This window comes from Bacillus manliponensis, from assembly GCF_000712595.1.
In the GTDB taxonomy this organism is placed as follows: Bacteria; Bacillota; Bacilli; order Bacillales; family Bacillaceae_G; genus Bacillus_A; species Bacillus_A manliponensis.
Window position 1 is genome coordinate 57,672 of record NZ_JOTN01000005.1, and the last position, 115,343, is coordinate 173,014.

Below are 115,343 nucleotides of genomic sequence, written 5' to 3' on the forward strand. Positions count from 1 at the left end.
GTTTTTATTGTTAGCGTGCCATACACTAGGCCAGCTAAACAAGAACCAACTGCATATACAGAAAGGACAACACTAGCAGCTACTGTATTTCCTTGACCTTCAGCAAAGGCGATACTTACAACGTCAATGGTACCAAATATTGTACCGATAGCTGCAAGCGTAAGTGCTAGTAATCGTAACGAACCAATTTTGATTACAGTTCCGTTATGTGTAGTAGTATGCGGATGCACTTTAGGTTCAGTATTTTTTTGTAGTGTAAATAATAAAACTCCTATTGTTAAAAAGACACACGATAAAAGTGGACCTGCTTCAGGGAATAGTATAACACTTGAGCTGACCGAAAGAACTGGGCCGATAATAAAACAAATTTCATCAACGACGGACTCAAAAGAAAATGCAGTATGCAATTTATGAGAGCCACGGTACAATTCCGCCCAACGAGCACGTACCATAGCTGACATGTTGGGCATAACCCCTGCACATAAAGTGGCAAGAAAAAGCGTCCAAGTTGGTGCTTCATATCTCGCACAAAGAAGAAGAATGCTAACAGATAGCACGCTAACCGCTGTAGCTGGGAGAAGGACACGAGATTGCCCCCATTGATCGGCCATTCGAGAAATTTGCGGTGCAATTAAAGCAGATGCTAATGCAAAAGTAGCCGCAATAGCTCCTGCAAGCCAATAATTTCCTTGTAGCTGAGAAAACATTGTTACAATCCCTATACCTAACATAGAAATAGGCATACGAGCAATCAATCCTGCAAAAGAAAATGCTTTTGTGCCAGGTGCTGAAAAGATTTCGCGATATGGATTAGCCATCGTACACCTCCGAGTAGTGATTATTTTGTAGCATATTTTTCATTTTCGAAACCCCTCTCTACGTTAGTTATGATTCATTTACCATTACCCTTTAAAAAAATTAACGTACATTGCGTATGTTAATATAATATTAACATACAGCACGTATGTCAATATGCATTTTTTGTTTCTTGGAAAAAGTCTGTATATTTAAAAGTATAGAGAACTAACATTGAGACTTAGTCCACCTGCAGCTGTTATATATTTCATTCATTTCTTTATTTGCTATAATAAGTTCTAAAGATTGGATAAAGTGAAACTTCACTCAGTGGGGGATTCTTCATTATCCACTGAGTGTTAGTTGAACGAATCGGGCTTTTACGGACTGTTAAGCTCCCACCTAAACTTCTTCGCTTTTTCTCAAGTTTTGAGGCGGGAGTCTTACAGCCCGTTAATGCGGGATAAATTTCATAAAAGCATAGACTTGTAAGCGGGACTATAAAATGAAATTCTAATTACAGGAGAAGTGAGGTTCTTACTGTTAAAGCAGAATGACTAAAAAGGATAGGAAAAAGGAGAAAAAATGGCTCAAAAAACAAGATCAGAAATGATTATAGAAACAAAAAGTAAGTTAATGAAGGCTGCTAGAGAAGCTTTTGGCACAATTGGATATGCAAAAACATCTATGGATGACCTTACAGCTTCTGTCGGATTGACACGCGGCGCATTGTATCATCATTTTGGTGATAAAAAAGGATTACTAGCAGCTGTTGTAAAAGAAATAGATGCAGAAATGGATGATAGATTAGGGAAGATATCAGAAGAAGCGGAAGAGAATTGGGAAGGGTTTGTTGGTAGGTGCCGTGCGTATCTTGCTATGTCACTTGAACCGGAAATTCAGCGGATTTTACTTAGAGATGCTCCTTCTGTATTAGGGGAGTCTTATTCCCAATCTTCGCAATCGCACTGCTTGAAAACAATGGCTGATAGATTAGATCAATTAATGAAGGATGAAGTTATCGTAGCGACAGATCATGAATCTTTAGCTAGATTATTAAATGGTGGGCTCATGAATACGGCTATTTGGATTGCGAACGCCGATGATGCTGAGAGTGAATTAGAAAAAGCATTACAAAGTCTTTCCGCGGTATTAAATGGATTGCTTTTGAAGAGGAAATGAAAGAATAACAGGTATTTTTTCATATAGTCAACAAGATAAGGTTAAGCTAGATTCTTATTCTAGATGATGAGCTGTAAACCTTGTATCTTGTTGGCTATTTTTTTAAGAAGAGGGAGAAATAAATGGTAAGGTAATATCGAAAGTTGTTCCTTCCTCTAAACGGCTTGTTATACGAATATTTCCACCATGAGCGGTAATGATTTTTTTGGCAATCGTCATTCCTAACCCAGTGCCTTCACTTGAAACATTTGTTGTTGTCCCCCGGTAATATTGCTTAAAAAGGTTACGTAAAGTAATGTCATCCATTCCAACACCGTTATCTTTAATTACGATATGTATATTTTCACCTACAAAAAGAGAGGTTGTAATATCCGTTCCAATTGGATTATGCAATAGACAGTTGGTTAATATATTTTGCAACGCGCGTTGTAGTAGTTTCGCATCGATTGCGAGCATTATATTTGTCTCCGGTGCTGAAAAATGAAAATGATGCTGCGAGGCACGTGGATCATTTGTTATATGTGCGACCACACGTCTCATAAATTCAATCATATCTATTTCTTCTTTTGAAAGTGGAACCTCACTATTGGTAAGGCGGAATGTAATATTTAAATCATCAATTAAACTCTCCATATGAATTCCTTTTTCATTTATTTCGTGAAGAAACGTTCGTTTTTCTTCTTCACTCCAGTCATGTTCAGTTGATAGTAGTAAAGCTGAATAACCAGTAACATAAGTGAGTGGTGTTTTTAAGTCATGCGAAATGCCTGCCAGCCATTGTTGTTTCATGTCGTCGAGACGCTTTCTTTCCATTTCGCTTTCTTTTAGTTTAGTAGTTAAGTTACTAAGATTTATAATTACATCTTCATAAAGACGATATGGACCTTTTAGCTTCGCCGAGTTCTTTTTATAAATAAGCCTGATGTTTTCTGGGGGAGTATAATCGCCGTTTGCTAAATGATGAATCCATGAAATTATAAAAGATAAAGGTTTTCCAATATACCATCCGTATAGAAGACTACTACATATAAGAGTGCATAGGAAAATACACAGCACGAAAAAATCGTACATGTTATGTTTCTCTGTTATTCCAATAAGAGGGATGAAAAACTCAAGCATAATCATTAAAATTGCACCAACAAAGATTAAATATAGAAAAAGACTAAAGATAAAATGAAGACCGAGCCGTATATGTATTTTCATATTTATTGCCCCTTTGTAGGCGGAACAAACTTATAACCAATCCCTCGTAAGTTCACAAGAAAATTTGGCTGCTTCGGATTTTCCTCAATCTTTTTTCGTAATTTAGAAATATGCATAACAACTGTTTTTTCGTCACCGATAGATTCTGTTCCCCACACATGTTCATATAGCTGCTGTGTGGTGAAAATCCGGTTTGGACGTGTACATAAAAATGTAAGTAATTCTAGTTCTTTTGCTGTACAGTGAACTTGCTCTCCGTGAACAGTAAGTATACCTTCTTCACGGGAAACCGAAAAAGAGTGAAAATGTAAATTTGTTGCTTCAACTTGCTTTTCGGTATAAATCATCTGTTGTCTACGGAGCTGAACGTTAATTCGGGCAGCTACTTCAAGTGGGTTAAATGGTTTTGTAATATAGTCATCTCCGCCAATTCCAAGACCTGTTAGTTTATCTAAATCACTTGAGCGAGCTGTCACAAATAAAATCGGTGCATTTGTATAATTTCGCATTTGTCGGCATAGCTCAAACCCTTCTATATCAGGAAGCATGACATCGAGTACAATCACATTAAATGTATGTGATTGTACTGCTTTTAGCGCATCACTTCCATTTGTAGCAGTTGTAATATGGGTAAAGCCCTCCTTTTTTAACGTAATGGTTAACATATCTAAAATCCCTTGTTCATCATCAACCAAAAGTATATGTTCTGTTCGCATCGTACCCCACCTTAATTAACATGAAGAAAAAGATGTTACCGCATGAGCGATAAACATCTTTTTAAAAATTTTACTATGAAACTTTATTTTTCTTCCCGACTTGCCATGCCCAAAATAGAATAGAACCTGTAATGATAATTGCTGTCATAATTCCCATTGTGTGCACCGTCCCTCATTAAATTGTTAATTGTATTTTATCATAAAAATTAAATTTACTGTATATAATGAATTTTCTTTGTTGTAGAGTAAGGAAAATAGTATGATGGATTTGTTAAAATATATCGAATTATAAAGAGGTTTAAGATGAAAAAACAATCTATACTCATAGTAGACGATGATCAAGATATTGTGCAGTTTATTAAATTACATTTGACGCAAGAAGGATATGAAGTTTTTACAGCATACGATGGAGTAGAGGCGCTTGAAATAATGGATATTGAACATGTTCAACTAGTTATTCTTGATATTATGATGCCTGTTATTGATGGATTTGAAGTGTGCAGAAGAATAAGAGTGAAGTATAATATCCCAATCATTTTACTAAGTGCAAAGTCAACTGATGTTGATAAAGTAATTGGATTAAGTACGGGTGCGGATGATTATATTGTAAAACCGTTTAGCACGATTGAATTAGTAGCGCGAGTGAAGTCGCAGATTAGGAGATACATATATTTAAATGAGAGCAAAGAGGTGCCACTTCGTAATGTGATAAGAGTGCAGGGATTAGAAATAGATGAAGAATCTAGAATTGTTACGTTATATGGAAATGAAGTGAAGTTAACAAAAACAGAGTATGACATATTGTATATAATGGCCAAGAATTGTAATCGTGTATTTACACTCGAAGAAATTTTTGAGAGTGTATGGAAGGAAGAAGCATATGAAAGCAATAACACAGTAATGGTTCATTTAGCTCGTTTACGTAAGAAAATTGAAAGTAATTCACATGGTGAAAAGATTATTCAAAATGTATGGGGAGTTGGATACAAAATTGAAGGGTAAATTTTTGAGTGGGATTCGCTTAAAGTTTTTTATGAGCTTTATTGGAAGCATTGTATGTGCAACAGGCTGCATCATATTGTTTCAACATGTGTTTGTAAAGAAATTAGCTGACATCTCTCGGCTTGAAGAAGAGTATTCTTTTATATACTTTTCTATTTTCTTAGCCCTGACAATTCTCTTTTTTTACGTTTTCTCAAAAGGCATGATTACAAGATTGGAAGAAATACATAGAAGTGTAAAAGAAATAAGTAAAGGGCATTTAGACATACATATAAAAACTAGCAAGCAAGATGAGATTGGTGAATTCGCAAATGGCATTAACGAAATGGCAAGTAATTTGAAAGTGTTACTAGAAAAGGAAAAAAGAGCGTATACGATTAAAAATGAGATGATAAGTAACATTTCACATGATTTAAGGACACCGGTGACATCGTTAATCGGCTATGTGGAGCTAGCGGAGAAGCAAATAGAGGATAGTCAGCAATATGTGCCAATTTTAAAAAGAAAAAGTTATGAATTAAAAGCACAAATCGATGAACTATTGGAGTATTGTCATATTCATTATAAAGAAGAAGCGATACAGAAAGAAGTATTTCATGTGAAAGAATTGATAGAACAAGTGATGATTGATTTTGTACCAAAGTTAGAAGAGGCTAATATGAGTTTTCATATACAGTGCCCAAAGTATATGAAAGTAGAAGTTGATATAAAGTTATTCGTTAGGCTTTTACAAAATATTATAAGTAACAGTATTTCATATGGACAGCTTGGAAAAAAAGTAGAGGTAGATGTAAGAGAAAAAGAAAAGAATGTAATAATACAGATTATCAATTATGGGCCACCAATTGAAGAGAAAGATATTCCCTACATTTTTGAAAGGTTTTATCGTGCGGAAAAATCAAGAAATACCTATACAGGTGGAAAAGGGATGGGGCTTGCGATTGCAAAGAGTATTGTACATATTCATAACGGTAACTTAACGGTAAGTAGTAATGAGAAAAAAACAATCTTTACGATAAGTTTACCAAGAGGAAAATCGTAAGAAAGTCGTAAGTATTTCTTTCTTTTATCGTAACTTCTATTTTGTAATCTAGTTACAGGAGGAGGGATACGATGTTTCAAAGAATAATACTAACATTGTTAATTGTATTTATCATATTTAGCTGGGGAACGGTTTTTATCATCAGCGGTGTTCCTGCTGTGGTAGCTTGGTGGAGTATTCAAGCGTGTAGTATAGTTGGGATTGTTATATTAATTATTTCGTTTATTTTGATCATAGCGAAGAAGATTAAACAAATAAAGGTACATAGAAATACAACTCTTATTTTTATTACTTCCATTTTCGTTGCCTGGCCATTCTCTTGGTTTGTTGGTATATCACAAATGGCCTATCCAGTAGATGTTCATTCGGTTACCCCCGTAGCAACTATTCGTTTACCGATGAATGAACCTGTAGTTGTTGGCTGGGGCGGAGATGAAATTGAAACCAATTACCATACGATTGCACCCAATCAACGTTGGGCATATGACTTCGTGTTACCGTCAAAAGGAGCGAAAAGGGGGAAGCTAGAGGATTATGACATATATGGAATGGAAATAGTCGCACCAGCTTCAGGGAAAATTATTGCAGTGCATAATAGTGAAAAAGATGTAACGCCAGGGAAAGGGAATAATGATTCAATGTTTGGGAATTATGTGTATTTACAATTAGAAGAAACAGGAACGTATATTGTAATGAGCCATTTAAAGAAAGGATCCGTAAAGGTAAAAAAAGGACAATATGTAACAGAAGGGGAAGTACTTGCTGAAGTTGGCAACTCTGGCAACTCGAGTGAACCACATTTGCATATTCATCATCAGCGTCAAAATCCAGAAGAGACAAATATGTTTTTAACAGAAGGGTTACCATTATATTTTCGTGATATTGATGGGCCGACTATGCCAACAGGTGGGGTTCATGTGAAAAATGGAAGAGATGTTCCGGTTGGTGATAGGGTTGCACCAACTGGTATGTGAAACAAGTTACAGCCATGTGAAAATGGCTGTAACTTTTCTTTTATTCAAAACTCTCTAATACAATTTTTCCAATTGTTTTACCAGACTCAATCATTTGATGAGCTTTCTTTAAGTTTTCAGCGTTGATTGGAGACATTGTTGTTGTGAGCGTCGTTTTTAATTTTCCTTCATCAATGAATTTAGCTACTTCAGAAAGTAATTGATGCTGCGTTTCCATATCTTTTGTTTCGTACATTGCTTTTGTGAACATCATTTCCCATACGAACGTGGCGCTTTTGTTTTTTAAAACATCTAAATCGAGGTTGGTTTCGTTAGATACGATAGAACAAATTTTACCTTGTGGTTTAATCGTATCTGCCATGTTATTCCAGTGTTGATCTGTATTATTTAGGCAATATATATAGTCTACTTCGTTTATATTTAGTTCTCGTAATTGCTCAGCAAATGGTTTGTAATGATTGATGATGTAATCCGCACCTAGCTGTTTACACCAATCTATTGTCTCTTGGCGAGATGCAGTTGCAATAACTGTTAATCCAGCAAGCTTGGCTAATTGAATACAAATCGATCCAACACCACCAGCTCCGCCGATGATTAAAATCGTTTTTCCTTCGTTATTACTATGCAAATCAATTGCTAATCGCTCAAATAAACCTTCCCATGCTGTAATAGCTGTTAACGGCAGGGCAGCTGCTTCTGCATCGCTCAGTGTTTCAGGTTTTTTAGCTACAATTCGCTCATCAACGATATGATACTCACTGTTTGCACCTTGCTTTGTAATGCTTCCTGCATAGTATACGTAATCACCCCGCTTAAATAATGTACAGTCTTCTCCAGTATCCTCAACCACACCGACAGCATCCCATCCTAAAATCTTCGGTGTTTCTTCAATGATTTCTTTTGGTGCTCTTACCTTTGTATCAATTGGGTTCACTGAAATCGCATGAATTTTTACTAATAGTTCTCGTTTATTTGGTGAAGGTTTTGTAATCTCTAAATCTAATAAACTTTCTTCATGGTTGATGGGTAAGTATTTATATAAACCAACCGCTTTCATGAAAACTCCCCCTTAGTAGTTTGTATACAATGAGCATAATATAAAAAGATTGACTTTTCAAATAAATTGATTGGAGATATGTTGGTACTTGGGAAAGGGTGATTTTTAAAAAGATTAAGAGGGTTTATAAATGTAAAATTAAACCAAATAAAATGTTATACTATTCCTAGTAGTTTATGATAGTTCTCGATAAGGAAGTGAATAAAGCTATGAGGTTTCTCGTACTATTTCTCGCAACAGCAAACGCATTCATTCTTCTTTATGCTCCTCAGCCGTTACTACCAATTTGGGAAGAAGAGTTTCAGTTATCAATCTCCGCAGTCAGTCACACCATTTCTATTACAATTATCACATTAGCAGTTACTTCATTTGTTTTAGCACCATTATTTGATCTGTATGATCGGAAGAAAGTCATTTTACTAGCAAGTATTGCCTTAATCATACCGAGTGTAATGATTTTTATATCAAATTCATTTAGTGAACTTTTATTTTGGCGTTTTGTATACGGCTTATTTATTCCATGTGTTACCGCTGTTATTATGGCGTATGCTTCTGAAGAATTTCCAGCAAAACATCGCGGTAGAATTATGGGTATTTACGTTAGTGCAAATGTTGGTGGTGGATTGCTAGGAAGGGTGATTTCCGGGAATGCTTATTGATGCGGTTGTATTAGTCTATTTTGATAATGTATTCGTTAATTTACCTACGCATGCGGACAAATTTTTTGCTTCGTGGTTAATGTGGGCTTATGCGCTAATTGTTTGTACTGGTTTTGTGAAAAAGTAAGAAGAATAGGGTGACCTTTAACTAAAATAAGGAATATAAAGGTGGGCGAATACGATGATTTATAAACTCAATAAAAACGACTATTTCAAAATCAAGCCATTACTAGAAATATCTAAACGAACTGATGATATTGCACTAAATGCGATTATAAACGGGACAAATAGAGGTGCGGTTTACGTAGATAATGTGAAGAATCCTAAAACAGCATTAGTGGATGTAATTGGGATAAATTCTATGCTTATTGGTGATTCAAGCAATGAGCATTTTATTCCGCATTTACGTGACTTTGTGGAAGGGCAGTTAAAAATAGATACGTATGAATCGTGTAGAGGTACGTATTTTCTTACAGTTTTGAATGATGAAGATTGGGAGAAAGTATTAGAGAATACGTTTTCGCACCGTGAATACGACTGGGATTATGAGCTTTACTATCAATTACAGATGGATCAATTTCACGTTGTTAAGCAATCATATAAAGGGTTACCTGCTGGTTATACATTAGAAAAAGTAGATTGTAACGTGATACATGATGATCTGAATCACACTTTACATGATGTGTTATCTGAGGTCTGGTATTCAATAGATGATTTTATAGAGTACGGATTTGGCTACTGTGTAATGAAGGGGGAGGAAGTTGTAAGTGCTTGTTTCTCGTGCACTGTAAATGGGAGTGAGCATGAAATTAGTGTAGAAACATATGATGATGATGAAATGGGAAAAGGACTTGCGACAGCTGCATGTATAGCTTACTTAGAAGAGTGCCTACGTAATGGAATGACTCCTATTTGGTCAACACTTGAAACAAATGTAGAGTCAGTTCGTTTAGCCGAGAAATTAAGGTTTCAATTTACACATAAGCGGAAGACATTTGAGTTTGAGTTTTAGAGAATAAGTTATCCTCCAACAATTCAATTGAATTGTTGGAGGATGTTATTTGTTAAGAAAGATTGTAAACACTGTTCCGTGACCAAGTTTACTGCTTACAGAAATACTGCCTCCATGTAACTCTACAATTTCTTTTACAATAGCTAATCCAAGACCACTGCCACCTGTAGCGCGGGTTCTTGATTTATCAACTCGATAAAACCGTTCGAAAATATGAGGGAGGTCTTGCTCTGGAATTCCTTCTCCTTCATCTTCTATCTCAATCTCAATATGAGTATTGTTATTTGTAACTTTCACGAAGATTTTTGAGTCGGTGCTAGAATGAGAGTAAGCATTGTTTAGTAGATTCAACACCACTTGTTCGAAGCGTTGCTCATCAAGTGAAAGTATAATAGGATTTGGACATGTGAACATAATTTGTATATTTTTATCAAGATAAGCAGGTTGTATTTTTGTTATTACTTTATGTAACAAGTCATACAAACTTGTTTCCTTTGTTTGAATAACAAAATTATGTTTTTCCATTTTAGCTAATTCAAATAAATCTTGAACGAGCCGTGTTACGTGATCGGCTTCTTCTTTAATAATAGATAAATAATGTTCTTTTTCTTGCGCGGACATATTTGTTTTTAAAATAATATCGGCATAACCTCTAATGTAAGTTAAAGGGGTCCTTAGTTCATGAGCAACACTAGATAAAAACTCACTTCGTTCTTTTTTCATATAGTCTAAATCATTTGCAAGTGTTTGAATGGAGTGGGCAAGTTCTCCTACTTCATCGTTTCTATTAATATTTAAAGATAAAGATAGGTCACCTTTACTCATTTTTTCAGTTGCCTTTTTCATTTTAATTAAAGGGTTTGTTAAGAAACGGGAAAGTAAGAACATTGTAATAACAGTAAGGATAAATGTGATTATCCCAGCGACAATGAATTGATAGGTTAAGCGTTGAATCATTTGTTTAATAGATTCTGTACCTAAAAACATGTACACATTGCCTTTTATATTACCATCAATCTTGATTGGACTTACTGTGCAAATATAATTTGATGTTTTCCAATGATCGTCTACGACGGAATCATTTTTGCGCCCTGTTTTCATTTGTGTATATAAGTGCTTTTTCATAGAGTTATCGATATCTTGTGATGATGCCAGGATTTCTCCTGTTTCAGATGTAACAACAACTTTTGTGTTTGCTTCAGATTCCATGAGAGCGACGTGAGATATCGTTTGCTCATCAAAATGTTTTTCCAATACGTCACGGTGGCTATTCCCTCTAGCAAGAAGGGAGGTAACCTCCTCTTGTACTCTCGTATTTACTAAGCTGTAATATAATAATAAAAATAAAATACTTTCAATAAGAAATGTACAAATAAAAAAGTAAAATCCAAATTTTACAGTGATATTTTTCATGCTTATCCACTATCCTTATTACTTCATATTCTCTTCACTTGCCCAGCGATATCCGATTCCATAAATGGTTTTTAAATGGTCGTCAATTGGGAAGGACGCTTTTCGTAGTTTATCACGTAAGTTACGAATATGAGAATCAACAGTTCGATCTTCCGTCTCTGTAGAGTGGCCCCAAATTCGTTCAATCAGTTGTTCACGACTAAAGACATAATCTAAATTATTTAAGAAGAGGCCGAGTAGTGAAAATTCAATTGGTGTTAATAATAATATATTTTCATATAAAGAAGCGATATGTTTTGTTTCGTTCCAAATTAATCCTTTAAAATCTACCGTATGATGTTGCTTTGTTCTGCGAAGCACAGCCTCTATACGAGCAAGTAATTCTTCTTCATAAAATGGTTTTGTAATATAATCGTCTGCACCTTTTTTTAACCCTTGTACAACATCTTCTGTATCATCGCGAGCTGTTAGCATAATGATTGGAACATGATTAAATTCACGAATTCGCGCACAAGTCTCCCAGCCATCCATTTCAGGCATCATAATATCAAGTAAAATTAAGCGGAAAGTTGTTTGGTCTATAAGTGAAAGAGCTTCTTTTCCAGAAGTTGCTTTTGTACAGTGATAACCACGAGGAGTTAAATACAATGAAAGTAAATCTAACATACGTGGTTCATCATCTACTAATAATATACGGATCATAAAAGCCTCCTTGATTGTACTATATATAAATATAATCTATTTTACTAAAAGATATTGAAGAAATTATGGAGAAAGTCGTTTTTTACGTCTCCAAAATTTCTCGATAATCATTATATATAATTGCCTCAAAGTAAATAAAGGGGGCATTTTTATGAAAAAGCCTATATTAACTGCGATATCAGTAACTGCTATATCTCTCATTGCGGCATGCTCTGGAACAACAGATACAGTAAGTGAAAAAGAGAAAAGTAGTAAAAAAGTTAAGCAAACGGAAACGGCAGTAAAACCATTGAAAATGATAGAAGGACCAGAAGTTACGTTAGTGGCAAAAGAAGCAAAGCAACAGTTAGATAACGGTGTTGTTGTACCAGTATGGACCTTTAATGGTTCAGCACCTGGACCAGAAATTCGTGTGAAGCAAGGTGAGAAGGTTAAAATTACATTAAAGAACGAACTACCTGCTCCGGCATCAATTCATTGGCATGGATATCCGGTTCCAAACAATATGGATGGAGTACCGGGAGTAACGCAAGATGCAGTCGAACCAGGAAAGAGCTTTACGTATGAATTTGAAGCAAATGTACCAGGGACATATTGGTATCATTCTCATCAAGATTCTTCTAATCAATTAGATCGTGGTTTGTACGGTGCTCTTATTGTAGAAGGTAAAGACGACAAATATGATAAAGACTACACGTTAATGTTAGATGAGTGGGTAACAGATAAAGAACAAATTGATGCACAAGTAAAAGGGATGTTAGAAGGCAAATCGTCTACTATGAATCATGGAGATATGAGTGGTATGGATCACTCTAACATGGACATGGGGGAAATGGATCACAATTCAGGTGGTATGCAAGGTCATGATATGAGTATGTATGATTTATTCACAATTAACGGTAAGAGTGGCGATTTAGTAGAAACATTGAAAGTGAAAAAAGGGGAGAAAGTAAGACTAAGGTTCGTTAATGCAGGTTACTTATCACATAACATTCATGTTCACGGTCATGATATAAAAGTCGTTGCAACAGACGGACAGCCAATTCATGATCCATCGGTGGTGAAAGACCAAGTAATTGCGATTGCACCAGGCGAGAGATACGATGTAGAGTTTACAGCAAACAACCCTGGTAAATGGTATGTAGAAGACCATGGCTGGGGGAAAGGACGAAAAGGAATGAAAGCGGTTATTGAATATGAAGAAAGTAAAAAAATGAAAGATAAGGCAAATGAACAAGAAAAGTTACCAGCACTGGATATGACGAAATATGGTGGCAAAAGAGTTGGCAGCCTTACTTTAGACGGACAGTATGATGTCACATATACGATGGACTTAAATACGGAAATGAATGACCACGAAATGGTCTATACCATTAATGGAGAAATATATCCTAATATTAGCCCGATTCAAGTGAAGAAAGGTGATTTAGTAAAAGTAAAATTAGTGAACCTTTCTAAAATGGATGATCATCCTATGCATTTACACGGGCACTTCTTCCAAGTGTTAAGTAAAAATGGAAAACCGGTAGAAGGCTCTCCAATTGTGAAAGATACATTGAACTTAAAACCAGGTGAAGAATATGAAGTCGCTTTTGTAGCGGATAACCCAGGGGACTGGATGTTCCACTGTCATGATTTACATCATGCAGCTGCAGGAATGGTAACAGAATTAGAATATAAGGATTTCACATCTGGTTATGTTCCGAATCCAGAGGTTTCTAATATACCGGAGTGATGAGAAGAAAGATATTATCTTTTAGATGAAGTAGTTTAGATAAGGTGTAAAAACAATAGAAATCGAGTATGAAGTCATAAAGATTTTATGCTCGATTTTTTTGTATGCTACTTTTAGACATTAATTTCTATAGGTGCAGTTTTTTGATAATAAAAGGTATTTAAGAAACTGAACCTGAAAAGTATATACACGGAGAACTCAATATTAAGAAAAACTTAAGAAATCCCCTAAATATTTTTTAAGAAACGATGTATATACTAGGAACTATCTTACACAGTAGTGTTGAATCGGAGGGAGAATTCATGCAATTTATTACGTTCTTAACTCAATTTATTAAACAACCAAAACATACTGGGGCAATTGCACCTAGTTCAAAAATATTAGCAAAAAAAATGGTAGAGGTAATCGATTTTGAAAGTGCAAAATGCATTGTAGAATTAGGGCCTGGAACAGGTGTATTTACAAAAGAGATGATGAGAAGAAAAAAAGATGAAACAAAATGTATTTTGATTGAAATTAATGAAGTGTTTTGTAAGCAATTACGGGAGCAGTTTAAAGATGATTCAAACGTATTTGTTATACATGGATCGGCTGAAAATATTCAAAAGTATATGGAAGAGTTGCATATAACAGAAATTGATTATGTATTATCTGGTCTACCGTTTACATCTTTGCCAAAGAGTGTATCATCACGTATTTTACACAACGTGCAGGGGGCATTACGGGAAAATGGAGAATTTATAACGTTTCAATATTCACTTGCGAAAAAGTCATTTATCCAAACGTTTTTTTCAGAAATTTCACTTAAAAAAGTTTGGTTAAATGTCCCGCCGGCTTACGTGTTTAGCTGTAAAAATAAAAAAGGGGTGCATATGGAAAATGGAGTTAAATGAACTGATTTTATATATTGAACAGTATGGTTACGCAGCCTTGTTCTTTTGTTTATGGCTTGGGATTATTGGTATGCCAATTCCAGATGAAATGATTGTGATGAGTGGTGGTTTTGTATCATCACTTGGTATATTACATGTTGTTCCAGCTTTTATATTAACGTATTTAGGCGTTGTATCAGGGCTTTCAATTGGTTATATACTTGGCAGAGTGTTTGGTGTAAAAGTGGTTGATAAAATGATGGAAAAGACGAAGACAAAGCATCTTGAAAAGTCCCAACAATTAGTTCATAAATATGGGCATTACGCATTAGTAATGAGTTATTTCATCCCATTTGTTAGACATATTGTTCCGTATTTAGTTGGAATGAATCATATGTCATATCAAAGATATGTGCTGTATTCGTATACAACTGGATTTTTTTGGACGCTGCTTTATTTTATACTTGGTTCTACATTTGGAAAGCACATTGAAGCAATCGTGAAACTTGCGACGCAGTATGGTCTATATTTTGGAGCAATAGTTGCAGTGGTATGTAGTATTTTTTATGTATATACAAAGAGAAAAGTACGAGTAGTAAAGATAGAGGGTAGTAAATAGCTGAAATTAGGATCGATAGTTCAGTTATATAAGGGAGTTCATACATGTATAAAATTTTAATTATAGAAGGGGATTGTAATATCTCTTCATTATTACAATCTCACATTAGAAAATATGATTATGAGACAGTTGTAGTGAATGATTTTCATAATATAATGGATACGTTTCGTACGATGCAACCTCATCTTGTGTTATTAAATGTAACTTTACCTATATTCGATGGTTTTTATTGGTGTCATCAAATTCGTGCTGAATCTAACTGTCCAATCATCTTCATCTCTGATCGTGCTGGTGAGATGGAACAAATTATGGCGATTGAAAATGGTGCGGATGATTATATGATAAAGCCACTCCATTATGACGTTGTAATGGCAAAAATAAAAGGACGATTACGCCGAGTCTATGGTGAATATGCCTTAAATATTTCAGAGCGTATTGTTACAGTTCAAGGCTTAAAATTACTCCCTGAGAGAACGGAAATTCGCTTCAGAGAAGAACAAAGTTTTCTTACAAAGAAAGAAGCAATTTTAGCAGAATTATTATTATGTAAGTATCCTCGTGCTGCGAATCGTGAAGAGTTATTAACTGCACTTTGGGATGAAGAAAGCTTCATTGAAGATAATACGCTTAATGTAAACGTTACACGCCTTCGTAAAAAGTTTATGTTACTTGGGATTGAGAATGCGATTGAAACAGTACGTGGACTAGGTTATCGTTTAAATGTAACTTGGGATTGGAATGAAAAAGGTTGAATTTATCCCGCATTAACGGGCTGGCAATCAGTAGGGGATGAAGCCCCCTACTGAATGAAGTTGCACTTTATTCACATAATGTTCATTTGTTTTGTATAATAGGATATTTTATAATTATAATAAACTTTTACAAAAGTAAATTAGCTATACTATGACTCCTAGGTAACTAGGGGTTTTTTATTATGTAACTTTTGTTATTTATGAATAACAAAATATTTCCAGTTATTCATAGTTGGAATACTTTATATATTCAATTTGATATGTGAAGTAAAACGAAATTTTAGGAGGTAAAGAATGAAAAAGTTATATTACGCATCGTTCACTTATTTACTTATTGGTTTATTCTCAGGGGTATTTGCGAGAGAATATGCAAAATCAAAGGGGATTTTAGGATCTACTTTACTAAACCTTTTACATACACATGCATTAGTACTTGGTTTTCTATTCTTTTTAATTGCGTTAGTTGTATCGAAAGTGTTTGCAGTACATGAGGTGAAAAGCTTTAATTTATGGTTTATTTTCTATAACGTGGGAGTCGTTTCAACAGTGGGCTCAATGGCTGCTAGAGGGCTTCTTCAACTAAATGGAGCTGATTTTAAAGGGTTAACTTATATAATAGGGGCCTCTCATTCTATCATTGGTTTCAGTCTTGTTTGGTTTATGATTCTATTGAAAAAGTCAGGAAAATGGAATGCTATAGAAAAGTGATGTTTGTTGTAAACATCATGCATTCTTCATATTTCCGTAGCATTAAATCTACTTTGATTATGAGTGGATACTATGTTTAATATATAGCATAGTATCCACTTTTCTTCTCTAGTGTAAAATAGGTGGAACCTTTTTTATGATGTCTGTATTTTTCATGCTTACATGTAGTTCATTCATATCGTTAACAGCTGCATAAAAGACATCTCTCACATCAAAAATATTCTTTCTTTCTAACTCTTCATACAGCCATGATTCATTTAAATTCCTGGAAGATAGGACCTTTTCATAAATTTCTCCATCAATAATAACTGGTATATCAATTCCCTTATTAAAAACATTTGGCTGTGGTGAAAGGTGTTCAATGCGTGCAATTTCTTTTTCAGCAGATAATTTAACAGATAGATCTCCATTTGCTTCGACTATAGCTAATTCAACATCCTTTACATTAAAAACTTGTTGCTCTCTTAACATCTGTAAAATGGTATCAATCGGGTACTGTATTTTGTTCATTTTGTTTACTAAAAATTGTCCTTCATAAATGACGATTGTAGGTTCAAATGTTAACAAACGTCCTATTGTACGATTTTTCATTTTCCAAGTGGCAACGAGTTTCTGTAGTAAAGCTATGGCAATAATAGCAACGGCTGTATATATATGATTAATCTTTGGATCTGCAATATCAGCACCAACTACAGCACCTAAAGTTAAAATGACTAAAAAATCAAATACCGGCAATTCACCTATAGAGCGCTTTCCCATATAAAGCGTTGCGAAAAGTGCTAGTGGCAAAATAGTGACAATTCGGCCTAAAACTTTTAATATTTGAAATGTATGTTCCATCCTATCACCTCATAGAGAGAGCTTTACATATTAATATGATACAGATGCCTGTTAATTATTTACATATTAATAAAGATACAAAAAAGCTGTAGAAAAATTTTTATCTCTACAGCTTAACGTTTTAAGTGATACTTTAGGATTTGATAATCCTATAGAAAGGTGAGGAGTGAAGTTTCACTTCGTGTTACGCCCAATAAAGCAAAGTATCATAAGTTCCTATTACAACCATGAAGACACCGGCTATAACTTGAATCCTTTTTCCTGCCTTTCGACTTTTCTTCATTACTGTTCCATTTAGTCCAAGATATGAAATAATACTTACTAGTACAATAACAGGAATGGCAGTACCTAACGCAAAGAATATCGGTAACGAATATCCAGCTTCAGATGAAAAAGATAAAGGTATCAATGTTCCGAAAAATATGATAAACATTGTAGGGCAAAATGCTAGAGAAAAGAAAAATCCCATAAAAAATGAACCAAATGATCTTTGCTTATTTAGCAGTTTTGTTGAAAATGTAAAAATAGAGCCTCTAATCTTTATAACTCCCATTAATACAAGACCAATGAATATAAGTAAGGGCCCCATCATTTTACGTAACCAAGGGAAATACAACGTTAATGTTTGCTGTGCTTCTGTTCCTAATATCCATACGATGAATCCGAGTAATGTAAAAGCGATTATTTTTCCTAAAATAAATAATAATATATGTTTCCAGGAAACTCCTTTTTGTAAGGAACGGTTTCCAAAAATCGCCATAGCGCTAATATTTCCCGTTAGTTGACAAGGCGCAAGAGTAGCTACCATTCCTAGTAAAAATGCAAATACAATTGGCATGGAATTAGTAGAATTAGCAATTTCCATGAATGGAGACATCATTTGATAACTCCACTCGCTAATAGTTGAGAACATGTTGTATTCTCCTTTTCTAAGTATCGTATATTAGTTGAATTGTAGCGTTCCTTTTTCTACAATTTGTTTCCATGTTTGACCGTTATCAGTAGTTAGAAATACACTGACTTCACTCGTTACAAATACGATTTCAGATGGATTTTGAGGGTTTTGTGAAATATACATAATTGCTTCTTTTGTATGTAAAGGTGGAACTTGTAATTCTGTTTTTTCACCGTTAGCAAGTAATTGTTTTGTTAGTCCTTGCTGTTTCTTGTTTGTAGTATGGGAATAAATAATTTCCTCATTGCCAAATGTTAATGCAGTTGTGCCTTCAGATTTAGAAAATATTTGAAAAGTATTTCCGTAGTCTGTAGATAGGTGAATACCATCTTTTGCACTTATTGCAATGATACTTGCTTTATCAGGATGTACAGCAAACGAGCTAATCGTACTTGAAATGCCATCTAATTTGCTACTTTCCCAATCTGTTCCACTGTTTTTACTAAAATAAAATCCAGTTTTTAGTTTCGAATTTGGACGTTCATTATACACATAAATAGCTTCATTATTGTAGCCCACAGCAAGATTATGAAAGTCAGATTCACCGTAAAATGCTAATGTTTTAAGTGTTTCCCCACCATCAACGCTCTTTGTTAAACCTAAAGGATTTTTTAATTTTGAGCCTGGTTCAGGATGTCCACTTGCAAAGAAACCATCCTTTGTAGCTTGAAATCCCATATAATCATGTTTTTGTACCGGAGTTTCTAACCACTTACCATCTTGGTATATTCGTATTCCACTATGAGTTGCGATGGAAATACCAGGGATGTTCCCGGCATATCCAATACCGTGAATGTGATCAATGTTACCAGAAGAAAGTTCTTTATAAAAGTCTTGTGGATTCGTATTAGATGTTTCATTATTGCCTTTTTTAGAGGTTTGTACAGTTTCTTCTTTTTTCGTTGTTGTTTCTGTTTCATTAGAGCATGCTGTCATGATAAATAGGGATGTCATTGCAAAACTACTAAGTAATAGTTTTTTCAAATGTGTTGTCTCCTCTCAAATATATAATTGTTTCCCGTAGAATAACAAAAAAATATCAAGAAATTATGAAGAGAAAAAGCACTCAAGAATGATATTTACATCGTTCCTGAGTGCTTTTTTTAAGTCGCAACAATTAAATCCGTGCTCGTTTTCTGAAATTGTTTAATAAAATCTTTATTTACATTACTATCTGTCATAATAGCATCAATTTTATGAAGAGGTGAAATGCCAACCGTTACATCTTTTCCAAACTTTGTGCTATCAGCAGCGACATAAACTTCTTTTGAAATTTCAATAATTTTCTTTCTTGTAATTGCTTCTTCCAAGTTGTAATCGGAAATACCTTTTTCAACTGTGATTCCGCTTGCGCAAATGAAAGCTTTTAAAATGTTTAACTCACCAAAGTTAAAGATGTAATCATAGGCAACTACTGATTGTTCATTTCTTCTTATTTTTCCTCCGATGATGATAATTTCAACATCACTATTTGTCAGTTCGGTTACAACTGGGATGGAATTCGTTACAACAGTCAAATTCTTTTTCTGTTTAATATATTTTGCGATTTGATATGTTGTTGAGCCGCTATCAAGATAAATGCAATCTCCATCATGAATATATTCGCTACACATCTTGGCAATCGCTTCTTTTTCTTCTATATGACTAATCATTCTTTCTTGCATTAATGATTCACCAAATGTTGTTTCAACGATTTTGACTCCGCCGTAAATCTTTTCAATTTTGCCTTGTTTCGTCAGCGTATTGATATCTCTACGCAAAGTATCAATAGAAATATCAAGTTCTTCTTTTAATTCGGCTATCTTTAGAACTTTCTTTACAGTTAATAAATCAAGAATCTTCTTTTGTCTTTCCAGTGGAAACATAACATCACCCATTCAATATAATGTTGCTTGAAGCGGTACTAGCTTCAGTGTACTGAATATCAAAGGTATATTCAATATAAAAACACAATAAGACTTAATTAAAATATATGCAATAGTTATGAAAGAGTTATGCGGAATTTACATATCATTTACATAAATCATGATTTGTATTTACAAACCTTTTCTATACTGAAAGTGTGCTTAGGGAGGTGAACAGTTTGCTGAAACTAAAAAACATAAGCAAACAATTTGGTAATAAAGTCGTTTTAGATGATATAAATCTTGAAATTGAAGAAGGAGAGATTGTTTCACTATTAGGTCAAAGTGGAAGTGGTAAAACAACTTTATTAAACATTATCTTGGGATTAACAAACATGAATAATGGAAAGATCTTTTTCAATGATGTAGATGTTAGTAACGTGCCAATGAAGGAACGAGGATTTAACATTGTGTTCCAAGATTACGCACTTTTCCCTCATTTAAATGCATATGAAAATATTGTGTATGGTTTAAGAAATAAGAAGGGGTTAGTTTCTGAAGAAGAAGTACAAGAATATATTGATTTTCTAGAACTAAAACCTCATTTAACAAAGAAAATAAGTGAGCTATCAGGTGGTCAAAAGCAGCGTGTAGCGATTGCAAGAACGCTAGTAACGAAACCGAAAATTTTATTGCTAGATGAACCGCTTAGCGCTTTAGATGGTGTAATTAAAGAGTCAATTAAACAGCGCATTAAATCGATTGCAAAAGAATTTAAGCTAACGACAATTATTGTTACACATGATCCTGAAGAGGCTTTAACATTATCAGATAAAATTTTAATTATTGATCAAGGGAAGATTTCTCAGTTTGGGCCTCCAGAAGAAATTATTAAGAGACCTAAAAATGATTTCGTTGAAGAATTTATTTTAAAACAACTACAGATTAAAAGACAAAATATATATAACTTATTTGGTGAGAATGTATGTCTAACGTAAAACCAATGATGCGAGTCATCTATATACCGATTTTACTTTTATTTGCAGCTTTTCTATTTCTACCGCTTGCCGTCTTATTTGTTCGCTCATTTGAAACAAGTGATGGATTTAATTTCTCAAATTATGTTGCAATTCTATCAAATAAAGAATTGTTAGAAGCGATGGGAAATAGTATTAAAATCTCAACTATAACAGCAGTAATTACAACAACTTTGGCATTTGTACTTGCGTATTCTATTCATTGTACGAGAATATATAAGCCATTAAAAAGAGCGATTAAAATAGGAATTCTTATTCCGATGTTACTTCCTACGATTACATTTGGATTTGCGATTATTTATTCTTTCGGGAATCAAGGAATTATTACAAAGTTATTTGGTCAAAGTTTATTCAATATATACGGTTTTAATGGATTGTTAATCGGTTATGTCATTTACACATTACCGGCAGCTTTTCTACTTATTAACAACTCATTTAAGTATATTGATAAAAAATTCATCGTTGTTTCTAAGTTGATGGGGGATGGGACGATTCGTAGCTTTTTCAATACAATTGTTCGTCCATTAATTGGGACATTAGGCGGAGCGTTTGTCTTATCCTTCATTTTAAGCTTTACTGATTTTGGTATTCCAGCGTCAGTTGGAGGAACATATTCTGTCGTAGCAACGCAGTTATATCAAGTAATGCTCGGATCTATTCCGAATTTTAATCACGGTGCAGTTATTGCCGTTCTTATGTTAGTGCCAGTTATATTTGGAGTTTTATTGTTAAACTATCTTGAAAAGTTAAATTTTCATTATGATAAGTTTTCTGAAGCAGAATTAACAGAACATAAAGTAAGAGATATTAGCTTTGGTAGTATTTCACTCGCAGTGTTAATCGGAATGTTTTCTGTTTTCGCTGTCATGTTTATCGCACCATTTTTAAGTAGTTTTCCGTATGATTTTTCGTTCACATTGAAGCATTTTATTAGTACGTTCCAATCGAGCGACTTAATAGCGGTCTATCAAAACTCGTTATGGATTGCTGTCTTAACAGCAATATTTGGCACATGTATTGCGTTTTGTGCAGCAATATTAAACGTTCGTACACCGCTAAAGGGAAAAGGATCTATCGACGTCATTTCCATGTTAACAAATACAGTACCGGGTATGGTGTTAGGTTTATCGTACTTACTATTATTTAACGGCAGTAGTTTAAAAGGAACATTTACAATCATTATTTTATGTAACATCGTTCATTTCTTTACGACGCCGTACTTGATGGCGAAAAATTCATTATCCAAAATGAATCCTACATGGGAGACGACGGGAGAGTTATTAGGTGACAGCTGGATCAAAACAGTGTACCGCGTTATTCTTCCAAACTCAGCATCAACAGTCATTGAGATGTTTAGCTACTATTTCATTAATAGTATGGTGACGATTAGTGGGATTATTTTCTTAGTAACAGCACAAACGTCAGTAGTAGCAAGCAAAATTAAAGAATTACAGCATTTTGCGAAGTTTAATGAAATCTTCATTTTATCATTACTTATTTTCTTCACAAATCTACTTGTAAAGTTGCTTTGTGATTATTATCAAAAAAAACAATTCAAACATGAATGAGGTGGATATGATGTTTAAAAAAGTAAAAACAGGATTAGTATCGTTAACAGCTTTAGGTTTAATGTTTGGAATGGTAGGTTGTAGTACGGGTAAAGCAGATAGTGAGAAAGTAGTTATTTATACAAATGGAGATAAAGAGGCTACTGATGCGATGGAGAAGTCGTTAAAAGAAGCAGGATATGATGGGAAATACGTTCTTCAATCATTTGGTTCTTCTGAATTAGGCGGCAAGCTTTTAGCAGAGGGCGATAACATTGAAGCGGATGTTGTAACGATGAGTTCATACTTTATTGAGAGCGCAGAACAGCAACATGATATGTTTCAAGATTTAACATTTGATGTAGAAACGTTAGAACAAACGCCGAAATATTATACGCCAATCTTAGGAAATACAGGCGCAATTTTCGTAAATACAGAAGTATTAAAACAAAAAGGATTGCCAATGCCAACTTCCATAAAAGATTTAACAAAACCAGAATTTAAAGACACTGTTTCAATTCCTAACATTATGGATTCTTCAACAGGATGGTTATTAGTTCAATCGATTATTAGTGAATACGGGGAGAAAGAAGGAAAAGATGTTCTTCATGATTTAATCGCAAATAGTGGTCCGCACCTTGAAAGTTCAGGTTCTGGCCCAATTAAAAAAGTACAAGCTGGTGAAGTAGCTGTTGGGTTTGGTTTACGTCACCAAGCGGTGGAAGCGAAAGATTCAGGATTGCCAATTCAATATGTTGATCCAACGGAAGGGAACTTCTCTTATACAGAATCAGTAGCTGTTGTTGATAAAGATGATAAAAAATCGGAATTAGCGATGGAGATGGCAGAAACAATTAGTAAAGATGCACGAGAAGAGTTAATCACACATTATCCAGTTGCGCTTTATAAAGGTGAAACAGTAGCGGATACAAACAAACCAGCACACGCTAAAAAGTTTGAAAAAGCATTAACAGTTGAACTATTACAAGAGCATCAAGATTTCTTTAAAGCAGCGAAATAATTTTGCAAGGAGAGAAGAACATGAATAACGCGAAACTTTTAACACCAGGACCATTAACAACAACGAGCGGAGTAAAGAGAGAAATGCTTTTTGACCGCTGCACGTGGGATGATGAATATAAAGAAGTAACACAACATATTCGAGCACAGTTACTTGAATTAGCGCATGCATCAAAAGAAGAATATACGGCGATTCTAATGCAAGGAAGCGGCTCATTCTCAGTTGAAGCAGTACTGACAACAGCAATTTCGGATGACGATAAAGTATTGATTGTAACGAACGGTGCATACGGTAAGCGTATTGTAAAAATGGCGCAGTATATTGGTCTTAAGTTTACGGAGTATAGCATTGCATACAACGAATATCCAAATGAAGATGAGATTAGAAGTATGTTAGAAGCGGATGACTCTATTACGCATATTGCAATGGTTCATTGTGAAACAACAACAGGCATTTTAAATCCAATTGAAATGGTTTCAAATGTAGCGGGGGAATATAAGAAAACATTTATCGTCGATGCAATGAGCAGCTTTGGCGGTATGGAAATGAATATTTCTGAACTTGGAATACACTACTTAATTAGCAGTGCAAATAAATGTATTCAAGGTGTTCCCGGATTCGGTTTTGTCATTGCAAAGCTTGATAAACTATTACAATGCGAAGGAAATGCACGTAGCTTATCACTAGATTTATATGATCAGTGGAAAGAGATGGACAAGGAAGGGAAATGGCGTTATACATCTCCAACACACGTCGTTGCAGCTTTTTCGAAAGCGCTAGAAGAATTGATGGAAGAAGGCGGCGTTCCAGCTCGGTTCGCTCGTTATGAAAAAAATAATAAGTTGTTACGAGAAAGAATGGCAGCGTTAGGTATTCATGCTTACATTACAGCGGATAAACAATCACCAATTATTACAACGTTCTTATTCCCGAATGAACAGTTCAAATTTGAAGACTTCTATTCATTCATAAAAGAGAAAGGATATATTATTTATCCTGGAAAGTTAACGGATGTTGATACATTCCGCATTGGAAACATCGGTGAAATTTATGAAGAAGATATCGTAGAACTATGCAATATTGTAGAACAATATATGAAAGTGGTGGCGAAATGAATAAAGTAGAAGGCGTAATTTTAGATTGGGCAGGAACAACAGTAGATTTCGGATGTTTTGCACCCGTAAAGGTATTTGTGAATATCTTTAAAAATGCAGGAATTGACGTAACAATGGAAGAAGCAAGAGCTCCAATGGGAATGTTGAAAATTGATCATATTCGTGCGATGCTTTCTATGCCGAGAGTATCAGCTTTATGGGAAGAAAAATATGGTAGAGATTTTCATGAGCAAGATGTAGAGGCGCTATACGCGGAATTTGAGCCAGCACTGATGGCTACGTTATCTGACTATACAAATCCAATTCCAACAGTGATTGAGACGATGGAAGTTTTAAGAGAACGAGGATTAAAAGTGGGTTCAACAACAGGATATACAAACACGATGATGGATGTTGTTGTGTCAAATGCATTAGCAAAAGGATATAGCCCAGACTGTTATGTTACCCCTGATGACACAAATGCAATGGGACGTCCATATCCATATATGATTTATCGTAATATGGAAAAGTTAAAACTACAAACAGCCTGGAAAATCGTCAAAGTAGGCGATACGACTTCTGATATAAAAGAAGGAGTAAATGCAGGTGTTTGGTCAATTGGTGTTATTGTAGGTAGTTCTGAAATGGGATTAAGTATAGAAGAGTTTCATAGTCTTTCAGAATCTGAGAAAGAAGAGATAATTTCTAAAACAAGAACATCCTTTATGAACAACGGCGCTGATTTTACCATTGAAACGATGAGTGAACTTCCGCAGTTAATTGATGAGATTAATGGTTTACTTGCAGATGGAAAGAGACCAGGAGTGAAGTAATAGAATAATGAGAAGCGAGCCACCTAGAATTAGGTGGCTTTTGTCATGTCAAAATTAAGAGATAGTTAAGAAATGGTTAAGCCCCAGTTAAAATCGTCTTCCTATACTAAAGTTATCAACATATAAGAAAGTAGGTATTCTATATGAATGCAATTATAAAAACAACGAATTTAACGAAAATATATGGCGATCAAAAATCTGTAGATGATCTGAATATAACAGTGCAACAAGGAGAGATTTACGGATTTTTAGGTCGTAACGGTGCAGGAAAGACAACAACAATTCGAATGTTGCTTGGATTAATTAAACCTACTTATGGACAAATCGAAATATTTGGAGAGGATTTGTTTAAAAAACAGAAAGAGATTTTAAAAAGAATTGGGTCAATTGTTGAAGTTCCAGGTTTCTATGAAAATTTGACAGCAAGGGAAAATTTGTTAATTAATGCAAAGATTATCGGAGTGCATAAGAAAAATGCAATTGAAGAGGCGTTAGAAATTGTTGGGCTGCAAAACGAAACGAAAAAACTTGTTGGTAACTATTCGTTAGGAATGAAACAGCGATTAGGGATTGCAAGAGCGTTACTCCATTATCCAGAATTACTAATATTAGATGAACCGACGAATGGATTAGATCCAATCGGTATTAAAGAGATGAGAAGACTTCTTAAAAGTTTAGTTGAGGAAAGAAAAATTACGCTACTTATATCTAGTCATATTTTATCAGAAGTAGAGCAATTAGTAGATCGTATGGGAATTATTCATGAAGGGAAGCTTTTGGAAGAAATTAAGTTTGATGATTTAAGAAAAAGAAATCGTAAATATATTGAATTTCAAGTGTTAAATGATAATAAAGCAACGTTGCTTTTAGAGAATTACTTTGGAATTGTTGATTATGAGGTTCATGAAGAAGGAAATATTCGTGTATATTCGCATTTTGGACAACAAGGGCAAATCAATAAAGTATTTGTACAAAATGACATTGAAGTTTTAAAAATTATGATGAGCGAGGATAAGCTAGAAGATTACTTTACGAAATTAGTTGGGGGTGGAACAATTGGTTAATCTTTTATATACGGAGTTACTAAAGTTAAAACGCTCTAAAATGTTTTTAATTAGTATCATTGGTGCAGCGGTCGCCCCGTTTATGATTGTATTTGCTTCATATGTATACAGGGAAGCGGACAAATTACCAAAACCAGTCACATTTTATGATCTTTTTTACGATACAAATTTATATACATTTTTAGTGATTGGTATCCCTTTGTACGGAGTGGTGACAGCTTATTTATTTAATCGTGAATATGCAGAAGATACTTTGAAGAATTTGTTAACAATTCCTGTCTCTAGAATCAGCTTTATTATGAGTAAGTTCATTACTTTGTTTTTATGGATCATGATGTTAGTTTTTGTTGCTTGGGTATTAACGTTATGCTTTGGTTTGCTAGGGTCCTTTGATGGCCTCAGTGTTTCATTACTGATTACGTCTTTTCGACAGTTTTTGATAGGCGGGGTGTTACTATTTATCTTATCAACTCCTATTATTCTTATAACAATTATGTTAAAAAACTATGTGCCCACAATCATATTCACAATTGTGATAACGATGATAAATGTGATGGCAGCAAACTCAGAACATAGAGATTTATTTCCATGGTCAGCTGCTGGAGACATTGCAAGAAGTGAGCTCCTTCCGACCTATCCACCCGAATATTCATATGTTCTAATTATGGCAACATCATTCATTGGATTCGTAGCAGTAATTACTTACTTTAAAAAAACTGATATTCAGTGAAGGTTGTAAGGGGAGGAGTTATACAATGTCGTTTTTTCAATTCAATGTAGATGCTTTTCGATTCATTAATGACTTTGGTAAGCAATATTCGTTTTTAAACCCAGTGATGATCTTTATAGCAGAATATACAATATATGTTTTGGCCTTTACGATTTTTGTTTATTGGTGTACACGCTCTAACAAAAATAGAATGATGATTATTCATGCATTGCTAGCCTTTATACTCGCTGAATTGATTGGGAAAGTAGTGGGGAGGTTTTACTCGAATTATCAACCGTTTGCTGTATTAAATGATGTCAATAAATTGATTGATCATGAGATAGATAATTCATTTCCAAGTGACCATACCATTTTATTTTTTTCGATTTCGTTCTTCTTTTTACTTGTACGAAAAAGAGTGGGATTGATATGGTTTGTATTAGCGATATGCGTAGCTATTTCTCGAGTTTTTGTAGGTGTACATTATCCTTTTGATGTTCTTGTAGGTGCTGTTATTGGAATTGGTTCAGCTATATTTGTTTTTAAAATAACGCCAAAACTACTTTTCTTACAAAAACTTCTTTATCTATATGAAAAAGGAGAGAGCTATATATTGCCTTGGAAAGATAAATCAAAAAGTTATGAAAGATAAATAGCTGTTTCATGTAATCAAGAAAAATTGACATTTCATAATAGGAATGTCAATTTTTTCATTGTAATATAGAATTATAGTTAATGGAAAATAAAGTGAAACTTCACTCATTGGGGGGCTTCATCCCCCAATGAGTGTTAGCCCGACCAATCGGGCTTTTATGGGCTGTTCCCACCTAAACTTCTTTTCTTCTCTCAAGTTTTGAGGTGAGAGTCTTACAGCCCGTAAATAGCGGGATAATTGTTTTTTGTATAAGGATTACTTTCCCATAGAAATAATGAAAGCGGGCGTTAGTTATGAAAGAAATTCGAGTTCTTATAGTTGATGATGAAAAAGAAATTCGAGATTTATTAAAAAAATATATGGAACGAGAGTTATATAAAGTGGATGTAGCGGCAAATGGTGCAGAAGCTATCTCATTATTTGATACAAATAAATATAATCTCGTTCTATTAGATCTTATGATGCCGATAATGGATGGTATTGAAGTTTGCAGAAGATTACGAGAGAAAACAAATGTACCTATTTTAATGTTAACTGCTAAAGATCATGAAACAGATAAAGTGTTAGGTTTAAGTATAGGAGCGGATGATTATATCACAAAGCCTTTTAGTATAAATGAAGTGGTCGCAAGGGTGAAAGCTCTTATGAGAAGGTTCTTAGTGCTAGGAAGTGATAGTGATTCGCAAGGGAAAGCATTTGTGAAATTTAAAGGACTTTCAATTGATATGAAAAAATATATCGCTTATGTTGGAGAAGAAGAGGTTTCTCTAACTGCGAAAGAACTAGAATTATTAAAATTTTTAGCTTCCAATCCTGAGCAAGTATTCACGAAGTCTCAGCTATTTCGAAATGTATGGGGTAGTGATTACTTAGAGGATGATAATACTGTAATGGTTCATATTCGGAAATTAAGAAAGAAAATAGAAGCAGATCCATCTAATCCGCAGTTTATTCAGACGGTATGGGGGATAGGGTATAAGTTTGTAGGTGAGAAAGATGAATCGTGATAAGATCACATTACTAATTATTCTACAGTTTATACTTATTGCAGGGGCTTTTTTTAGCGAAGTGAATAATCAATTATCATTCGCTAAGCTAGTTTTATACGGTACGTTACTTTTCGTAACAATTGTTCTGTTATTATTAAGGATTCGGTTCATTCGCAGGTTAAAGCAAATGACTTCTGAGATAAGGCGTGCAGTTAATGGGAATTTAAAAACGAGATTATTTGCAAATGAAGACGATATATTTAATGAAGTAATGTTTGCTACAAATGAACTAATTGAACAGTTAGAAAAAAATCAAATCCAAACAATTCAATCTGAAACGGAACGAAAAAGGCTGTTATCTAGTATTTCTCATGATATTCGAACACCATTAACGTCTATTATTGGATATGTGGACGCTTTGAAAGATGGGATAGCGGATACTGATGAGGAGAGAAAGGAGTACCTTGAGATTATTTCAAGGAAATCTAATAATTTAAAACAATTGATTGATGAAATATTTAATATGGCAAAATTAGATGCGGATGAAATCCCGATGCAGCTAGAAAATATAGATGTAAGTGAAATTATAAAGGAAGTGTTGATTGAATATTTACCTGAAATTAAGAAAAATGAGTTAGAACTAAAGCTTACTCTTCCTGAAACAAAATGTTTAATTGAGACAGACTATTTAAGTATTGTACGCATCATCGGGAATCTCATAAAGAATGCAATGCTATACGGAAAAGAAGGAAAGGTGCTAGGTATAGAGATTATTGAAACCTCTCAAGAGTTTCAAATACTTATTTGGGATCATGGACCTGGCATTTTAAAGTCTGAGTTAGATCGTGTGTTTGAAAGAATGTATCGTGGTGACCAATCAAGAAATTCTGAACAAGGAGGGAGTGGTTTAGGCCTTGCGATTGCAAAGGCATTAATAGAAAAAAATAATGGACGAATATGGGTTGAAAGTGTTCCTTGGGAAAAGACGGTTTTCGGTGTAGCGTTTTGTAAAAATTAAATAAATATTTTTATTTAGTCGCCTAATTGATTAGGTGACTTTTATTATACAGGAAGAATGTAACAGCTTACATCTTTGTAAGGTAAATGTAAGGTGTTTAGATGGTTGAGAAGACATTTAATAATTATACTGAGCTATGACCATGTATTTGAAATCTAATGATATACATACTTTATGGTACTTTTAGTGCAAGTTTGGAGGTTGTTTTTAAATGTCTTTGTTTCAATACAACATTGATGCATTTCGAGCGATAAATGATTTAGGCAAACAGTATCCATCACTAGAGCCAATGATTATATTCGTCGCGGAATATACAGTATATTTTTTAGCTTTACTTATGCTTTTTTATTGGTTTACAGGTTCGAAACAAAATAGAATGATGATGATTCACTCTATGTTTGCTTTTATACTTGCCGAGGTAATTGGGAAAACAGTTGGGCTGTTTCATTCGAATCACCAGCCGTTTGCGGTACTTTCCGATGTGAATCAGCTTGTTCAGCATGAAATCGATAATTCATTTCCTAGTGATCATACAATCTTGTTCTTCTCCATTTGTACTTCCATTTGGCTCGTTCGAAAAAAAGAGGGCTGGATATGGATGATACTAGCATGTTGTGTGGCCACTTCTCGAATTTTAGTTGGTGTACATTATCCACTTGATGTTGCAGTTGGGGCGTTAATTGGTATTCTTTCGGCAGTATTCGTATATAAGTTTGCGCCGAAAATGTCTTTTATAAAGCAATTACTTTCCCTATACGAGAAGATAGAAAGTAATGTTTTACCTGCAAAAAAACAGATGAAAAATTGACAAGTGGATATAAAGAAGTAAAAAACAGCCCTATTAGTCGATCTGAAAGGGCTGTTTTTAAATCGCGCTATTCGCGGACTGTAAGACGTCCACCTGAAAGTTTGAACATTTTACATGCAATGGGGGATACTCCCCATTGCATGTAGTTTCACTTTATTTAAATGCTTCATTTTTTTTTGTTTTTATTAAGAAATAGGCAGTAATCCATGCAGTAATCGGGATGACAAGTGCAACACCAATTCCAGAACAAAAGATTGTAATCATTTCAGCACTAAATATTTTTGAGTTTATGATTTCTCCAAAAGAATACGATAAATCTTTAAACCATATAAGTAAGGCCATATAAGCCCCAAAGAAGGCGAAAAATAATGTGTTTGTACTTGTTCCTAAAATATCTTTCCCTATATTTAATCCAAATGTGAATAAGTCTTTTCTACTAATTGATGGATTATGATGAAAGATTTCACGCATAGGAGACGAAATGGCAATAGCAGTATCAGTAATGGCACCAATTGTACTCATAATAATTACAGAAGCTCCAATTTTAACAAAATCTACTCCAATATAAAGAGAAAATATGCCGAGTTCTTCTGCTTCTTCTTCACCAAACCCTTGAATCATAGCATTTTCAGTCACAATGATAATAAAAGAAAGTAGAATCAAAATGGTGATAATAGAAGATATAAAAGCCGTTTTTGTTATAGGTTTCACTTCATTAATATAGAATAGGTTAATACAACTAATTACTGTACATGCAATTAACGTTATTATAATTGGATTTGCATTTGGATTTGTCATAATAAGTATGGAAAAGAGTAGCACCCCAAAGTTGAAGAATAAAGCGAGAAATGAACGTGTTCCTTTTTTTCCACCAATTAGTCTCATCAATATAAATAAAATGGCTGCTAGACATACTAATACATTCATTGTCTTACCTTCTTTCGATTAATGAAAAAAATAGAGATATATAAACCGATTGGAATAGTTAACACGATTCCAATACCACCTGCTAAGGCACGAGCTAATTCCAATGAGAGGTTCATTGAAAGAGTAAATATCAATGGAGAAGCATTCTTCAAATACAAAATTAGCATTGGAATGGAACCGCTAATATAGGCGAAAAATAAAATATTTGTCATCGTTCCCATAATATCTTTTCCAATTTCCAATCCGGAAGTTTTAAGTGCTTTTATTGATATATCGTTATTTTTTTCATATAAACCAAAAATAGAAGAAGACATTGTAATGGCTACATCCATTACTGCTCCTAAAGCTCCCACAAATAATCCTGCCATAAACACGACTCGATAAGGACTAGTGATAAATTGCATTTCTTCATATCGAAGGCCGTTTTCAGATGTTAACCGCATAACAAGATAGGTAATTAATAGCGAAGAAAAGGTTCCAAGTAGGGTTGCGATAATAGCAGCATATGTTTTTTCATTAAAACCGTTAACAAGTAATAAAGAAATAATAGTAAATAAAATAACGCTTATACCGCATATCCATAATAAACTAGAGCCTGATGTTTTCAAATAAATATCTAAAGCATATGATAACAAGAGAGCATTGACTACTAAACTAATGATAGAAAACAGTCCTTGCTTTTTTCCAACAATCAGTAAAGTCAAGATAAAAACCCATGCTACAATTAAAACAAATTTATCACGTTTTACATCTTGGATGGTACCAGTTAAATCAGTATTTTCTTGTTTGTTTGTATCAATTGAAACAAACAAATCATCGCCAATATGATACTCTTGGTCATAAGCCCCGGACGAAGAATATTCATTCGTTAAATGAATGGTTTTCCCTTTCTCTTCTCCATTTTTTAATTCGGCTATTATACTTTGGGTGAATAGTCGATCTTCATTTTCATACATATCATTCACTTCAGTTGAATCTTCTAGGTTCGTTTCGATGACTTTCGCTATCGGGCGTTCATAGAATGAATAATTATAATTTACAAAAAAAACTGATGCGACAAAACAAAGTGCTATTATGGTGTACAATACAATATGGTTGTAACCCATTTCTTTAAATTTATTTACTATAACTTTCAAAAGAAAACCTCCAATTATCGAGATGGAATCTAGGATGTAAAGTTAGAACATATTGGTTTCATGGATTCATTAAGTATGCTTAGTCATTTTCGGGAAAATACAGTGTTTCTCGGCTGTAGCACACGCTAGCACAGGAAAAACCTATGATAGATGGCATTTAGTGAACAATGTACATAGGATAACAGGGATGTTTTCACCGAGTCAATAGAGTATTCCCTAATTCATCTTTCGTTAGTTGTAATTGATATTGGTTTGAAAGATTTTGCTATTTTTCTGATGAGATAACTTATAAAAATCATAAATTCTTTTGTATAGTAGAAGAAAAATGAGTGGAACCACAACGTATTTTGTCTAGGTGTAAGAGTGGTTCGCTTCAATAAACAACGCATTCAAGAACCAGTTACCAACGAAAAGGGAAACTATTTGTAAGAGTTCTCTATTGAAATCATTGAAAACGATGGAGTGATAGAGGAATTTATAGGTATGTAATATGATCGGAAATTTAAAAAATAATTAGCGGAGTATAATTAAAACTCTATTGTGACACAAAGCGATATGATATAACAAACAAGTCGTTGAAATTGAATTGTTTAGGTGAGAAAATGTGTAAGGTAGTGAATTGTGATTTTTGAATAGGAGAGGTTTATGTTGAATCCATATATTTTATTAGCAGTAGCAATTATAAGTGAAGTATTTGGTAGTTCTATGTTAAAAGTATCAGACGGCTTTAAAAAATTACTGCCTTCTATCGGAGTAGTGGTTGGCATTGGAACCGCTTTTTATATGTTATCGCTAGCGCTGGAAACAATTCCGCTAGGCACGGCGTATGCAATTTGGTCTGGAGTCGGAACGGCATTAACGGCAATCGTTGGTGTTGTCATTTATAAAGAAGGATTTAACCTGAAAAAGTTTTTAGGGTTAGTTTTTATTATTGGTGGTGTCGTCGTTTTAAAGCTAGCAACTGACGGAGTACATTAATTTCTTGCTGGAGGTTACATATGAAAGGTTATTTTGCTTTAGCCGTATCGATTGTGAGTGAACTATGCGGTACAACAATGCTGAAATTGTCAGATGGATTTACAAATATAGCACCATCGATTGGTGTAGTTATATGTTTTGGAATATCATTTTATTTCTTGTCACTATGTTTAAAGACTGTCCCATTAAGTTTAGCGTATGCAATCTGGTCTGGGATAGGAACAGCATTCACAGCAGTAATTGGTGTTGTAGTGTGGAATGATCCTTTTAATGTGACGATGTTTATTGGGCTAGTACTTATTATTGGGGGAGTTGTGTTACTGAACGGAAGTAGCGATACAGAGAAAGTAGAAGAAGTATCAAATTAATAAGGTATCGGGTAGTGACGAATAAGCCATTTAATGTTTATTAAGTGGCTTATTCGTTATTTTATCCCGCATTAACGTGCTGTAATACTCCCCGATCAAAACTTGAGGAGTGCGAAGAAGTTTCACTTTATAAATCTTTCAAACTGTATTTCTTCATTTTTGCATACAGCCATGGTCGACTAATGCCAAGTAATTGGCTTGCTTTCGTTTTGTTTCCATTCGTTTCTTTTAAAGCGGTGATAATCATTTCTTTTTCAGTTGAATATAGTCTCTCTTTATAGGATGATGCGATTGGTTGTTGTTTACTTTCAGTTGCCTCTGTATTGTTGGAAATGGAGAGATCTGTAGTATCGATGTAATCATGCGTTTTCACATTGGCTGCACGTTCTAACACGTTGTGGAGCTCTCTTACATTGCCTGGCCACGAATGTTTCATTAACGTTGTTAGAGCGGAATGGGTGATACCTTTAATGTAAAAACCACTTTGATTTAAGCGATCTATAATAAATTGAATAATATCTGGTAAATCTTCTATTCTATCTCGCAAAGGTGGAATATTTAATCTCATAATGTTTAATCGGTAATATAAGTCTTCTCTAAATTTCCCTTCAGTTATTAGTCTTTCAATTGGCTGATTTGTAGCGGCGATAATTTTTGTGTTTAAATGAATAGTTTTTGAACTACCGATTGGTTGAAACTCTTTTTCTTGTAAAACGCGTAAAATTTTTGTTTGTAATTCCATAGACATATCTCCAATTTCGTCTAAAAAAATGGTCCCATTTTGGGCTAATTCAAATTTTCCTTTCTTACCGCCTTTTTTAGCACCTGTGAACGTTCCTTCTGCGTAACCGAAAAATTCAGATTCAAGTAGTTCTGCAGGAATAGCTGCACAATTCACTTGGATAAAAGGGCCTGTTTGATTGGAGGCAGCATGGATTCCCTGGGCAAATAGTTCTTTTCCCGTGCCACTTTCTCCGATAATTAATACAGTAGACATGCTTTTAGCTGCTAAAGTTGCTTCGTGTTTTACTTGTCTCATTACAGCTGATTCCCCGGCGATATCAAAGAAAGTATATTTTGTCCCTTTTAACTCTGTAATTTTATTTTGATAAGCATGTACTTGTTTTTCAAGTTTCTTCACTTTTGTTAATGCTTCATGTAAATGCGTTAAGCCCCGGTATGTTACTTTACAAACCGCACTAATCGTTTCTTCTTTATCTTTTATCGGCAAAATGGAGATGAGAGATTGTTGCCCAGCAATAATTTGCGGAGCATTATGAATGCTCATTCCATTTTTAATGACGTTTTCAATGTTTAAATCAGGGAATAATGTGGTGACAGATTGATGTAAAACATCTTTACTATGTAATCGGAATAAATCTGTGAACCCTTTATTAACCATCGTGATCTTACCTTGTTTATTGATAAGAATAATCGCATCATATGCAAATTCGATGACGGATCGTAATTTCTTTTCCCATTCTTTTGTGAGTTCAAGCTCATTAATGGTTTGTTCGATTTTTGTTACATCTTCAATAATGACCATGGCACCAACTAGCATTTTATGATTATACAGTGGATAACAGTGCACATATAAACTTAAGTCATGTAATATAAGTTGCTTTTTTGTTGCAGTAGATTTTCCTTGTAAAATCTCTTCAATTAATATTTTGATGGTGGATAATTCTTTTTTCTCTTGGAATGCATGAATCTCGTATTCTTTTGTCTGTAATAGTTGATGGGCTAGTGAATTAGAAGCGCTAATTTGGAAGTTTGTATTGATAGATAATAAGCCGAAGTTTAAGTTATGAAATAATAGTTCAAATTGCGATTCGACCTTATTTAATGCAACGTTATATAAACTGAGAAGTTGTTGGGTGGAAATAACACCGATTGGAGTCATGTCTTCATCTACAATTGGAGCGTGACCAATTTGATGCTGTAAGAGAAGTTGTCTTGTTTTTTCAACAGTGTCATTTGATTGTAAATAGATTGGATTTGAATGAAAATATGGCTCAATTGTGAGGTGGAAAGCAGGCTTGCTTGCTAACACTGTAATAATTTTATTTTTGGTAATCACTCCTATTAGATGATTGAAATCATCAACAACAGGAAGTATGTTAGAGTGCGTTTTTGCGAACATTGAAAGTACATCATATAACGTATCGCTTTTTTTACAACAACTAAAATTTGTCGACATAATCTCGGTAATCAGCATGGGAACCCCTCCTTGTAAACGATATTATATCAAATTTAATTGTAAGCGTTAACAATTAATTGTTAATTTATTTTACAGTTTACATTGTTTTGTAAACAATTATTAACACATGCGTTGCAAAAAAACTGTGTGATTCAATAGAAAAAACTTGGCATGAAAATTGCAATTGATAATGGTATACACTTTTTTTGAAATGGGGAGAAGGTATGTATTATTCAGTAGCTATTGAAGAAGAAATGACGTTGTTAAGAAAATCAATCGATGCTTTTGCAAAAAAAGAAATTGAAGACTATTACATGAAGTGGGAAGAAGATGGACTGTTTCCGAGAGAATTGTGGAACAAGTTAGGGCATGCTGGTTTTCTCTGCGTCGATATTCCTGAAAAATATGGGGGGATGGGAGCGCCATTACATTTTGCAGCGACCGTCGTTGATGAATTCAGTAGGCTTGGGTATAACGCTATCTCTTCAAGTATTGCTGTTCATTCTAATATCGTAGCTCATTACATTTTAAATGTAGGAACAGAAGAACAAAAGCAGCAGTATTTACCGAAAATGGCAACTGGTGAATATGTTGGCGCAATCGCTATGACCGAGCCTAATGCTGGCAGTGATTTGCAAGGGATAAAGACAACAGCGGTTGAAAATGAAATGGCTGGGAACTATGTGATTAATGGTTCAAAGACATTTATTACAAACGGTCAACACTTTGACTTTGTAGTAGTTGTTGCGAAAACAAATCCATCACTCCCAGCTTCAAAGGGGACAACACTTTTTATTGTCGATGAACATTGTAGTGGCGTTGTGAAAGGAAAAAAATTAAAGAAAATAGGTCTTCACTCAGCTGATACATCAGAAGTCTTTTTTGAAGATGTTAGTGTGGAGAAAAGTCAAATGTTAGGCACATACAATCAAGGCTTCGTGACGCTTATGGAGGAACTGCCTCGTGAAAGAACGATTTTAGCTGTCGGAGCATGCGGTGCGATGGAAGGGGCCTTAGAGATTACGCTTCAGTATCTGCAAGAACGAACAGCGTTTGGAAAGCCGCTTAGTAAGCTACAAGTCATTCGTCATAAGATGGCAGAAATGAAGGCAGAGGCAAAAGTAAATAGAGCGTATGTGAATCAGTGTTTAGCTTTGTTAGAGGAGAAGAAGTTATCTACAGCGGATGCGAGTATAGCGAAATTATCAGCTACAGAAGCGCAAGGACGAGTAGCTGATGGATGTTTACAGCTATTTGGAGGTTATGGGTATATGGAAGAATATCCGATATCAAGAGCTTATACAGATGCAAGGGTGCAAAGAATATATGGCGGGACATCAGAAATTATGAAAGAGATTATAAGTAAAGATTTATTTGGAAAGTGAGATAGGAGGAGGTTATGATAGGGATTTTAAAAGGGCTGAAAGTTTTAGATTTTTCAACGCTACTACCAGGTCCATTCGCTACGATGATGTTAGCTGATATGGGGGCGGATGTTGTAAAGATAGAATCGCCAATTCGGACAGATTTACTGAAGTATGTTCCTCCAGTAGATGGAGATGTATCAGCTGCTTTTGCTCACCTTCACCGCTCAAAGAGATCATTATCATTAGATTTAAAAAAAGAAGAAGCAAAAGAAGTGGTATATAAATTAGTGCAAGAATATGACATTGTGGTAGAGCAGTTCAGGCCTGGAGTAATGGATAGACTTGGTATTGGCTATGAGCAATTAAAAAAGGTGAATCCGAAATTGATCTTTTGCTCTATTACTGGATATGGACAAACAGGTCCTTTAAAGGACAAAGCTGGGCATGATAATAATTATTTAGCAGTAGCGGGTGTTTCTAGTTATTCCGCCAGAAGAAACGAAGCTCCTGTTCCTGCTGGTATACAAGTTGCTGACCTTGCAGGAGGATCTATGCCAGCGGTAATCGGAATTTTAGCTGCTGTGTATCACCGGGAAAAAACAGGGATAGGACAGTCTATCGACATTAGTATGACAGATGTTGTGTTTTCACTCAACGCAATTTATGGTGCTGGATATTTAGTAGGCGGGATAGAACCGAAAGCGGAATCTATGTTACTAAACGGAGGTACTTTTTACGATTATTATGAGACAAAAGATTGTCGTTATCTTTCTATCGGTAGTTTAGAACCAAAATTTCAAAAAAAGTTATGTGGGTTAATTGGTGATTTGCAGTTAATGAAGCTTAGTATGAGTTCTTGTAGGGAAGAACAACGGATGTTTAAAGAGAAGTTAACTACAATTATAAAGCAAAAGACATTTGATGAGTGGTTAGCGCTTCTTGGAGATGACTTTGACGGTTGTGTTGAGCCTGTTTTGACATTTCCAGAAGCAGTTCACCATCCACATACGAAAGCGAGAGATTTGATCGTTACTGTGCCAAAGGTAAACGGAGGGTCACAGCAACAAATCGCCTTTCCGATTAAGTTTTCAGAGGAGGAGGTTATTTATAAATTTGCAGGGGTACAAACGGGAGAACATACAGAGGAAGTTTTAAGAGAATCTGGATTTAGTGAGGCGAGAGTTCAAGTATTGAAAGAGAAAAATATTGTAGGAGGGAATAAAAGTGAATATAAAAGATAAAGTAGCGATTGTCACAGGTGGAGCGTCTGGATTAGGATTAGCAACAACAATGAGATTAATAGAAAAGGGAGCAAAAGTAGCCGTTTTTGATATAAATGAAACGGTAGCAAAGGCCGTAGTGGATCAACTAGGAGAGAGTGCTCAATATTTTCTTGTAAATGTAGTAGATGAAGAATCTGTTCAACAAGCAATTAGTCAAGTAGTTGAAGCTTTTGGTGCAATTCATATTTGTGTGAACTGTGCCGGAGTGGGGACGCCTGGGAAAACGATTGGGAAACAAGGCGTATTGTCACTTGAGAATTTCAATAAAATTGTTGGTATTAATTTAATTGGTACATTCAATGTGTTGAGATTAGCAGCAAATGAAATGAAGAATAACGCCCCTCTTACAGATTGCGGTGAAAGAGGTGTCATTATTAATACTGCCTCTATTGCTGCTTTTGATGGCCAGATGGGACAAGTGGCATATGGGGCAAGTAAAGCAGGGGTGGCAGGGATGACATTGCCGGCAGCTCGTGATTTATCTCAGTTTGGTATTCGTGTTAATACAATTGCCCCAGGACTATTTATGACACCGATGGCTAGTGGGTTATCCGAGAAAGTGATTCAAAAGTTATCTGAAAGTGTTGAGTTCCCAAAACGGTTAGGGAAACCATCTGAGTTTGCAGAAATGGCAACTTTTATTATGGAGCACGCGTATATAAATGGAGAAGTGATTCGTCTGGATGGTGGTATTAGAATGGCACCGAGATGAGTATAAGGGCTATCGATATATATGTGAATATTAAAAAAGGAGGTTATTAATATGGTAGCTCAAGCACAGGTTATTGGTGTAAGTATGGTGAAATTTGAAAAACCAGGGAAACATGAGCCGTATGAAACGATGGCAGCAAAAGCGATAACGGGAGCATTAGCTGATGCGGGTATCGAGTTGAAAGATGTGGAACAAGCGTATGCTAGTTATGTATATGGAGATAGTACATGCGGGCAAACAGCATTCTATCAAGTTGGAATGACAGGTATTCCGATTATCAATGTGAATAATAATTGTTCCTCAGGATCAACAGCGCTTTATATGGCGCGGCAAGCAGTAGAAAGTGGTTTGCATGAGTGTGTATTAGCATTTGGTTTTGAAGAGATGAGACCAGGTTCTTTAGGTGAGCATTGGACTGATCGTACATCACCTTTTCAATGGATTCATCATCGTTATGATGAGTTAAGTAAGGACTTACCTGATGGTCCAATTGCATTAAAAGTATTTGGAGCAGCTGGATTGGAATATATCGAGAAATATGGTGCAAACCCTAATATTTATGGGAAAGTAGCTGTGAAATCAAGACGACATGCTATAAATAATCCATATTCTTTATTTACAAAAGATCTTCAATTAGAGGAAGTGATGAGTGCTCCTGTTGTTTTTCCAGGTTTAACGAGGTTTATGGCGTGTCCGCCAACATGTGGAGCAGCAGCTGTAGTTGTATGCAGCGAACGCTTTATGAAAAAACATAATGTGCAAAATGCAGTGAAAATTATCGCTCAATCAATGACAACGGATTTGCCAAGTAGTACAAAAGATCATATTCATTTAGTTGGATCTAATATGACAAAGCGTGCTGCTCAGCAAGTGTATGAACAAGCCGGTATTGAACCGAAAGATGTTGATGTTGTAGAGTTACATGATTGCTTTACACCAAATGAGGTCATTACGTATGAAAGTTTAGGACTTTGTGAAGAAGGCGAAGCAGAAAAGCTGATTCAAGACGGTGATAATACGTATGGTGGGAAATATGTAGTAAATCCTTCGGGCGGCTTAATGTCGAAGGGGCATCCTTTAGGGGCTACCGGCTTAGCGCAATGTACAGAACTAGTTTGGCATCTAAGAGGAGATGCTGGCAGCCGTCAGGTGGAACATGCCAAAATTGCGTTGCAGCATAACCTCGGATTAGGTGGAGCGTGTGTAGTAACAGCATATAGCGCGGCTAAGCTATGAATGTAATATTCATTTTTAAAAAGAAATAATCAGTTTAATGATAGAGAAGGGGGACTTAATACATGAGAATGGTAAAAGGATTTCCGTCTACATCTATGAATGATTATCAATTGAATACAACAACTTTTATGAGACATGCAGTACGTAATTTTCCAAATCAAGAAATTTTGTATCGTAATAATGATGGGTTTCAGAAATATACGTATAAAGATGCGTACACACGGATGATGAAAATTGCTAATTTTCTCGAAAATAAACTTGGCGTACATTCAGGGGATAGACTTGGAGTGCTAGATTGGAATTCTCATAGACATTTTGAATTATATTTTGCAATCCCGGGTATAGGTGCTACGATGTTACAAATGAATTTACGAATCGCTGTAGATGATTTATCTTATATAGTCAATCATGGGCAAGCGAAATATCTTTTTGTTGATGAATCTTTGTTGCCTATAGCGGAGGCACTTGCTCCAAGCTTAGAGACAGTTAAAGGGTTTATCATTATGTCAAATAAGCCAAGGAAAGAAATAAAAACAACATTATCGCCAATTTATCACTTTGAAGAAATGATAGAAGAAGAAAGTGATAGTTATGATTGGCCGATGATAGACGAAACAACAGCTTATAGTGCATCCTATACATCTGGAACAACCGGAAAACCGAAAGGCGTATATTATTCGCATCGTAATATTTATCTTCATACAATGGTAGAAGCTGCTTATTTTGGTGTAAATAGTCATGATTGCTTATTGGTGATTGTACCGATGTTTCATGCACAGTCGTGGGGGCTTGTTCATACTTCTGTTATGATGGGAGCGAAAATGATTTTTCCGGGTCGGTATGTGGCAGAAGAAACATCTTTTCTTGTGGATTTAATATCACTGGAGAATGTAACGATTGCAGCGGGATCACCAGCTATTTTTCTTCCAATGTTGCATTATATTCAAACATTAGAGACTCCCCCTAATTTGTCAAAAGCAAGGTTTTTGTCTGGTTCTACAGAGCCACCAATTTCATTAATGAAAAATTTTAAAGAGCTAACAGGAGCAGAAATTGTTCATGCGTTTGGAGCAACAGAAACAACACCAATGGTTACAATTAATTATCATATCAATCCAACTTTAAAAGGAAAATTAACAAAAGAAGAAGAGTGGGACATAAGAAGAAAGCAAGGATTGCCGGTGACAGGAATTGATGTAAAATTATGTAATCCTGATACGGGTGAAGAGGTTCCACGTGATGGGAAAACTGTTGGAGAACTACGCGTAAGAGGTCCGTGGATTACAGGTTCCTATTATAATGCTCCAGAAACAGCTAATCATTTTCATGAAGGATATTGGCGTAGCGGAGATGCAGGTACGATTGATGAAAATGGCTATGTAAAAATTGTAGATCGAATTAAAGATGTTATTAAAAGTGGTGGAGAATGGATTTCTTCAATCGACATGGAAAATATATTAATCGGTCACCCGAATATTCTTGATGCAGCAGTTGTTGGTATTCCGCATCCAAAATGGCAAGAACGTCCGCTTGCCCTTGTTGTTACAAAAGATAAGAAAGAAATTGCAAGAGAGGAATTAGATAGTCTGTTATATGCAACTTTCGCAAAATGGCAATTGCCAGATCAAATTTTGTTTGTGAACGAAATCCCAAAAACGAGTGTAGGGAAATGTAATAAAAAAGAAATTGTAAAGACATATGAAAAATTATATATGCCATCTATGGAGGAAACCTCGTCAGAAATAGAGTATAGCTAATCGTTGTTACACCAGTATTGAAAAAATATATGTTTATAGGGATATTCCGTTGTTATGAAAGTCATCTAATCGTATGTTAGGTGGCTTTTCTAATGCAAAAAAAGATTAATTTTTGTAAAATTGAAACAAAGGGGGTGGAATGATGATACGAAAAGCAAAGAAAGAAGATAGTAATAGGCTTAGTGATCTAGCTTACAAGTCAAAAGCGTATTGGGGCTATTCAAAAGAGTTTTTGGAAAAATGTAAAGTTGATTTAACAGTTACGGAAACATATATCGAGAATAATCTTGTTTATGTGATAGAGGAAAGTGATGAAGTAATAGGTTTTTATAGTCTTTCAATAACAGAACGAAAACTAGATGCATTATTTATTGATCCAAATTATATCGGAAAAGGTATTGGGAAGTTGCTATGGTCACACTTGTTACAGCAAGCTAAACAGCTGCATATAGAAGATTTTACAATCGATAGCGATCCGTATGCAGAAGCTTTTTATTTGAAAATGGGGGCAGAGCGAATTGGCGAGATACAATCAACGGTCTTTCCTGAACGTCGTTTGCCGTTACTTTGTGTGAAAATGGAGGCGGTATAGATGAGTCATCATAAGTTGTTTGGATATATCGGAACGTATACGCGAGGTGAGAGTAAAGGGATTTATCGTTTTAAACTCGATACAGAGAAAGGAATCATTACAGATATAGAAGTTGCGAGTAGTTTACAGAATCCTACTTACTTAGCAATTAGCAAAGATAACAAATACTTATATTCAGTTGTGAAAGAAGGCAAACAAGGTGGCGTAGCAGCTTTTTTGATTCATCATGAAACGAAAAGTCTTGAATTATTAAATATACAAGTACAAGATGGAGCACCACCATGTCATGTAAATGTTGATGATGAAAATCAAACGGTAGTTATTGCGAACTATCATAAAGGAACAGTTGAATCATATGTTGTGAATGGAGAATTACAAACAGTGACATCGATTATTAGACATAAAGGTTCAGGACCAAATGAAGAAAGACAAGAAAAAGCACATACACACTACGCAGCGTTTACACCAGATCAGCAATACGTTGTCGCTGTTGATTTAGGAACGGATCAACTTGTTACATATGCGTTACATAACGGAGTTTTAACAAAAGTGAATGAGTTACGTATTAAGCCTGGAAGTGGTCCAAGACATCTCGCTTTTCATCCAAATGGAACATATGCTTATATGATGACTGAACTCAGTTCAGAAATTATTGTGTTAATATATCATGCTGAGAATGGTAGTTTTCAAGAAATTCAATCGATTTCTACTCTTCCTAAAGATTGGAGTGAGGAGAGTTATGGTAGCGCCATTCATATTTCAGCTGATGGTCGTTTTGTTTACGCAGCAAATAGAGGGCATAATAGCATTGCTCTGTTTCAAGTGAATGATATGACCGGAGAATTACAATTTATTGAGTATACACACACAGAAGGACATTGGCCTAGGGATTTTGAATTAGATCCAACTGGTACATTCCTTGTTGCGGCGAATGAGAAGTCGAATAATCTCGCTTTGTTTTTAAGAGATAAGGAAACAGGGCAGTTAAAGGTATTACATTCTCGTATAGAGGTGCCAGAGCCGGTTTGTGTGAAGTTTTTGCATATATAGACCAAGAAAAAGAGTAGTTTCATATCCTCCTTGCTTAAAATTATGTAACATCGCATAAACCATTTAGGAAAAGGAAACATAGGAATAACGTTTACAATATTTTCTTGTGGAATAGAGAAAGGAGGATACGACAATGGTAGAAGAGAAATCAAAAAAGCTTGGCTTAGCACTTTCAGGTGGAGGGTTTCGTGCAGCATTTTTTCATATTGGTGTTTTGGCGAGAATGGCGGATTCTGGTATACTTCGGCATGTTGAAGTTATATCTACTGTATCAGGTGGTTCTATCATTGGTGCGCTCTATTATCTTCATGTCAAAAAATTGCTTGAAGAAAAAAGAGACGATGAAATTACAGATGAAGACTATCAAGAAATCATTGTGAAAATTGAAGTCGATTTTTTGAAAGCTGTTCAGCGAAACTTTCGATTGCGCACGTTTCTTAATCCAATAAAAAACTTAAGAATGAGCTTACCTAATTATTCACGAAGCGATCATATTGGTGAGCTTTATGATAAATATTTGTATCGTCATGTTTTAAATCCTAAAAATACAGATGCAATACAGATGAGATATTTAAAGGTACAACCGTGTGATGAATCATCTTCTTTTTGTCCGAAAGAAGGGAATAGCAGTAGAAAAGCGAAAGTGCCTACTCTTATGATAAATGCTACTGTTTTAAACAATGGACATAACTGGTGTTTTCGTGCAGAAGGTATGGGCGAACCCGAATTTAGCGAAGTATTACAATCAAATCCCTTAAATGGAGAAATCGATAAAAACTTTATACTTAAAAAGGTGAAATCATACAAAGATATATGCGAACATGGAGATTTTGAATTAGGTTTAGCTGTTGCTGCCTCAGCGTGTCTCCCAGGTGTTTTCGCTCCGCTGGCAATTAGTAACCTATACTATGAAGGCGTTCGTGTACAGTTAGTAGATGGCGGTGTTCATGATAATCAAGGAATTATTGGATTACTTGATCATAATTATCCATGTACGCATTTCATTATAAGTGATGCATCAGGACAGATGAATGACGAAAAAGAACCAGGTGTGCAAATTCCTAGTGTGTTAACGCGTACGAATAGCATTTTAATGGACCATGTTCAGGAACAGCAACTTTCAACATTGACAAAGGAGTATTTAGATCATGTTGTATTCTTACATTTGAAAAAAGGATTGCCAGTGGAGGAAGTACCTTATTATAAGAAGCATGGTGAACCTTCAAGTAAGTGTCGCTCGTATGAAATAGAACCATCCGCTAAAGAATTTGGAGTGAACGAGTGTGTGCAAAGGTGTCTTTCTGACGTAAGAACGGATTTAGATTCTTTCTCCGATGTAGAAGCCTTTTCTCTTATGCTTGATGGTTATAAAATGAGTAAATATGAATTTTATAAACAAAATATAAAAACATTTATTGCAGATGAACATTTAAAGGAAAAAGAATATCAATTTTTAAAAATGGATAAATGGGTTTCAGCTTCAGCTGTTGATCCATATTATAAGCGTATGCTTGAAGCTTCGAGTATGCGGTTCTTTAGAGCACTTGGAATAAATAAACTAGCAAAAGTTACAATGGTTATAGCGGTAATGTTACTTTTTGTAGTCTTCGTTACTAGTTATGGACAAGAGTTTGTTCAGTGGACAAAAGAGCCAATAAAAAAGGGAACGATACTAGTCATACTACTCCTTATATTTCTCTTATCTATTTCTTATTTCAATAGATATCGTACGTCATATAGTAGCGTGATAGTTCAGTTTCTATTAATTGGTTTACCAACAGCACTTGTTTCATTAATAGGATGTATATTTATTTGGATGTATCTTTTTACATTTGACCGTCTATTTTTATATTTAGGGCAATTTGATGTGTTTGAGAAGATGCAAAAGAAGAGAGGTTTTAAAAAATAATGCAGTGTGAAAAGGGCTGATTGAAAACTTAGCTATTTTACAAGAAAACAGTTCTATTAAATGGACATTCCTTAGCCGTGCTGCCTTTTTTGATCCAGCAGGTAAGAGAACAGGTTCTTATCAAAAAGGAAAGGACCATCTACTTGTGAATCGTAGCGGACAAAGTTATGTGAGTTATGCAGACTATGCAATTGCCGTTATAGATGAAATAGAAAATCCTCAGCATATGAATGAGCGATTTACTATTGTTTCTGAAGTAGAATAAGGTTTGTATGAATGAATAAATGATTGCTGAAACCACCATTGAATTTTTCGATGGTGGTTTTTCTTATGCTTGACACTGTTTCATTTTTTGCACTTAAATAGAATGTAGAACAGCTACTTCATACCGCAACATCGTATAAAATAGTAGGAAGGACGTAATGTTATGACAACAAATATTTTAATTGTTGATGATGAACCAGAAATTGTGCAACTTGTTGCGCTGTATTTAAGAAACGAAGGATATGTTATTCATACTGCTTTTAATGGTGTGGAGGCGTTAGAAGTTATAGAGGAGAAACAGCCTCATTTAATGATATTAGATATTATGATGCCAAACATAGACGGGATAGAAGTTTGTAGGCGAATAAGAGAATTCAGTAATATTCCTATTCTGATGTTAAGTGCAAAAGTTGAAGATATGGATAAAATATTAGGGTTAATGACAGGTGCTGATGATTATATGATTAAACCTTTTAATCCATTAGAACTTGTTGCCAGAGTAAAAGCTTTATTAAGAAGGTCTTCTTTTCAAAATATAAGTAAACAAGATGAAAAAGGAAATACGATACAAATTAAGTCTCTTATTATTAATAAAGAAACTCATACGGTGAAAGCTGGAAATAATAATATAAAGCTAACACCAATTGAATTTGAAATTTTATACTTGTTGGCATCTCACCCTGGAAGAGTATATCGTTCTGAGGAAATCTTTGAACTAGTGTGGAAAGATATAGCATGTGACTCCAATAAAACAGTAATGGTTCACATTAGTAACATTAGGGAAAAGTTAGAAGTTGCTTTAGAAGGTGAGAAAATTATTCATACTGTTTGGGGAGTTGGGTATAAAATTGAACGATAATTCATGGCAAATTCTTAAATCAATTCCGAAATGGAAAATGTGTATATATGTTTTATTATCAATATGTTTAGCGCTAAGTACACTTTATCTGTTAGAAGTAATTTTTTGGGGCCTTGATGTGACTTCTGTTACCTTTCATACAGTTCGGGTAGAATTTTCGAAGGCTTATGGACCGAGGCATTTAGAACGTCTCGTTGGTATGCTATATTATTTCTTGCATTTTATCTTTATTCTTTTGTATATCGTACTGTTTTACATGCGTGAAAAAAGACTATATTTGAAAAGATACTTTAATCAAATTTTGGAAGAAATTCGGCTTATTGGTAATATTAATTTCGAGCATGAAATTAACGTATTACCAAATACACAGCTAGGAGACTTAGCAAAAGAAATTAACAATATCGCAAAGCAGCTAAAAGTATCAATTGAAGAAGAGCGAAGAATAGAACAAACGAAAAAAGACTTAATTACAAATGTCTCGCATGATTTACGAACACCGTTAACATCTATCGTTGGATATGTTAGTTTCATTCAACAAGATAAGTACCGTGATGAAATAGAACTACGTTATTACATAGAAATCATCCATGATAAAGTGCTAAGATTAAACCATTTAATGAATGACTTATTTGAATACACTCGTTTTCAAAATAAAGGAATTCATCTGCATAAAGATCCGATTTATATTACTGAGATGCTCGAACAATTAGTTGTACAATATCGATTTGATATAAAGCGAATGAATATGGAGTTTCGAGAGTTTCTCTCATCACGGGATCTCATGGTTCTTGCCGATGGAGATAAGTTAGTACGGGTATTTGAAAACTTGATTGTAAATGCGATGAGATATGGAGCAGACGGAAAGTATATAGATATTACAGTCCGTGAAGTGGATGATACGGTTGCAATAGAAATTACCAATTATGGTGATATGATACCGGCTGCGGATTTACCTTACATATTCGAACGGTTTTACAGGGTGGAAAAATCACGTTCTACCTATACAGGAGGTTCGGGGCTTGGTTTAGCAATTGCAAAAAGTATTGTAGAACTACATGATGGGACTATTGAAGTCCGTAGCGATGCAGCACAAACAACGTTTACAGTAAAGTTGAAAGTGTTTCGGAAAGAAGTTTCACTTTATAGATAAGGGAAGTGTAACGTGACCAGCAACAAGAGGGAATAAGGGAAGAGGTGAAATATATGAAAAAATTATATTCAATTGGGGAAGTTTTAATTGATTTCATTCCCATGCAAAAAGGAAAATCGTTAAAAGATGTGGTAGAGTTTCAAAGAGTTCCTGGAGGTGCACCTGCGAATGTAGCAGCCACTGTCGCGAAGTACGGGGGAAGGGCATTTATGATTACAAAGTTGGGTGCTGATGCATTTGGTGATTTCCTCTTAGAACAATTACAGCAAGCAGGTGTAAATACAGAAAAGATTACAAGAACGAATGAAGCGAATACAGGTCTTGCTTTCGTCTCATTGCGTGAAGATGGTGAGCGCGATTTTTCATTTTATCGTAATCCTTCTGCAGATTTATTGCTCAGCGAAAAGGAAATAGATGAAGAATGGTTTGAAAAAGGTGATATTCTTCATTTTTGTTCTGTTGATTTAGTAGAAAGTCCGATGAAATATGCACATGTAAAAGCGATTCGTTCTGCTAAAGAAAAAGGAGCGATTATCAGCTTTGATCCTAACGTACGTTTGCCACTTTGGAAACTTGCTGAAGATTGTAGAAAAACGATTTTGGAGTTTATTCCGAGTGCACATATCGTTAAAATTTCAGATGAAGAATTAACGTTTATTACAGGTATTCCTAATACAAAAGAAGCGATTGATTCTTTATTTATAGGGGGTGTAAAAGCTGTTATTTATACAAAAGGAGCACAAGGAGCGGAATTATATGTGAAGGATAGACAGTATGAATCAACTGGATATGATGTAGTAGTACAAGATACAACAGGTGCAGGAGATGCGTTTATTGGTGGCTTTTTGTATAAATTATTAGAGAAGGGCGTAAGCCAGCAAAACGTAGAACAGGTACTTCATATGTATTGGCAAGAGATATTAACCTTTGCAAATGCAAGTGGTGCCCTAACTACGACAGGAAAAGGAGCGATATCTTCCATTCCAACAAAAGAGGATATTGGTAAGTTAATTTAAGCTTCACGTTATGATAAATAGTAAAAAAGAGCCGTGTGTATAATTACGGCTCTTTTTGTAATTTGAGGGTTCTTTTTTATTTTTTTAAAGTCTTTATAAATCTTTAGAAAGTCTTTAACTTTTCTTTCCTCTCTATTAAATATTGTGTTCTACACTAACCTTACATAAACAAATGGGGGTTAGAAAAATGAATTTTTTAAAGAGGCCGATTTATCTTTCTTTGTTGGTTTTTGCAATCGGTATGTTGCTATTTTACGTTCAGATTTATATGAAAGAGCCTACTATTGAAGCAGAGTCTGCTGTTTTAATAGATATGAAATCTGGGGAAGTTGTATATAAAAAAAATGAAAATATGCCTCTTGCTCCTGCAAGTATGTCAAAATTGATGACAGAGTACATTGTGTTAGAGAAGATTGAACAAGGAATGTTGGACTGGGAAGATTACGTTACAGTGAGTGAACATGCTGCAAATAGTGAAGGAGTAAAAATTGATGTAAAAGCTGGTGATCGTTTAACGGTTGAAGAGTTAGTTCATGCGATGGTAATATCGTCAGCAAATAATGCGGCTATTACATTGGCTGAGCATATAGCTGGTAGTGAAAGGGATTTTACAAGGCTGATGAATGAGGAAGCGGAGCGCTTACAGTTATCACAGCATACACGCTTTGTGAATGCAACAGGACTTGAAAATGAAAGAGGAGAAGAGTCAAAAATGACCGCTTTAGATGTAGCTAAATTAGCGAAATATTTATTAAACAATTATCCAGCTGTAGTAAATATAACAAAATTAACTTCATATGAATTGAAGTCTCATCATGGAATATTAACTACAACAAATAAAATGCTGTATCCAGCTAATAGAAAGCTATATTTTGAAGGTGTTGACGGACTAAAAACCGGATTTACAGATGAAGCAGGATATTGTTTTGCAGGGACGGCGATGCAAGGGGATAAAAGAATGATTTCGGTTGTAATGGGAACTAGTGATGGAGATAAACGATTTCGAGAAAGTAAGAAACTATTTTCTTATGGGTTTCGTAAATTTTATATTCCTTTTCTCTAGTTTATCTTGTTGTTTACTACGGGGATGGTATTTATAGTTTGAAAGTTAATAGAGGAGATTTTTAACTTATAAGAGGGCGTTGGTATATATATCCAACATGACCATTTCACACAAAAGTAGCTGCGACGTATATAAGAATGACAAACGTACTCATTTCATCCATTTGTTGTAACATAGCGCGCGGTAGGAAAAGGCCCTGACCGCTACTGCACATGGAGGAACCTACTCTTCTACCGAAAAAGAAGAGTGTTTGTTCGTTTTTTAACTTGTATTTATATAGATAACAAGGGGGATATAGATTTATGAAAACAAAAGATGTTTTGCTATGGATAAGCTTTTATAGTTATTTTGTGTTATATATATTCATCAGTTTAGTGCTTGCATATACTGTAGATAGTTTTCACGTTTTGCCGAGCATTCCAAGTATCATCTTCATTTTATCACCATTTTTCTTTTTAACATTTATAGCAGGGATTGTATACAAGTTTACTAGGATAGATGATAGAAAAGATAGGAAAAGAAAGTTGCTCGGTTTTGTGAAAATTGGAATTGCTCCACTTCTTATTTTGTTTATTATTCTTGGTATAAATGAAAAGAATTCAAAGTTCGACGTAGAGCGATGGGCGAAGGATGAAGATAAACGTGTTTTGATGATTGATAATTTGTTAGAGGAACATCAGCTAGTAGGAAAAACGCGAAATGAAATTGTTGAACTGTTAGGAAAAGGTGAGATTCCAGAGGTGAGTACTCATAATGAAGTACGGTACTACCTTGGTACATCATTACATAGCTTTTTTCCAATTGACATCGAAACGCTTCTTATTTCGTTTGATGAAAATGATAAAGTAGTAAAATATGATATACAAGTAGGTTAGTGTGTGAACATCTTTTTTCACCTAAAAAATTGCCTTGTTCTTTATAACAGTAAGTGGTTAAATCAATAACAGATGGAAGAGGTTTTTGTAGTAATCGTTCATCTACTTTTAGTTATTTTATTTAAGCTGTTATTTGTGGATTGTAAGACTTCAATCTAAAACTTGAGAAAAAGCGAAGAAGTTTAAATGGAAGATTAACAACTCGTAAAGGCCCGAGTGGTTTCACTAATACTGAACTGCACCCCAATGGTTAGACAAAAATTAACTATTGAGGTGTTTCTTTATATATAAAAATGTAAGTAGCTTTAAATGAAAATACTTGATGGATGTGCAAATGAATTTAAAACTTCTTTTTGGTATTATAGATGAAAATGTCGGTGAAATCGTACCAAATATCGATAAAGGAAATCAAAATGTTAGAGAGTTTATATTTTCAAGTTGTCTACTGTATAAGCCCCTGTCTCAAAGCTTCAGCAACTGCCTGTGTTCTGTTACATACGTTCAATTTTTTTACGGCTGAAGTTACGTAATCTCGTACTGTAAACTCACTAATTTCTAACAAGTTAGATATTTCTTTATTAGAATATCCATATGCTGATTGCTGAAGAACTTCGGTTTCTCTTTTACTTAAGGATATGAACTGTTTAGGGAGCATCGTTGAATAAAGAAGTTTTCCAGAAAGTAAAAAATAAGATTCTATTGATTGGACCATCTGATGATTGCAAGGGTGAGAGTTTTCGTATTGATCAAGAACAATAAATCCGCCAATGGTATTGGCATAACGTAAGGGGACAATTAAATAAGTACATAAATTGAATTGTTCAATATATCTTATTGGGGTTTGGCTTTTTTTTGCATTTATTATGTACACGGTTTTCTCTTTAATAGCAGCCTCTAAAAAATATGGTAAGTTTCTTATATCATCTCTTAAATGATGGGATGGAAATGTATCTTTTTCTTTTGTGAGAAAAAGTTCTGTAATAAAATTGATAGGGGAAAAAGTAAGGATAGTTACTCTAGAGAATGGGAAAAAATATTGTGCTCCTTCTAAAATTTTTTTCGTTATTTCATTACGATCAGAGATGTCTTGCAAATTTGTAAGATATCTTTTTATTTGTTGATCAAGCATCGATTCCCCTCCTTTTTTGATGAATCCCTACTTTTATAGGGATAGTAAGGTTAATTTATCTTAGGTAAAATTCAGAATATAATAAGTTTGACTTTTATGAAAATAATTCTTAGAAGAGTGCTATTTACAATTCTATATTTAAGATATTGTAAATTCAAGCTTTAGATGAAAAATAGAGGAGGGATTTTAGGTGTCAGTCGATGTAAAAATGAAAGCGTTTCCTTTGTTTATTAATGGCAAGTGGGTTGAATCAGTTAGTGGAGAAATATTTGAAGTCTTTAATCCCGCTACTGGTGAAATGGTAGCTAAAGTGGCAAAAGGTACAAAAGAAGATGTCGAGTTGGCTGTAGCAGCGGCTAGTAAAGCTTTTGAACTTTCGGCCTGGCGTGAGATGAATCCGAAAGCAAGGTCTAAGATGATGTTTGACATTAGCCAAAAGATTTCTGAGCATGCTGGGGAGTTAGCTTACTTAGAATCTATTAGCTCCGGTGCAACAATCCGCCGATTGAAAAGTATAGATATTTTAACAGTTGCGGATCTGTTTCAAACGATTGGTAAGTTTATTCTCGATTATCCATATTCGGAAACATTACCAGTGCCTCCATTACCTGGACCTGCTCATAATTTTATATGGAGGGAGCCGATTGGCGTTTGTGCTGCTATTACCCCATGGAATATGCCGCTATTACTTGCTAGTTTCAAAATTGCTCCGGCATTAGCGATGGGGAATACGATTGTGATAAAACCAGCTAGTTATACGCCACTTTCTACATTAAAATTGGCAGAAATTATTTCTGAGGTCGTTCCTCCTGGTGTAATTAATGTCGTACCTGGTCCTGGGAGTGAAGTAGGAGAAACACTTGCTAAGCATCCAAAGGTTCACAAAATTGCTTTTACAGGATCAACAGAAGTGGGCCGAAAAGTGATGCAAATGGCAGCAGGAACGATTAAAAATACAACTTTGGAGTTAGGTGGAAAATCACCAAATATTTTACTAGAAGATGCAGACCTTGATATTGCTTTACCAGGAAGTTTACTAGGTGTGTTCCTCCATTCTGGTCAATTATGCGAATCAGGTACGAGGCTTTTTGTACCCGATCGAATTTATGATGAGGTAGTAGAAGGACTTGTAGAATGGACAAGGACAATTAAAATCGGAAATCCTTTAGATGAATCTACCGATATTGGCCCAGTTATATCGAAACAACAAAAAGAAACGATTCTTTCTTATATTGAAGAAGGATTATCGGAAGGTGCAAAACTGATTTGTGGTGGAAAAGAGGTAGTTGTACCTGGATGCGAAGATGGACACTTTATTGAACCAGCTATTTTTACTAACGTAACGAATGATATGAAAATTGCACAAGAAGAAATATTCGGCCCGGTATTATGTGTAATCCGATACTCTAATTTGGATGAAGCGATTCAAATGGCGAATGATACGATTTATGGATTAGCTGCAGGAGTTTGGACGAAAGATGTGAACAAAGCTTACCAAGTTGCTCGAAAGCTAAGAGCAGGTACGGTTTGGATTAATGATTGGCATCTACTTCGTACTGATGCACCATTTGGTGGATATAAACAAAGTGGACTCGGACGTGAGTTAGGTAAGCATTCATTGGATGCTTATACCGAAATTAAGCATGTTCATACGTCGCTTGTCACGGATTTAGAGAAAAGAGCTACGAACGGGATTTTATTTTCTAATTCAAATGTAAATCAATAATGGTATTTTATAAAAAAATGATATGAGGTGAGTCATATGGCAACTACTTATTCTCCCTATATGATGCGTACGGTGGTTCATAGCGGTTCTGGAAGTAGAGTAATGATTCCGGATTTATTTCGGGGATTAGGAGGAAAAAGGGTAATTTTATTTAGTGATCGTGGCTTGCAACAAGCCGGTGTTGTTGATCAAGTAGCAGAAATTTTCAGCTTAACTACCCATGGAGTTGGGCCAGAGTTAGCTGGTATTTATTTAGATATTAGCCCTGATCCAGATATGGAATGTGTAAATGATGCCATCCGGTATGCCCGTGAAAAAGGTGCTGACGGTTTGTTAGCTGTGGGTGGTGGAAGTGTACAGGATGTCGTAAAAGCTGTGAAATATGCACTGCATAAAGGAATATCAGATATTGAAGAAGCGATTCCAACTGGAGTTGTCATTATGAATTGGCCAGAGGCAAACTATATTCCTATCCCGCATATTGCAGTACCAACTACTGCAGGGACAGGAGCGGAGGTTTCGCCTGGAACTGTAATCTCGAACAAAAAATTGAATGTGAAATCTGGGATGCTGAATCCTTTCATCACGGCAGATATGGCTGTTCTTGATCCGGACTTGACTGTGGGATTACCGCCAATGATGACTGCAGCTACTGGGTTTGATGCTTTAACCCATGCAATTGAGGCTCTAGTTTCTCCAAATGCAACTGCATTTACGGACTCTTATGCGATCCATGCTATCCGATTAATTGACGAAAATTTACCGCTCGTTGTGGAAAACGGTAAGAACATTGAAGCGAGAATGCTTATGTTACAAGCGAGTACGATGGCAATTATGGCGTTTATCTATGCGCCGCTCATTTGGCCTGTTCATAACTTCGCTCATGCTTATGGTACCTTGTACAATATTCCTCATGGCGTAGCAAACGGAGTATTACTTCCTGTTGTAATGGAAAGGTTACCGGGCTTATATGAAGCAAACGCGCACAAATTAGCCGACGCGTTACGAATTGATACGAATGGAAATGAACCACCACAACTACTGAAAGGGATAGTAAATAAAATAAAAGCACTGCAAGAAAAAGTTGGATTGCAGAATAATTTCACACAATATAATGCAAGAGAAAGTGATTTGGAACAAGTGATTCAAGCTGTAGCTACGGATCCACTCAGTGTTGCATACCCGATTCCTGTAGAGATTATTACGGCTGTCGGAAAACAAGTTATTGAAACGGTTGTACAAGCTCCTCATCGTTATTAGGGTAAAGGGGGCGTAATATGATGAAAATGAAACTATTTCTTTTATTTAGTAGTTTGCTATTGGTGTCATCGACTGTTACCTATCCAGCAAAGGCGGAAGCGAATACGAAAGAAACTACTAAGGATATGAAACAGAAAAAGGAGAAAAGTCCGTTAAGTGATATTGATGTACCGAATAGGCCTCCGAAAAATCCTTTTTTAGTAGATGGGTCATCAGGGCTTACACATTTGGATTCTGCCCAAACGGATTCAACTGTAATTCCAGGCCCTTCTGGAAAGAAGAAAATCTCTAAAAAACAGATTCAACGCATGCCAGGTGGTTTAATTAATATTAGTTATGTAAGTGGGCCAGTGTATCCTACAGGAGAACAAGTGATTTGGCTAGCAAACAATAACCGGATTGCAAAGGTTTTGATTGATGATGATCAGTTTAAACCCATTTCGGAGTTTAAAATTCCAGGTCAGGCGTATTTATCACGGAAAGATGCTAATAAGGTAACGAATAAAATGGATAGTTTCAAAAGTGAGAAAGATTTATTACATTACATTAACAAGGAATTCCCTAAATATGGAGAGAATGTTGCTGCGCGTTCCGGGGTGTATCCAGTAATGGACTACGAGGGGAACTTTTATACGGTTGTAAATGAGAGCATTATGGTTTTTGGTGACAAAAACCCACATGATCCATTCTCAGAAATTGAATTAAGACGACAGTATACATTGCCGAAGGAGATTTTGAGTCCAAACGCAAAATTGCCTGACGCGATATTAGGGCTAAATATTACTTATGACGGTCAACTGGTATTTGCAACATTAGGTGGTGTAGTGGGAGTAATAGACCGTTATTTCCAAGAAGAACCGCAGTACATTAAGTTAGATGGGGAAACAATCTCAAATTCCTTTTCTCTTGATGAAAAAGGTGGTATTTATGTAGTATCTAGTAAACACATGAATAAGTTTGTTTGGGATGGAGAGAAGTTAAGTAATAATCCAGAAGATGGAGCTTGGAAATCGGAGTACAACGTGGAAGAGGGAGCAGCTGGTGGTATAAAACTTGACATAGGATCAGGGTCTACTCCTACTTTAATGGGATTTGGTGATGATGAAGATAAACTTGTTGTCATTACGGATGGCTCTAAAGCGATGAACATTGTTGCGTTTTGGCGCGACGAAATTCCGGAAAACTTTCAGCAGCAACCTGGAACGAAATCTAACCGTATTGCTGGGCAAATGAAAGTCAATTTTGGACAAAAAAATGTAGAGGAAGCACAGTCGGAGCAATCAGTAGCAGTACTAGGATATGGTGCCTTTGTAGTCAACAATACTCTTCCTGATAAGCTCCAAACAAAGATTGAAAACGTTATTGTTTCCGGTGTAACACGCCAAGGACCAAAAGGAGTCGAAAAATTCGAATGGGATTCGAAGAAAAATGAGTGGAAAAGTAAATGGGCGGATCCAAATATGAGCGCCCCGTCGGTCATCCCTCTTATAAGTGCGGGAAGTAACCAAGCTTATTTCAATCGTTATGTTGATGGGGCCTGGGAAATCACTGGACTGGATTGGGATACAGGTAAAGTGAAAACGCGCTTAATCTTAGGAGACAGTCAAGCATATAACGGGGCTTATTCTTTAATTCAGCTTCTACCCAATGGTGATATTGTTTACGGAGGTTTAACGGGATATTTGAAAATCAATACAAATAAAAAATGAAAAAGCTAGTATGTAAAAGATGGTTTTGGTACTATGCCGGAGCCATCTTTTCTATCTTTCTTTCAAAGAAGACGATAGTGTTGAAAAACTGATGCGCGATTTGTGTATCAGTTTTTTGTTTTATAACGAATCCGAATGAAAAGAAACTATTCTCTTCCTTTAAATATCTAAAAATAAAAGAAGAGTATCACATAAATAGAAAAATATTTAGTATAAAAAATAATTTAATTTGTATATAATTATAAATAAATATACTTACAAGAGGGTGTTTTATACTTATGAAAAAATATCTTGCCGGTCTTGCAGCAGTATCTGTAGCTGGTGCAGTATCTCCATTATTGGATAACGCCCAAGCAGCTCCGCAAGCTAGCGGAGCGTACAAAGTAACTGCCGACGCACTAAACGTCCGCACAGGTCCTAGTACTTCTCATGCCGTCACATTTCGTGTGTACGAAGGACAAATATTACAAGTCGTTGGTGAAGAGAATGGTTGGTTAAAAATTAACCACAAAGGAAAAACTGGCTACGTAAATAGTGAATTTGTTGAAAATAGTGGCTCTTCTACACCTGGAAGTAATCAAGCTGTTCAAGCAGCGAGTGGAAATTATACAGTTAATGCCTCTTCCCTTCGCGTTCGTACAGGCCCTAACACTTCTCATGCGATTTTAGGATCCCTCCGGAAAGGAGAAGTTGTACAGGTCACTGGTGAGGAACAAAATTGGTTTAAGATTAACTATGGAGGAAAGACGGGTTATATTAGTAAAGATTACATTACAAAAGGTGGATCGAATGCAAACACGAATTCAAATTCGAGTGGACAACAAAATAGTAATGTTACTGTTCAAACAGGCGGTACATACGTTGTAGATACAACTTCTTTACGTGTTCGTACAGGCCCTGCTAGTTCCCATAGTGTACTTGGTAGTGTGTTAAAGGGACAGACGTTGCAAGTGAATGGTGCCGAAAGTGGTTGGTTCAAAATTAATCTCAATGGGAAAACCGGTTATGTGAGTAGTGAGTATGTAAAATTTGTTTCAGGTGGCACAACCACTCAGCCTGAAACAAGTAATCCATCAAAAGCAGTTGGCGACTACCACGTTAACATAAACGCGTTAAATGTAAGAAGTGGTGCTGGAACAAATTATGGCGTAATCGGTGCGCTATCAAAAGGAGTAAAAGTGACAGTTCTATCTGAACAAAATGGATGGAGCAAAATTAATTACAACGGAAAAACTGGTTATATATCAAGTCAATATTTATCAAAGACACCAGTTTCAGGTGAATCTGATACGGGTAATCATACAAGTGCCTTTATTAAGCCATCTGCAGGAAGTTACACTTCTGAATTTGGGATGCGTGGTGGGAAAATGCATTATGGAATAGATATTGCCGCTTCAGGAACAGTAGCAGTTGTTGCTGCTACAAGTGGAGAAGTCACTCGTTCTTATTATTCAAGTAGTTATGGGAATGTTGTATTTGTTACTCATAATATAGATGGAGAGACGTATACAACTGTATATGCGCATTTAAGAAGCCGTTCTGTTTCTGTTGGACAAAAAGTAAAGCAAGGGCAACAAGTTGGAGTTATGGGGAATACTGGACAATCTTCGGGGCAACATTTACATTTTGAACTTCATAAAGGTGAATGGAATGTTCAAAAAAGTAATGCTGTAAATCCAAAATTATATATTAGGTGAAAATCTTCTATTTAAATAGTGATAGTTATTAGATTGAGATATTTTAAAATAACATTGTAAATATTTAATGTTTGAGTTTAGAACAAAAGAGACTGGCTTCTTTTAAGTCAGTCTCTTTTGTTCTATATTTACTTCGTTTCACTAAAGTTTTTTTGTATTTTAATATAAAAATTGAAATGTGTTTTCTTTGCATCTCACAAATGAACTAGATAGTATACTCTTTTTTATGTTGCTTATAAAACAAGGGCAGCAATAAATCCAAAAATAAGAAGCGGAATGTTGTAGTGTAAAAATGTTGGTACACAAGTATCCCATATGTGTTGGTGCTGTCCATCTGCACCAAGTCCTGAAGTTGGACCAAGTGTACTATCAGAAGCAGGTGACCCTGCATCGCCAAGTGCACCAGCTGTGCCGATAATTGCAATTGTTGCCATCGGACTAAAACCAAGTTGGATACAAAGTGGGACAAAGATTGTCGTTAAAATTGGAATGGTAGAAAATGATGATCCAATTCCCATCGTAACGAGTAAACCGATGACAAGCATAAGAAACGCAGCTAGTGGCTTACTGTTTCCTATTAAACTTGCACTTGTCTCAACAAGCGATTCGACATGTCCTGTTTCACGGAGAACGGCACCAAACCCAGCAGCAGAAATCATAACAAATCCAATAAATGACATCATGCGCATTCCGCTCGTTAAAATTACGTCTGCTTCGTTAAGAGGTAGACTACCGCTTAACGATAAGACAATAATTCCAGCGAGAGCACCAAAAATCATTGACTCTGTTGCAAGTTGTACACTAAGTGTTGCAACGATTGCTAGCAACCCAAATGCAATACTTTTCTTTGTGTAAGGAATCGTTTCGTCCTCAGTTTTTTCTACATTTAACTCGTTGTATTTTCGTGGTTTACGATATGTGATAAAAATAGCAATACATAGGCCTAATATCATTCCAAGCGCTGGAATCGTCATTGCTTTTGGGATGAGTGAAACATCAAAAGTTAAGCCGCTTTGTGCAGCATTTGATTGAAGAATATCGTGATAAATTTTACCAAACCCTGCTGGAATCCACATATAAGGTGTGATAAGACCAAATGTAATGATACATGCAACGAGACGTCGGTCAATTTGTAATTCGTTTAATACTTTTAAAAGTGCTGGAATGAGTATAGGAATAAAGGCAATATGCACAGGAATGACATTTTGTGAAAAAACAGCCATTGTAAGGATAATTAACAAAATAAGTACTTTTGAGTATGCTTTCTTTTTCGAATCTCCTTCGTTTTCAATCCAACGTAGTGCAGTGTGGATCATAGCATCAGGAAGTCCTGTTTTAGAAAGGGAAATCGCAAATCCACCAAGCATGGCGTAGCTTAAGGCAATAGGAGCACTATCTCCTAGACCTTCAGTGAAAGTAGAGATTGTCTCTGTAATTCCAAGTCCTCCAATTAATCCTCCAGTTAAAGCGCCGACGATAATAGCAACAATAACTTGTACACGTAATAAACTAAGAAGTAGCATCACTGCTACAGCGATGAGTACAGCGTTCATAATAAATATTCCCTCTCTTGTTTTTGATTTTTTGCTTGTTATCTTTTGTTACTAGCGGTTTGTAAATAAAAAAAGAGCCATGTAGATAAAAAATACCTACATGGCTCTTACTATGCCTAGCGTAGGTACAATGGGAATAACCCTTGTACCTACGCGTGATTTTTCCGCTAGGTTTCAAGGGTTTACGTATGATGATGATGTTTTTGTACAAATGTGACTACAGTTGTATAAATAAACATAATTCTTTGCTCCCTTTCTCCTACAATGATTTTCAGTTAGTATACTATAAGTTTTTTTGAATGAAAAGGAAAATATAAAAAAATTATGGGAGTTAGAATTATCGAATAGTTAATTTTTACTCACTATATAAAATAAAGGATTGCAATAATAAATTATATTTGACCTTTCTTTTATTGTGCACTACAATTCGTAGTGTGAAATGAAGAAAGTTATGTTTTCGAAAACTTGTAAGTTATGTGGGGAAGACTTGAACCTTTTTTGAACTGCTTGACGTAAAAGCTAAAGGAAGAAGAATTTGATGTAATTGTATTTCGTAAAGAGTTTTCAGAGCTTCATAGATTTAAGTTTTGTTAATTTGTATATAGAGATGATATTTGGATTAAATTATAAAGTTGCCCCGTAGTAACATCATACTTTTTATATAAATAGGGCATTATTATTGGTCGGGTAATTGGTAAATTATCATCAGGGGAATTAGAAAAAATGAAGAAATTGATGGAGGGTTGATTGAATATGGGAACGTGGATGGTTAATTTACAGATGATATCTCCAGTGATAGGTAGTTTACTTGGGCTTATCATTGTTAAGCAGAAGATGAAAAAACATCGTATTCCACATGAGAAAGTGCTCGATATGTTAACGAATGTAATATTAATTATAATGATTACATGGAAATTTGCACCGGCCGTTATAAATCCGAACTGGGTGATTCAGTCACCTAAAGCTATACTTTTAACTGGTGGTAGCATAATACATGTTGTTATTGGATGTACATTAGCAAGTGGATACATACTATTGAAAACGAGAAGGAATCGCTTTGTACTTCGTATTTTACTAGACTTACTTCCTTTTGAAATTGGTATTATACTAATTACTTATTCCTTTGTTAATCCAGTATATGGATTTCAAACAGAGTTGCCGTGGGGAACATACGTATACGGTTCGGAATTTACATATCACCCAATTCACTTATATGAGATTATCATTGTCATATTTCTACTAATCTGGTTATGGATACGGAAAATTAAGCTAGGTAGTGGAATTTATATGAGTTATTTTCTTATTGGAGCAGGAATTACTCGTATTATGCTCTCCTTCCTTACTGAGCAAAATTCATTTCTATTTGGTTTATCAGTAGAGCAATGGATTGGCTTTATATTAATAAGCATCGGTATTATACTTCCGAAGAAATAATGATAAAGGAAGGTGTTGTTCTGATTTTCTGTTAAGTATACTTGTTAGATGGTGGATTCGTTTCTAGTGTTATTTTTAATGTTTGTTTGGGCCCAAACCTAGCTAGTTATTTTTAGGTTTCATACCACGTCGCTCAAAGAAATCATCATATAACTCTAAACTGTTGTGAACATATAAAAGTTAAGCGTATAATATGAGAAGTCGAGAACAATGTACAGAATGAAAAAGTATACGATTATGGAAATACAGGAATAGAGATAGGGAGTTATACGATGAAGTTAATTATTGCCGAAAAACCAGATCAAGGTTTGGCGCTCGTTTCTCAGTTTAAATACCGAAGAAAAGACGGTTATTTAGAAGTGGAACCAAATGAGCTGTTTCCAAACGGTGCGTATTGTACGTGGGCGATTGGTCATTTGACGCAGCTATGCAATCCGGAGCACTATCATGCAGAATGGAAGAAATGGTCACTTAATACGTTGCCGATGATTCCGGAGCGTTTTCAATTTGAAGTAACGAAATCAAAATATAAACAGTTTAATGTTGTGAAACAGCTGTTACATAATCCTCAGGTGAACAGTATTATTCATGCTGGTGATGCCGGGCGTGAAGGGGAGTTAATTGTGCGTAATATAGTCAATTTATGCAACGTACAAAAGCCGATGCAACGTCTTTGGATTTCTTCGTTAACAAAACAAGCCATTTACCAAGGATTTCAAAATTTACTAGATGAAGCTGATACAATCAATACGTATTATGAAGCATATACGCGCTCATGTGCGGATTGGGTTGTAGGAATGAACGCTTCACGTGTTTACAGTATTTTATTAAAACAAAAAGGAATGAATGATGTTTTCTCTGCTGGTCGGGTGCAAACGCCAACACTTGCGTTAATTGTAAAGCGAGAGAAAGAGATTGAAAGCTTTAAATCTGAACCATTTTGGGAAGTCATCGCAACATTTAACATAGAGGGAAAGAAATACGATGGTAAGTGGGAAAAAGAAGGGGAAGCTCGTATAAAAGACCCTGAGATGGCAAATAAAATCGCAGCTTTTTGTCAAAATAAGCCGGCTGAAGTGAAAGATATGAAGACGGAGCGCAAAGAGTTTCAGCCACCGCTTTTATTTAATTTATCTTCATTACAAGCAACGGCGAATAAAGCATTTAAGTTTTCACCAAAGAAGACGTTAGATGTTACGCAAGCATTGTACCAAAAAGGAATTGTATCGTATCCGCGTTCAGACTCAAACTATGTAACAGAAGGGGAAGCTTCGACATTTCCTGACATTTTGCAGAGGTTAAGTCAGTTTGATGAGTATAAAGATGTATTGCCAGCCCCGATTTCTTCGATTATGAATAATAAGCGTTATGTAAATGAGAAGAAGGTTACAGATCACTATGCGATTATCCCAACAGAGCAAGTGACAAACCCAAGTAAACTATCCGGTGATGAAAAGAAAATTTACGATATGATTGTAAGACGATTAATTGCGGCTCATTATGATGCGGCGATTTTTGATTATACGACAATTACAACGCTTGTTGATGGACGTGCTGAGTTTATTTCAAAAGGAAAGCAGCAAATTCAAGAAGGTTGGCGTAAAGTTATTTTCCAAGACGATAAAGACGATGAAACAATTTTGCCAGTTGTTGCTGAAGGAGAGCAAGGGAAAGTAACGAAGGTGAAAGTGAAAGAAGGAAAAACACAGCCACCAAAACGTTATACAGAAGGTCAATTAATTACGCTAATGAAGACAGCCGGGAAGTATTTAGAAAATGAAGAGCTTGAGAAAGTATTAAAGAAGACAGAGGGGTTAGGGAGCTTATCTATAAAAAATATGTGTGCATAAATAAGTGAAGTGTGAAAAACGTATACACATAAGATATAAATGAGTTGTTTCAGGGTGTGCAAAACTAATTTATGTACATTATTAAACTATGCATCTAGCTTATCTATGAGGATTGAATTATTTGGATTAAACATTTTGTTAGTACTCTTTTTTGGCAGAAGAGCCAGTAGGTCGGAAGTTGCAATGTTATATTTTTATATATAATTCAAGTTATCAAAAGATAATTTATTTTATATATTTATAATTTCTATTCGTGTTTTAACTTGATCAGGAGAAGAGATTACATGTTATATATCAGGGGATTTAAAGTTGGCAAAGAAAAGAATTTATATAGAAATGGCTTATTTTTCTGATAATGAAATTATAAAAGTGATTCAGAATAAAAAACGTACTTAGAAACGTTTTTTATTTAATAAAATGGATATAAAAAAATGAAGAGTGAAGGAGGATCTATGAGATAATATTTATTTCAAAATAATTTAAAGTGAATAATTCAGATGACGTAATAATGTTTAGTTAGAATAAGTATAAAAGAGAAGTAGATTAGAAGCCTCAAATCAATTCTAATCCAGTATATGTTAAAATGTGGTATAATTTATGTGTATTTAAAAATCTGAAGGTGGATATAGCAATGAATCAAGAATCAAAAAAGGAATATTTGAAAAAAATATTAAGAAAATCAGAAGTAACAAGGAATGCTCACTATTTATTGTTCAATAGATATAGAATTTTGAGTAATGTGCTACACGCTATCATTTTAATAGGTTCTTCAATTGTCGCTATTTTAACTTTTGCTAAATTTACAACTTTTAAGCCTATATTTCAAAAGATATCGGAGGAAGGATATACATTATTTGTAGGATTGTTTGCATCTTTAATTTTCATACTAACTGTTATAGAAGAGTTTGGTAAACTCAGCGATAAAGCTTCAGGTCATGAAAATACAGCAAAACAATTAACAAGCTTTATACGTAATACAGATGCAATAAAAAAGCTACCCGAAATATCAGAAGAAGACATAGATAAAGTAACAATGCAATACAACATGATAAATGAAAATGCTCTTTCATTAACGGATAAAGCATTTTATAAGGCAAAACAAAGATTATTTATAAAGATAGAAATTAGCAAAGAATTAGAGAAAAACCCGTTTTTGTTTATTTGGTTATTTAAAATATGTAAGAGAATTGAATTTTATAAAAAAAGCAAGAATCAAAGCAGTGAAACATTAGTAGATAAGGAAAAAAGAGAATCAGGAGATGATGAGTAATTTTAGTTGATAGAAGGGATAGTAAGTCGATATTAATTTTAGCTAGTGGAGGAATTGATTCAACGGCATTAATTCATTACTATGTATCACAAGGTTTTAATATAAAAGGAATTCATTTTAATTATGGACAAATGGCATGCAAAAAGGAAGAGCAGGCAGTAAAAAAAATAGGTGAATATTATGATATAGAAATTGAGAGTAAAAGTTTTGGATTTTCATTTAATCACATAAAAGGAGAATTTATTGCTAGAAATCCACTTTTTATATTAGCTGCCTCTAATTTATTGCCAAAAACTTATTCGAAAATCGGAATAGGTATTCATTCTGGAACGCCATATTATGACTGTACTAGGACTTTTATTAACGACTGTCAGAAAATATTGGATGGTTATTTTGCCGGAACAGTTATTATTGAAGCTCCTTTTTTATTATATGACAAAAGAAGTGTATTGAAATTTTGTTTAAGGAATCAGGTTCCAATTGAATTAACTTATAGTTGTGAATTTAATGATGAGGAACCATGTGGGGAATGCCTTTCGTGCAAAGATAGGAGGATACTAAGTGAGTTATCAGGATCAATGTAAAAGAAGGGTGATAAAAGGAAGTGAATTGAGTACGCCGATATTAGTACCTTCATTTTCTAGTAAGGGTATAAGAGACATTAAAAAAATATATCCATATATGAAAGGTAATTTAACATTAGCATCATTGGTCAGTGCTTACGATTTATATTATGACTATATCAATCCGTTAGAAATATATGAATCAGATATATTATTTGTAGACAGTGGGGGATATGAAAGAGATCAGGAACATGATTTGTCTAATGTTTATAGCGGTAAATATACCCCTGAAAAATGGACTGAAGAGATGCATTTGGAAGAGATTAAGAAGGTGGATTTACTAGGGAATATAGTGTTAGTAAATTATGATCATGAAAAGAAGTTCGCATTGTCTGAACAAGTTGAAAGAGCAGAAAAGTTTTTCGGGTTATTTCCTGACTTCTTAAGTGATTTTTTATGTAAACCAACGAATGGAAGTCATTCTTTTATAGATATTAGTGACTTTTGTAACAATATACATTTAATGTCGTCTTTTTCTATTATTGGATTCACAGAAAAAGAATTAGGAAATTCTATATTAGAAAGATGTACTAATATATATAAAATTCGTTTTGAATTAGAAAAAGAAAATATACAAACGCCTATTCATATTTTTGGGTGTTTAGACCCATTGAATATACTTGCTTATTATATGTGTGGTGCCGATATATTCGATGGTCTATCTTGGTTAAGATATTCGTTTGAAAATAACATACCTTCTTATCTGAATAGTTCTGCTATTTCAAGTGGGAAATGGGATAAAGAAGATTCTGAAGTAAGAGCGCTCACCTTCTCTGAAAATTTACAATTGTTAGTTGGATTGACTGATAAAATGAATCAGTTTTCAGAAGAATATGATTGGAGTACCTTAGGTCTAGAAGAGGGAATAACAGAACAACTTAAAGGGTTAATAAAACGTGTAGGAGAAACGATAGGGGGAAAATAAAATGGGTGGGAGTAATGGGGGATACAGTATACCAACTAAATCTTTACAAGAATTAGAAGCTGAGCGAATTGAAAGGGAGAAACAACTGAATTATGAAAGAGAAGTAAATGAATTTTTGCAATCACTATTCAAAGATATTAACAATCGGAATGTTGAACAAGTTAATAAACACTTAGATACTTTGAAAAAAGCTTTAGAAAAAGACAGTGAAGATATTTATGAATTGAAATTTGGAGGTTCTGTAAGTAAACATACCTATACAAATGGCTTAAGTGATATAGATATGTTAGTAAGAATAAATAAAAGCTCTTTTATAAATGCGAAGCCCGAAGAAGTATTAAGTCATTTTGCTAAGAAAATTCAAGAGCGATTGCCTAAAACAAATGTTTCAGTAGGTAAATTAGCTGTGACTGTTAAATTTTCTAGTGGAAGTGAGATTCAATTACTCCCTAGCATTAAAACAGCCACAGGTTATAAAATTGCTAAACCAGGTAAAAACGAATGGAGTAATGTCATAAAACCTGAGAAATTTGCAACTAAATTAACAAAAGTTAATCAGGCCAATAGTGGAAGGGTAGTACCGTTAATTAAATTATTTAAAGGAATAAATGATACTTTTCCTAAAAATAAGAGGTTATCAGGATATCATATCGAGTCTCTAGGAATTGATGCTTTTAAAAAGTATACTGGTAAAAATACCTATAAAGGAATGACTGAACATTTTTGTAAACATGTTCAACAAGCTGTACTAAGACCGATTAAGGATAGTACAGGACAATCAATACATGTAGATGGATATTTAGGTGGAAGTAATAGTCAGGAAAGAAAGCAGATAAGTCATAATTTTAAGATGTTAGGAAAGAGATTGAGCCAAGCAAATGCAATGGCAGCTACTGAAAAATGGAAAGATATTTTAGGTTACTAGGAACACATTAAAATGGTTTTATTAATTATGTAAGTAAAATATTGTCTCTTTTTAATGACAAAATTGTACTTACATTTATTTCAAAGAACAATATTTTACTTATATTTTGTAGCGAAAATTAGTATTTTTTGTACAATGAATAATCGGTTCCTTAGCGTATAGGGAATCGATTAATTTGTTTCTAAAAGTACAATTTTCTCGAAATAGTGTTCTGATCCTTACTATGGGTAATTTATTTGAGTTTTTACTTTTAAAGTTAACAGAATTTAAGCGAAGATATATTTGTAAACTAGTTTACAAGGATTAAATTAATATAGCGCATAAGTAAGCGTAAATCTGGTGATATCACGTACCATCTGTGGGATGAGAACCTTAAAACAGGCGACTTCAAATTCAAGAGCAATTACATTGATTGGTCTCCATCACAAGCAGGTGTAATAGAACCACAACCTGGTGAAGAGTACATTGTTGTTTGCAAGCGCCAAGAAGTGGACAGTGTAAAAATATCTCTTTTCCTTTCATTTTGGGAAATGCTCAGATCAGTCAGAAACACGCAAGAAAGCATAAAAACGTGGTATTGTTACCAAAATTCTTATTGAACTTATTTGGAAGGACTGTTTAAAATTATGGCTAATAAGAATGCAAATCAAAATATGGAAATTGATAATATTGAAACTGACTTTGATTTTGAAGAAGTAGAAGGTTTCTTATCAAAACAGTTAGAGGACAGCTTTTCTGATTTAGAACTACTGGAAAACGAAAGAGAATCGATAGCAGATCCTGATTCTTTAGGAAAAGTAGTATTGGATGAAGTTTGGAAACAGTTTGGGAATCAAATTGGACTTGACATGACGAATGAGACATTAATTCAAAAATATGATAGAGAGCATCCTCAACAATATAAGGATATTGCTAATTCGGTACTGCAAGACCAACAATACAAAGATGCCAATGAGGCAATGAAGGAAAAACAAAAAGCCGGCACTTTAAAGGATGAATATACAGGGAAAAACTTAAAGCATAATGAAAATGCTAATTTAGACCATGTAGTATCTAGAAAAGAATTATTTGAAAATCAAAGAAGAAAGCAAGCAAATTTAAGTGTAGCTGATCTTGCCAACAAAGAAGAAAATCTAAAGGCGACTAACGAATCTTTAAATAAAAGCAAAGGTGCAAAGAGCAACAAAGAATATTTAGAAAAACGCGAGGCTAGAGAAAAAGAACTTATTAAACAAAACGAAAGGGCAAATAAAAAAATCGATGAATCAAACATGTCAGATGTTGATAAACGTTTACAAAAAGAAAAAAATGATAAACGATTAAAGGATAAGTTTGCTGCTGATGATGATTCTATGATGAAAGCTGATAAAGAAGCAAGAAAAGCAATTAATAAAGATATTACAGTTAATGCAGCAAAAGAAGTTGGCAAAAAAGCAGGGAAAGATGCCTTAAAGGTAATGGCTGTATCAGCACTCTTTACATTGTTGAAGGAAATTATGAACGGCTTAATCCGTTTTTTTAAGGCGGGATCTAAGTCGTTTAATGGATTCTTATCTGAGATGCGTGAATCGATTAAATCATTCTTTTCCAAGATTTTCAGTTTCATTCAAACGGGAGCATCAACATTAATTGGTACCATTATTTCTGAAATCTTCGGTCCTATTGTAAGTACTTTTAAGAAATTGGTAAGTGTAATTAAGCAAGGGGTATATTCTCTTATAGATGCAGTTAATTATCTTCGTGATAAGAAGAATAAGGACAAACCGTTCTCAGCAAAGGTAGCACAAGTCGGAAAAATCATAACTGTTGGATTAGTTGGCGGCAGTGCGATTTTTTTAGGAGAGGTTTTTGAAAAATTCTTACTAACCGTTCCTGGAATGCAAATTGAGATCCCTCTAATAGGATCTCTTGCTAATATGATTGGCTTATTCTTATCAAGTTTAGTATCTGGATTAGTTGGTGCCATCGTGTTAAATCTTATCGATAAGTTTATCGCCAAAAAGGTAAAAGAAGAAAAGGACCAACAAATTATCGATAAGAAAAATGGGATTATGAATCTTCAACAAGTACAACGTTTTGTAGCTGAAAATCGTGTAGTAGCATTGAAAGAAAATGTTATGAACGAAATCTCAGAGAATCACGTATTGGCAAAGGACATAATGCGACAATCGCTTAATAAGATATTTGATGATAATCATGCTAGTAGTTCTAAAAACAAGAACAATATTACTGAAAATCAGAGAGAACTACTTCAAATACAAAAAGATTTAGAAGGCTTACTTTAAAGGTGATGAGAAATGACAAAGGTAATGACTAGAGAGGAATCCTCAACTAATGAACAGACAATGATAGTGTCTACCAGAGGTGAGGGTTTCAATAAAAAGAAAAATGAGTTAAAAGCATTCAGTGAGAAACTGCCTAAAGAAGCAGAGTTACCTAGTGTCCCAGTTACGGGAGGGTTATTTGGGTGGTTTAACTACGATGTGACGGGTAGTGACTTAAACAGGCTTACTGAAAGTATTCAAGATAAAATGATTGAGCAGAATAAAGTTCTTGTTAGAACGATTCAAGAGTTTAATACGATTTACGATACTTTTTCTGCATTAGATAAAGAGTACATTCAGGGAATTTTAATCTCATTAAAAGCAGCTGAAGAAGCAAATGTAAAAGCATTAAAGGGAATAGAAGGCGTTGAGACAAATCAAGACGAGATTAAACAAATCATTAATCAACAAAAACAGGTAATTCAGGTTCTGCAAAACTTTAAAGAAAAGATTGAGAGAATAGAACACTTATCAGACGTGGATACAATTTTTGCTATCTATTCAACAATGCAAGATAATGTTACAGCAATCGAAGCAAAGATTGAAGCTCACGAACTGACATTAGCTGACCTGATTAATGAAACGAAATCATTGTTATCTTCACAGTCAGATTTTCAAGATCATATGAATCAAATAAAAGAAAACCAAGTTAAGCAATATCAAACAGTGAAACAACTGGTATCACACCAAAATAATAGCATATCTAAAATCGAAGCAATTAATACAGTAAACAAGGCTGATATCGAAACACTAAATAAAGAAGTTGCTAATCAGGTAGAAAAACTCGGTGATTTAAAACAATTATTTCAGGATGATATCCAGATCTTATCAAATAAAGTCGTTCGAAACAATTCAGAGTTTGATGCCAAACTCGTTTCAACAACTAACGAAGTCAGAAAAAACAAGACAGATTTTGAAAATGCTATTAAGGAACTCAACGTTGGAATTGAGCAACAAGCAGTAAGTATGAATTCATATTTTGAATCTGAATTGTCAAAGGCAAAAAATGAGATTAGAGAGCTTAATCTGTTGACAGTAAGCTTAACAAAAGGGTTGAAGACTACTCGAGTTTTTTCATTTGCTAGTATTGCTATAACATGTGTTTTAGTGCTTTTGATAATAAGTGGGGTGCTATGATGATTTCAGAGCATTACAAACGCCAGCTGATGAAAGAAGCTAAGCAGTTAGACGTTGCTTTAGGACAAACATCTGAATTGGAAAGATTAGCTCAAGAAATAACTGACGAACAAGTTGATAAAGCTGTTCTAGAGCTCATTAAAAACCTAGGTATCTTAACTAAGAAACAATCTTTACCCAGAATGGAGCAAAAGCAAGAAAAAATTATTGAGACATTATATAAATATCTAGGAGCATCAAAAGTTGATGGTCTTATCCAAGACTTGAAAGAGTCTTCAAATGTTTCACTTGATGTGCTACTTAACCAATTAGACGAACTGGTTGGACTAGAAGATGTAAAGCAACAAGTCCGTGATTTGATTGACTATAATCAAATACAACAATTACGAGTGAAAAACGGATTGAAGAAGTCTAACAAAACTTTGCACATGGCATTTCTGGGTAATCCCGGCACAGCTAAAACTACAGTGGCTCGTATTGTTGGGAGGATGTATAAAGCTATCGGATTATTAAGTAAAGGACAATTTATTGAAGCGAGTAGGACTGATTTAATTGCTGAGTACCAAGGACAAACAGCAATCAAGGTAAAAAGGTTAATTAATCGTGCTAAAGGTGGAGTCCTATTTATTGATGAAGCGTATAGTCTAACTGAGAATGATCATAGTGATAGTTATGGGAGAGAAAGTCTTACTGAGCTAACAAAGGCTCTAGAAGATTATCGAAATGACCTCGTTGTAATAGTAGCTGGATATACAGATTTGATGGACCAGTTCTTTGAATCCAACCCAGGATTAAAGTCAAGATTTAATACTTATATTTCATTTAGTGATTATTCACTAGATGAGCTTGTTCAAATATTCACTTACACCTGCAAACAAAATGACTATATTGCCGATGAGCAAGCGATTAAAAAAGTCCGCGATTTGCTGCAAACGAAATTAAATGAAAAAGATGAACACTTTTCAAATGGTCGTCTTGTTCGGAATTTATTTGATGATATAACACTTAATCAGTCGAAGAGACTGTCGAAATTTCCGGGGCATATTGCTAAAGAATCGTTGATGATAATTACTAAAGAAGATGTTCCTCAAGATAGTGGACTTGTTTCCATAGACCAATAAGCTGCTTGTTTAATAACTACTGCACAGTACAAGAATACTATTCAATATACTAATATGATGTTCAACAATCGGGCGCGATTGTTGAACATGAAGTAAAAGGACGATACATATTAGACATGACTAATATGTATCGTCCTTTATTTTTTATGACTTTTTACAATTTAGGTCTTGATAATATAATAACGGTACGACTTTATTTCAAAGCGACAGTTTTATGTTATTTGCTTTGCGGGGTCCCCACATAAGGGGAGTTTTTTGTAACGGAAAAGTACAGAGTTGTGAAGTATATCGAATTCATATTTGAGATTAAATATACATTTATGTTGAATCAGGGATGGCTTGACTCGGAGCCTCTACAGGTATGATTCTCCTGCCAAGAACCCAGCTATAAAAGGAGTGTCAGGTTTCGCACAAGTTTATCATGCCTGCCACTCCAAGTAAAGCCGTGTTGTATATCGGTGAATAGCAGTTCTGCAACATTCTGCACTTTCGTTTTGCAATAAACAAATGAGAGTTATAAATAAGGAGAATAGGGGCTGGATTTAGAGGTTTTTGTGTTCAAGGTTAATACTGTATATACTATTAGGAAAAGAAAAGGTTGTATTTGCTTTCCTTTTATAGTTGCCCCTCTGATAACCTTTGTTCTAATTCCTTAATTAGCTGAGAAGGATGAATATTTAAAGCACCAGCTAATGAGAATAAGGTGTTTATAGTTGGCTTTCTTTTTCCTCTTTCTAAAAGACTGATATAGGTCCTGTCTAACCCAGAATTAAATGCTAATTCTTCTTGGCTCATTTTTGAGCTAAGACGATGTTCCTGCAAGACAGTTCCAAAAATTTGTTCGATATTCAAGAAACCACTCTCCCTATGTTTATACAATAATTTTGGAAGAGGTGTTTCTTTAACTCCACAGACTATAGTCTACAAAATGGGTGCTGTTTTTTTATTAATTGAATGATTGTAGACTATAGTCACGGAGAGGGTTCTAGTCTATAATATTAGAGTATAGTTTTTAGATAGAAAAAAGGATGATAATTTGAGTATGAATGACATCATGAATAGCATAAAGTTACCTGAGACATTAAAAGAATATTTATTAACAAGTAATAGAATGGAATCATTACTAAGTGAAGAGATTTTATTGGATATTGAGGAGATTTACATTCTTTATAAATCGCTATATAAATTTGATGAATCGGATTTTAGCTTGAATGTGATTAAATCGATTGACAGATGTAGAGATAGAAATGGATTTTATTTTTATCTAAAGAAAGTATTAGACAGTGAATTGGAAATACAGTCTAAGGGTAATGTAGAACAAAATAATGAGGGTATAGTAATATCAGAAGATTTAATAGACGAGCAGTTTAAGGAAATTACTAAAGATTATATAGACTCAATTAATCAAATATACTTGGGTGAAAAAGTAATAGATTTAAAATGTGTATATAAAAACTTAGGGAAATTAGAAGTGTTGAATACTCTTTTAGAAGATGAATACTTAAAAGGTTTACTTTCTTCAGGATACAAAATATTGGAGAATTATGAAGAAAGATTAAATTAATCTAGCAACCGTTCGTACCTATAACGAACGGTTGCTTTTAGATTTAATGATATTTATATATCTTGTTTTTAAATGTATTGAAAATACTTCGTATTTTACCACAGTTACCATTTAATTTTGTAATCGAAAATATCAATAGAAACTCAACATATAATATACATTATGCGTTGAGTTTCTATTGATATTGCATTTAAACTCGTCGTATAATGTATAGGAAAGTGCTTATTTTTTATAAATTTGTTTACTTATAACTCAGCATATAATATAAGAAGGTGGGAAGATGCTACATAAATATCGTAAGTATTTAATTGATAAAGGAAAATCTCAGAATACATTACTATCCTATATCAACGATTTGCATATTTTCTTTCAAGAAATGAGATTAAATCCAGATAGTTATGTAATAAGTAATGATATTAAAAAATGGATAAGAGACATGTTAAACCCTCGAGAAGGTAAAGCATTGTCCGTAAGTACGATAAATCGTCGTTTAAATACTCTCAGGAGTTATTTTAGTTGGGCTGAAAGAGAACAGTATATTAAAGTAAATCCTATGACAGATATTAAAGATTTAAAAGTAGCAGATGAAGAATATGAAAAGATCATGTGGCTGACAGAGAAAGAGTTTGAAGCCTTATTGGAGCGAATGAGGAAGTATCCTGTAAAGACTAGAGGAGTAAATCCTGAAGAAAAGTATCGGAGAGATAGAGCTATTATTTATATCCTCACTTATGCAGGATTACGTGTGGAAGAGTTATCAAGTTTAAAGATTACAGATATAGATTTAGATTTAAAAAAGATTAGGGTAATTGGAAAGGGGACTAAGGTAAGAACCATACCAATGTCAAACTTTCTTTATAATGAAGTATTGGACTGGCTTCAATTCAGAAATAAGATAGCAAAGGACAAAGAGATAGTTAACCAATCACCATATGTTTTTTATAGTCAACGATCTGAAAAATTTTCAATTCGTGGAATTCAGGCTATGATTGAAAATTACAGTACATCAGATAAAAAATTAACACCTCATATGTTTAGGCATACTTTTTGTAAATGGATGTTAAAGGCAACCAATAACGATATAGAGAAAGTTCGTCGTTTAGCAGGTCATAGTCATATTTCCACTACAACGAGATATTTAAAGAATTCTTTTGATGAATTGACAGATGCTGTAGAAGCAATGCCAATCTTTTAAATTTAATTATTTATATTATTTAGGAGGGATTCATTTTGAAGGCAGTAATTATAGCAGAGAAACCTTCCGTAGCTAAAAACATTGCTGATGCATTAAAGATTAAAAAAAGAAATGATGGGTATTACGAGGGAAATACTTATATTGTTACTTGGGCATTTGGTCATTTGCTTCAATTATATGATGCAAAAGACTATGATGAAAAAATGGCTAAATGGCAAATGGATAATTTTCCTTTTATTCCAGAGAAGTTTCAATATAAAGTAAAGAGCAGCCCGAAAGATAGAGATAAGGCTGATAGTGGTGCGAAAAAACAGCTAAATATAATCCGTTCTTTACTTTTTAGAGAAGATGTTGATTCTATTATTTCAGCATGTGATTATGACCGTGAGGGGCAAGTAATTGGTGATAGTGTCATTTATAATATAAAAGCACCGAAACAAGTCTATCGTCTATTATTGAATGAATGGACACCAGATGAGGTAAACGCAGGGTTAAAACAAATTAGACCAAACTCGGATTTACGTCCGTTGCAAGATGCGGGAGTAAGTAGACAATGGGCAGATTGGGCGATTGGAATAAATTTAACTTCTGTTGCTACACTTAAGTATCAAAAAGGAAAAGGGCAAGCGTTAAATGTTGGGCGCGTTTTATTGCCTACCTTGAAAATCATTTATGATCGAGATAAAGAAATCGAAACGTTTGTACCGGAGAACTATTACAAATTAGTTGCTACATTTAAAACACAAAGGGAAGAAGAATTTGAAGCAACTTATCTGGAGGAGCAAGAGGAGAAGTTTAAAAATAAGGCTACCTTAGATGAAATATATAATATATTGCAACGTTCTTCAGGAGAAGTTATAGATAAACAGGTTGAACAGAAAAGAGAATATCCTCCTTTTCTATTTAATTTATCTAATTTACAAGGATATGTTACAAGTAAGTATAAAGGCTGGACATCAGATAAAGTATTAAAAGTAGCTCAGTCTTTATATGAGAAAAAATATATTACTTATCCCCGTACAGGAAGTACAGCTTTAGAGGAAAGTTTAGTCGGACGAGCAGCCAAAGTTTTAGAAGCAGTAAAAAAAGGATTACCATACGAAGATGAAATCTCTTTTGTTAAAACAAAACGAGTATTCAATAATGCAAAAGTTGAAAGTCATAGTGCTATCATGCCTACGTATGTGCTTCCTAAATCATTAACAAGTGACGAGCAAACTGTATATACAGCAGTCAAGAATCGTTTTATCATGCAATTTATGCCTGTAGCAGAGCATGAAGAAACACGTATTCAAATTAAAATTAGTGATTCCTCAATAAAAGGTGTGTTTATTGCAAAAGGTCGTGTTCAAATTGTTGAAGGCTGGCGTAAAGTAGAGAAAATTGAATCCAAAGACAAGATGTTACCATTTGTGAAATTTAAAGAGAATCTGGAAATTACAAATGCAGATGTTACTTCCCATGTCACAAAGCCGCCAAAGCATCATACTGAGAAAACCTTATTACGTGTAATGGAGACTTGTGGAAAAAACTATGATGAAGAAGAAGCTGTGTTAAGTGGTTTTAGTATAGGGACTCCAGCTACTAGAGCGGAAACAATTAAGAAATTGAAGGATATAGGTTATATTTTTTCAAAAGATAAAAGTTTATTATGTAGTGAGTTAGGTCGAAAAATTGTAGAAACATTTCCTGTGAAAGAGTTGTTTGACTTGGAGTTTACGGGTAAATTAGAAAAAGCCCTGTCGGACATGGAAAAAAAGAAAGTGAGTCGAAGTGTCTTTTTAAACTTTATCTTTGATTTTACAAGAAAATCAGTAGAAATGATTAAAAATGATCAAGATGTTATCTTACACCATGTTACGAGAGAACCGAAAGAGGTAGAGGTTTTAGGGAAATGTCCAATTTGTTCTAACGCCATTGTGGAAGGACAAAAAGGTTTTGGGTGTTCAGATTGGAAGAATGGGTGCAAGTTTGTTATTTGGAAAAATGATAAATTTTTAGCAACCATGAAGAAAAAGCCAACGAAAACAATGGTTAAGAAGTTGTTAAAAGATGGAGAAGCGTTAGTTAAAGGTTTAACAAGTAAAAAGGGAAATAAATTTGATGCGATATTGAGATATGAAAAAAATCCTGAGAATGAATTTTTTAGTTGGAAAATGAGCTTTGTAGATAATCAGGCACAAGATAGCAAATAGAAGAGTATAACAACATTTTATATAACTAGTTTTTAGTCTGAGATTGCTAATCATAAAAGAGAACTTTTATCTAGAACTACTTATATATTATTTATGATGGATGAGAAAAAGCGAATTTCAATAGGGTGAAAAAAAGAGCTTTTATTCAAAGGCTCTTTTTTGTATATTAAGTATATTTAAATAAGTAAGTGACGCACTATTGTTGCTTTAGAATAAAGTATGCTTAAAACTTCTCCATGAACACTGAATTTATATTAGAGAAAAATCCGTATATTACTTATCAATATTATTGAGAATGAGATAGTAAAAATTTATAGTAACCAAAGATGTGAATGTTTATATATTTTAAAAATTAAATATTTATTGATATGAAATTTAGAGGGATCGATTTAAGAGATGTATCAATTAAAATTCAGACGCTCAAATAATCAAATTGAGTTAGTTACACCACAAGGAACAAAGGGATCTTTAATGAATTGTATTATTTCCAAACCAAAGCTTTCTCTTAAAGGCTTAAGGGCTATTTATTTAGCTCTTTTTGAATGGGTGAGTATCTAGATGATACTACAGGGAAATATAAAGAAGGTAAAGAGTAGTATAAGAAATCTATGCAACAAGTGTGGTATTTTGTTCAGTCATTATTAATCTGTGCGAAAATATAAATTATTATGATGTGTTCAATATAGGTAGATGAAATGATAAGATAGTCTTATGGTATAAAAAGTGGCCCGAAGGAATGAGTATAATGATGAAAAATTTAAGATATAGCACAACAATTAAAGCAAGACCATTACTTTATTTAGAAATGAAAAAGGCTGCAACCCTTGTTGTAGAAGGGAATATATTAGAACAAGTGAAAAAATTAATACTCGAAGAAAATATCTATCAAGTGAAAACAGAAAGTAGAAAAAAGGAGTTTGCATCAATAGTGTCTAGTAGGCTTCAAGTTCTAGATGGATTTTTGATGAAACAACTTGTTTATGGTGATGTAGAAACAAGTAAGTTAATTGTACTGTATACCATCATAAAGACAGACCGTCTCTTCTACGAATTCATGGACGAAGTAATAAAAGATAAATACATGCTAAGGGATTTCTTGTTAGCAGATAAGGATTTTAATATTTTCTTCCTACGCAAACGAGAACAGTCAGACGTAGTCGCGGGGTGGAAGGATTACACCTTCTATAAGTTGCAGCAAGTATTTATTCGTATCTTATTTGAGGTTGGTATCCTCAAAAATCAAAAAGGAGAACGTGACATCAATGTTCCTTTCTTGAGTAATGATGTAAAACAACATTTAAAAGAGATTGGCGACGGTGCATTTGTCACTTTATTGGTAGGTGAGACGGTATGAGAAGTATTCAACAGCGCTTAGATATGATTCGCGAAAAGATAACAAGCTCTAATTTCCGTGAGAGTAAAGGGTTAGGAAATGAAATTGGCTATTATATCTTTGATTATGATCCACAAGATGAAATGCTTATTCGATTACAGATTAAGTACTTAAAAGAACGTATTAACACGAGCAATTCATCTGTGTACATTCGTGAATTTGATTTATATGAAATTGTATTAGAGATATTAGCTGAAAAAGGCTATTTACAAAAGAATTTTGAGATGGAAGAAAAACGTGGTAGTGAATTTGTACTGAATGCAACAAAGAAAGCATTACGTTTAACTTTATCAAGTGATTTGGTTGTGAAGTATATTTCTGAAAAAATTGAGCCAAATGATATTGTTTTCCTAACTGGCATAGGGAAAGCGTTCCCTATTATTCGTTCCCACACCATATTAAACAATTTACATAGTGCAGTAGATACAGTTCCTGTCATTATGTTTTTCCCTGGAAAATATGATGGTCAAGAATTAAAATTATTTAACGAAATTAAGGACGACAACTACTATCGTGCTTTTCAACTAATTGATAGGTAGTGAAATTTTTGGGGGAGAGATGAATCTTATGTTACTAAGAGAAATGTTTGTTAAAGATATAAATCGAGATATTAAAGGGGTAATTAAAGTTGGACAAGCAAATGAAGAGAACGTTGCACAAGAACTAGATGAGTATGTCGTAACAAATGAGTTATTACGTCACATACGAGACTTCTACGCATCCTATCAAAAAGGTATTACTGGTCATACGGATAATATGGGTGTATGGATTTCAGGGTTCTTCGGATCAGGTAAATCGCATTTCTTAAAAATCCTTTCCTATTTGTTAGATAACAAGGCGGTTATGATTGATAATGAAACGAAGAAAGCTATAGACTTCTTCCGTGAAAAAATAAGTGATCCAATGGTTCTTGCTAATATGAAACAAGCGAGTGATGTTACAACGGATGTGGTCTTATTCAATGTTGATGCAAAGAGTGAGTCCGATTCAAAGAATCAAAAAGATGCCATTGTAAAAGTATTTAATAAAGTATTTAATGAGATGCAAGGCTTTTGCGGCTCGATTCCATGGGTAGCAGAATTAGAGCGCCAAATGGTAAAGGATGATACCTATGCCAACTTTAAAGCCAAGTTCAATGAATTATCTGGCGTAACTTGGGAAGAAGCACGTTACGATATTTATTATGAAGAAGACTCTGTTGTTGGGGCATTAGCTGCTACAACAAAAATGAGCGAAGAATCAGCTCGCAATTGGTACAACAAAGCAGAAGAAAACTATTCATTGAGCGTAGACCGCTTTGCTCAAAAAGTTCGTGAATATGTAGAAAGTAAAGGCAAAAATCATCATGTTATTTTCCTGGTAGATGAAGTTGGTCAATATATCGGTGATAACTCCCAATTAATGCTTAATTTACAAACAGTAGTTGAGCAGTTAGGTGTTCAGTGTGGTGGGAAAGTATGGGTAATTGTAACAAGTCAACAAGATATTGATTCTGTTACAAAAGTAAAAGGAAATGACTTCTCACGTGTAACTGGACGTTTTAATACTCGTTTAAGTCTTTCTAGTGCAAACGTAGACGAAGTTATTAAAAAACGTATTCTAGAGAAGAATGATGTGGCAAAAGAAACATTAACGTTACTCTACAAGCAGAAAAGCTCTATTTTAAAGAACTTAATTACATTCTCAACAAACACTGCTGAAATGAAAATGTACAAAGATGAAGAAGACTTTGTTGATATTTATCCATTCTTACCATACCAATTCAATTTACTACAACACGTCTTTAACGGTATTCGTACTCATGGTGCTTCTGGAAAGAGCTTATCTGAGGGAGAACGTTCATTACTTGCTGCATTCCAAGAAACAGCAGTGAAATATGCTAATACAGAAGCAGGAGCATTAATTCCAGCAGCATCCTTCTTTGATACGGTAGAGTCTTTCTTGGACAGCAGTATTCGTGCAGTTATAATTCATGCTGAAAACAACGAGCGTTTGAACACAGAAGACATACAAGTACTAAAATTGTTGTTCCTAATTAAATATGTAAAAGAACTACCTTCTAACTTAGAAAATATTGCAACCTTAATGGTACGTCATGTTGATCAAGATAAAATTGAACTAAAGAAAGAAATTGAAAAGTCATTAAGTCGACTTGTAAAAGAAACATTGGTACAGAAGAATGGTGATGATTACATCTTCCTAACAAATGACGAACAAGATGTAAACCGTGAAATTAAAAACATGAGTATCGATTCAGGGGAACTAATTCAAAAAATTAGCGAAGTAATCTTTGAAGAAATTTATGCAGACAAAAAGTACCGTTATTCAAAACGCTACGACTTCCCGTTTAATTCTATTATCGATGATCGTACTCGGGGTGCACAAAATAACGAAATTGGCTTAAAAATCTTAACGCCATATTATGATAATGGCACAGATTTGAATTCATCAGAGCTACGTGCAATGTCTACTCGTGAAAAAAATGTAATTGTCCATCTTCCAGATGAAACATCTTATTTAGAAGAAATGGAAGAAATTATGAAGATTCACACCTACTTAAAGCAAAAAGGTGGTTCCGTATCTTCTCAAGCAATTGAAGATATTAAAACGCGTAAAAGTCGTGAAGTATCGGAACGTAAAAGTCGCTTGAAAACACAAGTAACAGAAGCTATTCGTTCATCACATATTTATGTTAATGGAACGTTACTTCCAGAAAAAGATAAAAATCCATCTGAAAAAATAAATGAAGGATTTAAGCTTTTAATTGAATCTATTTTTAACCATTTAAATGATGTGAAAAAGTTTATCGACAATCCACGTGAATTACAAGTATTACTTGATAATAGAGATTCACAAATGACCCTTGACGGTACTAGTGATGAACCTAATATTTTAGCGCATCAAGAAGTAAATAACTTCATTACTCGTTCCTATGAACGAAAGCTACAATTAACAGTTAAAATGATTACTACTCGTTTTAGTAAAGAACCATTTGGGTGGAACGAAATTGATATTATAGGTATTATTATTAAGCTATTAAAGGCACAAGACATTCGTGTAGAGCTTTCTAGTGAGACAATCTCTTTAGCAGATAAAAATATGCTGAATTACTTAACAAAGCGTGATTTCGTTGATCGTGTACGTGTAAATAAACGTATTACTACACCACCAGCGTTAATTACAAAAGCAAAAGACGTTGCAAAAGAGGTATTTGGTATTTCATCACTCCCAAATGATGAAGATGGTGTTATGAATAAGTTTAAAGAATTATCTCGTGATGAAAAGAGCACTATTGAACTGTTACTGACACATTATTCACGTCGCTACTATCCAGGTCAAGAAGTACTTAAAGATGGATTAGAACTATTCAAAGCTATTTTACTTGTTAAAGATGCTACAGTATTCTACAACAAAGTAAAAGAAATGGAAGAAGATTTCCTTGATTATGGTGAAGATGTTGGGGTTATTAAAGGTTTCTTTGAAGACCAACGTAAGGTGTATGATGACGCAGCAAGTAAAATTGATTTATTTGATAAAAGCCAAACCTACGTAACAGATCAAGAAGCAATTAAAATTATTAATGACATTAAAAGTATTTTAAAAAAATCAGAACCGTACTCAGATATTCATAAATTACCTAGCTTAGTAACGAAATTTAATGACAAGTATGTCGAGTTACTGGAGAAAGAATCAGAACCGGTTCGTTCTGTTATTAAATCGGATTTTGAAAAGGTAAAAGAAGAATTAAATAAATATGAGTTTAAAGATAAGTTACTGGGACGTGTTCAAGAAGCATTTACAGGGTTACTAACTCGCTTAGATCGTGCCAATGAATTTGCGGATGTTATTTCAAAGAAAGTGGAGAGCGACCGTATTAAAACGGTGTTTTTTAACGAAATTTCAACTGAAATAGAAAGAACAAAACCACCAGTTGTTGCTCCACCGATAGGAGGTACTCCATCAAGAACAGGTAGTACACCAACGGTCGCAGTAAAGAAAACCAAAAATGTATCGATGCAAAACCTTCTTCCAGAAACAAAAGAAATTAAAACAAAAGAAGATATTGACGATATAGTGAAGCTTATTCGTCAAAAACTTGAAAATGAGTGGAATGAAGACACGATTATTAAATTGATTTAAGAAGACGGGGGGCACAGTCCTCCCCCTCTTAATAACCTAAAGGATGGTATAACGATGGATAAATCTGCAATTAAAAACTTTGCCACCACAGCGCGGACAAAGTTAATAGAAAACGTAAAACAAAAAGCATATGGATTGGGGATTACAGAAAAAGAAATTGTTGAGCCAGAAATGTACCAAGGTGGATTTCGTATTGGGGAGCGTACATTCAAGGAGTATCAAAAGAAACACTATAACAAATTAGTTGTAAAAATCCGTGAAAAGGGATACAAGCAAGTTGTTGAAGAAGTGGCATATACGTGGTTCAACAGACTGATTGCTATTCGTTTCATGGAAGTTAATGAATATTTACCAATTGGAGTTCGAGTACTATCTTCTGCACAAGAAGGGAAAGTAGAACCAGATGTCGTTTCTCAAGTAACAACATACGTTGAAGATTTAGAGTTAGACATTAACCTTGTATATGAATTACAAGATGCGAATAATACAGAAGAACTATTCAAATATATATTAGTAAAACAATGTAACAAGTTAAATGAAATTCTGCCAGATATGTTTGAGCAAATTGAAGATTATACGGAATTACTACTTCCAGATAATTTGTTACAAGAAGGTTCTGTATTACGTGACTTAGTAACAATGGTTCCTGAAGATGATTGGAAAGAGCAAGTAGAGATTATCGGATGGTTGTACCAAGAGTATATTTCTGAGAAGAAAGCCGTTGTAGACAAGATTGTTAAAAAAGGTGGAAAGGTATCTAAAGAAAACATCCCTGCTAAAACCCAAATTTTTACGCCGGATTGGATTGTAAAGTATATGGTTGAAAATTCACTTGGTAAAATGTGGGTGGATTCGTACGCTGATACAGAAATAAAACAAACATGGAAATACTTTTTAAATGAAGCTGAACAAGATGAGAGTGTAAAAGAAAAATTAAAAGCAGCCAATAGCTTAGAATTAAGTCCGGAAGAAATAAAATTTTTAGATCCATGCATGGGTTCTGGGCATATTCTTGTGTACGCATTTGATGTGTTATTTCAAATGTATAAAGAAGCAGGATACATAGAACGAGATATTCCAAGGTATATCATTGAAAAAAATCTATACGGAATAGACATAGATGAGCGTGCAGTTCAATTGGCTTATTTCTCTATACTTATGAAAGCAAGAAGTTATAATCGCCGCATTTTTAGACATAAATTGAGGCCTAATTTAGTAGCAATTAAAGGAAGTAATACAATTTCAAATGAAGCCATGAATTACTTAATTAATGGGGGTACAACAGAAACAGTACAAGAAATTAAAAGTGATGAAGTAGAATATCTACTTCAGACCTTTAATGATGCCGAGGAATATGGCTCAATATTAGAAATAAAAGAAATTGATTTCCAAACAATAGAGAATAGGTTAGAAGAACTTAAATATAATGAAAATATTGATGATATGTTTTCGTTAAACTATCGTGATTCCATTTTAGAATATATGCCATCATTAATTAAACAAGCTAAATTGTTATGTGGTAAATATGATATTATAATCACCAATCCACCATACATGTCTAGTAGTGATATGAATTTAAAACTAGCAAAATACGTACAAGAACATTATCCTAATTCCAAAAAGGATATGAGCACGGTGTTTATGGAAAGAGCACAATCATTAAGTAAAAAAAATGGTTATTTTGGAATGATAAACATCCCAACATGGATGAATTTATCATCGTATGAAAAGCTTAGATTAGGTTTGTTAAAATCTTCATGTATCGTTAGTTTATTACATTTAGGTAGAGGTGTTTTTGGATCAGATTTTGGTTCCGTAAGCTTTGTGTTTAGGAATGAACAATGTGAAGATTATGTTAGTCATTTTGTTAAAATGTTCGAGAAAAAAAGTTCTGTTGAAAATAACGAAGAAAAACAAAAAAGGTTATTCAATTCAAATAATCATTATTTCCAAAAACAAAGTAATTTTTTCTTAATTGAAGGTGCTCCAATAGCTTATGATGCAGATCAATCCATTTTAGACATATATGAACGAGAGAAGAAAATTGGTGATATCGCTAGCCCGAAGCAAGGATTAGCAACAGGTAGTAATGATACGTTTGTTCGTCTTTGGTTTGAAGTGTGTAAAGGGAAAATTGGATTCCATAGAACTAGTAGGACGGATGCGGAAAGCTCAAAATTACGATGGTTTCCATATAATAAAGGCGGAGAATTCAGAAAGTATTATGGGAATAACTATCATGTTGTTAACTGGGAAAATGATGGTGAAGAAATAAGGAATTTTAAAAATGATAAGGGGAAACTACGGTCACGACCACAAAATATGAATTACTATTTTAAAGAATGTATCACGTGGTCAAAGGTAACAATTGGTGGTTTCTCAACTAGATACGTTCCAAACGGTTTCATTTTTGATGTGGCAGGATGTTCTATATTCTGTAAAGAAGAAGAAATATTATATTTGTTAGGTCTAACCAATAGTAAAGTTGCAGAGAAAATATTGTCATTTTTAAGTCCTACAGTTAATTATGAAGTAGGCCATATAAGTAATATTCCAATTGTGTATAGTGAGATAGAAGCAATATCTGAAATGGTTAAAGTTAATTTAGAATTAGCAAGGGAAGACTGGGACTTTGATGAATTATCATGGGATTTTAAAGAACACCCTTTTATAACATTTAAATCACAGGATTTAAAGTTGCAATCTACATTTTGTAGATGGGATGAAATATTGAAAATGAGATTTGAAAAATTTAGATTAACTCAAGAGAAACTTAATAAAGTGTTCTTAGAATTATATGGTGTTAACTCAACATCAGAATATAACGTAAATGATAGTGAAGTTACTTTAAGAAAAGCTAATTTTGATGTGGATATACATTCGTTTATTTCGTACTCTGTTGGTTGTATGTTTGGTAGATATTCTTTAGATGTTAAGGGATTAGTTAATAGTGGAGAGATAATATTGGAAGATAAATATAGCACTTTCAAATATGATGAAGATAATATTATTCCAATAACGGACGATGATTATTTTGAAGATGATATTGTTAGTAGGTTTATTGAGTTTTTAATAATTTCATTTGGAAAAGAAAGCTTGGAAGAAAATCTTGACTTTATATCAGAAGGAATTGGTAGAAAAAGTACAGAAACTTCACGTCAAGCAATCCGTCGTTATTTCATTAGCGAATTCTTTGGTAAACATGTGCAAAAATATACTATTAACACTCAGAAGCGTCCGATTTATTGGCTATTTGATAGCGGAAAGCAGGATGGATTTAAGGCACTAATCTACATGCATCGTTATGATGAGAGCACTATAGCACAAGTTCGTACTGATTATTTACATACCTTACAGCGTAAATATGAAGCTGAGATGAATCGTCAAGATATGATTATTGACGGTGATGGAAGTTCTCGTGAGAAAACTGAAGCGAAGAAGAAGAAAGAGAAGTTACAAAAGCAATTATTAGAATGTATTGAATATGATCAAGTTATTGCTCACGTTGCAAACCAGCGCATTGGCATTGATTTAGATGATGGTGTAAAAGTCAATTACATGAAGTTCCAAAATATAGAAGTGCCTCAAGGTGAAGGGAAGAAGCCGTTGAAGGCGAATTTATTGGCTAACATTAAGTTGTAGTATAATTTAAAAATGAGTTAGTCCTTTGTTGACTAACTCATTTTTTAAAGGAGTAAATAATTATGAATTTAAAAGAAATACAACGTACATTAATGGATATGTATGAACGCCCTTTGAATGATGGAAAGCATCGTCATATTGTATTTTGGTATGATGAAGCTGGAGAATTCAAGGATGACATCCATAAATTGGAATTAGATGGTATACGAGTTTGGGAAGTAACGCCCAATAATTTATTTGCTACGAAATATGAACTAGAGAAAAATGATAAAGTTTCACATTTTTTAATTTATGGAAATATGGCAAAGCCAGCGTCTCGTGAAGATTGGTTATTAGATATATACAAGTATAGTTTTGAGTTTGCGACAGACAAAGTGACTGTTATCATGCGTGATTTAGGCGTTGATAATGATGGCTTACGGGAGTTGTTTAAGAAGTATACTAAATTCTTTAATAATAAAGAACGATACAATCTATTTGTTAGTTACAAATTAGAAGAATTTAATGAGCAGACAGTTACAATTGCAATCCTTTCAGCACTATGTAAACGGACATATGTAAGTCTAGAAGAAGTGTTAAAAGTTTTATTTGAAGAAGAGTGTCATGAAAGTAATAAGTATTGGGATAACATTGTGAAGTTTGGTGATGTAGAAGCCTTTTGGACGTTGGTTGAGAAGGTATTCGGATACGCCCATTCTGATAAGTCACTGCAAGGGTTATTCACCTTCTTCTGTATTACAGATGTTGCTGAAAGTTTAAAAGGGGATGTTCCAGCAACATGGAAGCCTTTTGTAGCAAGTAATTTAACTAATAGCGTTGTGTTTATGGACCATTTTAAGAATAATCATGAAGCCTATACAACTCTTTCTGATGAAGTAGCTAAGAGAATTGATGTTAACAAATACATGAGTGAATGGGAACTGAAAGATTATGCAGCCTGCGATACTTTTAGAATCTTTGATGTAATATTAATTGATACGTTAGCTTCTTATCTAGTAGAGGACCTTCAAGATTATGAGAACTACAAAGGGATGGTAAATCAGCGTCGTAAGTCTTATTGGTACAATGAGTATCGATATGAACTAGGAGCTTTATATTGGGCAATACAGCTTTTACAGAAGGTAAAAGACCTAGAACAAACTATTGCTTATAGTGAAGCTGAAGATATGTTTAAAACCTATTATAATGAGTATCATTTCATTGATAAGTGCTATCGTAAGTTTTATGGTGCATTGGATAAAGCGAAAGAAGTACAAGCCTTATATGGTGTTCGTGATGTCATTGAGAATGTGTATACCAATTGGTATGTAAATGAATTAGCTCTTCAATGGTCTAAAGCGTTAGAAAACAATGGCGTTAATCAGTGGGAATTAAATGGTATTGAGCAACAGCATCAATTCTATGCTAATTACATTCGTAACCACGTTAACAAGAGTGAACGTGTCTTTGTTATTATTTCTGATGCATTACGTTACGAAGCTGCTAAAGACTTATGTGACTTGTTAAATGTGGATCGAAAAGGGTCAACAGAAATTAGCGCTATGCAAAGTGTATTACCATCCTATACTGATTTAGGTATGGCCTCACTATTACCACATCGTGAGCTAACGTTAGTAGGTAAAGAGGTGCACATTGATGGATTAAGAGCTTCTAGTACAGAAAACCGAAACACAGTTTTAAATAAATATGTGAGTGATTCCATTGCAGTAACGTACGAAGAAATTGCAGATTGGAATCGTCAAAAATATCGTGACATGTTTACAGGGAAGAAAGTTATTTATATTTACCATAACACTATCGATGCTCATGGGGATCAGAGCGCTACAGAACGTAAAGTATTCGATGCAGTGGACAGTACGTTTAAAGAGTTATTGGCATTGGTAAATAATTTAGTTAATCAAGTAAGTGCCTCACAAATTTACATTACAGCCGATCACGGATTCTTATACCAACGTAGCGTCTTAGAAAACCATGATAAAGTGTTAAATGACTCTCAAGAACCAATCATGAACAAACGTCGTTTCTTATTATCAAAACAACTAGAATATATTCAGGGAACACTATCCTTCTCCATGGATTATGTCTTAGGTGCGGATTGCGGCTATTATGTTACCGTTCCACGAGGGGCAGAGCGCTTCCCGAAACAAGGAAGTGGTGCGAATTATGTTCATGGTGGATCAATGTTACAAGAAGTGGTTGTTCCACTTATTAAATTTAAAAATGATCGTAGTAAAAATAGCAAAAATGAAATTAAAAAAGTTGGCGTGCAGTTAACGAGCATTACACGTAAAATTACAAACAGTATTACATACTTAGATTTCTTCCAAACAGAGGCTGTAGAAGATAAGAAAATCCCACTTCGTTTGAAAGTATACATTACAGATGAAGTAGGAGATCGTGTATCTAACGAGAATATTATCATTGGAGACAAACGTTCAGAGAACGCAGAAGAACGCATGTTTAAAGAGAAATTCGTCTTAAAGAGTATCAGTTACGATAAGACAAAGCGATACTACTTGGTAATGGAAGATGAAGAAGAAAGTGTAGAAAATATCGTTGAACGTATACCATTTACGATTGATATTACGTTTACAAACGATTTTGGCTTTTAGCGGCGAGGAGAAGTTGCGATGGAAGATTTGAATAAAAAGTTAAATGCTTATTTTGGTGGGAAAGTTGTTCGTAAAGATTTAACAAAGAAAATAAAAGCAGGGGCAAATGTCCCTGTTTATGTACTTGAATACTTACTGGGTATGTATTGTGCCACAGATGATGAAAGTAGTATTCAAGACGGCGTAGGGATAGTTAAGAAGATTCTTTCCGATAATTTTGTCCGTCCTGATGAAGCGGAGAAGATTAAATCTAAAATTCGTGAAATGGGCCAGTATACAATTATCGATAAGATAAGTGTTAAGCTAAATGAAAAAAGAGATGTGTATGAAGCTGAATTTTCAAATCTAGGTTTAAAAGGGGTACCAATAGGTGTTCATTATATTGGTAAATATGAGAAACTTCTTGCCGGTGGTATTTGGTGTATTTTAAAAATGGGGTACTACTTTGATGAAGAAGTACGTGGTGTAAGTCCATTTACCATTGAAGGTTTAGATCCTATTCAAATGCCGAATATGGACTTGGCAGATTTATTGGAGCAAAGAAAACAATTTACGAAAGATGAATGGATTGATATATTAATTCGTTCAACAGGAATGGAACCAACCCAATTAGATGATAAAGTGAAATGGCATATGCTGCTACGTTTAGTTCCGTTAGCGGAAAACAACTATAATTTATGTGAACTAGGTCCACGTGGAACAGGTAAATCACATGTGTACAAAGAAATTTCACCTAACTCTATTTTAGTATCCGGTGGGCAAACGACCGTAGCAAACCTTTTCTATAACATGGCAAGTAAACAAATTGGACTTGTTGGAATGTGGGACACAGTTGCTTTTGACGAAGTGGCTGGTATCACATTCAAAGACAAAGATGGTATTCAAATCATGAAGGATTTCATGGCATCCGGCTCTTTTGCGCGTGGTCGTGAAGAAAAGAATGCAAGTGCATCCATGGTATTTGTCGGAAATATTAATCAAAGTGTAGACGTATTACTCAAAACATCTCATTTATTTGATCCATTTCCGGATGCGATGGCAAATGATGCAGCCTTTTTCGATCGTATGCATTATTACTTACCAGGATGGGAAGTACCAAAAATGCGCCCTGAGTTCTTTACAAATGATTATGGGTTCATTACAGACTACTTAGCAGAATATTTAAGAGAGATGCGGAAACATTCCTTTACAGACGCTATTGATACCTATTTCAAACTAGGAAACAATCTAAATCAACGTGACGTAATTGCTGTTCGTAAAACGGTATCAGGTTTTATGAAACTTTTGTACCCCCATGGAGAATATACGCGTGAGGAAGTAGAAGAAGTGTTACGCTATGCGTTAGAAGGACGACGTCGTGTAAAAGAGCAGTTAAAGAAAATCGGTGGCATGGAATTCTATGATGTTCATTTCTCCTATATTGATAATGAAACGTTAAACGAAGAATTTGTTTCCGTTTCTGAACAGGGTGGAGGTAACTTAATTCCAGAAGGTATGGGTAAGTCTGGCCATGTTTATACTATTGGGCGCAGTAAATCAGGGATGATTGGTGTATACAAACTTGAAACGGAAGTTGTAAGTGGTAGTGGAAAGTTTGAACGTACAGGCCTAGGTAGCGAACGTGAGTCAAAAGAAAGTATAGACACAGCTTTCCGCTTCTTCAAAGCAAATGCCAAAAACATTAGTGGTTCCATAAGTGTTAATAATAAAGATCACTTAATGCACATTCAAGATATGCAGGGTGTTGGTTTAACTAGTGAACTATCGTTAGCAGCATTCATTGGATTGTGTTCCGGAGCAATGGGGCGACCTGTACAGGGCCAATTGGTTGTATTAGGATCTATAAGTATTAGTGGTACAATAAACAAGGTAGAAGAGCTAGCAAACGTATTGCAAGTATGCTTTGATAGTGGTGCAAAGAAAATACTTTTACCAATGACTGCAGCCATTGATATTCCAACCGTACCAGCAGAACTATTCGCTAAATTTAATATTATGTTCTATCAATCGGCTGAGGACGCTGTTTTTAAAGCGTTAGGAGTGGATTAAACGAAAAACTGTATCAGATATCCAAGGGGATAGTACGATACAGTTTTTTATATTTGAAGAAAGAGAAGTTAATGAATAATCGATATAATTATAAATTACATACCAAGTGATTCCCGTTTAAATTATTTTAAAAAGATATTCGGAAACATCTTTTTAAAATCTAAACTTACTGCGTTTTCTTTATTATTACCATTGATGGTAAGTAGATTACTTTGAAGTTGATTTTCTTCTCTATTATCTTTATATACACTTCCAGCTACAATGTCCTCATATTCTCTTAAAGTAATCGTCAGTTCTTTTATTTTGTTTTGTTGTTGTTCAATGTTTTCTTTGTCTTGTTCAATTTTTTTTCGTGATTGTAATAGGTCATCGTAAAGGGATTGAATCACTTCATTGACGTGTTTTAAAGCACCTGACAAAGCCTTTGTATCATTACCATAACGTTCAATAATAAATTCGATATTAGGTAGTGGAAGAGGGGGTGCATCATTTTTTTTACTTAATAAAGGTGTATTTAATCGTTCGATATCTTTGCGTTTTCTTCGAGACCATACATGTCTTTTTATTCCCGTTGTATTTTCTAAGGCTGAAAAATTTATTTTTCCAGGTGTTTTTGATACATAATCTAATAAAATTTTAGTTAATTCCTCATCGGTATATTTTGGGGGTCTTCCTTTTTCTTTTTTATTCAATGTGATGTATTCTCCTTTTATTAAGTAGTTTATTTATGCAATACAATTATTCAATTGTTTTAGGTAACTTGGCATCCACAATAGCTTTTTGATTTAATAAACGATTTAATTCATTGGCACTTGAAGATAAATTTTCTTGATCAATTAAAGAGTAATTTAATTCTTCTAGATTGTAATTCATGTTTTTAGAAAGAAATGTTAACATGCTAACTTGCTCGTTAATTTTTCTTTTTAATAGTTTTGAATAGTCATTGAGCCAGGTCAGTCCTTCGTCGATTTTATCTGTCTCAGGTGAAAACAAATAATGACTACAGTGGCGACAATCCCCAGTACAATTGAAAGGATATTCGATATCAGTGCAATATCCAAAATCAACTGGTAAAAAGTTCTTTGTATCATATGTATCTTTATATAGTTTATATTTATTAATAGTGTCTCTAGTATATTGAGAGAACGCTGAGTCTGGTAAGGAAGTATTTACGTGCATTAATCTCCTATGTTTCTCAGTTAAATTATATACCCATGATTCGGTGAAATATGTAAGATGACTCCAGTAGCCTTTTTGTGTCTCTAAACGTTTATGTCCACCAATAATAGCAATGGTTAGCATATTAAAGCCTTGTAACATCATGTTGCAAAATGCTAAGTGTCGAGTATCTCCAGGAGAAATTTGTTCTATTTGATCATAATTGTACTTCTTTTTTAATATCTCGCGGTAGAACTGATCAATAAGAGAATCAAATTGTCTTAAAGGAAGAAACTCGGTATGCCTTGTACGTTCACTCCCAAAGTGTTCTTTATACATTTCATAGTATTTATAGGTAAATAAATACTGACTATTATCCTCTTTAGGTAAGAAGGATTTAAAGATTTGAACTAAATCATATATATCTTTATTAATTTGAAGTGTGTCTGTAATATCAATGTCTTTTAGTAAATTGCCTTTTTCTTTATTTCTGGGAAGGGTAATTTCATATTTATTTGTATTGTTTTTTGATTGATTTACACAATTCTTTTTAAGTTTTAGGAATTCTGTAGGGCGCATGGGTATAACAGTAGTTATTTTCCACCAAAGCACAACCGGAAAATATTTTTGTAGTTCAAACTCAGTTCCCTCAGTCAAAAATTGCTCGATCTTTTCATCAAAATATAGTATATGGCGATAATTGGGTAAATCCCTACTTTTTTGAATGTTATTAATGAAAGGAGAACAAAGATCAATAAATTTATCTGAATTAGTAATGTCGATAAAGGAAAAGAAATCAATTGTATATTTAGCTAGTTCATACCTTTTTCGATAGTTTTGTTTACTTATGTATTCTTCCAAATCAATCAGATGATTTACATTAAATGCTTTTGACATATGAATAGATTCTTTTATGGCGCGAATAACATTATGTATATGATTGATAGAAAAAAGTTGATTAATTAAATGAATGGTATAGCACTTTAAAGCGATGTTTAAATTGCTATACAGTTCTATATCAAATAAAATTCCACGGCGGTTATAGTCTTTGTCTCTTATGAACCATTTTGTATCATGAAAGGATTCATTTTCAATTATATTAGCGGTTTTCCATTTGTTGAAATTTTGTAGGAATGTTTCTATATTTTCTTTTGAGCTATGAAAACGTGTCGGCTTTATGGAGATTAAGTTAATATAGCTATCTTTATCTAAGAATTTAGTTTTATTTAGCATTTAATGAGTACCTCACTTAGTAGAAATGTGATAATTTGGATAATCGAAGAGAAAATATTTATTTGCCTCGGTAATGATATTTTCAAAAACTTCGAAGTTAATAAAGGTCTCTATATAGGATTTTCCAAATTCTGAAATAGCTTGATTAATTATATCTAAAATTAAAATAAATCTTATTGTGTCACGGTATCGAATTGTATCAAAGTTAGTACTTTTTATAGAGGTATGAATATTTTTTAATTCTTCCACAATACTAATCAATAAATAAATATTGAATATTGCATTAGGGCAGTTCAAACAAGAATCGAAGTTTGGAAAAGAGCACTGTGGATAGGTAATGCATTGTACATGTTTAGTTTTAGAAGGTTTTTCACCCTTTAAGATTTTAATAATGATCTCTATCACTTGATCTTTCGGAAGTTGCATTAATTTATCAACAATTGGTGCTCTTTCATTTTGATATTTAAGGAGTAGAAATGATATATCTTCTAATTGAGAAGGAGAATAATCATGTTTTAAAACTTGTATAATAGATGTACGATTTTCTAATAAATCAATTTCTGTAGCCTTATCCATCGCTAAATCAATGATGAAATTATAAAGCCATCCAAAAGTTCCACGGTTAAATAAGTTAAGTGAGACTACGTCTAAAGTGCCATCACGATTTGTAGACTGAACATAAGCAGTAATTGAATTTATATTTCTATGATTTCTTAAGTTTTTGGTTAATTCGTGAGATATTTCTGAATGTTTTCCGTAGTTAGTTACAGTATAGAAAAAGTGAGTGAGTAAAGAGCGATTCATAATTAAACTATTAAATTTAGGTAATTTTTTATTTTTATTAAAAAAGGTATGAAAACGTGAGTGTGAATTACTATATTTGCGTAGCGAGCCAAGTAAACGATCTTGTTTTTTATAGTTCCTACGATGTAATTCACAAATTAGCAATGATGTTGCAGCTGGCATAATCATGTCTTCATTACATAGAAATTGACCTAAAGAACCCGTTTTAGAAATGTGGATTTTCTTACATACTACATAATAATAATTTACAATACTTTGAGCTTGATCAATTGAAAGGCCATTATCTTTAAGTTGTTCTAAATTGTAAATGTTTAAGCCTTCTATTTCTTCTAAAGGTAAGTTTGGAAGTTCGGTAACTATTGTGGATTTTCTCCATCCGTTAATCATATGCATAATAACAAAAAGCCAAGTTTGAGCATATTGCTTATTCCGTTTTGCCATTGCAATATGTAGGTCAATGTTATTCGCGTATGTATAAAAAGCAAGGAATGTTTGTTTATCGTATATTTCTTTATCTCTTTTTAGTTTTTCATTATATTCAATTTTATAGGTGTTTTTAAATGTACATTGTACTTTGCTACAACAATAATTCAAAAATTGTATAAAATTTTGTTTATGAGTACGTGGGATGCTCTCGATGTTTAGAACTTCTTCAATCTCTTCGTCAGTTAATAAAATGATTTCTGTTCTTAGATTAAGAATAATGCTATTTAGAGTGTTAAATAAAGAGCGTACTTTATCTGTAAAAGACTCTTCTTGGCCTCTAGTTTGGGAAATTTTTAATAATACAAACTCATTATATAAATTTACAGTGTTCTTTAGATTTTCCTTGTAATGTAATGTGTTAATTTTTCTGTTATATAATTCAATAGCAATCGTAGAAAAATTCTTTTTCTTCTTTGCTTTAACAGAATCTATACTACCTTTAGGGATTAAAAATTTAGTATTTGAATTTAATTCGTATGAGTTAGTTTCGGAAAAAGAAGAGACATCCAACTTCTCGTTTTGAATTAGTTTGAGAAGTGTTTTTCTTGGCATTTCTAGTTCTTTGGAAGCTTGTTCTAAAGTTAAAAGATCTTCATCAGCTTTCGTTAAGCTTAAAAAAGCGAGTAGGTCTTTTTCTAATATAAATGTTTCTCCTTTAAAGTTTTTTTTAATGAATTTTAAAGTTCCGTTTTTAATCATTTGTAAAACTTCTTTTTCTGTACAAGAGAGCTTATGAGCACAATCTTTAATTGAAATGTAATCTTTGAATGTTGTTTCTCTGTTTATATAATCTGCTAGTTCTTTTTCCGGTATCAAATATCGTTTTTGAAATTTATTAAAATATGCATTAGGAAATTCATCATTATGAATAAGCGACAAAATACTACTATCATCTTTATTAAGTTTCTTACAAACGTCTTGAACGGTCATAAATCCTTCAGGTACATTGAGCATTGATTCGTAATCGACAATATCTGTTAAAGGTATATAAGCCCGTCTTTTTAAAACAATTCTATTTTGAAAGAAGGTACCATCACGGATGTATTTTTTTACAATATCAGGATGTTTTGAAATTCGTGCTGCGGTTTCTTCAACAGACATATAGTTTTCTGGAATGGTGTTCCTAGCTTTTAGGTGTTCAATATCCTCTTTAGGAATAAGCCATATATTGTTAGAATTCTGAAAAGCATTTGGGGATGTATCTGATTTAATATAGTTTAGAATAGTCCCTGGGTGAAAATTTAGTTCTTTGCTTGCTTGTTCAGTTGTAAAATAAGAGTTATTATCAATGGAAAGATAAGTATAATTTTCAATGTCTTTCTTTGGAATGAACCATCTATTTTTTAAATCCTGGAAAGCATTTGGAAACTTGTTTAAATCGATATAATGTTGGATGATCTCTGATTGAAAGTTTAATTCTTTACTTGCTTGTTCAAGGGTAAGATATGAATCATTGTCATAAAAATAGGTGTGACTTTCGATATCTTCCTTAGGGATATAATATCTTTTATCGGAAGGGAGTTTAAAAGCATTTGGGAAAATATCTCTTTTGATAAGGTCACGAACATCTGAGATAGTGATATTAAGTATTTTACTTATGCCTTCTACGGTATAGGAAGATTCTTTCTTCTGAAGTAAGTTTATAAATGAAATTATATCTTTTTTTGAAATATAATATATCTTACCTAGTTTGATTGAATTCGGAAATGTACCAAGTTTGAGCAATCTGCGTGTTTTTTCCGAGGACATATTTAATTTTTGGCTAGCTACAGATAAAGGATAGTGTGTTCTTGAAATATCATTTTCTTTAAATTTAATAATATCTTCCTCTGCAATTCGCATCTCTTTTTTTGAAATCCATTCTGCATGTAATTCTCCGTTTCTAATAAGTTTATATACAATTCCATGAGATAGGGATAATTGTTCAGCTGCCTCTTTTACTGTGAAATACTTCATGCTAAATCTCCTTAAATATTTATTCTAATTTATAGTTTTATTTCGGTATCAATATAAAGTTGATTAAGGTAATGCTCTAAATTGGTTTTCATTCGTTTTGTATTTGCCATATAGTCAAGTGAACTTGATATATTATCATCTCCGCGTAAAAGTGCGACATCTTGAGGGTTTTTTGCAACTTCTGCAAGCATGTTGGTAAAAATCCCTCTACCTATATGTGTAGACCAGTTGATATTGCTTAGGGAAATGGATGCTATTTTGTCATTTGGCTCTTGGGATTGTTTTAAATAATTTATAAAGGCTTTCTTTGCGTTAGTAAAATAGTAACGATAACTAGCACCAGTCATTGGCATGCCTTTTTTATTAAGGAAGATAGCATTAGTATTGGAGTTTTTTACATATTGTTGGTAGTGTAGTTTATATAATTGTCTTAACCAATCCCTAAACCCGAGAATTAATTGATTTCTTGGCTTTTTGACATAACTCGATCCTGATCCATCTTTAATATCAACTCGATTAATACTATTTTTAACATTTAAAAGCAAACCATCTTGACCGTAAGGACCTATGAGTTTAATATCGGATGTTCTAATATTTACTACTTCTCCAGCGCGTAAACCACCAAATATTTGCATGTAGACCCCTAATGCAATAGGATTTGCTACCTCAAATACAATTTCTAAAAATCTTAAAATATAAATATGTGGTATATCGTGTTCGATGTTGTTTTTTTCTGATGAAGGGACAATGATGCCTTCGAATTGAGTGTTAATGTAGTCTACAATAGAATTTTTAGAACTAATTAAATGTTCATTACTTGTTGATAAAGTATTGTTCAAATTATTTTTTGAAAGGTAGATAAAAAACTCTTTTATAGTACGCCGATAACTTAGAACAGTTGCTCTAGATTTTCCTTCTAAAGTCAAATTGTTTAAGAAACAAATCGCATGCTCGAAATTTAAATGTTCTAGAGAATATAGTTTGTAACTCTTTTGTTTTCTTAGAAGAAAGTTTAAGAATACTGCTAAATTTTGTGCATGTATTTTCATCGTATTGTAGCATCTATGTTTCCATTTGGAAAATAAGAAATCTGTTAGAGGGTGAATAATAACCTGTTTAGTCATAGGTATTTTTATAGCTAATGTGGCATGTTTCTTTTGTATAGGTTCCCTTTGTACATTCCTCCCAATACTAATCCATACAGGATACATAATAAACTTTATTTTCTCTGTTATATCTTCATTAAAAGGAAGAATATTATCTTCTTTAGCTATTGACTTTTTTATGAAGAACGCCTCCTATAAATGATGAATTAATTGTTCATATAGATTATAAAAAATTATCTCTATATTGAAAATAGCGAATTATTTATGTGCATAAATAATTTTTAAAATTCTGCTATATATATAATTCTGTTAGTGATTAATGTACAATATATTTAAGCTCATAATTTTTTTTATATGGTACTGAGGCGACGCGTGCAGGTATTATAACGATGCTAAAGGATCGTAAGTACATTGACGTGAAGAAAAACCAAGTGTATGCGACAGATAAAGGGAAAGTGCTCATTACTGCAATCGGGGATAAAATATTAGCTTCTCCAGAAATGACGGCAAAGTGGGAGCAGCGCCTTGCAGAAATTGGGGAAGGAAAAGCTTCTCCAGCAACATTTATGGAACAGACGAAAAAGTTATCTGCAAAAATTATTGAAGATGCGATTGAAATGTCGGAGAAATGGGATTTCACAGGGCTAAATGTACAATCAATTGAGCGAAAAGGCTCCAAATTTACAACTGGTAAAAAGGTTGGGAAATGTAAAAAGTGTGATGGTGATGTCATCGACAAATCAACGTTTTACGGTTGTTCTAACTACAACACAACAAAATGTGATTTCACCATGTCAAAAAAGATACTTGGAAAAACAATTTCACAAAAGAATGTAGCGAAGTTATTAAAAGGTGAGCAGACCGATGTAATTAAAGGTTTTACGAAAAATGATAAAACATTTGATGCGAAGTTAGAGTGGAAAGATAATAAAATGAACTTTGTGTTTGAAAAATAAATATGTCACAAGCTTTTACAGACGCTTATGCTTATGCTCATGCACGTCAAGAAACAAACAATATGATCGGGATTTTAAATATATTATTATCAAAAAATGCAGAAGAAAGGCTAGAAAAACTTCCAAACCCATAATATAAAGTTGCATGAATTGTATAGTGATGAAATCGTATAATGTTATATAATTAGCCATCTTGTTTCTCTTTTCAGAGGATGGCTACTTTATATAAAAACAAATAGGAGAAATGACATGGAGAAGAAAATGGATCATATCGGCATTGCTGTTCGTGATTTGGAGAGTAGTGTTCGGTTTTATGAAATGGTTTTAGCCGGGAAATTAATAGATCGTTACAGAAGTGATGCAAAAGGTGTAGAAAGTGAAATTGCGATTTTAGAAGTGAATGGCGATCGGATTGAATTACTTGCACCTACAAATAATACGACGTCACCAATTGCGAGGTTTATTAAACAAAAGGGTAAAGGTGTTCATCATATTGCTTACCGAGTAGATAATTTAGATGAAGCAATCGAAGAACTGAAACAGCAAGGTATTCGAATATTAGAGGACACACTTCGTATAAATAAGCACGGTAGAAGATTAGTTTACTTGAACCCTGCTGATACAGAAGGGACGATTATTGAGTACTGTGATTATCCAGAGTACAGTGAGCTAGAGAAGTAATAAAAAATAGCACTTATCACTTAATGAATAAGAGATAAGTGCTATTTTTTATTGTTTAATTTGTCATTAGTTTTATATCCCGCATTAACGAGCTGTAAGACTCCCGCCTCAAAATTCAAGAAAAAGCGAAGAAGTTTAGGTTGGAGATTAACAGCCCGTAAAAGCCCGATTGGTTCAACTAACACTCAGTAGGGGATGAAGAACCCCCCACTGAGTGAAGTTTCACTTTATTGATCTGTCTCAACCGAAAGAATCTTTCCGTCGGTTGCAGAAACATTTACCTCAGTTTCTGTACGGCCATCTTTCACTTGAACGCTGTAATACGTATTTTGTAATTCTTGCTCTATCGACCATTCTACAGCGTTTCCTTTGTTATTCATTTCTGCTAAAGCAGCTTTCATTGCTTCTTGCGGCGAGATGATTTTTTCTAAATTTAATGCTTCGTTTCGTTTCTTTTGACCATTTGCATCTTCACGGTCTAACTTCTCTTCTTTTTCTTTTAAGTCTTTTGAAGTTGCATCTACACTTATTTCATATTCTTTTGAATTATCTACACCTTCAATATCATATCTATATTCGCCAAAATCTTTATCAAAGTTAATAGATGTAATTGTTGCATTCGGATGCTTTTCTTCGAATATTTCAACCGCTTCATTTAAGCTAATTTTGAATGTTTCTTTAGAAATATCTGCTGTTGCATCGTTGTCGCATGCAGCGAGCAGTCCTACACCAGCAAGGCATACGATTCCGGTTACGATTTTTTTGTTCATATTTGCACTCTCCTTATATGTAATTAATTATATGGATGATTTTTCTACTTGCTTCATGAGTATGTAAAAAGAGAAGTGTTTCCTACTATAACATTATATAAGTGATAATAAAAGAGAAGAGTGTTAGTCTTAATTTTCGAAAATTTATTAAGTGAAACAAGTAGAGTGTATTTAGTATAATTATGGACAAGGTATAGCAACTTTGATTCACCTTTTGCAAGTATGTGTCACGATTTTTTTATAGGTTTGAACAAAGGGGAGAGGTATAGTGAATCATTCTCTACAATTATTAAATGAGCAACATATTGAACAACTGATACAGTTGTCACAATCCGTTGACTGGGATTATGATCGGTTTGAAATCGAAACAATTTTAAGCGTAGGAAAGGTTTATGGGTACATACATGAAAGTAGGAAAGTTATTGCAAGCGCAGCTATTATTCCTTATGCAGGTGAACTGGCTTCTATAGGAATGGTAATTGTTCATCCTAATTATAGGGGATTACAGCTTGGAAAAAGAGTCATGGAAGCTTGTATACAATCAGTAGGTGATGATAAACAGATTATGTTAATTACAACACCAGATGGAAAGCCAATGTATGAAAAATTAGGTTTTCAAGTGGTGAGTTCTGTTCATAAGTATTTATGCGATGAATTTATATGTGAAAGAATCACTTTTCACGAGTACGAAATTACTAATTATGAAGAAAAGGATTTCTTGCATGTAAGGAAACTTGATGAAGAAGCAAACGGGGTAGATCGCAGTGAATTTTTAAAAGTGAGGATAAAGCAAGCGAAACAAACGGTGGTTGTGAAAAATAGAAGCGGTACTATAGTAGGATTTGGCCTTAGTATCCAAACACCAGCCAACTTAATATTAGGGCCTATTGTTGCTTTTTGTGAAGAGGTTGCAGTGCTAATTATATATGAGCTATCTCATCGTCATAATGGTAGGTTGAGGATTGATACTCCAGAAAATAAAGTAGAGCTTACTTCTTTTTTACAAAAGAAAGGTTTTTATAAAGTGGCACAGCCGCCAATCATGGTACGTAATGGAAGTACGTTACTTCAGCGAAACGAAAATCTTTACGGAATTGCAGCACAAATATTTGGATGAGCTCGAAAAAGCGAGCTCATCCATGTTTTATAGGATAGGGGCCATCGTTTCCTTTAATACTTTTACAGAGTGATCAAATTGTAACTCTTCTTCTTCGCTTAAATCTACTTCTAAAATTTCGCGAACACCTTGGCGATTAATAACAGCGGGAACACCGATGTATACGTCATTTTGTCCGTATTGACCATCAAGGTAAGCCGACACAGTCAGCACGCTATTTTCATTATGTAAAATCGCTTTTGTAACCCGAAGTAGTGACATGCCAATACCATAGTATGTTGCACCTTTTCGTTCGATAATGTGATAGGCGGCATCTCGGACTTTGATGAAAATATCATCTAAATCACTTTGGTTATGGGCGTTATCTCTATCAAGGATTGTTTGGAGTTTTTGAATGCCAATAGAGACGTGGCTCCAAACAGGAAGTTCTGTATCACCGTGTTCGCCAATAATATAAGCATGTACGTTATGAGAATCAACTTCGAAATATTCACCTAATAGATAACGGAAACGAGCAGAATCAAGCGTTGTACCAGACCCGATGACACGTTCTTTCGGCAGTCCAGATTCTTTCCACGTTACATACGTTAAAATATCAACAGGATTTGTTGCAATTAAAAAGAGGCCATCAAATCCACTATCCATCACACTACGAACAATTTGTTTGAAAATTTTCGTGTTTTTTTCAACTAAGTCTAAACGAGTTTCACCTGGTTTTTGTGGTAGCCCAGCTGTAATGACAACAAGATCTGCGTCTTTACAATCATCGTAGCTTCCTTTCCAAACCTTTGTAGGTGAAGGTGCAAACGGAACGGCATGACTTAAATCCATCGCTTCACCTTCTGCTTTTGCTTCATTTACATCAACAAGTACAAATTCTTCTGCTGTACCTTGGTTAATCATACAATATGCATAACTACAGCCAACAGCTCCAGTTCCAATTAGTACGACGCGATCGATACCTTTTTTCATAATCAATCCCTCACAATTGTATTTATTGTAAATATATCCTAAAATAGTTTATTCTAGTTTGAGAAAGATATGCGGCTCTTGTCCAAAATACTTTGCACATCTGCTTTGTTTACAAATGAGAGCTCTTTTAATACAATATAAATCGGAATAGTTACGTTTTGTATTTTACATAGAAATGGACGGTTGATGACATGAAGAAAGTAGAAATTCATATATTAGGTGGATTTTTAGGAAGCGGAAAATCGACGTTACTACAAAATTTGTTGTTAGCAGAAAAAAAGAAAGAGCGAAAAGTTGCTGTGTTAATGAATGAGATTGGTGAGTTTTCTGTTGATACAAAAATTGTTGGGGAAGAGAATGTACTAAGAGAACTATTAAAAGGCTGTATTTGCTGTACGATGAAAGAGGAGCTTGAAATTCAGTTACATTCTTTATATCAGCAGGAGAGGCCTGATGTAATTTACATTGAAACAACAGGTGTCGCGCATCCAATTGAAGTGTTAGATGCATGTTTATCCCCGGTATTAGCGCCTTATGTGGAAGTGAAATCAACAATTGTTGTCGTAGATGCACCGAGATGGTTAAAGCGTCGTACGTTAAGCGCAAGTGTACAGCAACTTCTAAATGAACAAGTAAAGTATGGTAGCTATATTCTTATAAATAAAAGTGATTTACTAACAGAGGAAGAAAAGGCACAAGTTTTTGGTGAAATTGGAGAAGTAAATCATAAAGCAAAATTACAAGAAACACAGTATTGTAATATATCTTTACAGGATATAGAGGAAGTGATTGTAGAGGAAAATGAGGAATACGAATCACTGCATGTGAAACATCATTTACATATTGGAACAATGACATACCCATTTACGAAAAGTATCGATCAAGACGAGTTATATGACTGGCTTTCAAACTTACCAGAAGGTATTTATCGTGTAAAAGGGTTTGTGAAATTTCATGGTGATAAATATCCACATTTATTACAATACTCGTTTGGAGTACCGTCTTTGTTAGAGCAAGATTTTGGTTTTCCAACGAACCTTGTCATTATTGGGGAGGACTTAAATAAAGAGCAGCTAAGAGAAGGTTTGCAAGTGTTAGAATCTGAATAAAGATAAAGAAGAACCAGCATTGTTTTTATGTTGGTTCTTCTTTATCTTTATAATTAATTAAGTTCATTTGCTTACGCTCACACGTTCCTTTGCTAGTTGTAAAGATGGTGGCGTAACATTTTCTCCGTTTGGGTCCACAATTGTTGTATTTAGCAAAATTGTATCTAAACTACTTCGGAATACTCTCATATAATCTGCGCGTAACATTTGCTGTTCTTGTTTTTCAGAGTTTGTTAAACCAAATTGTTTTTCTTTTTTCGCTAACATATTAATGCGAAATAATATGTTTTTCATGTTTATCACTCCTTTTACTATAAGTTAGTTACTTACTTATGGTAATCTTAATCTTTTTTCTTTTAAATGTCAATTTTTAAAAAGGTCTATGTCGTACTTTATTCAAATAAGTACGGTTATGGAGATAAAAATGTAATAATTTGTAAAGTTAAAATAAACTGTTTCCATTGGAAGGGATTTGGAAAAAAATAGAGAATGTAGTGTTACCATAAAATTTGTAGTAATGTTCGTGTCGTGTATAAGCAAATAGTCATAATTACGAACCTTTTTTTGGCATAGTTGATTCTTTTGGGAGAGTAAAAAATGGGAGGAATCGGGGAGATGGCTAAAAAACGTAAGTGGCTAAAGGTGATGTTTACAGGGTGTGTATTAAGTTCCATGCTTGTAACAGTGGCTTGTTCAGGGGAAAAGGCGAGTACAGGTAAAGAGGAAACGGTGAAAGTAGGTGTGCTTGCTTCTTTAACTGGTCCGCTTGAAGCGTATGGGAAGCAGACGGTAACCGGTTTTGAGTTAGGACTTGATTATGCAACAGGTGGAACTGGGGAAATAGAAGGCAAAAAGATTGAATTCGTTGTAGAAGATACGGAAACGAAAGCGGATGTAGCTGTAAAAAAGGCTACGAAACTATTAGAAGAAGATAAGGTTGATTTTTTAGTGGGCTCGTCAAGTTCTAGTGATACGTTAGCTGTGCTACCACTTGCAGAAGAATATGAAAAGATTATGGTCGTTGAGCCAGCGGTGGCAGATAGTATAACGGGTAAAAACTGGAATGAATATATTTTTAGAACAGGACGAAATTCTTCACAAGACGCAGTAGCTGGTGCAGCAGCAATTGCAAAAAAAGGTGTAAAAATCGCAACGCTTGCTCCAGATAGTGCGTTTGGACGTGAAGGAATCGCAGCCTTTAAGGGTGGGGCAAAGAAATTGGGAGCGGAAATTGTAAATGAGCAATATGCTGATTTAAATTCTACTGATTTCACAGCAAATATTCAAAATATCATTAGTTCTAAACCAGATTATTTATTTGTTGTGTGGGCGGGAGCGAATTCACCATGGAAGCAGCTGAAAGATATGAATGTAGAAGGACAAGGAATTAAAATTTCCACAGGTGCTCCAGATATAGCAGCGTTAAAAACGATGAATGCATTAGTAGGTATGGAAGGATTTACAGTGTATTATCATACACTTCCAAATAATAAAGTGAACGATTGGTTAGTAAAAGAGCATAAAAAGCGTTTTGATGGAGCTGTACCAGACTTATTTACAGCTGGTGGTATGACGGCAGCAATTTCAATTGTGGAAGCGTTAAAGAAAACAAAAGGGGATACAGATGTAGATACGCTTATTAAAACGATGGAAGGAATGGAATTTGAAACACCAAAAGGAAAAATGAAATTCCGACCAGAAGATCATCAAGCTTTGCAAGCGCTTTACTCGATTGCGTTGGAAACGAAAGAAGGATTTGATTATCCAGTTCCAGTGTTAAACCGAGAATTAACAATGAAAGAGACAGCGCCAGCAATTCAAAATAAATAGGGGGAAGGAAGAAATTCCTTTTCCTTTCCTTTGTAGGGAGGATTTGTGGTGGAGAAATTGCTAGAGACAAGTAATCTGTCTATTTCTTTTGGGGAGCACCATGTTATTCAAAATGTAAATTTAACAGTGCGAAAAGGAAAGTTAACTTCTATTATCGGTCCAAATGGTGCAGGGAAAACAACTCTTTTTAATTTGTTAAGTGGTCAGCTTATGCCAACAAGTGGAGAAGTGTTTTTTAAAGGGCGGAATATTACAAAGCTCTCAATTGCAGAAAGAACCCGGCTTGGCATTGGACGTTCGTTTCAGCTGACAAATATCTTTCCACAGTTAACGGTACTGGAAAATGTTAGATTGAGTGTGCAGTCATTTAAACAAGATTATTATAGCTTTTTTCCGAATATAGGTAGGTTTAAACAACAAACAAAAGAAGCGAAAACTCTTTTAGAAACCGTCTTGCTGCATGAGAAAGAGAACGTACTAGCGAAAGATTTAGCACACGGAGAGAAAAGAAAATTAGAACTAGCGATGCTGTTAGCGCTTCAAACAGATGTTTTACTTCTTGATGAACCGACAGCTGGTATTTCCGTTGAAGAAGTTCCGACAATTTTACAAGTAATTGAAAATATAAAAAACAACAGCGATAATACGATTGTTTTAATTGAGCATAAAATGGACATGGTTGTACATTTATCGGACCATCTTATCGTATTATTCCACGGAGAATTGTTAGCTGAAGGATTGCCTGAGGATATGATGAAAGATGAACGGGTGCAAACGGCTTATTTAGGAGGATTATATCGTGACTCTATTACAGGTGGATAATATAGAAACGTATTTAGATGAATTTCACATTTTACAAGGCGTTTCATTTGGAGTGGAAAAGGGAACGATTACGGTTTTATTTGGAAGAAACGGAGCTGGAAAGACAACAACACTTCGCTCTATTATGGGATTTTATGAAGTTTCAAATGGAACGGTGCATTACGATGGTGAGAAGATAAATAGCTTACCAACACATATGATTTCACGTAAAGGAATTGGGTATGTGCCGGAAAATCAAGGGATTTTTTCTGATTTAACGGTTGAAGAGACTTTCTCTCTGGCTCAATTAAATAAAAATAAAGAAACGGATGAGAAGGTAGAGTGGATGTTAGAATTGTTTCCGGACCTCAAGCAGTTTTGGCATAAAAAGAGCGGATTATTAAGTGGTGGACAAAAGCAAATGTTAGCAATTGCAAGGGCATATATTAATAGCGATGGTTTACTTTTAATTGATGAGCCGAGCAAAGGGCTATCTCCTATCATGATTGAAAAATTGATGACATCGATTTTAAAGATGAAAGAAAAGACGACCGTGTTACTTGTGGAACAAAACTTTATGATGGCGAGTCAAATTGGTGATTATTTTTATATTATGGATAACGGAATAATTGTACATCATGGTCCAATGAACGAATTAAAAGAGGATAAAGAAGCGTGTCATAAATATTTAGGAATCTCGTAACGAAAATACGGGGAGGCATAGCGTGTGGATGTGTTCGTTAATTTATTTGTAAACGGCGTTTCGACAGGGATGTTAATTTTTTTATTAGCCTCTGGGCTCACGCTTATTTTTGGTTTAATGAGCGTTTTAAATTTTGCACATGGTGGTTTATTTGCATGGGGAGCTTTCATGGGAGTATGGTTATTTCATATAACAGGTAGTTATATAATCGCATTAATCGGTGCAATTGCCATGGGGATGCTACTTGGATGGACATTAGAAAGGTTTTTAATTCGGCCCGTATATGGAAATCATGTTCGTCAGCTTCTTGTTACGCTCGGAGGAATGCTTGTCCTGACAGAGTGCATCAAAATATTTTGGGGACCGAATCCGATTGGAGCGAAACTACCGTCTTGGCTGCAAGGGAGCTTTACATTTGATGGGATTATATTAATTAAATATCGTTTGTTTGTTATTGCTATTGGACTAATCATGTATATTGGATTATTGTTACTACTTCGTAAAACGAAAATCGGATTAATGATCCGAGCAGGTGTAATTGATAAAGAAATGGTGCAAGCGCTCGGAATTAATGTAAAGGCAATCTTTTCATTTGTATTTTTACTAGGTGCTGGTATGGCCGCATTAGGTGGCTTCTTACTTGCTCCGTATTCCGGTGTTATTTTTGCAGAGATGGGTATGCAGTACGCCATTTTAGCATTTATCGTTGTCATTATTGGAGGACTTGGAAGTATACAAGGATCCGCCATGGCATCTTTAATTGTTGGTCTTGCCGGCGCCTTTACTGCGTATTATATACCGGAGTTATCTCTTGCAGTCAATATGTTAATGCTACTGTTTGTCTTACTTGTGAAGCCAACAGGACTTGTTGCGGAAAAGGGGTGAGCTGCTCATGATGATGTCACTAAGTCGAGGGAAACTGTATTTTGGGTTAACAATTTTACTTTGTCTACTACTCTTTCCACTTGTTAATGATTCAAGAAGCATGTTAATTTTATTTTCGCAAATCTTTATTTTTGCTATTTTCGCAATGAGTTTTGACATTTTGCTCGGTTATACAGGGATTGTATCATTTGGGCATTGTATGTTTTTTGGGATTGGCGCATATTCTGTTGCGCTATTCTTTGATAGACAAGAACCATCTATATTAAACTTTTTGCTTAGTATGGTGATTGGGGTTGTTTTCTCTATTATTGTAAGTTATATCATCGGTATGCTTTCATTGCGATTAAAAAGTCATTTTTATGCGATGTTAACTCTTGCAATCTCACAATTATTTTTCGTAGTTGCTGAAAAGTGGCGTTCCGTTACACATGGAGGAGATGGATTTACATTTCGTGTGCCAGACGTGTTTCGTGATCGCTTCACATTTTATTACATTACTCTTGTATGCCTAGTTGTCATTTTTTTATTATTATGGCTGTTTACAAAATCGTCTATTGGGAAAGTGTTACAAGCAATCTCGCAAAATGAACAACGGGTGGAGGCGCTTGGATATAAAATACTCCATTATAAAGTGATTGCTAGTATAGTAGCAGGGGTTGTCGCAACAATTAGTGGGGGGCTGTTTGTAATCACGCTTCGTTTTGTCAATACAACACTATTTTCAATTGATATGACGCTGAATGCTTTATTAATGACGACAATTGGGGGAGTAGGGACATTAGTTGGAGCAATTGCCGGAGCTGGTATTATTGAATCATTAAAATATTATTTATCAGAGCTTGCATCGGAGTATCCAATCTTTGAGAGATGGACAATTATTCTTGGGATGTTATATATTATCGTACTATTAGTATTTCCGACAGGACTTGTTGGGACGATAAAGAAAATGAGGAATTGGGGTATGAAGAAAAAAGAAAAAGGTAAACAAATAGAACATAGTGCTTAGAAGGGGAGCTGTTTTACCGCTAAATGGTAAAGTAGCTTGTTTTATTTTTACAGGTTTTTCTATATGTTTATCGAATAAAGTAATAGACAGAACTGTTAAGACTGAATGCTAGCTTATAGTCTTAAATTGTGGCATACTAGACGTTGAAACTAGCAGGAAAGAAATGCTAATTTGTAAGTAGGAGGGAATGGAATGAAAAAAATAGTTTTATTTTTTATGATGATGTTATTAGCGGTAACAGGGTGCTCAGTTATTGAGGAAGGGAAAAATTCTCTTGATTATGCAAACGAAGCGGTTACATATATAGATCATGTAGGTACATTTGCTGGTGAACTAACAACTTTAGCACAAGATGCAGTAAATGATGAGGCGGCTCGTAAAGAGTTAGAAACAAAATTACAAGATCTTCAAAAAGAGAGCAAAGCATTTAATGAATTAACGCCGCCAGATTTTGCAAAAGATATTCATCAGCAAATTGTTGATTATAACAATCAATTGAATGAATTGATAGATTCTACAACAAAAAACATTGAAGAAGGAAAAGCAAATTTAGCTGATTTCCAAAACTCAGAGCTGATGCAAACAGTACAACAGTTACAAGATTTGAAGACGAAAGTTGAAAACTTAGGACAGTAACAGTTTTTATAAATAACGTAAAAAGGAGTCCGGAATAGACTCCTTTTTTCTATTTCATCCACTGTTCCATAATTTTTACAGTTTTCTTTGTGGTATCCAGTTCAACGCTTGCACCAATTGGAACTGTTAGCATTGGGTGTGTATGACAACAATCAAAGTCAGCAATGAAGGGGATCTTTCGGTCACATAGTACTTCTAACAAAATCTCATATGGTTTTCGATTACTATTAAGATCGTCAAACTGTTCATGCTTTCCAAGAATAATACCAGCAATTTTATCGAAAACACCATTTAGTTTTAGTAAGGAAAAGCTCCTTTCAATAATAGCTGCATTTTTCGCGCTATCTTCTATAAATAAAATATCCCCATCTTTTATTTCAGGCATATAGGGGCTACCAAAAATACCTTCCATCGTATTTAAATTCCCACCGATTAACCTTCCTGTCGCAATTCCTTCGTTTACACAAATCAAATCATTATTATGTTTTTCTTTTTCGTGTGTTTTCTCTTCCCAGTTACTAAATTCATCCGTCCAGTATGGTGGTTTTGGTAGTTCGTACGGAATATGTTGTTCGTCTATTAAAATGTTTTTAAAATACTTATAAGTGAAATCGACAAATGGTTTAAACTCACCGAAAGAAGAGACGAGAGCAGGTCCATAAAAAGTTGGTATGCCTGTCTTTGCATATAAGCCAAGTAAAATAGCAGTTACATCAGAATACCCAATTATGATTTTAGGATTTCTTTGAAAAGCTTCATAATCAATATAAGGTAAAAGAGCGTTTGAATTCATACCACCAATCGTTGACATAATACATTTTACGTTTTCGTCACGTATGAGAGTATTTAATTCTTCTGCGCGTTCTTGAATACTTCCAGAACGGTAAAAATCAAAACTCCCTGTTAAATTCCCTTCAACAATTTCAAATTCTTTCTGTTGGAGAAATGTTTTTGCTCGCTGAAATCGTTTTGGTGCAGTATAGGTTACAGGTGCAGATGGAGAGAATATGCCGATTGTATCTCCTTTTTGTAATCGATCAAAGTACATTATTGTATCAGTCCTTTTCATTAAGAATTTTTATATCAATATAAAAGGATGTGTTTTCTATTATTATAATACAAAGAATTTATAAGCAGGTTTGGAAAATACAATTTTTCCCTTGACGCTATTACATTTTAGTTGCTATCGTAAAAGGGAGATAATGTAATGAAGGAGTTTTGCATAGTGAAAAAAACAAGGTGGGGAAGAATTGTTATACTGTTAGCTATCATTTTTAGCGTAGTTGCAGGGTGGTTCTTTTTCCAAGAGAGAGTACTAGAAAAGAAGGAAGTAACAAAAGCTGAAGAAAAGATAGAAAAGGAAGAAAAAGAGAAGGTAGTAAAAGAACAGAAAAAAGAAGAACCTGTTCCGCAAATTCCTGAGCCAATTATGGAGGCGAAAGCAGCTGTTATTATAGATGCGAGTAACGGAAAAATGGTGTATAAACATAATGAAGCAGAAGCACTTGCACCAGCTAGTATGTCAAAAATGATGACGGCATACCTTGTATTAGAGAATGTGAAAAAAGGGAACATTCATTGGGAAGATCAAGTGCAAATGAGTGCAAAAGCAGCATATACAGTAGGGGCTAGTATTCCAGTTCAGCCAGGGAGTACGTTAACGGTGAAAGATTTGTATTACGCTTTAATGCTTCAATCAGCAAACAATGCAGCTGTTGCATTAGCTGAACATATTGCTGGTACGGAAGAAGAGTTTGTTGTATTAATGAACGGAAAAGCGAAGCAGTTAAAGTTAACTGAAGCAACAGTATTTGTAAATGCATCAGGATTACAAAATCCAGATGGAACAGAGACAAAGATGGCAGCAGCTGATGTTGGAACACTAACATATCGTCTTGCAAAAGATTATCCAGAAATATTAGAAGTGACAAAGCTTACAGAGAGTCAACTTGCGTTTCAAAATATCGTTGTGAAAAATACAAATAAAATGTTAAATACAGCAAACAGTGATGTGTATTTTGAAGGCATGGATGGGATGAAGACAGGTTTTACAGACAGTGCAGGCTATTGTTTTGCGGGAACAGCTGTACAAGGGAAGAAACGATTAATTACAGTTGTAATGGGAACGGATAGCGAATATAAGCGTTTTACGGAAACGCATAAATTGTTAACCTACGGATTTCAAATCGTTAAGTAAGTAAACAGTTTACAAATTTTAAATTCCAGTGCGTTATAATTGCAATTTCATGCGCATGTAGATATCATTCATACTATGAGAAATTTAGGAAGTAAGGAGTGTTTTTAATGGCACAATCATTACAAGGAAAAAATGTAATTATTACAGGAGCAGGAAAAGGAATTGGCCGTGCAATCGCAATTGCTTTAGCAAAAGAAGGTGTAAACGTAGGTCTTTTAGCACGTACAGAAGAAAGTTTAAAGGCTGTTGCAAAAGAAGTAGAGGCTGAAGGTGTAAAGGCTGTTATTGCAACTGCTGATGTATCTGTATGTGAAGATGTAACGAAAGCGATTGAAACATTAAAAGATGGATTAGGATCTATTGATATTTTAGTGAACAACGCTGGTATTGGTAAATTTGGTAAGTTTTTAGATTTAGATGTTGCTGAGTGGGAAGAGATTATCCGTGTAAATTTATTAGGTGTATATTACGCAACTCGTGCAGCTCTTCCAAGTATGATTGAACAACAATCAGGCGATATCATTAACATTTCATCAACTGCAGGGCAAAAAGGTGCACCGTTAACAAGTGCATATAGTGCTTCTAAATTTGGTGTACTTGGTTTAACAGAATCGTTAGCGATGGAAGTAAGAAAGCATAACATTCGTGTAACTGCATTAACACCAAGTACAGTTGCGACGGATATGGCAATTGATATCGGTTTAACAGACGGAAATCCAGAAAAGGTAATGCAAGCAGAAGATATTGCAGAGTTTGTAGTAGCGCAGCTGAAATTAAATAAACGTACTTTTATTAAATCAGCAGGGCTATGGTCTACAAATCCTTAAGAAATAGAATATGATAAAAAAACACTGTTCACAATTGAACGGTGTTTTTTTATGGATAAGAAGCATATTGACTAACAAAATTATGGTCATTCGCATATAAAAACTACATGGGTGTTTTTTATCCCGCTATTTGCGGGCTAACAATCCGTGGGGCATGACCCCGCGGATTGAAGTTTCACTTTATTTTATGGGGAGGTAGAAATATGTATCATTATTATTCTGGTAATCCGTATTATTGGAGAAATTATTATCCACAGTATACAAATTACTCACAAGCAGGATATCCAGTATATCAGCAAAATTATTCATATGAATGGCCAATGCCTACACAAACGGAAGATTTATATAGAGGATCATGGACGCCATTTCCGTGGGTGGAGAAATATGCATATGCGTTTTCTGGCCCGCATAATAAAGCGGAGGTTGCTTTGACATTTGACGATGGACCCGATGCGACATATACAGCAAAAATGTTAGATACACTAAACAAATATGGAGTGAAAGGGACGTTTTTTCTGTTAGGACAAAACGCTGAGAAGTACCCGGATCTTGTGAAACGAATGGCAGCAGAAGGGCATGTAATTGGAAATCATTCATACGACCATCCGAGCTTTGAGAAACTCAGTGATGCACAATATGAAGAGCAAATTACAAAAACAGAGAAGATTATTAAAGGGCTTGCTGGGTACGAACCAAAATTTATAAGGCCACCTTACGGAGCAATTACTGAAAAGCAAGTAGCATGGGCGACAAATCGTAAAAATATGATTGTACAGTGGACGGTGGATACGTTAGATTGGAAGACGACAAATGTTCAAGACATTGTAAATAAAGCGGTGGGAAATTCGTTTCCTGGGAGTGTGATTTTGCAACATTCTGGACCAGGTTTAAACTTACAAGCTTCTTTAGAGTCTTTAGATCAAACGATTCCACAACTTACTTCAAAAGGCGCAAGATTTGTGACATTACCACAAATGTTTAATACGGCAAAAGAAAGAAAATAATGGGACTATAGCCAACATTAGGTTAAATTGTTGGCTTTTTATATACCTTCTATAGTACAATTAATAGTTGTAAATATCAGAAAACAATCGACCTAGAATGGTCTTTTTAAGCATAAAGAATATTATTTTATATAATAATGGGGTTGTGTATATAGATTTTTAATATTGAGAAAAAAGTTGAGAAAATTATAATGGATTCCTTAGAATAAAAGAAGAATTCTGAAATAACCTCTTGAATTGAAAATGATAATCAATTAAAATCTTTAGTGATAATGATAATCAATTTCTTAGGATAATTTTTATAATAAATGTGAAAGAAACGTATTTATCTTTGTTATTGATGAACGTGTTATAGGAATTGTTATTATCGTTTGTTGTGTATATGTTTTATATAAAAAAGGATTTGTTCATTTGTGACAAGATAAAAGAGGAGGACCCAACATGCAGGATGCGAAGCATATCGCAGAACAGGCAACGATGCAAAGTTTTTTAAATTGTTATTTACGTGAGACAGGAAGTGGAGACTGGTTAGTAGATCGAGAGGAAATTGAAAAATGTCTTTCTCATGTATCGATTACTAGTTTTGCAGATATGTATTTACGTTGCCGTTTACCATTGCAAAATATTACTCTATACACTGCAGTAAAATATATGTCACCAACAGGTAGACATATATTTGGAGAACACTCCTATTATGAAGTTGGAAATGCTTCGTTTGTGAAGGCAGATTATTTAACAATCATTACATTGCTAGTGAAAGAAATGTCGTTACAACATGGAGAAAATACAAACGGTGATGAGCTCGTATTACGAGTTATCCAAAGCTGTCATAATATAAAAGAGTTTATTGAGAAACGAGCAGAAGATAAGGAATTGTTATATGGCGTTGATACGGATTTTATTGATGCAGAGCAGGCGCTTTTATTTGGGCATTTAACTCATCCAACGCCAAAAAGTAGACAAGGAATTGTAAGTTGGAAAAATTCAACATATTCACCTGAATTAAAAGGGAAGTTTCAGCTTCATTATTTTAGAGCACACAAAAGTATTGTGAAAGAAGATTCGGCTTTCTTACAAACATCTACTGAAATTATGAAGGATGAGTTAAAAACAGATTCGTCAATTCCGGCTCAGTTTATTGAAAGTTTCTGTCAGGAAGATGAATACTCATTGATTCCAATTCACCCACTTCAAGCAGAATGGTTATTACATCAGCCTCATGTGAAAAAGTGGATAGATGAAGAGGTATTGCAATATTTAGGAGCAGTTGGAAAAGAATATATGGCAACATCTTCGCTACGAACGTTATATCACCCAGATTCAAATTATATGCTGAAGTTTTCATTCCCAGTAAAAGTAACAAATTCACTTCGTGTTAATAAATTAAAAGAATTAGATAGCGGTGTAGAAGGAAAGAAACTATTAGAGACGGGAATTGGTAGAGTGAGGGAAGAGTTCCCAGGCTTCGATTTTATATGTGATCCAGCGTATATGACACTTTCATTACATAACGATATGGAATCTGGTTTTGAAGTGATTATTCGTGAAAATGTCTTTCGCGGAGAACATGCAAAAAATGCGACACTTATTGCAGCTTTAGTTCAAGATGCACTTCCTGGGGAAAAGATGCGACTTGCCAATATTATTGAGGAACTTGCGAAAAAAGAAGCACGTAGTGTTCGAGAAGTAAGTTTAGATTGGTTCCGTCGTTATTTAGATATTTCTTTGAAACCGATGGTATGGCTACATGTAACATACGGAATTGCATTAGAAGCGCATCAACAAAATAGCGTTGTTACGCTGCAAGATGGTTATCCAGCTAAGTTTTATTTTAGAGATAATCAAGGTTTTTATTTCTGTAAGTCAATGAAAGACGTACTAGATGCTGAGTTACCTGGGATCGGTGAGGAGAGCGATAATTTATACGATGATCGCATTGCAGATGAGCGTTTCCGTTATTACTTAATTTTCAACCATATGTTTGGACTTATTAATGGTTTTGGTGTAGCAGAATTAATTGATGAACGTATTCTT

General features: G+C 34.3%; 96 protein-coding genes and 3 pseudogenes (2 of these 99 cut by a window edge). 75 read left to right on the forward strand and 24 right to left on the reverse strand.

Features of this window, described 5'->3' with window-relative positions:
- Positions 1–818, reverse strand: partial view of an MFS transporter gene (locus tag BAMA_RS07765; protein WP_034637981.1) — the 5' portion only. The gene continues 415 nt to the left of window position 1, outside the view; the window shows 818 of its 1,233 coding nt (coding positions 1–818); its start codon is at positions 816–818; its stop codon lies off the left edge, out of view.
- A 562-nt stretch (positions 819–1,380) separates the two neighbouring features.
- Between BAMA_RS07765 and BAMA_RS07770 the strand changes: the two genes are divergently transcribed.
- Positions 1,381–1,977, forward strand: coding sequence for a TetR/AcrR family transcriptional regulator (locus BAMA_RS07770; RefSeq protein WP_034637984.1), 597 nt, complete (start codon positions 1,381–1,383; stop codon positions 1,975–1,977).
- A 102-nt stretch (positions 1,978–2,079) separates the two neighbouring features.
- Here the strand turns inward: BAMA_RS07770 and BAMA_RS07775 are convergent, their stop codons facing one another.
- Together BAMA_RS07775 and BAMA_RS07780 are read right to left on the reverse strand one after the other, a co-directional pair.
- Complete coding sequence (locus tag BAMA_RS07775) at positions 2,080–3,180, reverse strand: sensor histidine kinase (protein WP_034637987.1); 1,101 nt, start codon at positions 3,178–3,180, stop codon at positions 2,080–2,082.
- A 2-nt stretch (positions 3,181–3,182) separates the two neighbouring features.
- The gene (locus BAMA_RS07780) at positions 3,183–3,896 is read right to left on the reverse strand and encodes a response regulator transcription factor (RefSeq protein WP_034637989.1); all 714 of its coding nucleotides are present in this window, start codon (positions 3,894–3,896) and stop codon (positions 3,183–3,185) included.
- Between the two features lie 303 nt (positions 3,897–4,199).
- Here BAMA_RS07780 and BAMA_RS07785 point away from each other — a divergent pair, with 303 nt between their 5' ends.
- From BAMA_RS07785 to BAMA_RS07795, 3 genes are all read left to right on the forward strand, one after another.
- Positions 4,200–4,898, forward strand: a complete 699-nt coding sequence (locus BAMA_RS07785; protein WP_034637992.1) for a response regulator transcription factor — start codon at positions 4,200–4,202, stop codon at positions 4,896–4,898.
- Positions 4,864–5,940, forward strand: a complete 1,077-nt coding sequence (locus BAMA_RS07790; protein WP_034637995.1) for a sensor histidine kinase — start codon at positions 4,864–4,866, stop codon at positions 5,938–5,940. The genes BAMA_RS07785 and BAMA_RS07790 overlap by 35 nt, the downstream gene beginning before the upstream one ends.
- A 71-nt stretch (positions 5,941–6,011) precedes the next feature.
- Complete coding sequence (locus BAMA_RS07795) at positions 6,012–6,914, forward strand: M23 family metallopeptidase (protein WP_034637996.1); 903 nt, start codon at positions 6,012–6,014, stop codon at positions 6,912–6,914.
- Between the two features lie 40 nt (positions 6,915–6,954).
- Here BAMA_RS07795 and BAMA_RS07800 read toward each other — a convergent pair whose 3' ends face one another.
- Positions 6,955–7,971, reverse strand: coding sequence for a zinc-binding alcohol dehydrogenase family protein (locus tag BAMA_RS07800; RefSeq protein ID WP_034638000.1), 1,017 nt, complete (start codon positions 7,969–7,971; stop codon positions 6,955–6,957).
- 209 nt (positions 7,972–8,180) lie between these two features.
- Between BAMA_RS07800 and BAMA_RS07805 the strand changes: the two genes are divergently transcribed.
- From BAMA_RS07805 to BAMA_RS07815, 3 genes are read left to right on the forward strand one after another with little or no spacing between them, the layout of a single operon-like run.
- Entirely contained in the window at positions 8,181–8,630 is a 450-nt protein-coding gene (locus tag BAMA_RS07805) for an MFS transporter (RefSeq protein WP_051758892.1), read from the forward strand.
- Positions 8,620–8,757, forward strand: a complete 138-nt coding sequence (locus BAMA_RS24730; RefSeq protein ID WP_162176058.1) for a DUF5367 family protein — start codon at positions 8,620–8,622, stop codon at positions 8,755–8,757. The genes BAMA_RS07805 and BAMA_RS24730 overlap by 11 nt, the downstream gene beginning before the upstream one ends.
- Positions 8,758–8,811: 54 nt before the next feature.
- Entirely contained in the window at positions 8,812–9,642 is an 831-nt protein-coding gene (locus BAMA_RS07815; RefSeq protein ID WP_034638003.1) for a GNAT family N-acetyltransferase, read from the forward strand.
- A 45-nt stretch (positions 9,643–9,687) separates the two neighbouring features.
- On the opposite strand, the gene BAMA_RS07820 is transcribed toward BAMA_RS07815, so the two are convergent.
- Together BAMA_RS07820 and BAMA_RS07825 are read right to left on the reverse strand one after the other, a co-directional pair.
- A complete protein-coding gene (locus BAMA_RS07820; protein ID WP_034638006.1) occupies positions 9,688–11,055 on the reverse strand; it encodes a sensor histidine kinase in 1,368 nt (455 codons plus the stop codon).
- Positions 11,056–11,073: 18 nt separating this feature from the next.
- On the reverse strand, positions 11,074–11,757 hold the full coding sequence (locus BAMA_RS07825) for a response regulator transcription factor (RefSeq protein WP_034638009.1): 684 nt from the start codon (positions 11,755–11,757) through the stop codon (positions 11,074–11,076).
- Between the two features lie 151 nt (positions 11,758–11,908).
- On the opposite strand from BAMA_RS07825, the gene BAMA_RS07830 reads away from it, so the two are divergent.
- From BAMA_RS07830 to BAMA_RS07850, 5 genes are all read left to right on the forward strand, one after another.
- The gene (locus BAMA_RS07830; protein WP_034638011.1) at positions 11,909–13,492 is read left to right on the forward strand and encodes a multicopper oxidase family protein; all 1,584 of its coding nucleotides are present in this window, start codon (positions 11,909–11,911) and stop codon (positions 13,490–13,492) included.
- 302 nt (positions 13,493–13,794) lie between these two features.
- Positions 13,795–14,385, forward strand: coding sequence for a class I SAM-dependent methyltransferase (locus BAMA_RS07835; protein ID WP_034638012.1), 591 nt, complete (start codon positions 13,795–13,797; stop codon positions 14,383–14,385).
- On the forward strand, positions 14,372–14,983 hold the full coding sequence (locus BAMA_RS07840) for a DedA family protein (protein ID WP_034638014.1): 612 nt from the start codon (positions 14,372–14,374) through the stop codon (positions 14,981–14,983). The genes BAMA_RS07835 and BAMA_RS07840 overlap by 14 nt, the downstream gene beginning before the upstream one ends.
- 44 nt (positions 14,984–15,027) lie before the next feature.
- Positions 15,028–15,735 (forward strand): response regulator transcription factor, encoded by a 708-nt coding sequence (locus BAMA_RS07845; RefSeq protein ID WP_034638017.1) that lies wholly within the window; start codon positions 15,028–15,030, stop codon positions 15,733–15,735.
- Between the two features lie 294 nt (positions 15,736–16,029).
- Positions 16,030–16,443 carry a DUF2871 domain-containing protein gene (locus tag BAMA_RS07850; protein ID WP_034638020.1) on the forward strand — a complete coding sequence of 138 codons (414 nt, stop codon included), beginning with the start codon at positions 16,030–16,032 and terminating at the stop codon, positions 16,441–16,443.
- 108 nt (positions 16,444–16,551) lie between these two features.
- Here BAMA_RS07850 and BAMA_RS07855 read toward each other — a convergent pair whose 3' ends face one another.
- From BAMA_RS07855 to BAMA_RS07870, 4 genes are all read right to left on the reverse strand, one after another.
- Positions 16,552–17,283, reverse strand: coding sequence for a DUF421 domain-containing protein (locus tag BAMA_RS07855; protein ID WP_034638022.1), 732 nt, complete (start codon positions 17,281–17,283; stop codon positions 16,552–16,554).
- Positions 17,284–17,467: 184 nt separating this feature from the next.
- Positions 17,468–18,196, reverse strand: a complete 729-nt coding sequence (locus BAMA_RS07860) for an urease accessory protein UreH domain-containing protein (protein WP_235184433.1) — start codon at positions 18,194–18,196, stop codon at positions 17,468–17,470.
- Positions 18,197–18,226: 30 nt separating this feature from the next.
- Entirely contained in the window at positions 18,227–19,222 is a 996-nt protein-coding gene (locus tag BAMA_RS07865) for a F510_1955 family glycosylhydrolase (RefSeq protein WP_034638025.1), read from the reverse strand.
- 119 nt (positions 19,223–19,341) lie between these two features.
- A complete protein-coding gene (locus BAMA_RS07870; protein ID WP_034638028.1) occupies positions 19,342–20,103 on the reverse strand; it encodes a DeoR/GlpR family DNA-binding transcription regulator in 762 nt (253 codons plus the stop codon).
- Between the two features lie 218 nt (positions 20,104–20,321).
- Here BAMA_RS07870 and BAMA_RS07875 point away from each other — a divergent pair, with 218 nt between their 5' ends.
- From BAMA_RS07875 to BAMA_RS07925, 11 genes are all read left to right on the forward strand, one after another.
- Positions 20,322–21,080 (forward strand): ABC transporter ATP-binding protein, encoded by a 759-nt coding sequence (locus BAMA_RS07875; protein ID WP_034638031.1) that lies wholly within the window; start codon positions 20,322–20,324, stop codon positions 21,078–21,080.
- Entirely contained in the window at positions 21,068–22,687 is a 1,620-nt protein-coding gene (locus tag BAMA_RS07880; protein ID WP_034638033.1) for an ABC transporter permease subunit, read from the forward strand. Before BAMA_RS07875 ends, BAMA_RS07880 begins: the two co-directional genes overlap by 13 nt.
- Positions 22,688–22,697: 10 nt before the next feature.
- Positions 22,698–23,687: an extracellular solute-binding protein gene (locus BAMA_RS07885; protein ID WP_034638035.1), complete on the forward strand. Its 990-nt coding sequence runs from the start codon at positions 22,698–22,700 to the stop codon at positions 23,685–23,687.
- A gap of 20 nt (positions 23,688–23,707) precedes the next feature.
- Positions 23,708–24,802, forward strand: coding sequence for a 2-aminoethylphosphonate--pyruvate transaminase (gene phnW / locus BAMA_RS07890; RefSeq protein WP_034638038.1), 1,095 nt, complete (start codon positions 23,708–23,710; stop codon positions 24,800–24,802).
- A complete protein-coding gene (phnX, locus tag BAMA_RS07895; RefSeq protein WP_034638041.1) occupies positions 24,799–25,614 on the forward strand; it encodes a phosphonoacetaldehyde hydrolase in 816 nt (271 codons plus the stop codon). The genes phnW and phnX overlap by 4 nt, the downstream gene beginning before the upstream one ends.
- A gap of 143 nt (positions 25,615–25,757) precedes the next feature.
- Entirely contained in the window at positions 25,758–26,678 is a 921-nt protein-coding gene (locus tag BAMA_RS07900; RefSeq protein WP_034638044.1) for an ABC transporter ATP-binding protein, read from the forward strand.
- Entirely contained in the window at positions 26,671–27,408 is a 738-nt protein-coding gene (locus BAMA_RS07905; protein WP_034638048.1) for an ABC transporter permease, read from the forward strand. The genes BAMA_RS07900 and BAMA_RS07905 overlap by 8 nt, the downstream gene beginning before the upstream one ends.
- Positions 27,409–27,433: 25 nt before the next feature.
- Entirely contained in the window at positions 27,434–28,039 is a 606-nt protein-coding gene (locus BAMA_RS07910) for an undecaprenyl-diphosphatase (RefSeq protein ID WP_034638050.1), read from the forward strand.
- A gap of 296 nt (positions 28,040–28,335) precedes the next feature.
- Positions 28,336–29,049 carry a response regulator transcription factor gene (locus tag BAMA_RS07915; RefSeq protein WP_034638052.1) on the forward strand — a complete coding sequence of 238 codons (714 nt, stop codon included), beginning with the start codon at positions 28,336–28,338 and terminating at the stop codon, positions 29,047–29,049.
- Positions 29,039–30,049 (forward strand): sensor histidine kinase, encoded by a 1,011-nt coding sequence (locus BAMA_RS07920; RefSeq protein WP_034638054.1) that lies wholly within the window; start codon positions 29,039–29,041, stop codon positions 30,047–30,049. The genes BAMA_RS07915 and BAMA_RS07920 overlap by 11 nt, the downstream gene beginning before the upstream one ends.
- 211 nt (positions 30,050–30,260) lie before the next feature.
- A complete protein-coding gene (locus tag BAMA_RS07925) occupies positions 30,261–30,857 on the forward strand; it encodes an undecaprenyl-diphosphatase (RefSeq protein ID WP_034638057.1) in 597 nt (198 codons plus the stop codon).
- 153 nt (positions 30,858–31,010) lie between these two features.
- Here BAMA_RS07925 and BAMA_RS07930 read toward each other — a convergent pair whose 3' ends face one another.
- Both BAMA_RS07930 and BAMA_RS07935 read right to left on the reverse strand, forming a co-directional pair.
- Positions 31,011–31,784, reverse strand: coding sequence for a YibE/F family protein (locus tag BAMA_RS07930; RefSeq protein ID WP_034638061.1), 774 nt, complete (start codon positions 31,782–31,784; stop codon positions 31,011–31,013).
- The gene (locus BAMA_RS07935) at positions 31,781–32,920 is read right to left on the reverse strand and encodes a YibE/F family protein (RefSeq protein ID WP_034638063.1); all 1,140 of its coding nucleotides are present in this window, start codon (positions 32,918–32,920) and stop codon (positions 31,781–31,783) included. Before BAMA_RS07935 ends, BAMA_RS07930 begins: the two co-directional genes overlap by 4 nt.
- 648 nt (positions 32,921–33,568) lie before the next feature.
- Between BAMA_RS07935 and BAMA_RS07940 the strand changes: the two genes are divergently transcribed.
- Both BAMA_RS07940 and BAMA_RS07945 read left to right on the forward strand, forming a co-directional pair.
- Complete coding sequence (locus tag BAMA_RS07940) at positions 33,569–33,898, forward strand: DMT family transporter (RefSeq protein ID WP_034638372.1); 330 nt, start codon at positions 33,569–33,571, stop codon at positions 33,896–33,898.
- A gap of 20 nt (positions 33,899–33,918) precedes the next feature.
- Entirely contained in the window at positions 33,919–34,266 is a 348-nt protein-coding gene (locus BAMA_RS07945; RefSeq protein WP_034638064.1) for a DMT family transporter, read from the forward strand.
- Between the two features lie 127 nt (positions 34,267–34,393).
- Here BAMA_RS07945 and BAMA_RS07950 read toward each other — a convergent pair whose 3' ends face one another.
- Entirely contained in the window at positions 34,394–36,484 is a 2,091-nt protein-coding gene (locus tag BAMA_RS07950) for a sigma-54-dependent Fis family transcriptional regulator (RefSeq protein WP_034638065.1), read from the reverse strand.
- A 206-nt stretch (positions 36,485–36,690) separates the two neighbouring features.
- On the opposite strand from BAMA_RS07950, the gene BAMA_RS07955 reads away from it, so the two are divergent.
- From BAMA_RS07955 to BAMA_RS08015, 14 genes and pseudogenes are all read left to right on the forward strand, one after another.
- The gene (locus tag BAMA_RS07955) at positions 36,691–37,851 is read left to right on the forward strand and encodes an acyl-CoA dehydrogenase family protein (RefSeq protein WP_034638066.1); all 1,161 of its coding nucleotides are present in this window, start codon (positions 36,691–36,693) and stop codon (positions 37,849–37,851) included.
- Positions 37,852–37,865: 14 nt separating this feature from the next.
- Positions 37,866–39,074: a CaiB/BaiF CoA transferase family protein gene (locus BAMA_RS07960; protein WP_338022282.1), complete on the forward strand. Its 1,209-nt coding sequence runs from the start codon at positions 37,866–37,868 to the stop codon at positions 39,072–39,074.
- Complete coding sequence (locus BAMA_RS07965; RefSeq protein ID WP_034638067.1) at positions 39,058–39,828, forward strand: SDR family oxidoreductase; 771 nt, start codon at positions 39,058–39,060, stop codon at positions 39,826–39,828. The genes BAMA_RS07960 and BAMA_RS07965 overlap by 17 nt, the downstream gene beginning before the upstream one ends.
- Before the next feature lie 51 nt (positions 39,829–39,879).
- Positions 39,880–41,064 (forward strand): lipid-transfer protein, encoded by a 1,185-nt coding sequence (locus BAMA_RS07970; protein WP_034638069.1) that lies wholly within the window; start codon positions 39,880–39,882, stop codon positions 41,062–41,064.
- A 62-nt stretch (positions 41,065–41,126) separates the two neighbouring features.
- Entirely contained in the window at positions 41,127–42,821 is a 1,695-nt protein-coding gene (locus BAMA_RS07975) for a long-chain-fatty-acid--CoA ligase (protein ID WP_084157934.1), read from the forward strand.
- A 142-nt stretch (positions 42,822–42,963) separates the two neighbouring features.
- Positions 42,964–43,413: a GNAT family N-acetyltransferase gene (locus BAMA_RS07980; RefSeq protein WP_415782901.1), complete on the forward strand. Its 450-nt coding sequence runs from the start codon at positions 42,964–42,966 to the stop codon at positions 43,411–43,413.
- Positions 43,414–44,463: a lactonase family protein gene (locus BAMA_RS07985; RefSeq protein ID WP_034638073.1), complete on the forward strand. Its 1,050-nt coding sequence runs from the start codon at positions 43,414–43,416 to the stop codon at positions 44,461–44,463.
- A 133-nt stretch (positions 44,464–44,596) separates the two neighbouring features.
- Positions 44,597–46,372 (forward strand): patatin-like phospholipase family protein, encoded by a 1,776-nt coding sequence (locus BAMA_RS07990; RefSeq protein WP_051758893.1) that lies wholly within the window; start codon positions 44,597–44,599, stop codon positions 46,370–46,372.
- 22 nt (positions 46,373–46,394) lie between these two features.
- Positions 46,395–46,637: pseudogene (locus BAMA_RS23895) on the forward strand (NAD(P)-dependent oxidoreductase); the annotation flags it as partial.
- 162 nt (positions 46,638–46,799) lie between these two features.
- Positions 46,800–47,495 carry a response regulator transcription factor gene (locus BAMA_RS07995; RefSeq protein ID WP_034638076.1) on the forward strand — a complete coding sequence of 232 codons (696 nt, stop codon included), beginning with the start codon at positions 46,800–46,802 and terminating at the stop codon, positions 47,493–47,495.
- On the forward strand, positions 47,485–48,645 hold the full coding sequence (locus BAMA_RS08000; protein ID WP_034638078.1) for a sensor histidine kinase: 1,161 nt from the start codon (positions 47,485–47,487) through the stop codon (positions 48,643–48,645). Before BAMA_RS07995 ends, BAMA_RS08000 begins: the two co-directional genes overlap by 11 nt.
- A 53-nt stretch (positions 48,646–48,698) precedes the next feature.
- Entirely contained in the window at positions 48,699–49,661 is a 963-nt protein-coding gene (locus tag BAMA_RS08005; protein ID WP_034638080.1) for a carbohydrate kinase family protein, read from the forward strand.
- 187 nt (positions 49,662–49,848) lie between these two features.
- Complete coding sequence (locus BAMA_RS08010; RefSeq protein WP_034638082.1) at positions 49,849–50,724, forward strand: D-alanyl-D-alanine carboxypeptidase family protein; 876 nt, start codon at positions 49,849–49,851, stop codon at positions 50,722–50,724.
- Between the two features lie 302 nt (positions 50,725–51,026).
- Complete coding sequence (locus tag BAMA_RS08015) at positions 51,027–51,599, forward strand: hypothetical protein (RefSeq protein ID WP_034638090.1); 573 nt, start codon at positions 51,027–51,029, stop codon at positions 51,597–51,599.
- A gap of 442 nt (positions 51,600–52,041) precedes the next feature.
- On the opposite strand, the gene BAMA_RS08020 is transcribed toward BAMA_RS08015, so the two are convergent.
- Positions 52,042–52,728 carry a helix-turn-helix domain-containing protein gene (locus BAMA_RS08020; RefSeq protein WP_034638092.1) on the reverse strand — a complete coding sequence of 229 codons (687 nt, stop codon included), beginning with the start codon at positions 52,726–52,728 and terminating at the stop codon, positions 52,042–52,044.
- Positions 52,729–52,918: 190 nt separating this feature from the next.
- On the opposite strand from BAMA_RS08020, the gene BAMA_RS08025 reads away from it, so the two are divergent.
- From BAMA_RS08025 to BAMA_RS08040, 4 genes are all read left to right on the forward strand, one after another.
- Complete coding sequence (locus BAMA_RS08025) at positions 52,919–54,454, forward strand: aldehyde dehydrogenase family protein (protein ID WP_034638094.1); 1,536 nt, start codon at positions 52,919–52,921, stop codon at positions 54,452–54,454.
- 36 nt (positions 54,455–54,490) lie between these two features.
- A complete protein-coding gene (locus BAMA_RS08030; RefSeq protein WP_034638095.1) occupies positions 54,491–55,714 on the forward strand; it encodes an iron-containing alcohol dehydrogenase in 1,224 nt (407 codons plus the stop codon).
- 17 nt (positions 55,715–55,731) lie between these two features.
- Positions 55,732–57,423, forward strand: a complete 1,692-nt coding sequence (locus BAMA_RS08035; protein ID WP_034638097.1) for a hypothetical protein — start codon at positions 55,732–55,734, stop codon at positions 57,421–57,423.
- Positions 57,424–57,701: 278 nt separating this feature from the next.
- A complete protein-coding gene (locus BAMA_RS08040; protein WP_051758894.1) occupies positions 57,702–59,120 on the forward strand; it encodes an SH3 domain-containing protein in 1,419 nt (472 codons plus the stop codon).
- A 233-nt stretch (positions 59,121–59,353) separates the two neighbouring features.
- On the opposite strand, the gene BAMA_RS08045 is transcribed toward BAMA_RS08040, so the two are convergent.
- Positions 59,354–60,673 (reverse strand): Na+/H+ antiporter family protein, encoded by a 1,320-nt coding sequence (locus tag BAMA_RS08045; RefSeq protein WP_034638099.1) that lies wholly within the window; start codon positions 60,671–60,673, stop codon positions 59,354–59,356.
- Positions 60,674–61,426: 753 nt separating this feature from the next.
- Here BAMA_RS08045 and BAMA_RS08050 point away from each other — a divergent pair.
- The 9 genes and pseudogenes from BAMA_RS08050 (at position 61,427) to BAMA_RS08090 (ending at position 72,282) form a co-directional block, all read left to right on the forward strand.
- Positions 61,427–62,107 (forward strand): prolipoprotein diacylglyceryl transferase family protein, encoded by a 681-nt coding sequence (locus tag BAMA_RS08050; RefSeq protein WP_034638102.1) that lies wholly within the window; start codon positions 61,427–61,429, stop codon positions 62,105–62,107.
- Positions 62,108–62,379: 272 nt separating this feature from the next.
- Positions 62,380–63,930, forward strand: a pseudogene (locus BAMA_RS08055) (DNA topoisomerase 3); the annotation flags it as partial.
- Between the two features lie 658 nt (positions 63,931–64,588).
- Positions 64,589–65,227, forward strand: a complete 639-nt coding sequence (locus BAMA_RS08060) for an SLATT domain-containing protein (protein ID WP_034638104.1) — start codon at positions 64,589–64,591, stop codon at positions 65,225–65,227.
- Between the two features lie 35 nt (positions 65,228–65,262).
- A complete protein-coding gene (locus BAMA_RS08065) occupies positions 65,263–65,811 on the forward strand; it encodes a 7-cyano-7-deazaguanine synthase (RefSeq protein ID WP_265182709.1) in 549 nt (182 codons plus the stop codon).
- Positions 65,789–66,775, forward strand: coding sequence for a hypothetical protein (locus tag BAMA_RS08070; RefSeq protein ID WP_051758896.1), 987 nt, complete (start codon positions 65,789–65,791; stop codon positions 66,773–66,775). Before BAMA_RS08065 ends, BAMA_RS08070 begins: the two co-directional genes overlap by 23 nt.
- 1 nt (position 66,776) lies before the next feature.
- Complete coding sequence (locus BAMA_RS08075; RefSeq protein WP_034638109.1) at positions 66,777–67,700, forward strand: CBASS oligonucleotide cyclase; 924 nt, start codon at positions 66,777–66,779, stop codon at positions 67,698–67,700.
- 626 nt (positions 67,701–68,326) lie between these two features.
- Positions 68,327–69,985 (forward strand): AI-2E family transporter, encoded by a 1,659-nt coding sequence (locus tag BAMA_RS08080; protein WP_034638112.1) that lies wholly within the window; start codon positions 68,327–68,329, stop codon positions 69,983–69,985.
- A gap of 12 nt (positions 69,986–69,997) precedes the next feature.
- A complete protein-coding gene (locus BAMA_RS23455; RefSeq protein WP_051758897.1) occupies positions 69,998–71,161 on the forward strand; it encodes a hypothetical protein in 1,164 nt (387 codons plus the stop codon).
- Entirely contained in the window at positions 71,158–72,282 is a 1,125-nt protein-coding gene (locus tag BAMA_RS08090; RefSeq protein ID WP_200874668.1) for an AAA family ATPase, read from the forward strand. The genes BAMA_RS23455 and BAMA_RS08090 overlap by 4 nt, the downstream gene beginning before the upstream one ends.
- A gap of 615 nt (positions 72,283–72,897) precedes the next feature.
- On the opposite strand, the gene BAMA_RS08095 is transcribed toward BAMA_RS08090, so the two are convergent.
- Positions 72,898–73,134, reverse strand: a complete 237-nt coding sequence (locus tag BAMA_RS08095; RefSeq protein WP_034638115.1) for a helix-turn-helix domain-containing protein — start codon at positions 73,132–73,134, stop codon at positions 72,898–72,900.
- Positions 73,135–73,324: 190 nt separating this feature from the next.
- Between BAMA_RS08095 and BAMA_RS08100 the strand changes: the two genes are divergently transcribed.
- From BAMA_RS08100 to brxL, 9 genes are all read left to right on the forward strand, one after another.
- A complete protein-coding gene (locus BAMA_RS08100) occupies positions 73,325–73,846 on the forward strand; it encodes a hypothetical protein (protein ID WP_034638118.1) in 522 nt (173 codons plus the stop codon).
- A gap of 280 nt (positions 73,847–74,126) precedes the next feature.
- A complete protein-coding gene (locus tag BAMA_RS08105) occupies positions 74,127–75,041 on the forward strand; it encodes a tyrosine-type recombinase/integrase (protein WP_034638120.1) in 915 nt (304 codons plus the stop codon).
- A gap of 35 nt (positions 75,042–75,076) precedes the next feature.
- A complete protein-coding gene (locus tag BAMA_RS08110) occupies positions 75,077–77,236 on the forward strand; it encodes a type IA DNA topoisomerase (protein ID WP_034638122.1) in 2,160 nt (719 codons plus the stop codon).
- 745 nt (positions 77,237–77,981) lie between these two features.
- Entirely contained in the window at positions 77,982–78,590 is a 609-nt protein-coding gene (locus tag BAMA_RS08115) for a DUF1819 family protein (RefSeq protein WP_034638384.1), read from the forward strand.
- The gene (locus tag BAMA_RS08120; protein WP_034638123.1) at positions 78,587–79,168 is read left to right on the forward strand and encodes a DUF1788 domain-containing protein; all 582 of its coding nucleotides are present in this window, start codon (positions 78,587–78,589) and stop codon (positions 79,166–79,168) included. Before BAMA_RS08115 ends, BAMA_RS08120 begins: the two co-directional genes overlap by 4 nt.
- Before the next feature lie 19 nt (positions 79,169–79,187).
- Positions 79,188–82,769 (forward strand): BREX system P-loop protein BrxC, encoded by a 3,582-nt coding sequence (brxC, locus tag BAMA_RS08125; RefSeq protein ID WP_235184434.1) that lies wholly within the window; start codon positions 79,188–79,190, stop codon positions 82,767–82,769.
- Positions 82,770–82,823: 54 nt separating this feature from the next.
- Positions 82,824–86,411: a BREX-1 system adenine-specific DNA-methyltransferase PglX gene (gene pglX / locus BAMA_RS08130; protein ID WP_034638127.1), complete on the forward strand. Its 3,588-nt coding sequence runs from the start codon at positions 82,824–82,826 to the stop codon at positions 86,409–86,411.
- Between the two features lie 62 nt (positions 86,412–86,473).
- On the forward strand, positions 86,474–89,023 hold the full coding sequence (pglZ, locus tag BAMA_RS08135; RefSeq protein WP_034638130.1) for a BREX-1 system phosphatase PglZ type A: 2,550 nt from the start codon (positions 86,474–86,476) through the stop codon (positions 89,021–89,023).
- An 18-nt stretch (positions 89,024–89,041) separates the two neighbouring features.
- Entirely contained in the window at positions 89,042–91,072 is a 2,031-nt protein-coding gene (gene brxL, locus BAMA_RS08140) for a protease Lon-related BREX system protein BrxL (protein ID WP_034638132.1), read from the forward strand.
- 122 nt (positions 91,073–91,194) lie between these two features.
- Here brxL and BAMA_RS08145 read toward each other — a convergent pair whose 3' ends face one another.
- From BAMA_RS08145 to BAMA_RS08160, 4 genes are read right to left on the reverse strand one after another with little or no spacing between them, the layout of a single operon-like run.
- Positions 91,195–91,764, reverse strand: coding sequence for a hypothetical protein (locus BAMA_RS08145; RefSeq protein WP_034638134.1), 570 nt, complete (start codon positions 91,762–91,764; stop codon positions 91,195–91,197).
- Positions 91,765–91,810: 46 nt separating this feature from the next.
- Positions 91,811–93,463: a site-specific integrase gene (locus BAMA_RS08150; RefSeq protein WP_034638135.1), complete on the reverse strand. Its 1,653-nt coding sequence runs from the start codon at positions 93,461–93,463 to the stop codon at positions 91,811–91,813.
- A gap of 12 nt (positions 93,464–93,475) precedes the next feature.
- Positions 93,476–96,709: a helix-turn-helix domain-containing protein gene (locus BAMA_RS08155; RefSeq protein WP_034638137.1), complete on the reverse strand. Its 3,234-nt coding sequence runs from the start codon at positions 96,707–96,709 to the stop codon at positions 93,476–93,478.
- Positions 96,710–96,738: 29 nt separating this feature from the next.
- Positions 96,739–97,758, reverse strand: coding sequence for a site-specific integrase (locus BAMA_RS08160; protein WP_235184435.1), 1,020 nt, complete (start codon positions 97,756–97,758; stop codon positions 96,739–96,741).
- Between the two features lie 413 nt (positions 97,759–98,171).
- On the opposite strand from BAMA_RS08160, the pseudogene BAMA_RS08165 reads away from it, so the two are divergent.
- Both BAMA_RS08165 and BAMA_RS08170 read left to right on the forward strand, forming a co-directional pair.
- Positions 98,172–98,771, forward strand: a pseudogene (locus BAMA_RS08165) (topoisomerase C-terminal repeat-containing protein); the annotation flags it as partial.
- Between the two features lie 249 nt (positions 98,772–99,020).
- Positions 99,021–99,452, forward strand: a complete 432-nt coding sequence (locus tag BAMA_RS08170; protein WP_034638145.1) for a VOC family protein — start codon at positions 99,021–99,023, stop codon at positions 99,450–99,452.
- A 227-nt stretch (positions 99,453–99,679) separates the two neighbouring features.
- Here BAMA_RS08170 and BAMA_RS08175 read toward each other — a convergent pair whose 3' ends face one another.
- Positions 99,680–100,222, reverse strand: coding sequence for a PepSY domain-containing protein (locus tag BAMA_RS08175; RefSeq protein WP_034638147.1), 543 nt, complete (start codon positions 100,220–100,222; stop codon positions 99,680–99,682).
- A gap of 268 nt (positions 100,223–100,490) precedes the next feature.
- On the opposite strand from BAMA_RS08175, the gene BAMA_RS08180 reads away from it, so the two are divergent.
- On the forward strand, positions 100,491–101,339 hold the full coding sequence (locus tag BAMA_RS08180) for a GNAT family N-acetyltransferase (RefSeq protein WP_051758899.1): 849 nt from the start codon (positions 100,491–100,493) through the stop codon (positions 101,337–101,339).
- Positions 101,340–101,366: 27 nt separating this feature from the next.
- On the opposite strand, the gene BAMA_RS08185 is transcribed toward BAMA_RS08180, so the two are convergent.
- Positions 101,367–102,311 (reverse strand): L-lactate dehydrogenase, encoded by a 945-nt coding sequence (locus BAMA_RS08185; RefSeq protein ID WP_034638153.1) that lies wholly within the window; start codon positions 102,309–102,311, stop codon positions 101,367–101,369.
- Positions 102,312–102,502: 191 nt separating this feature from the next.
- On the opposite strand from BAMA_RS08185, the gene BAMA_RS08190 reads away from it, so the two are divergent.
- The gene (locus tag BAMA_RS08190; protein WP_034638161.1) at positions 102,503–103,420 is read left to right on the forward strand and encodes a CobW family GTP-binding protein; all 918 of its coding nucleotides are present in this window, start codon (positions 102,503–102,505) and stop codon (positions 103,418–103,420) included.
- Positions 103,421–103,483: 63 nt separating this feature from the next.
- Here the strand turns inward: BAMA_RS08190 and BAMA_RS08195 are convergent, their stop codons facing one another.
- Positions 103,484–103,714, reverse strand: a complete 231-nt coding sequence (locus BAMA_RS08195; protein ID WP_034638163.1) for a DUF896 domain-containing protein — start codon at positions 103,712–103,714, stop codon at positions 103,484–103,486.
- A 321-nt stretch (positions 103,715–104,035) separates the two neighbouring features.
- Between BAMA_RS08195 and BAMA_RS08200 the strand changes: the two genes are divergently transcribed.
- From BAMA_RS08200 to BAMA_RS08225, 6 genes are all read left to right on the forward strand, one after another.
- Positions 104,036–105,250: a substrate-binding domain-containing protein gene (locus BAMA_RS08200; protein WP_034638387.1), complete on the forward strand. Its 1,215-nt coding sequence runs from the start codon at positions 104,036–104,038 to the stop codon at positions 105,248–105,250.
- Between the two features lie 48 nt (positions 105,251–105,298).
- Complete coding sequence (locus tag BAMA_RS08205; RefSeq protein ID WP_034638168.1) at positions 105,299–106,072, forward strand: ABC transporter ATP-binding protein; 774 nt, start codon at positions 105,299–105,301, stop codon at positions 106,070–106,072.
- Entirely contained in the window at positions 106,050–106,754 is a 705-nt protein-coding gene (locus BAMA_RS08210) for a branched-chain amino acid ABC transporter ATP-binding protein (protein ID WP_034638170.1), read from the forward strand. The genes BAMA_RS08205 and BAMA_RS08210 overlap by 23 nt, the downstream gene beginning before the upstream one ends.
- 24 nt (positions 106,755–106,778) lie before the next feature.
- The gene (locus BAMA_RS08215; RefSeq protein ID WP_034638172.1) at positions 106,779–107,639 is read left to right on the forward strand and encodes a branched-chain amino acid ABC transporter permease; all 861 of its coding nucleotides are present in this window, start codon (positions 106,779–106,781) and stop codon (positions 107,637–107,639) included.
- A 7-nt stretch (positions 107,640–107,646) separates the two neighbouring features.
- Positions 107,647–108,645, forward strand: a complete 999-nt coding sequence (locus BAMA_RS08220; RefSeq protein ID WP_034638175.1) for a branched-chain amino acid ABC transporter permease — start codon at positions 107,647–107,649, stop codon at positions 108,643–108,645.
- 192 nt (positions 108,646–108,837) lie between these two features.
- The gene (locus BAMA_RS08225; protein WP_034638177.1) at positions 108,838–109,281 is read left to right on the forward strand and encodes a DUF6376 family protein; all 444 of its coding nucleotides are present in this window, start codon (positions 108,838–108,840) and stop codon (positions 109,279–109,281) included.
- A gap of 49 nt (positions 109,282–109,330) precedes the next feature.
- On the opposite strand, the gene BAMA_RS08230 is transcribed toward BAMA_RS08225, so the two are convergent.
- Entirely contained in the window at positions 109,331–110,329 is a 999-nt protein-coding gene (locus BAMA_RS08230; protein WP_034638179.1) for a S66 family peptidase, read from the reverse strand.
- A gap of 177 nt (positions 110,330–110,506) precedes the next feature.
- On the opposite strand from BAMA_RS08230, the gene BAMA_RS08235 reads away from it, so the two are divergent.
- From BAMA_RS08235 to BAMA_RS08250, 4 genes are all read left to right on the forward strand, one after another.
- A complete protein-coding gene (locus BAMA_RS08235; RefSeq protein ID WP_034638181.1) occupies positions 110,507–111,478 on the forward strand; it encodes a D-alanyl-D-alanine carboxypeptidase family protein in 972 nt (323 codons plus the stop codon).
- 107 nt (positions 111,479–111,585) lie between these two features.
- Positions 111,586–112,305, forward strand: coding sequence for a 3-ketoacyl-ACP reductase (locus BAMA_RS08240; protein ID WP_034638183.1), 720 nt, complete (start codon positions 111,586–111,588; stop codon positions 112,303–112,305).
- A gap of 203 nt (positions 112,306–112,508) precedes the next feature.
- The gene (locus BAMA_RS08245; RefSeq protein WP_034638186.1) at positions 112,509–113,309 is read left to right on the forward strand and encodes a peptidoglycan-N-acetylglucosamine deacetylase; all 801 of its coding nucleotides are present in this window, start codon (positions 112,509–112,511) and stop codon (positions 113,307–113,309) included.
- 441 nt (positions 113,310–113,750) lie between these two features.
- Positions 113,751–115,343, forward strand: the 5' portion of a protein-coding gene (locus BAMA_RS08250; RefSeq protein WP_034638189.1) for an IucA/IucC family protein. It continues 234 nt past the right edge of the window; 1,593 of the gene's 1,827 nt are visible here — the first part of the coding sequence; the start codon lies at positions 113,751–113,753; the stop codon falls past the right edge of the window.

Coding starts and splice junctions, on each gene's coding strand:
- BAMA_RS07770 (WP_034637984.1), top strand. CDS start 1,381: ATGGCTCAAAAAACAAGATCAGAAATGATTATAGAAACAAAAAGTAAG.
- BAMA_RS07775 (WP_034637987.1), bottom strand. CDS start 3,180: ATGAAAATACATATACGGCTCGGTCTTCATTTTATCTTTAGTCTTTTT.
- BAMA_RS07780 (WP_034637989.1), bottom strand. CDS start 3,896: ATGCGAACAGAACATATACTTTTGGTTGATGATGAACAAGGGATTTTA.
- BAMA_RS07785 (WP_034637992.1), top strand. CDS start 4,200: ATGAAAAAACAATCTATACTCATAGTAGACGATGATCAAGATATTGTG.
- BAMA_RS07790 (WP_034637995.1), top strand. CDS start 4,864: ATGTATGGGGAGTTGGATACAAAATTGAAGGGTAAATTTTTGAGTGGG.
- BAMA_RS07795 (WP_034637996.1), top strand. CDS start 6,012: ATGTTTCAAAGAATAATACTAACATTGTTAATTGTATTTATCATATTT.
- BAMA_RS07800 (WP_034638000.1), bottom strand. CDS start 7,971: ATGAAAGCGGTTGGTTTATATAAATACTTACCCATCAACCATGAAGAA.
- BAMA_RS07805 (WP_051758892.1), top strand. CDS start 8,181: ATGAGGTTTCTCGTACTATTTCTCGCAACAGCAAACGCATTCATTCTT.
- BAMA_RS24730 (WP_162176058.1), top strand. CDS start 8,620: ATGCTTATTGATGCGGTTGTATTAGTCTATTTTGATAATGTATTCGTT.
- BAMA_RS07815 (WP_034638003.1), top strand. CDS start 8,812: ATGATTTATAAACTCAATAAAAACGACTATTTCAAAATCAAGCCATTA.
- BAMA_RS07820 (WP_034638006.1), bottom strand. CDS start 11,055: ATGAAAAATATCACTGTAAAATTTGGATTTTACTTTTTTATTTGTACA.
- BAMA_RS07825 (WP_034638009.1), bottom strand. CDS start 11,757: ATGATCCGTATATTATTAGTAGATGATGAACCACGTATGTTAGATTTA.
- BAMA_RS07830 (WP_034638011.1), top strand. CDS start 11,909: ATGAAAAAGCCTATATTAACTGCGATATCAGTAACTGCTATATCTCTC.
- BAMA_RS07835 (WP_034638012.1), top strand. CDS start 13,795: ATGCAATTTATTACGTTCTTAACTCAATTTATTAAACAACCAAAACAT.
- BAMA_RS07840 (WP_034638014.1), top strand. CDS start 14,372: ATGGAGTTAAATGAACTGATTTTATATATTGAACAGTATGGTTACGCA.
- BAMA_RS07845 (WP_034638017.1), top strand. CDS start 15,028: ATGTATAAAATTTTAATTATAGAAGGGGATTGTAATATCTCTTCATTA.
- BAMA_RS07850 (WP_034638020.1), top strand. CDS start 16,030: ATGAAAAAGTTATATTACGCATCGTTCACTTATTTACTTATTGGTTTA.
- BAMA_RS07855 (WP_034638022.1), bottom strand. CDS start 17,283: ATGGAACATACATTTCAAATATTAAAAGTTTTAGGCCGAATTGTCACT.
- BAMA_RS07860 (WP_235184433.1), bottom strand. CDS start 18,196: ATGTTCTCAACTATTAGCGAGTGGAGTTATCAAATGATGTCTCCATTC.
- BAMA_RS07870 (WP_034638028.1), bottom strand. CDS start 20,103: ATGTTTCCACTGGAAAGACAAAAGAAGATTCTTGATTTATTAACTGTA.
- BAMA_RS07880 (WP_034638033.1), top strand. CDS start 21,068: ATGTCTAACGTAAAACCAATGATGCGAGTCATCTATATACCGATTTTA.
- BAMA_RS07885 (WP_034638035.1), top strand. CDS start 22,698: ATGTTTAAAAAAGTAAAAACAGGATTAGTATCGTTAACAGCTTTAGGT.
- phnW (WP_034638038.1), top strand. CDS start 23,708: ATGAATAACGCGAAACTTTTAACACCAGGACCATTAACAACAACGAGC.
- phnX (WP_034638041.1), top strand. CDS start 24,799: ATGAATAAAGTAGAAGGCGTAATTTTAGATTGGGCAGGAACAACAGTA.
- BAMA_RS07900 (WP_034638044.1), top strand. CDS start 25,758: ATGAATGCAATTATAAAAACAACGAATTTAACGAAAATATATGGCGAT.
- BAMA_RS07910 (WP_034638050.1), top strand. CDS start 27,434: ATGTCGTTTTTTCAATTCAATGTAGATGCTTTTCGATTCATTAATGAC.
- BAMA_RS07915 (WP_034638052.1), top strand. CDS start 28,336: ATGAAAGAAATTCGAGTTCTTATAGTTGATGATGAAAAAGAAATTCGA.
- BAMA_RS07920 (WP_034638054.1), top strand. CDS start 29,039: ATGAATCGTGATAAGATCACATTACTAATTATTCTACAGTTTATACTT.
- BAMA_RS07925 (WP_034638057.1), top strand. CDS start 30,261: ATGTCTTTGTTTCAATACAACATTGATGCATTTCGAGCGATAAATGAT.
- BAMA_RS07930 (WP_034638061.1), bottom strand. CDS start 31,784: ATGAATGTATTAGTATGTCTAGCAGCCATTTTATTTATATTGATGAGA.
- BAMA_RS07945 (WP_034638064.1), top strand. CDS start 33,919: ATGAAAGGTTATTTTGCTTTAGCCGTATCGATTGTGAGTGAACTATGC.
- BAMA_RS07950 (WP_034638065.1), bottom strand. CDS start 36,484: ATGCTGATTACCGAGATTATGTCGACAAATTTTAGTTGTTGTAAAAAA.
- BAMA_RS07955 (WP_034638066.1), top strand. CDS start 36,691: ATGTATTATTCAGTAGCTATTGAAGAAGAAATGACGTTGTTAAGAAAA.
- BAMA_RS07960 (WP_338022282.1), top strand. CDS start 37,866: ATGATAGGGATTTTAAAAGGGCTGAAAGTTTTAGATTTTTCAACGCTA.
- BAMA_RS07970 (WP_034638069.1), top strand. CDS start 39,880: ATGGTAGCTCAAGCACAGGTTATTGGTGTAAGTATGGTGAAATTTGAA.
- BAMA_RS07975 (WP_084157934.1), top strand. CDS start 41,127: ATGAGAATGGTAAAAGGATTTCCGTCTACATCTATGAATGATTATCAA.
- BAMA_RS07980 (WP_415782901.1), top strand. CDS start 42,964: ATGATACGAAAAGCAAAGAAAGAAGATAGTAATAGGCTTAGTGATCTA.
- BAMA_RS07985 (WP_034638073.1), top strand. CDS start 43,414: ATGAGTCATCATAAGTTGTTTGGATATATCGGAACGTATACGCGAGGT.
- BAMA_RS07990 (WP_051758893.1), top strand. CDS start 44,597: ATGGTAGAAGAGAAATCAAAAAAGCTTGGCTTAGCACTTTCAGGTGGA.
- BAMA_RS07995 (WP_034638076.1), top strand. CDS start 46,800: ATGACAACAAATATTTTAATTGTTGATGATGAACCAGAAATTGTGCAA.
- BAMA_RS08005 (WP_034638080.1), top strand. CDS start 48,699: ATGAAAAAATTATATTCAATTGGGGAAGTTTTAATTGATTTCATTCCC.
- BAMA_RS08010 (WP_034638082.1), top strand. CDS start 49,849: ATGAATTTTTTAAAGAGGCCGATTTATCTTTCTTTGTTGGTTTTTGCA.
- BAMA_RS08015 (WP_034638090.1), top strand. CDS start 51,027: ATGAAAACAAAAGATGTTTTGCTATGGATAAGCTTTTATAGTTATTTT.
- BAMA_RS08020 (WP_034638092.1), bottom strand. CDS start 52,728: ATGCTTGATCAACAAATAAAAAGATATCTTACAAATTTGCAAGACATC.
- BAMA_RS08030 (WP_034638095.1), top strand. CDS start 54,491: ATGGCAACTACTTATTCTCCCTATATGATGCGTACGGTGGTTCATAGC.
- BAMA_RS08035 (WP_034638097.1), top strand. CDS start 55,732: ATGATGAAAATGAAACTATTTCTTTTATTTAGTAGTTTGCTATTGGTG.
- BAMA_RS08040 (WP_051758894.1), top strand. CDS start 57,702: ATGAAAAAATATCTTGCCGGTCTTGCAGCAGTATCTGTAGCTGGTGCA.
- BAMA_RS08045 (WP_034638099.1), bottom strand. CDS start 60,673: ATGAACGCTGTACTCATCGCTGTAGCAGTGATGCTACTTCTTAGTTTA.
- BAMA_RS08050 (WP_034638102.1), top strand. CDS start 61,427: ATGGGAACGTGGATGGTTAATTTACAGATGATATCTCCAGTGATAGGT.
- BAMA_RS08060 (WP_034638104.1), top strand. CDS start 64,589: ATGAATCAAGAATCAAAAAAGGAATATTTGAAAAAAATATTAAGAAAA.
- BAMA_RS08075 (WP_034638109.1), top strand. CDS start 66,777: ATGGGTGGGAGTAATGGGGGATACAGTATACCAACTAAATCTTTACAA.
- BAMA_RS08080 (WP_034638112.1), top strand. CDS start 68,327: ATGGCTAATAAGAATGCAAATCAAAATATGGAAATTGATAATATTGAA.
- BAMA_RS23455 (WP_051758897.1), top strand. CDS start 69,998: ATGACAAAGGTAATGACTAGAGAGGAATCCTCAACTAATGAACAGACA.
- BAMA_RS08090 (WP_200874668.1), top strand. CDS start 71,158: ATGATGATTTCAGAGCATTACAAACGCCAGCTGATGAAAGAAGCTAAG.
- BAMA_RS08100 (WP_034638118.1), top strand. CDS start 73,325: ATGAATGACATCATGAATAGCATAAAGTTACCTGAGACATTAAAAGAA.
- BAMA_RS08105 (WP_034638120.1), top strand. CDS start 74,127: ATGCTACATAAATATCGTAAGTATTTAATTGATAAAGGAAAATCTCAG.
- BAMA_RS08115 (WP_034638384.1), top strand. CDS start 77,982: ATGATGAAAAATTTAAGATATAGCACAACAATTAAAGCAAGACCATTA.
- BAMA_RS08120 (WP_034638123.1), top strand. CDS start 78,587: ATGAGAAGTATTCAACAGCGCTTAGATATGATTCGCGAAAAGATAACA.
- brxC (WP_235184434.1), top strand. CDS start 79,188: ATGAATCTTATGTTACTAAGAGAAATGTTTGTTAAAGATATAAATCGA.
- pglX (WP_034638127.1), top strand. CDS start 82,824: ATGGATAAATCTGCAATTAAAAACTTTGCCACCACAGCGCGGACAAAG.
- pglZ (WP_034638130.1), top strand. CDS start 86,474: ATGAATTTAAAAGAAATACAACGTACATTAATGGATATGTATGAACGC.
- brxL (WP_034638132.1), top strand. CDS start 89,042: ATGGAAGATTTGAATAAAAAGTTAAATGCTTATTTTGGTGGGAAAGTT.
- BAMA_RS08150 (WP_034638135.1), bottom strand. CDS start 93,463: ATGCTAAATAAAACTAAATTCTTAGATAAAGATAGCTATATTAACTTA.
- BAMA_RS08155 (WP_034638137.1), bottom strand. CDS start 96,709: ATGAAGTATTTCACAGTAAAAGAGGCAGCTGAACAATTATCCCTATCT.
- BAMA_RS08160 (WP_235184435.1), bottom strand. CDS start 97,758: ATGAAAATACATGCACAAAATTTAGCAGTATTCTTAAACTTTCTTCTA.
- BAMA_RS08170 (WP_034638145.1), top strand. CDS start 99,021: ATGGAGAAGAAAATGGATCATATCGGCATTGCTGTTCGTGATTTGGAG.
- BAMA_RS08175 (WP_034638147.1), bottom strand. CDS start 100,222: ATGAACAAAAAAATCGTAACCGGAATCGTATGCCTTGCTGGTGTAGGA.
- BAMA_RS08185 (WP_034638153.1), bottom strand. CDS start 102,311: ATGAAAAAAGGTATCGATCGCGTCGTACTAATTGGAACTGGAGCTGTT.
- BAMA_RS08190 (WP_034638161.1), top strand. CDS start 102,503: ATGAAGAAAGTAGAAATTCATATATTAGGTGGATTTTTAGGAAGCGGA.
- BAMA_RS08195 (WP_034638163.1), bottom strand. CDS start 103,714: ATGAAAAACATATTATTTCGCATTAATATGTTAGCGAAAAAAGAAAAA.
- BAMA_RS08200 (WP_034638387.1), top strand. CDS start 104,036: ATGGCTAAAAAACGTAAGTGGCTAAAGGTGATGTTTACAGGGTGTGTA.
- BAMA_RS08220 (WP_034638175.1), top strand. CDS start 107,647: ATGATGATGTCACTAAGTCGAGGGAAACTGTATTTTGGGTTAACAATT.
- BAMA_RS08225 (WP_034638177.1), top strand. CDS start 108,838: ATGAAAAAAATAGTTTTATTTTTTATGATGATGTTATTAGCGGTAACA.
- BAMA_RS08230 (WP_034638179.1), bottom strand. CDS start 110,329: ATGTACTTTGATCGATTACAAAAAGGAGATACAATCGGCATATTCTCT.
- BAMA_RS08240 (WP_034638183.1), top strand. CDS start 111,586: ATGGCACAATCATTACAAGGAAAAAATGTAATTATTACAGGAGCAGGA.
- BAMA_RS08245 (WP_034638186.1), top strand. CDS start 112,509: ATGTATCATTATTATTCTGGTAATCCGTATTATTGGAGAAATTATTAT.